Source organism: uncultured Desulfosarcina sp., from assembly GCF_963664155.2.
Classification (GTDB): Bacteria; Desulfobacterota; Desulfobacteria; order Desulfobacterales; family Desulfosarcinaceae; genus Desulfosarcina.
Genome location: NZ_CAXXXH010000002.1, coordinates 56571 through 171913 on the forward strand (window position 1 = coordinate 56571; position 115343 = coordinate 171913).

Below are 115343 nucleotides of genomic sequence, written 5' to 3' on the forward strand. Positions count from 1 at the left end.
TAAGGGAAAGGAAGACATGGGACTGGAAGCGAGCCTAAAGTTGCTGGACCTGCCGTCGGATGCCACCATTGATGACGCCAACCAGGCATATTCCTATCTTCACCAAATGATCGACCTGTTTCATCAGGACGCCGACGCCGGAGACCGGGGAGACCGGAACGAGGACATGGATCTGCTTAGCTGCGCCTATGAAAAAGCGGTGGCGTATCTGTCTGACCGGAATCCTCCACACGCACCATCCGTGCCGCCTCGATCTTCTTCTATTGATGGGCCCCGATCGACGGATCTTCACTTCACCATCAACGTGTCCGCCGACGCGGATCCGGATGAGTCCCTTGACGACATCGGAGCCTTGCCCGTGGCGAATGCCCGAACCGTCGAAGATGCCATTTCGATCACTTCCCGGCGAATGCAACAGGCGGAATCGGCGCTGCCGGCTGCCCGACAGGCGGTGGATTCTGCAATGGCGGCGGCAGAGGCCGCCAATCGACGGCATGAACGGGCAAGACAGGCAAGGCTGACTGCCGTCATTGCCGCCAAATCGGCAAAAAACCGGGCGCTGCTGCTGGAGATCGAAGCCAAGCGGGCCATTCAGGAGGCCATCGCTGTGGCGGAAAAGGCTCGGGACCGGGTTGTCGCGGCCAGACAGGCGGCCAGTGACGCCACCGCTGAAGGTGAAAATGCCCGGGAGCAGGCCAACCGTGTCAAAAAATCAGAGGAGACAGCCGCCGCCGAGGCGGTTTGTGCCGAAGACCGTCTGGAAAAGGAAAAGGCCCGGCTGAAAGCATTGACCCACACTCTGGTGGAGGCCCGCAGTCGGATGCGGATGTTCCAGGGCACAGCCGGAGAGATTGGAAAGCGCGATCCTCAAGCAAGTATCGATTCCCCGGTCGTGATGTCCCCTAAAGGGTTCTCAGCATCTCAGGCGGCCGGCGGGGATGCGACCTCCCGCCAGCAGATCATGTCCGATCTACTGGAAATCGAGGCAGCCCTTAATGCCAGAAAAGAGAATTCGATGCCGGCAGATGCCAACGGTGCCCCTGTTTCGGATGCTGCCGGGCGAACCGGGGAGCGGCGGCGGCATCATCGTGTCATCTACCCGCTTGGCCAGTGCCCGCTGCTTTCCATTGACGGTCGTGAAATACCCATCATTGACCTGAGTACCGCCGGAATGCGTCTGAAGCCGGATGCGGCCGTGGCCTGTTCGCGCCTTGTCCGGGGCGTTATCGCATTTTCCGGTCGTGCTCCGGTGCAGGTCACCGGCAAGGTGGTCCGGAAGGATGACGCCGGTCTTGGATTGAAGTTGGTGACCCGCATCGGCGACCACATCCTGAACCAGGAGCGTCTTCGCCTGAGCGCTTAACCGTTGACGTTGCTGCCTGGATCCATTGTCCCCCGTATTTTATGGCCGCATCTTGACACCGGTGACAGAAAGGTTTATTCCTTTTTTTTCCAAAAGCAACCACGACCATGATTTTGAAGGAACAGGACATGACGCAGATCCAGGCAGCAACGTCAGCTGAAACCAAAGCCATCGAAGATATGTTGACCGCATCCGGCTATTCGAAAACGGCCATCGACTACTACATTAACAAGCCTTACATGGGCCAGATTCCCGATGCGGATATCACCTCGGAGATGACCGGCACCTGCGGTGACACCATGGGCATTTACATCAAGATGGACAACGGGGTGGTGGGCGATGCAAAATACCAGGTCATGGGATGTGCGGGAGCCATATCCGCCGCCATGGCGGTAGTTGACCTGATCAAGGGCAAGGATCTGGATTATGCCCGAACCATCGATGACGGCACCGTGTTCAAGATCCTGCAGGAGATCCCCGTGAAAAAGCACCATTGCATCCAACTGGCCGTAAAAACGCTGCACAAGGCACTGGACGCGCACCGTCTTCAAAAATCGGCTTAGCGCTTCGTCCTTCCAACGCTTTTGAAAGGCCGCCGCCGGTATTGATCCGGTTGCGGCCTTTTTACGTTGGGGTGCAATCTGCGTTTCTGGTTTTACGCGATTCCTATTCAGTGGCTCGGGAGACATGATTGTGGAGTGATTGAAAAAATAAGGAAAAAAAAATATGATGGCACCAATGGCGCTAATCCGAATACCCTTATCTATCGTGGACGAGGAACCCAAATGACCTATACTGTCAAGGATATCTTAAAAATTCAGGTGGCACCGGCATTGGGCTGCACCGAGCCGGTGGCCATTGCCCTGGGTGCGGCTGCGGCCGTGTCGCTGCTGCCGGAAAAGCGGGTCGACGAAATCGAGATCTGGGTGGATCCGAATATCTATAAAAATGGCCTGGCCGTGTCCATTCCCGGTACCGGCGGGCTCAGCGGGCTGGATATGGCATCGGCGTTAGGGGCCCTTGGCGGCGATGCGGCCCTGAGACTGGAAGTGCTGGATTCGGTGGATGGTCCGTCCGTGTCGGCCGCCCAAAAGATCGTGAAAGCGGGGAAGGTGAGGGTGAACCTGCTCAGAGATCAGGTGGGCCTTCTCATCAAGACCGTCGTCAGGAGCAACGGGCACACGGCGGAATCCGTCATCACCGGTCTGCACGATAACATTGTTTCCCTGTCGTTGGACGGCAGGACCGTAAAAGACCATGTGCTGCTGCCCAAAGGCGCATCCGGTGATGGCAATCGCCGACTGGCCGACTTGGAAGCCTGGCTCAAGGATCTTTCCCTGGACCAGCTTCTTGAACTGCTGGACGATCTGGATGACGAGGATCTCCAGTTTTTGGAATCCGGTATCGACGTCAACATGCGCCTGGCGAACTACGGACTCAAGCATGGCTCCGGACTGGGGGTGGGACGCACCATGGAGCGTCTGGTTCGCCAGGGACTGATGAAGCGGGATATGATTACCGCGGCGCGGATTCTGGCCTCATCCGCTGCCGATGCGCGCATGTCCGGCGTCAAGCTGCCGGCCATGAGCAGCGCCGGATCGGGCAACCACGGCCTGACGGCCATTCTGCCTATTGTCGCCGTCGAAAAATTCATCACGGTGGACCATCGCAGCCTGCTGGAGGCCATCGGCCTGAGCCATATCATCACTGCCTATGTGAAAGCCTACACCGGCCGCCTGTCCGCCATCTGCGGCTGCTCGGTTGCCGCCGGCGCCGGTGCGACGGCCGGCGTCACCTACCTGATGGGCGGCACGAAGCTGCACATTGCCGGAGCCATCAAAAACCTTACCGAAGATCTTGCCGGGGTGATCTGCGACGGAGCCAAGGGAGGATGCGCCCTGAAACTGGCTACCGCGGCCGGAACGGCCGTTCAGGCCGCATTGTTCTCTCTTCAGGGGGTCAATGTCAGCTTCACCGACGGTATTATCGGTCGGTCGTCTGAAGACACAATGAAAAATATCGGCACGCTGACCACCCAGGGAATGATCGAGACCGATCGGACCATCCTCAACATAATGCTGGAGAAGCAGTTCTCCGATGTTTGATTCTCCGGACCATGCACTTCCCCTGAAAGGCGGTTTTTCCCGGGATGATGAATCCGACGGTTTTTCTGAACTGACACCTGGAACCCCAATCGGCGGTGTTTCCGGTTATCGGAAACTGCGACAGACAGCCACTGGGGAACCCGGTGACGGGATCTGGCCTTGGCCTGGCCGGATGAAACCCTTTCCCGGAAAACGATGAAGAAGATCCCTTGTTTAATATCGAACGTCCAATAAAAGGAGGATACCTATGGCAGATCAGACCTCGCAAGGGGCGGAACTGTTCAATATGGTAAAAAAGAAGAGGATTACCATCCCCACGCTCAAGATTCCCGGTGGTGGCAAATTCAAGGTTCTGTTGGTCGCCGCCGCCATCGTGGTGTTTGCCTATAACCTGCTGTTCGTCTATGTCGAGCCCAACGAGTTCGGCATCAAGGTGGTGCGTCTGGGGATGAACCGCGGGGTCCAGAAAGAGGTGCATACCGCCGGTCTCAACCTGGTGATTCCCGGCATGCAGCAGATGTACCGCCTGCCGCGGGATGTGCAGGTCCTGGAATTGACCGACTCTCCGCAGACGGCCGCCGACCTGGCCCGCAAGGACCGGGTGGCTCACATCCAGACCTCCGACGGGTTCTTCGTTGACGTGGATGTCTCCATCCTCTATCGCATCGAGGATCCTTACCTGGTTTTCACCAAGATCGGGCCCGGCAGTCTGTTCGAGGACAACGGAATCATCCCCAAAGCGGAGCCGGCCTTGAAAGAAACGCTGGGCAAACTGACCACTGAGGATTTCTACAACAGCTTCATGCGCGTGAAAAAGGCCCAGGAAGCCCGGGATCTGCTCAACGACGAACTAAATTCCAAAGGCATCCGGGTGGAGCACGTGCTGGTGCGCTATTTCCGCTACAGCCCGGAGATCCAGAAAAATATCGAGGAGAAGAAGCTTCAGGACCAGTTGGTCTTCACCAACCGGGCCGCGGCCCGGGCCGCCACCGAGGAGGCCCAGCTGAAGAAGATCGTTCAGGAGGGGCGCGTCGTCGTGGACGTCGAAATGGAGCAGGGGCGGGCCTACGTAACCCGCAAGATCGCCGAAAAGGATCTTTATGTGAGAACCAAAAATGCCGAGGCAGACCTGCTGGTCAAGCTGGCCGAGGCGGAAAAGGTTCGCCTGAAGAACGACGCCCTAAAGGGAATGGGTGCCGAGCGAATGGTGGGGCTGAAGATGGCCGATGTCTATAAGGGGCTGGACCTTATCGTGCTGCCCAGCGACGGGGTTGCCGGCGTCAACCCGCTGGACCTGGACAATGCGCTCAAGCTTTTCGACGTGCGTAAAGGAGGTGCCCAATGAAGCGGATCGTCTGGATTATGCTCGCTGTCTGTTGGATCTTCACCACCACCGGATGCGTTTTCTGCACCACCGGTGAGACCGAAGTGGGGGTGCGTACCCGCAAATTCTCCCTTACCGGCAAAGGCGTTGAAGACAAGGCTTACGCGCCGGGATCCACCTACATTTTCCTGCCTTTTATCAACGATTGGCACACCTTCGACACCAAGCTGCAGAACCTGGAGATGGTCTTCGAACAGGCCCGCGGGGACCGCCGCAGCCGCGACGATCTGCTTTTTAAGACCATCGACGGCAACGACATCAGCCTGGACGTGATCATCGCCTACCGCATCGATGCAGAAAAGGCCCCCTTTATCCTGCAGACCGTGGCCGACAACGACCGCACCCTGCGGGACAAGATCGTGCGCACCATTGCGCGCAGCAAGCCCCGGGACATTTTCGGGGAGCTGACCACCGAAGAGTTCTACGTGGCCGACAGCCGGGAAAAACAGGCCCAGCGCGCCAAGGAGGTGCTCCAGGATATGCTCGGCCCCATGGGTATCGTCGTGGAAAAAGTACTCACCAAGGACTACCGCTTCAACAAGGAGTACCAGAAGGCCATCGAAGACAAGAAGGTGGCCGACCAGCAGGTGCAGAAGAATAAATCCGCCCAGCACGCCGCTTTAGAGGAATACAAACGCAAGCTGGAGGAGGCCAAGGGGGAAGTGAACAAACTGATTGCCGATGCCGACGGCGTCTTCCGCAAGAACAAAATCGAAGCCGACGTTTATTTCGAGAAGCAGAAGCTGCTGGCCGAAGCCATCAAGGCCGAGGGGATTGCCGAGGCCAAGGGCATCCAGGAGATGAACAACGCCCTGGCCGGTTCCGGCGGCGAGGCGCTGGTGAAGCTGCGCATCGCCGAAGCCCTGCAGGATAAAAAGATCATGCTCCTGCCCGTCTCCGAAGGCGGGATGAATCTGAAGACCACCGACATCAACCAGCTGATCAATACCATGGGGGTCAAGTCGATAGCGGGCAAAAAATAGTAATGAACTCAAAGCTCAAAGCTTAACGTTCAAGGCTCAAAGGTGAAAAATAAGGAATAATGCAATTGGCGGAAAGCGGAAAAGCGAAACCGACCCGTTTTCAACCTTCACCTTTCAGCTTTGACCGTTGAGCTATTATTGGTTGCACCGGCCGATGGAGGCGGCCTCGCAGCGTTTTCCGTTGACCCAAACGGCGCCCGCCAGGTAGGCGTCGGTGAAGGTTGCCCCTTCGATGCTGGCGCCTACCAGGTTGGCACCATCCAGGTTGGCCCCGGTAAAGTCAGTCCTGGACAGATCCGCCATTTTGAGGCTGACTCCGGAAAGGTCCGCTCCCGTCAGGCGGGCTGCGGTCAGCACCGCTCCATGCAGGACGGCCTGCTGCAGATCCGCCTTTTCCAGAACTGCATCCGTCAAGGTGGCATTCACCAGGAGTGATCTTCTCAGGTATGCCTCGGAAAAATCGCAGCCGATGAGGTCCGCATCGGTGAAATCGGCTTCAAGCAGGAGGCTTTTCTGAAAGCCGGCATGCCGGGCCACGGCCCGGGTCAGGTTGGCCCGCGTCAGGTCCGAACCGGCGAGGCTCGCGTGGGATAGTGTCGCCTGCGACAGGTTCGCCCCTTTCAAAAATGCACCTCCCAGGTCCAGCGATGCCAGCGTGGCGGCTTTCAGATTGCAGTTGTGGCACTGACGGGAAGCTATCAGAGCGGCGGTTTCCGGCGTCAGACACCGTCCGGTCGAGCCCGGTCCGCAGGTTTGCCCGTTGACCCAGGTAGCTCCGTCGAGCACGGCATTCTGGAGGCGGGCATATCTGACGTCGGCATGGGTCAGATCGGCATGGCTCAGCAGCGCCCCGGTCAGGTCCGTTTCCTTTAAAATGGCGCCCATGAGATCGGCACCGGTCAGGTCGGCTCCTTTCAAATCCGTCCCCCTCAGGTCACAGAGCCGGCAGGTTCGGCTGGCTTCCAGCCGCTCGCGCATGGTTTTTGGGGCGAGTAGACGGCTAAACATGCCAAAGAGCACGATCATCGCCACCACTGCACCGATGGCCAACCTGGTTTTTATGAGCGTTAGGGGCACAGTCACTGCCTAATCCGGCTCGTCGTTTACACTGCCGGTCCGGCGCATGTTCCGGCTGCGCAAGAAGGCAACGAAAAATAGAATGGCGCGGTTCCCGGCGTGGGCGTTGTGAGCTCTTTTCTCCACCGGTTTTACGTTGATGGGGTCAAGGACCATTCCCGCCTCTGCGTTTCAATGGCAGTTTGACGGTGAACGTGGTTCCCTTTTCGGGTGTGGCGGCCACGGAGAGTATACCGCCGTGGTTTTCGGTCACGATGAAGTAGGCGATGGACAAGCCCAGCCCTGTGCCGGAACCGGTGGGCTTGGTGGTGTAAAAGGGTTCGAAGATGCGTTTTCGGGTTTCCTCGTTCATGCCGGGGCCATTGTCCGTAATGGAGATACATCCATATTTACGGTCTGTATATACATTGAGGATGAATTGTGGTGTCCGGTGACGATCCGCCGTTTCCCACATGGCTTGGGCCCCGTTTTTAAAAATATTGAGCAATACCTGCTGAATCTGGGTCGCGTCACAAGCAATCGGGGGGATATCAGGTGCATAGTCGCGCACAATGTCAATCTGACGGAAGTCGTGTCGTCTTTGGAAATGGAAATCATTGCCGGCCAGCACAACGGTCTGGTCCAGCAATTCCGTGAGATCCTGATTGGAGAAAACGGTGTCGCTTTTGCGTGAAAAAGCAAGCATGTTGCGGACAATGGTGGCCGCCCGCTGGCAGGATTGGTCAATGGCCTCGATCATTTCCAGGATGCCCCGTTTGCCCATATAGGCCCACATGCTTTTGAAGTCCAGTCCGCATTCTTTTGCCGTGCTGAGGTTGGCCGGCAAGTCGCTGAGCAGGCGCATGCGCATGACTTGGATGTTGGAGAGGATCCCGGCCAACGGATTGTTGATTTCGTGGGCCATCCCTGCTGCCAGTCCGCCCAGGGAAATCATTTTTTCGGTCTGGATCAGGTAATCCTGGGTTTTCTTGCGTTCAGTAATGTCGCGCACAATGCCCACCGCATGCCACTGACCGTTCAATTTCAGGGGAGAGAGAGACAGTTCCGCTGGAAAGATATCGCCGTCTTTTCGAAGACACTGGATTTCGATGGTTTTCCCCAGTACCTGACCGCTTCCGGTCTGCTGAAAGTCTGAAAAAGCGTTCCGGAATTGCGCTTGATATTCCTTGGGGGCCAGATGGCCGTGCAGATCCTTTCCCAAAATTTCATCTTGATGGTAGCCGAATATCTGTTTAGCCGCCTTATTCCAGAAGGAGACGCGCCCTGAGGGATCGATCATGACGATACCGTCCAGGGCATTGGCGCTGATGCTGCGGAATTTTTCTTCGCTTTCCCGAAGGGCGATTTCATTGCGTCGCCGTTCGGTGATGTCCTGAAGCGTGATCAGCCGGCCGCATGGCGTTTGACCGCTCCCTTGGAGCTCGGAAATTCTTATCCGCCACAAAACTTTAGTGCCACGGATGGTTACGGCCATCTCTGAGTCATCCGTCCCGGACATCAGGCTTTTATTCATCAGCTCATAAAGGTCAGGGAACCGGGTCGACAACGCTTTTCCCACGATTGCCGGCGGTTGTCCGGGAATCAGCTGTTTGGCGACCGTATTCAGGTCGATGACCCGGTTTTGGAGGTCCAGCACGAAAACGGCGTCTTTCATGCTTTCGATCACCGCATCGCGGGCAATGGGGATCAGTTCCAGAATTTGATGCCGGATGACACCCCAAAAAAAAGTGACTCCGCTGATCGCAAAGGCAAAGGGGGTGAGATCCAGATGACGGACAGGGGCGATCTCTATCAGGTAAAGGATATTGCTAACCCAAGGGGCCGCCAGGCCGACCATCAGCACCAAAAAATTTCTTCGCTCAAGTTTTCCGGATCCGAGAAAGGTGTGAAACAGAACGAAGGTGGCCGCCAGGAGAAGGCCGTAGGAGAATCCCACAAATATCCAGAATCCGATGCCGCGAATGTAGGCCATGGTCGGCACCGGGCCGCTGCCATCGATCCAGGCGGAGACCCAGATCAGATGGTGGCGGTCGTTGGTATAGACCCCGACAAGCGTCAGCAGGGGGACAATGAACATGCTCCAGCTTTTGGGGCCGGCCATCCAGGATTTCCTTCCGGAAATAGCCATGGAAAACCGGAAAAAAAACAATCCCGTCCAGGCCGCGCCCAGATATTCGGCGCGAACCCACTCGAGTTTGGCCGCCAACGAGGGGCTCTTGAATTCCATTCCGTAGCAAAAGGACCAGATTGCCACGGATCCCATCAGCAACATCAGCGATCGTGTGCTGGGAGTTTGCCACCGGGGTACCAGGTAGACGATCAGTGCCGCGGATATGGCTGAAGCGGCAAAGGCCTGAATGATATAAAAGAGTTGTAGATCGATTCCGAGCAATTCTGTTTTCCTGGTCTATTGGACATGGGCCGGCGGACAGGGTCCGGCAGCCGGTAATGATATCCTGTGGTTCATGGCCGTGTGTCCCGATTTCGTTGCGTTAGTCGTTTATCGGCCGTCGGAAGAAAAAAATTAGTGTTTTTGATCTCGTGTGTCCCATCCGACCATCAGCCAAATCGTTTTATTGAAAAGGGCAGGGGATCGAAGGGCGGCTGCCGACCGAGAATCATGTCCGTGATCAGCCGGCCGGTTCCTGTCGCGGTGGAGAGCCCCAGCATGCCGTGGCCGGTGGCGATATAGAGATTGTTAAAACGGGGTGCGCGGTCGATGATGGGCAGGTCGTCCACACTCATGGGGCGCAGGCCCGTCCATCGTTCGGTTACCCGCCGACCCACCGGTGTTTGCAGGTAAAGCGCTGCCGATGTTTCCAGGTTTTTCAGCCGCCGTTCGTTCAGTCGGTCATCGAAACCGGAAAACTCCATGGTGCCGCCGAGGCGGTAGCCGCTCTGCCATGGGGTCACGACGACGTTTCTTTCAACGAGATAGCAGGGGGTTTGGGGACAGACGGCCGGCCGGTCCATGGTGATGCTGTATCCTTTGCCCGGTTGGACGGGGATGCGGACTTCCAGCTGGCGACCGATGGCCGGGGTCCAGGCGCCGGTGGCCAGGATGAACTGGTCGGCCGTGAAACGGCCGGCGCTCGTTTGCGCGCCGGTTACCTTCCCCTTGCGGGTGTCGAAGCGTTCCAGCCGGCAGCCCTCATCGATGCGCACACCCTTTTCCCGGGCTGCCCGGGTCCAGGCGGCCATGAGCAATTCCGGTCGCAGGTGGCTGTCCGCCCGATGGTGCCATCCGCCGCAGACCCGTTGGTTCAGCGCCGGCTCGGTTTGCTGGATGGCCTTGCGATCGAGGAAGGTCGCGGCCAGCCCGAAGGGCTCCAGCAGGCGGTTGGTTTTTTCATAGCCCTGCATGGTCGCCGGGTCGGTAAAGGCCATAAGCACCCCGCGTTGTTCGAAATCACAGGCCAGTTCCTCCTCGGCAATCAGCTCGCTGAATAGTTCTCCTGAAACCCGCAGTATGCCGTCCCGCGCCTTGATGGCGTGATTCAGGTGGCGCGGGTTGCAGTTGGCGGCAAACCGGACCAGCCAGAAGGCCAGGGATAGATCCGGCCGCGGTTTGATATACAGGGGCGACGTCCCCTTCAGGGTGCGGATCAGTTCATGGCCGATGGCGCCGGGGACGCACAGGGGCGGCAGATCGCTGACGAAAATCAGACCGCAATTGCCGTGGGACGCGCCGGCGCCCATGCCTTCCTGTTCGATGATACGGACCGATTGTCCGGCCCGGGTCAGGTAATAGGCGCAGGCCAGACCGATGACGCCGCCGCCCGCTACCAGGATGTCACTGTGACTGGATGTGCTATGGTTCATGGTGAGCAACTCCTCTTACCATTATTAGGTTTCGCGACGCCCTTATAACCAAACCGGCGACGAAATGAAATATCGATTAGAATTTTATCAAATGGCCGCCACAATCCCTCGGCTGATGCTCTGCTGGGCCATGGCAGGTTTCACGACTTGCCTGCCGCTGTATTTTTGCAGCCGTTGCGATCGGATTCTACCTGCGAATCTTGGATAGGGCCAAGATTGGAAGGAATGGCGAGCTGTTGGCCGAGGAGGGGTGTGGATCCATCCGATTGGGTTTAAGCGGCTGGCCCTTGCCGTCCGGCAGGTTGATGATTTCTGCGACCCAGTCGATTGGCACCGCTGCCTCGGACAACCGGGTGATTTTGGCAAAAAGCGATGGTTGGGTGCTATGACATCCTTTTCCAATGTGTTGAGACCCGGCAATAGTCCAGCGGGTTCGGTTCACCCACAAGCTGGTGAATGAATTGGGTCTGGCCGCCGTGGTCCTGATGCTGCTGGACCAGGGATTGGATGGTGTCGCCATACCCTGCCGACTTCAGGAACGAGATATCGATGAGATCTGGCACATGACTTCCTATGATCGCTTCGGGAACGCTTTCCAGAGCAAACGTAAGGTAGCGGGTATTGTTGACGTGGCGGTTCAGATCGAGATCATCCCGGAGGACATGAATTCGGGTGGATCGGTCCGGGAAAGAGACTGCCGGCAGCACTTGGAAATCGTCCGCGAAGACCGTCTCGTCCGCCGTGGGATACCCGGGGAGGCTATCGGTTGGAGAGACCAGCCGGTTTGTGGAGCGATCCAGGAGGATGAAAATGCCCCGAGCCTGGGCAATAGTCCGGTGGTCGGCATCCAGGATCACGAACTCCCGGGGGGCGGTGTGGCCCTACGGCGGCGAGCGCCAGGTGGTCACCCGGATTCGTTCCTGCCAACGGGGATAGCGGCAGACCTTGACCCGATAGCGCGATACCACCCAGGTGAGGCCGCGTTCCATCAACTCGCGGATGGAAAATTCCAGGAGGGCGCTCTGTTCACTGGCCGCATCCTGGAAGCAATCGAAGAACAGGCTCGGCCGGGCCAAGCCGTTGGAGCCGATGTGGTGCAGGTGAACACTGAACGCGGTGGTGTGTCTGGGATTCATAGTGCGGATTCTCGATCGAATGAAAGCGATTTGGAATAATGTTGTCGAAATTCAAGCGGTGGACAAACCACTGGAAGCCAATCTGAATGGGCAGACGGCGATCGGTGGCCGCAAGGCGCTGGCCGGTATAGGCGTTTCTTTCCGCTGGACTGGATGTTTCACGCCGGTTGGATGCCGAAAAGGTGCTCCTGTCCGGTCCGGCCCCTAATTTCCTGGTCTCCCAGGTCCACAAGCGGCAGTTTCCGCATTACCCGGGATGCGGTTTCCCGGCACAGGACAATGGGCGCGGGCAGTGTTTTGTTGGCCATGGAAGAGAGGCGGAACGCCAGGTTGATGCAATCTCCCACCAAAGCCAAACCGGCGGATCGGGACCCGTAATGGGAAAGGGTAACCTGGCCGGTGGTCAGCCCCCAGCCCAGCACCGGCGGGGGAATTGGAAACCCCCGGTCCGTCAGTTGCCGGTGGATTTCCGGAACGCTGTGCAGCTGGCTGATGGCGGCCTGGCAGGCTGCCAGCGGTTGGTCGGCGGAAAAGCCGTCAGGGTGTTCCCAGAAGGCGAAGACAGCGTCACCGGCATAATCTTTGACCGTGCCCTGGTGCTCGTTCACAATGGTGCTGAATCGGGAGAAAATCTCCTTGATGAGGGTGTATACCAGCGCCGAATCGGTCTTCTGGGAAAATGCCGAGAATCCCCGAACATCGGCCACGAGGCTGGTGATGCAGACTGCAGACGGTCGGATGGCGGTCTGCTCCATCCAGTTTTCCTCTTCCCGCTGGGCCGCCAGATCCGGGCAGGAGATATGGATGGATGTGCCGCCCAGGGTGATGCGATCCCCATCCGCAAGCCGTCGGGAGGCGCCCGGTGCCATGCGGACGTCGTTGATCCAGGTTCCGTTTTTGCTCATGTCGGTGATTTCGACCCCCTGCCGGGTCAGCCGGACCACGGCATGATCCCGGGAAACCATTGGATTGCGAACGAGGATACATTTGTCCCTTTCGATACCGCGGCAAACCCGGCCGAGGAATATCTTGTCGGTCAGAGCGAGGTGGTGGGGCACACCGTTTTCGTCCTGCCATTGCAGGCTGGGTGCGGGGGTCAGAACGTCGGATGATGGCATCTTGGTCTTCTTCGCCTCATGACCGGTTTCCTGCATGACACCCCCGAATGGGCCATCGGTCCGGACCGGATCAGCGCCATTTTGTCAGGAGGCGGCAGCAGCGATAGCCCGGAAAACGCCGTTGGCTGAATTGAGGTGTCGGGGTCGAGATCGCCGCACTGGGAAAGTCCACTATTCTTAACACATGGAAAGGTTTGCAGCAACGGCAACATGATTTAAGAAAGTCTGGTTCCTATAAAGTAGCATTCTTCTATATAAGAAAAGTTCTATTTTACGAACCGTTTTTCCGGAAAGGAGCCCGAGGTGCGCGATGGGATGTGGCGGTTGACCGTGTCAGGGCAGCGTGGCCGCCATGGCAAAATTGGACAGTGCCTGCTCCATCTTCTGGACGCTTTCTCCCATTTCGGTGATTCCGTGGCGGTGGACCAGGTAGTCCGGGGCATTGTAGGTGAACCAAACCTGTCCCGCTCGGTCTTCCCAGATCAGGGCCTTTAAAGGGAGGTCGATGCCGATGGACCGGCTGCGCTGGATCAATGGCGTCCCCATGGCCGGGCTGCCGAAAATGATCAGCAGGGTGGGCATCAGTGTCTGGCCGATCTGCCGGGCATCGGCGGCGTGGTCGATCCGTGCAAATACGGTGACGCCTTTTTCTTTCAAGGCGCTCTCCAGCCGGTTGGCGGTGGTAACCACATCATGGCTGCTTTTTACACTGACCAGCCCACCCTGGGCGGCGGCCGGACCGGCCATGAAAACCGTCAATACAAGCATGAGAATGATCTTTTTCATGAGTATTTCTCCTTTTGTCCAAAAACGTTCAGCTTTCAGTCAAAGCAGCTAAACCACCCGGCACACCAGCCCCTTGAGATAGCTGCCTTCAGGAAAATTCAGCGCCGTGGGGTGATCCGGCGACTGGCTCAGCCACTGAAGAATCACCGCCCGGCGGCCGGCATCCAGGGCTGCGTCGGCTACGATCTTTTGAAACAGGTCGCGTCCCATCAGGCCGGAGCAGGAAAAGGTGAACAGTGTTCCGCCGGGACGCAGCAGCTCAAAGGCCAGCCGGTTGATGTCCTTATACCCTCGGCTGGCCTTCATCAGGTCGCCTTTGGCGTTAACGAATTTCGGCGGGTCGAGCACAACCCCGTCAAAGGTCCGCCCATCCTTGCGGTACCGACGGAGCAGGCTGAATACATCGCCGGTCACCTGATCCACCCGTGTGCCGTCCAGTTCATTCAGTTCCACATGGAGGCGGGCCAGTTCCAGGGCGGCTGCCGAGGAATCGATGTTGACCACGTGGGCGGCGCCGGCTTTGAGGGCGGCAACGGCAAACCCGCCGGTGTAGGCGAAGCAGTTGAGCATGTCGGCACCCCGCGCATAGGCGGCCACGCAGGTCCGGTTTTCCCGCTGATCGAGGTAGAAGCCGGTTTTATGTCCGCCCTTGAGGTCTACCCGGTAGCGGCAGCCATTTTCGTTGATGTCGACATGGTCGGGCGGTTCTTTTCCGGACAGGCTGCCGGTGGCTATGGGCAACCCCTCTTTTTTGCGAACATCCACGTCTGAGCGCTCGTAGATGCCTGACAGGCCGGGCATGAGATCGCCGAGGCAGCGGACGATGGTCGATTTCCAATACTCGCTCCCGGTGCTTAGAAACTGGCAGACCGCCCAACGGTCGTAGCGGTCGACAATCAGTCCGGGCAATCCGTCCGATTCCGCACATATGAGCCGGTAGGCATTGATAGCGGAGCCTGCCGTTATCTGCCGGCGAAGATCCAGCGCCTGCCGCAGGCGTGTTTCGAAAAACCCCGTGTCTATCTCTTCCGCCGGATCGAATGACCAGACGCGGACGCGGATCTGGGATCGGGGTGAATAGGCTCCCCGGGCCAGCCAGCGGCCGTCGCCGGCGAGAACATCAACCGTATCTCCCGGCCGAGGGTCCCCGTCAACCCGAACGATGGCGCCGGAGAACACCCAGGGATGGCGGTTGAGTAGCGATTTTTCCCGTTTGGGTTTCAAGATTACAGATGGCATCCGTTATTTTCCTCGGTCTTCCGTTTTCTGTTATCGGATATCGGTTGCTTGGGTGCACTGATCCACCAGGACCATGATGGATCGATAGGGGATGCCGCTGTAGTGGGACAGGCCGATTTCGCAGGTGCGGCTGTTGGCATAGCCGGCGATGCAGCCGGCGACGGCTTTTTTCAAGCCGGCCAGGGCCGATGCATTGAGCTCCGGCACGTTGAAACCCCGATCTCCGGCAAATCCGCAACATTCGATGCCATACGGAACCACCACGGTTTCGGCACAGGCGTTGGCTACGGTCATGAAGGCGTTGTCCAGACCCATTTTGCGCGCACTGCAAGTGATGTGCAGGGCCACCGGATCCTCGGTTTTGGTGATGGCCAGCCGATCCAGCAGATGGGCGGCGGTGAATTCCACCGGCTCAAAGAGGGTCAGCTGCGGCCCTAAGGTGCGTCGCATGCGCTCAAGGCAGGGACTGGTATCGCACAGCACGGGCAGCCGTCCGTTGCCGGAGGCGGCCAGCAGCGATTTTTCCAGGTCGTCGGATTTGCGGTTCGCCTGGTCGAAGAATCCCTTGCTCTCGAAGGGCAGCCCGCAGCACAGGCTGTCCATTTTCTCGGGATAGATCACCCGGTAGCCGGCCCGGCGCAAGACCCTTTCCGTAACCACATGCAGCGGGTCGGTCAGCGGGTCGCCCGCCGCGGGTCCCATGGTCCGGCTGACGCAGGCCGGAAAATAGACCACCGCCCTTTCTCCCTGAGCGGTGGATCGGGTCCGGGGAGGTGCAGCCGCCGTCGGCAGTGAGGGCAGCCAGGCCGGCAGACGGTCGCCGGACAGGCGCCTCAAGGATCCGGCCAGGTGCTTCATGGCTCCGGTACCGATGAGGCGGTGCAGTCCGTCGGCCACTCTGAGGCCGGCCTGGATGCCGGCGGTCAGGGGGCCGAAATGATCGGCTGCCTGATCGGCCAGCCACTGGTAGGGTTGGCCTTTGACCGCCCGCCCGCGGAAGGCCTTGGTGAACTTGCCCGTGTCCACATCCACCGGGCAGGCCACTCCGCACAGTCCGTCGGCGGCACAGGTGGCTTCGCCCTGCCAGTTGTACCCTTTTTTCAGTTCAGCCAACCGGGCCGCATTGTCTCCCGAGACGATGAGGCGGGCGATCTCCCGCTGGATCACGATGCGCTGGCGGGGGGTCAGGCTCAGGTTCCGTGATGGGCAGTGACATTCGCAGAAACCGCACTCCATGCATGCGTCGATCAGCGGATCGGCCGGCGGCAGGGGCTTGAGGTTCTCCAGGTGAACCGTCGGATTGGGATTGAGAATTACGCCAGGGTTGAGCAGACTCCCGGGATCGAAGATCTCCTTGATCTCCCGCATAAGGCCGTAGGCATTGCTGCCCCACTCTTTTTCAACAAACGGGGCCATATTGCGGCCGGTGCCGTGCTCGGCCTTGAGCGACCCGTCATAGACATTTACCACCATGTGGGCGATATCGTCCATGAAGCGGGCGTAGCGGTCCAGTTCGGCCGGATGCCCTAAATTGGGCGAAAAGACGAAATGCAGGTTGCCGGCCAGGGCATGACCGAAAATGATGGCCTCGCGGTAGCCGTGCTTTGAAAAAAGGCTCTGCAGGTCCAGGGTGGCCGGGGCCAGACTGTGGATGGGAAAAGCCACATCCTCGATGAGCACCGTGGTGCCCGGGTTCCGAACGGCACCCACGGAGGGCAGCAGTCCCTTGCGGACCTTCCACAGGCCGTCGCTCCGGCCGGCATCGTCCGTGAAGGTCGCTGAAAAGGCCTGGTTTGTTCCCGCCAAATGCCATTCGTGAGTTCTACCATCGTCGGTTGTGCGCAGGGTCACCCGCTTTTCCAATGCGTCGGCAATGGTCTGGATATTGGTCGACAGGGTGGCAAAATCAGCCGCCTGGGTTTCCACCAGCAAGGCGGTGGTGGTGGGGGAGACACCACGAATCATGGATGGCATGCCCGCCTTTTCCTCCACGCTGCTCAGGGAGGCCCGGTCCATCAATTCAGCCGCTGCCACGGGCAGGGCCTGCATCCGATGGGCCGTCTGGCAGGCACCCTCGATCTGCGGAAACATCATCAAGGCCGAAGCTTTGAAGGGCGGGGATGCCACCGTCCGGTAGACGATCTGAGAGATAAATGCCAGGGTCCCCTCGGAGCCGATCATCAGGTGGGTGATGATGTCGAAGGGGTCGCTGAAGTCCACCAGGGCGTTGAGGCTGTAGCCGGTGGTATTCTTGATCTTGAATTTGTTGCGAATGCGCTCGGCCAGGGGTGCATCCGCCTTGACCCGCCGGGCCAGTTCACCCAGTCTGTCCAGCATGGGGCCGTGCGTTGCCTTGAAGGCATCCCGGCTCCGGGCGTTGCCGGTATCCAGAATGGTGCCGTCGGCCAGTATGATGCGGATGCTGTCCACTGTCTGGTAGCTGTTCTGGGCGGTTCCGCAGCACATGCCCGAGGCATTGTTGGCGGCAATTCCACCGATCATGGCGGCGTTGATCGATGCCGGGTCCGGGCCGATCTTGCGTCCGTAAGGGGCCAGGATGCCATTGGCCCGGGCGCCGATGATGCCTGGCTGTAGCCGTATTTTCCGGCCGTTGTCTAAAACCTCCCACTGCTGCCACGATTCCCCGGCAACCAGCAATACCGAATCGCTGATGGCCTGTCCGGAGAGGCTGGTGCCGGCGGCCCGGAAGGTGACCGGAAGGTTCTCATCGGTGGTTTGTTTGAGAATTTTGGACACTTCGGCTTCGGTGTCCGCCCGGACCACAATTTTGGGAATCAGCCGGTAGAAGCTGGCATCCGTGCCGTAGGCCAGGGTTCGCAAGGGGTCCGTGGCCATGCGGGATTCAGGAATGAAGGACTTCAGATCGTTGTAAAACAGGCGGTAAGCGGCGTCGAGCATGCGAGTTCTCTCCTGGCGAGCAGCGCTAAACGGACCATGATAGGCATGGGGAACATAACCGGTGGCCGGACCATGCGTCAGTGAAGGTTACTACGAAAATTAATTCACGGGAAGTGGTTTGGCAATGATAGAATCCTGTCCGCCGCAAAGTAGATGGACGGGTGAAGGGGCTCATGACGTTTTTGAACACCCTTGTCGCTGCGCCAGCGATGCCTCCGGACGGAACGGGCGAATCGTTACCCCGTCAGCAACGAGGGTCAGGGCATTCCGAGCGCCCGATTGATGGCGGATTTATTGAAACCGGGGATGCGCTGATCACCGATGAGGATCAGGGGAACCCCCCTTCCGTTAAGCGCTTCGAAAGCCTTGCGGGCTTGTGTTGACGCGGTAACATCGTATTCCGTGAACCGGATGCCGTGCTGGTTAAAATAGGCTTTGGCTTGGTGGCAATAGCCGCAGGTCGGAGTCGTGTAGATGACCACCGCCGGATCGTCCTTTTTTTGTTCCCGATCGGTCCCATCCTGCACGGTGTCGGTTTGAAATACGTCTATTGTTCTTTTGCGTCGATCGACATCCTTATTGTCGCCACCGACATATTCTTCCATTTGCCGCATTGTTTCGGTATTGTTTTCCGGTGGGGTATTTGAAAAATGCTTCACGCCGTTTCCATCGGTCCACTGGTACAGATCGGCGGAGACAAAAGCAGGCCACAACAACAATATGATAACCACGAATCTGAACACGCGGGGCCCCCTATTTTTAGGATGTTTATACTTATTGTTCGGCCTGCATGTACAACACATTCGACGACTTTCCAAGTCAATCCGTTTTCTTTCCGAATCGTCGCCGTGGTTATCCCCGGTCCTGCGTTCGCAGTGCTGATAAACGACTTCGTTCTACGATCAGCGGATGAGCGGAGTTCCGTTGCGAATTTTTGTACTGACTGGTCAGTTTTACCTTGACATCGTCGGCTCACGCGACTAATTTTTGTACTGACCAGTCAGAATATCCCAGAACTCATACCGTCAACATACCAGGGAGCGAACCATGACCCAACCCATGTATGCCATTTCCCAATGGCCGGACACCCCCATGATCATGAAACGGCTCAAAGCGCTGGTTGGCCAACCCATGCGGCCGCTTCGCCGGGACCGGATGAAGGCGGTCCTCGACCATTTCGACACCCGCTGCGCCGGATCCAAAGCCATGACCGAGGCCGCGAAGGCATATATTCCTGGCGGCGTTCAGCATAACCTGGCCTTCAACTACCCGTTTCCCCTGGCCATGGCCAAAGCCGAGGGCCCCTTCCTCTGGGACGTGGACGGCAACCGATACATCGATTTTCTCCAGGCCGGCGGTCCCACCGTGCTGGGCAGCAACTACCGCCCCGTACAGGAGCGGGTGATCGACCTGATCCGGGAATGCGGCCCGGTGACCGGCCTGTTTCATGAATACGAAATGAAACTGGCCCGACTGATCAACCGGCATATGCCGTCGGTGGAGTTGTTCCGTATGCTGGGCAGCGGCACCGAAGGGGTGATGGCCGCCATCCGGGCCGCTCGCTGTTTTACCGGCAGGGAGAAGATCATCAAGGTAGGGGGCGCCTACCACGGCTGGAGCGATCAAATGGTCTACGGGCTGCACATTCCCGGTACCGGTTCCTTCGAGGCTCACGGTATTCCCAAGGGTTGCCTGGCAATGACCCGGGAGGTCTACCCCAACGATATCGAGGCGCTGGAGAAACTGCTGGCGGAAAACCATAAGGACGGAGGCACGGCGGCGGTGATCGTCGAGCCATTGGGACCGGAGAGCGCCACCCGTCCGGTGGCGGCCGATTTCAACCGTCAGGTGCGGGACCTGTGCGACCGCTTCGAAACCCTGTTGATATTCGATGAGGTGGTCACCGGGTTCCGTATAGGATTAGGAGGGGCTCAGGGCTATTTCAAGGTTGCTCCGGATCTGACCGTATTCGGTAAATGTGTGGCCGGCGGATACCCGGCGGCCGGCGGTCTGGGAGGGCGTCGGGAGGTGATGGCCACCCTGGCGGCAGGACTCGAATCGGGCAAACCCCGGGCCTACGTAGGAGGCACCCTGGCGGCCAATCCCCTGAGCTGCGCCGCGGGCTACCATGCCATCAAGGCCATCGAGGAGACCGGCGCCCACATCAGGGCCGGACAGGCCGGCGACCGGCTCTGCCGGGGCTTGGAGAACCTGATCGAAAAGTACAATCTGCCGTTTGTGGCCTTCAATTTCGGCTCCATCTGTCACCTGCAGACCTCCGGCGTCATGCTGCTGGAGGTAACCGATCCCGCAATTTTCACCGAAATCGGCCCGCGCAAGCACATGATGGAGGAGATGGGCGCCGCTTTTGCCGCCGAGGGCATTATCAGCCTGGCCGGCAGCCGGCTATATACCTCCATGGCCGATACCGATCAGGTGATCGATGATGCCCTGGCCGGCTTCGAGCGGGTGTTCCAAAATATCGAAGGCGTCGTTTCCGTTGGCTAACCGTGGAGCAAGCGCGATGAACACGTCCTTCTTCATACTGGCCCACGATGTGGGCACCACCGGCAGCAAAACCTGCCTCTACCGGATCAGCGACGCGATCGAGCAGGTGGCGTCCTGTCTGGCGGAATATCCGCTGACCATGACCGAGGGCGGCGGTGCCGAACAGATGGCGGACCACTGGTGGAATGCCGTGTGCCGGTCTACGCGCCGGATCATGAAAGAAAACCGCATTGCGCCGGAAGCAGTGGGGGGGATCGCCTTCTGCTGCCAGATGCAGGGATCGGTGCTGGTGAACCGGGAAGGAATGGCGCTGCGCAATCCCATGATCTATATGGACGGGCGGGCCGTGGCTCAGCACGCCAGGCACCTGTGCCACGGACTGTTTCGTATCAGCGGCTGGAATGGGATCAAGGTGCTGCGCTCCCTGATGGTAACCGGCGGTCTGGCCGCCACCCCCAAGGACCCGCTGTGGAAATACCACTGGGTCCGTGACAACGAGCCTGACATTTTCAGGCAGGTCTACAAGTGGCTGGACGTGAAGGACTACCTGATCCACCGCTGCACCGGGCGCTTCGCCATGACCGCGGACTCGGCCCATCTCACCTTTCTTTACGATACCCGCATGGGCCGGCTGGGGTGGCATAAGGGGCTGTGCCGCCTGTTTGAGGTCGACATGGACCATTTGCCTGTGGTGGTAAACGCAACTGAAGTGGTTGGCGGCCTTACCGATATGGCTGCCCGCCGGATGGGACTGGCTGCGGGCACACCGGTGGTTGGCGGGGGAGGTGATGTGACGCTGACCGCCATCGGTGCCGGCTGCACCGGCGTCAACGACACCCACATTTACGTGGGTACGTCGGGGTGGGTGGCTGCCAACGTGGAAAAGCGCATGGTGGACATCGGCAACTTCATCGCCGCTATCTGCGGGGCCATGCCCGGCCGGTACAACTACATTGCCGAACAGGAGACCTCCGGGGCCTGCCTGCAGTGGGTGCGCGACCACCTGGCCCTGGACGAAATAGGCGTTTACCTGAAGGACAAAACCGATGGACCGGACAGGGAAGAGGAGACCCGCCACCTCTATGACCTGCTCAATCAGGTGGTTGCCCGCACGCCGGCCGGGGCCGGTGGTGTCATCTTCACCCCGTGGCTCCACGGCAACCGGGCTCCGCGGGAAGATGCCCATGCCCGGGGCATGTTCTTCAACATCGGCCTGGCCACCGGTAAGCGCATGCTGGTGCGCGCCGTGCTGGAGGGTGTGGCCTTTCACAAACGCTGGATGCTGGAAGCCGTCGAAAAGCGGATTCCTTTCCGGGAATCCGTCCGATTCGTGGGCGGCGGGGCCAAATCGGATGTCTGGTGCCAGATCATGGCCGACGTTACCGGCAGACGCATCGAGACGATCGATAATCCCCAGGATGCCGGTGCCGCCGGGGCGGCACTGGTCTGCGCCGTTGGGTTGGGGCTTCTTCCGTCCTTCGCGCATGTGAAGCAGATGATTCCGGCCAGGCGGGTCTTCGCGCCGAGAGCGAAATACCGGGCGATGTTCGATCGGCAGTATGGCGTGTTCACCACCTTGTACAAAAACAACCGCAAGAGTTTTGCGGCCCTGAACCGGAATTGACCATCGGTTAGAAAACAAAGGAGGCTATATGGACCCGTACCTGCAACCCCGCAAGGACGTCATCGACTGCTGCCAGTGGCTCTGCCGGCACGGTTATTTCGGATCCCTGCTCAGCGCCGGCGGCAATGTGTCCGTGCGCATCCCCGACCAACCGGTGCTGGTGATCACCCCATCGGGCAAGCCATACATGGAACTGGTTCCGGAAGAGATCTGCGTGGTGGATTTCGACCTGAATCCCATCGCCGGCGATCTGGCGCCTTCCATCGAAACGGGCATGCACGTGGGCATCTATCAGAGCCGGGGGGACGTGGGGGCCGTGGTCCACACCCATCAGGCCTATGCCAGCATTTTCGCCCTGATCAACCAGGCCATTCCCGCCCTGTTCGACGAGGTTGCCCTGTCCATCGGCGAAACCGTGGACGTGGTGCCCTACGCTCTTTCCGGGACACCCGAGCTGGTGGAAAACGTCAAGCGGACCGTGGTTAACCGATGCAACTGCTTTATCATGCAGAACCACGGGGCGCTGAATCTCGGCAAGAATCTGGAGAAAGCCTGGAAGCACGCCGAACTGCTGGAAAAGACCGCCCAGGCATACTACCATGCCCTGACCACCGGGAAGCCGGTGACGACGCTGCCGGAAGATACCGTCCAACTGGTCCGTGAACTGCGCAAACAGTAGAGGCGGCCGACACCGGGAAAAGTGAGAAACGATGAACCTGAAAAAGAAGAAGATCCTTGCGGCCGCGATTGCGGTTTTTTCCAAAAAGGGATTTCACCAGGCCACCATGGAGGACATCGCCCGGGCGGCCGGTGTGGCCAAGGGGACCCTCTACTACAATTATACCTCCAAGTCGGCCCTGTTCCGTGCGGCGGTCACCGACGGCATCGAGGCGATCATCGAACAGATCCGGGAGGCGCTCTCTTCGGATCTTCCGTTCCACCAGCACCTGAGAAAACTGGTGGAACACAATATCGCCCTGTACCTCAAATACAGCGACCTGACCCGGATCGTTTTCAATGAACTCACCAGCGGCATGGACGAACAGGTTCTGAAAGAGATCGAACGGGTCCGGGAACGCTACGTGGATTTCATTTCCGACCAGCTCAGGGTGGGCCAGGAGCAGGGGTACCTGCGCCCGGTGGACCTGAAGCTGGCTGCGGTGGGCCTGGTGGGGCTGGTGGAAAACCTGTGTGCCTATCATCTGAAAAACCCCCGGCAGGCCACCAGGAAGAAGGTCGTGGAGCACCTGTATACGCTTCTGTCCCGTGGGCTATGCGAGGAAAAGGCATGACCGGCCGCGCGGGCAAGGCTTCCGGCTATCGCTGGGTGGTGCTTCTGGTGTACACCATCATCACCGCCGCCATCCAGATTCAGTGGCTCACCTTTGCCCCCATCGCCCGGGAGGCAAGGCTGTTTTTCGATGCCACGGCCCTTCAGATCGACCTGTTTGCCATGGTTTTCATGATCGTTTTCCTGGTGGTCTGCATACCGGCGTCCTATGTCATCGACACCTATGGCATCCGCATCGGTGTGGGGATCGGGGCGCTGCTTACCGGCGTCTTCGCCATGGCGAAAGGCATCTTTGCCAGGGATTATGCAGTGGTCCTGGCATGCCAAACGGGGTTGGCTATCGCCCAGCCGTTCATCATCAACGCCGCCACCAAGATCGCCATGCGGTGGTTTCCCGTCAACGAACGGGCCACCGCCGTGGGCATCGCCACCCTGTCTCAGTTTGTCGGCATCATCATCGTGATGACCGCCACGCCCTTTTTGATCGATCAGCCTGCCCAGGGAGCGGCGGATCTGACGGCCATGTTGAGGATTTATGGCTTTGCCGCTGCCGCGGCGGCGATGCTTCTGCTGGTTTTTTTGCGTGAGCAGCCCGACGGTGCCCAGCGCCAAACGCCTGCGGAGGTGCCTTGCCGATTCCTGGCAGGGCTAAAACACATCCTTTCCCGCAAGGAGATGCAGATCATTCTCGTTGTATTCTTTGCGGGACTCGGGGCTTTCAACGCGATCAGTACCTGCATCGATCAGATCTGCCAGATCAAAGGCTTTTCCATTGAGCAGACCAGCCTCGTCGGCGGCATCATGCTGGCGGCCGGTATTGTCGGCGGCTTGACCCTGCCGCCGCTTTCCGATCGGTTCAGGAGGCGGAAGGCCTTCCTCGTTCTGGCGATGGCGGGCGTAATCCCGGCCTTGATCGCTATGGCCGTATCCGCCAGTTACCCGGTCGTCCTGATTTCCGGCTTTGTCTTCGGTTTTTTCCTGCTGGGCGCCGGCGGGCCCATCGGTTTCCAATACAGTGCGGAAATCTGTGCCCCCGCCCCGGAATCCACTTCCCAGGGCCTGATCCTGCTGGTGGGGCAGGTCTCGGGAATCCTTTTCGTGGTGGGAATGAATACCATCGGCGTGGTCCCTTTTATGTGGCTTTTCGTTCTCCTGGCGGTGGCAAGCCTGGTGTTGTGTACGCGACTGACCGATCCGGAGATGCTGCAAATCCGGTGACCCGCCTGGGTGGATCGGCGGCACGCCGCTTCACACGGCCGTGTAGTAGACCGCTTGGTTTTTCCGGTCGGCGTGAATCTGCTTTTTCTCCAAAAGCACACCTAAATACTTGGACACTTCGTTGATGTGCATGCCAAATGCCGCTTCGATATGCTTGATCGTGCAGGGCCGGCGTTTGAGCATGGCGAGAATCGTTTCTTCATTGGCCTCGATCGTTTTCGAGCGCTGGCTGCTGAACCCGGCGGCGATCTGCGCCGGCGGATCGAACAGGCCGGCCAGTTCCTCCAGTCGTACCCTGGGCACGGCGGCGGCAAAGTCCTCGGCAGGCGGCCGGGCAATGGTGTTGAGATGAATGCGGTCGGGTTTGAGTTCCCGTGACAGGGCAGCGATTTTCTTGACATCCCCGGCCATGGCGTTGATGCCTGAAAGCAGGAACACCTCGAGCCACAACTGGCCGCCAAAAACGCTGCGGAACTGTTTCAATCCCTCAAAAAATGACCCGAAATCGAGTTGCGGGTGGGGTCGGTTGACCCATTCGAATGATTTCTGGTCCCAGGCGCTCAAGGATACTTTGACCACCTGGGCCAGGGCGGCGGCATCGCGCACTTCCGGCAGGCTCAGGAGGGTGCCGTTGGTCAACAGCACCGACGGAATGGGCTGACCGCGAAGATGCGCCAGTACCCGGCCGAACTCGGCATGCAGGCTGGGTTCGCCGGAACCGGAAAGGGTCAGGTAATCGGCATCGCCATCGGTTTGCAGCCAATCGTCGATTTCATCGATGACGGCGGCCGTGGGGACGTATGCCTTCCTTTCCAGCGTTTTCCGGGTGGTTCTGCCCAGCTGGCAGAAGACGCAGTCCAGGCTGCAGGTTTTGTGAGGTGTCAGGTCTATTCCCAATGAGCGTCCGAAACGCCGGGACGGCACCGGGCCAAAGAGATAACGGTATGGGTTCGGCTTCACTTCTTTTTTACCCGAGAAAGCATGTATTGATTCAGTGCCTCCTGAAGGGTGTCGGCTGCCAGAAACGCGCAGTGACGGTCTTCTTCCGGAAACCTGCCGAGTTTTTCAAGAATCGCCTCGCCGGTGATGGTTAACAGTTCATCGGGATCTTTGCCGATGGCCATTTCCGCGGCAAAGGAGCCGCATACCGTGCTCGATCCGCAACCATCGGTGCGATACGCGGCGTCAGACACCCGAAGATCGTCGAATTTCAGGAATATCTCCATGGTGTCGCCACAATTTCCCGTTACGCGTGCGTGGGCATCCGGCGCTTCCAGCGGCCCGCGATAAAGCGGATGGCGCCAGCGCTGGAAGCCGGCTTCCCCGAAGGCTTCACGGGTTTCATCAAATATGCGTTCCTGCAGGTTTTCTACAAACGCATCAAAGTTGTCAGCCATATACAATTGTCCCACTGTTCAGCATTTTGTTGTCAGAAACCTCAAACCCGTTCCATTCCCATTCAAGACAAGTTTTTCATTCGGGCGTGAATGGCGTCCATCTGTTTTTTCAATTCGTCGGCCTGTTGCTGCAATTGCGCCCGTTCCTGTTCTTTGGACACGCTCCCGGTCGTATTTTGAACGCCCGACGAGCCGGTGCCGTAAGCGCTCCGGCATCGGCCGCCCATGCCCCGACCGCCGCCGCCGCCCATGCCCCGACCGCCGCCACCGCCCATGCCCCGACCGCCGCCGCCCATGCCCGGCCGGGCAGAGCTCGGTGCCGATTCGGACTGCGCGACTCCTGATTTTCCGGGGACATTGCCGCGGGTCGATGGCTTGAGGTCGCCACTTTTAAACTTCTCGATAACGTCTTTGATCATCCCGTGTTGACCAATGATCACCCTGATCGTCGTCGCGGCGAAAACCTGCATGGCTTTGGGGCCGCAGTTGCCGGTGATGACTGCCTCCACGCCTTTGGATGCGACCAGACTGGCCGATTGAATGCCGGCACTGGTCGACAGGTCGGCATTGGTGTTTTCGATCACTTCGTAACTCATATCATCCGTTTCAACGATGATGAAATACCGGCATCGGCCGAAGCGTTCATCAATGGATGCTTCAAGATTCTGGCCGGCAGCACTGACTGCGACTTTCATGTTGTGACCTCCTTGTTTCTGATCCGGCGCCTTCATTGACGGAAGACGGCCATCACCTTTGGGCGGCAACGGATATCTGTGATGCGATTTCCCCAAATACCCGGGTCGCCGGGGCGTCGACATACTGTTGCTGGAAGGAGATGCCGGCATCTCCGCATTTGACGATATCGGGATCGAAAGGAATCCGGCCCAGCAGCTTCAGCCCGGAAAGGGATGCCGTCCGTTCACCTCCCCCTGAACCGAAAATGTCGACTGATTTTCCGCAATGGGGGCAGGTATAGCCGCTCATATTTTCCACCAGACCGAGGATTTCCAATTTGACGGTTTTGCAGAAATTGATCGATTTTCTCACATCCGCCAGGGCGATTTCCTGGGGCGTCGTGACAATTATCGCCCGGGCGTCCTTGATCAACTGGGCCACGGTCAGGGGTTCATCACCGGTTCCCGGGGGCGCGTCGATGATCAGGTAGTCCAGGTTTCCCCATTCCACCTCGCCGATGAACTGGCGGATGGCACCGTGTTTGACCGGACCTCGCCAGATGACGGCATCATCCTTGTTCGACATGAGCGATTCAATGGATACCGCCGTCAGATTGTCGGAATACCGCATGGGTTCCAGCCGCTTGTCTGCATTGGCAGCCAGCATTCCCTTAAGCCCCAGCATCCGGGGGATATCGGGACCATGAATATCCACGTCCATCAATCCGACCTTAAACCCTTTTTCCGCCAGGGCAATAGCCAGGTTGACCGAGACGCTGGACTTACCCACGCCGCCTTTTCCGCTCATGATCATTATTTTATTTCTGATTCGGGTCAGGGACTGTCTGGCCCGTTCGTCAGGGCTGGGTTCCGGCGGTTTGTCCATAATGCCGATGCCGTTGGGTGCGTTTTGCATGGATTCTCCTCGATGTTTATTTTTTTAGCTTTTTGGGGGACGATAGACCTATAATTTGATTCAGGTGGGCCATCATCCGTTCTCCATCGGCCCGGGCGGGCTGGGGGGGGAGCTGCATCAATATGCCCAGTCCTTCGCTGGCCTCATGGTAGGCTTCTTTGGAAAGTGAGCTGACTGCCGCACAATTGATCATGGGGTTGACCGTGACCAGTCGTTTAATCAATTCCAGCCCCGTCATGTCGGCAAGAATTTCGTCCGCCAATACCAGGTCAACGGCCGTTTTACCGATCCTTTCCAACGCCTCGCCGCCGGAGGTCGCCCAGATGATGGTGCCGCCCCGGGTTTCAATGACCGCCGATAAATCTGCCAAATTGGTTTTATCCGTTGTGACGAATAGTAGTTGGGTCAAGGGTTGCTCCTTATTTTTATAAATGGGTGGCGGTCAGCGCGTCGGTTTACCGGTCGTGGGGATACGGCCATGACATCCTGGCATAACGAACGTGGGCGCCAGCGAATTTCCCTTTGCGTAAGCTTCGAGTACACGATCCACTTCTCCGGCGATGAAGGGGATCAACGTGATGCCGCCGGCATTGATCCGATTGGCCGGATCCTGAGATACCGCACCGCAGATGAGCACCGGCACATCCAGCGCGCCCAAGGTTTTTGCCAGGTTGGACGGCAGTTCAGGATCGAAAATTACGTAGGACCGATTCTTGATTTGGGCATTTTCAATTTCCGCGATCAACAGTCGCCTTGACGCATCAAACACCGGTGAAATGCGATCTTCCCAGACCGTTACGGCAACTTTCATGGTGTCCCCCTGTTTTCTAATCATGCTTCCGCAAAGCGTATGCCAGGGTGGATGCTATATGTGAATTTAAAAAAAATAAAAAATTACAATAGGTTGGGGTCAGTCGGGAAAAAGGCGGTCGGATTTTTTCGGGGTAGCGTCGCAGAGGTGCATCTATATGCGGTCCTTTTCATGCAACCCTGCAATACTAATCCCGTTGCGGAGGTTTCGAGCGTCCGTCAATTTCGGGAAGAAATATTCCCAGCCGTTTGATTTTTCGGAAAAGGGTGCTTTTGTGCATACCCAGTGCCTTTGCAGCGGCCAGACGGTTGTAGCTGTTCTGTTTGAGTGCATTCATGATGGCCACCGCTTCGGTGGAGTTGAGCGTATTGGTCAATGAGGCCGGTTCACAGGACGGCAGGTGTTGCCTGGCAAAGCCGTCGGGCAGGTGGTGGGCCTGGATGGGGCCGGTATTGCAAAGGACGAAGGCATGTTCGATGATATTCTCCAGTTCACGAATATTGCCGGGGTAGTCATGGCACATGAGGATGTGAAGGGCTTCGGTATCCACCCCGGAGATCGCTTTTCCACGCACCATGTTCATCTTTTCAATAAAGTGCTCGATCAGCAGGGGAATGTCTTCCTTCCGTTCCCGGAGGGGGGGAAGGCACATTCGAACCACATTGATCCGATAGAAAAGATCCTGGCGGAATTTGCCGTCGGCGACCCGATCGATAAGATTTTTGTTGGTGGCGGCGATCACCCGCACATCAGATCGGACCTCCTTTACAGCGCCAAGGGGCACGAAGGCCTGGTCTTCCAGAACGCGCAGCAGCTTAGCCTGAAATGCGGCGCTGGTGTCCCCGATTTCATCCAACAGGATCGTGCCCCCTTCGGTGACGGAAAAGTAGCCGGGTTTGTCCTTCACGGCGTTGGTAAAGGCACCGGCCTTGTACCCGAACAGTTCCGATTCGAGCAGGGTGTCCGGAAGGGCGCTACAGTTAATGGCGACAAAAGGTTTGTTTTTTCGCGGGCTGGCGGTGTGAATGGCCCGGGCCAGCAGCTCCTTTCCCGTGCCGGTTTCCCCTTCCAGCAGCACGGAGCTGCCGCTTTCCGCCACCATGGGTAAAATGGCAAGCATTTCATGCATGGCATCGCTGCGGCTGACAATGTCGCCAATTTGAAAACGGCCGTCAAGTCGCTTGCGCAGGGCTTCCACCAGGCTGTGGTCCCGAAAGGTCTCCACACCGCCCAGTATTTCTCCGGACTTACTTTTCAGCGGTGCAGTGGAGACCGTGATGGGGATTCGCTTTTTATCACTGTTGATAATATAGGTAGAGGAATTGGTGAGTGAGGTGCCCTCTTTCATGGTCCGTTTCAAGGCACAATCGTCTTCACACATGTTGGAGCGGAAGACCTCCCAGCAGTGGCGGCCGATGGCTTCCGCGCGGGGAATCCCCGTGATCGCCTCAGCAGCGCGGTTGAAGGACATGATGCGCCATTCATGATCGACGGTGAACACCCCGTCGGAAATGCTTTCCAATATGATTTCGGTAACGTTGTCCGGTATCGGTGCGGATCTGGTTTTTTTCATGGTTCATACCACCGGGACGATCGATCATCGGGTTTTGCATGGCGGCCTTCAATGGCAGCGTACGTATGTACTTATACGCTAGTTGGCGGCCAAGTTCCATAGCGTACGCGAAGAATGCTGGTCTTTCGTTTTCGGCTTTCCAGGCCGCTGAAAAACTATTGCGCTGGACCATACGGCATTTACACTCGGTTCAAAAGGCTCATTTATTACATATAAACTGCACTTTTACGCCGAATTTTACCTTGTCTGGCCTGCGCTCATGACGTTTTTCAACACCCGATTAGGGGGAGGCGGGGCTTGCGTTCCGGCGGTGAGACGGTGGCCGAAATGGCGAGCGATGGACAGTCGACCACAGCCGATGACGGCGTGGACCGCCATTGGACGGTGCACCAATGAAAATAACCGAGGCCAGATGAAGTGTCCTGACCTGCCGGCAAATTAACAGAATCAACGGATACAAAAACCTGAAAGAGAGTCCAAACCCGTTTGTATTCAGGTTGCCGGAAAAGACGGTTGCTTCCTCCGCAGGAAAGTCCGGACCATTCAGCCGCCCCCTGCGAGCATATCAGCCTTCCCGATTTTCCGTTGGCACATGGCCGTTATTACCCTTTGACGCGCTTAACCGTGCCATTTGCCATCAGCGATTGCAACTGATTGAGAAGGTTTTGCTCCTGGCGATCAACGTGTTGATCTTCATTCGCAATCTTCATGATGGCATCATATTCAGTGCTGGTGATTTCGCAGTCAGAAATTGCTTTATGGATCATTTCCGCCAGCTTTTCAGATGATTTGCTTGGAGTTTCTCCTGGCCTCATGTTTTTCTCCTTTATACGACGGCAGTGGTCGGTTTATCAGGTTGCCAGCAAAAAGTGAAGGGACCGTGGCGTTGTTAGGTCGGAAATGAATTCACTTTGACGACGGCGTGAATATCGCAAATGGTTCCCTGTTTGTCAAGAACGATGGCAAACAACATATTTATATAATTCCGTTTAATTATCTTCTTTAAAAGCACGCCGTCGGAGGCCGATCTGAGTTTGTGTGCATCCTATCGGTTTGAACGGAAGCGGGCCGCGGCAGCTATTTCACCATCCGCAGGTGGTGTTTGGCACGGCGCCATTGATCGAAGGCGTTGAGGTGGGCCAGAAGATCCCGGCATTCCAGCCGGAGCATTTTTACATGCCAGATGCTCGACGGCGAGATGCGGGTCCTGAAGATCTGGAAGATGCTTCCCCGTCCGCAGGGGTCCAATATCTCCAGCAGCCGGATGATCGTTTCCACGGTGGGAAAATAGTCATTGATGTCGATGGGGGTTTCCAGAATGTCAGCGGCCAGAGCTCTTAGCTCCCGATAGGCGCCGGGATGGCCTGTCACGGCGGTCCGGGTAGCTATCAGCGCATTTTCCCAACGGGATTCCAGCTCTTCCACGGTCAATCGGTTGTTCATGATACCGTCCTTCGGGAGTGCAACGCCGCGATGGTCGCCTGCGATCCCCGGCTGGCCGGGAAGCACAGGCAATCGCATCGGTTTACCCTGGCCCCCGGCCCGTCGAGGGCCAGGGTAAACCGTTACATGGCCGTTTCCGGATGGAACACATTGATCTCTTTGAGGTCGTCTCGCAGGTACTCGCGTTCGTTGGGCCCGAGGACACCCAATGAGAGGCAGATGAGCGTCCACAGGTGAACCACGCCGTAACCGGCGCCGTAGTGCTCGCTCAATTCGTGGATCTGGGCATGGCAGTTGTGGCAGGCGGCGATGCAGTAGTCCGCTTTGGTTGCCTGGATCTGGCCATCCTTGATCGCCCCGTACTTGAGTCGCTCCTCCTTGAATCCGGACTGCAGGAAGCCGCCACCGCCGCCGCAACAGAAGTTGTTCGACCGGTTGGGTTGCATGTCGATAAAGTTTTCTTCACCCACCACGGATTTGACCACGAAACGAAGATCGTCGGCAACCGGGTCGCCGAAGCTTTTGCGCACGATCTGGCAGGGATCCTGGACGGTGAATTTGATCTTCAGGTCTTTGTTCCAATCTGAATTGACCTTCAGTTTGCCCTCGCGAATCCACTTGGCGTAATATTCATAGATGCTTTTGACTTCGAAATTGTGTTCGAGGTTGAATTTTTTCAGTCCGGCCCGGACTGAGTAGGTGACGTGCCCTCACTCCGTATTGAGAAACGTCTTCACTTTCAATTTGTTGGCCTGGTTGACGGTCGTTCGGGTGACCTGCTCCCAGGAGTCGTTGTCCGCCAGGAACATGCAGTAGTTTTCCCCCGCCCACCCATGGCTGCCGTAGGTCCAGTCCACCCCGGCAAGATGAAGGATCTTCCACAGCGGGACCAGTTCATCCGGCTCGGTGACCGGTTCTCGAGAATTCTGGTTGAGGAAGAATTCGGCACCTTCCTTGTCGATAGGCGCTTTCATGTCGGCAAATTCGGGCTGGGCTTCCTGATACTCTTCCAGCACATCCTCTACAACGAAGACGAAGTCGTCGGGAGCGGTGCCCATGGCGCTGGTGCTCTCATTCCGCAAGGCCATGTCGCAGGACCCCAGGATGCCCTTCGGGCGCTCTTGGCGTGGTCGCAGCCCCCGGGCGTTGTATACCAGCTGGGGGATATCGATCTGCATCGGGCACACATAGATGCACCGTTGGCACATGGTGCACATCCACGGCCAGTCCGACTTGGCGATTTCCTCGTCCAGGCCCAGTGCGGCCATTCGCAGAAATTTGCGCGGGTCCATGCCCGCGAGGCCTGTGGCCGGGCATCCGGAAGAACACGCCCCGCAGGTCAGGCAAAGGTTCAAGTTCCCGCCCTCCGGCAGGATCTCCCTGACCTTGTCCATAAAGGTGCTTTGTTTTTTGCCGCCCAACTGAATGACATCATCATTCATCGATTCCGCCTCCTGTTCTGAATTAGGGTTGTCATCTGCAATATAATTCAAGTTATAGAGTTCTCTATCCGATATAGGTGAAAACGGTCTGCTGAATCCGGCAAGGCATCGCGCCTTATGCGTTTTGCACCCAGTTAGAGCATGAAGTGTGCCCGATCCCTGAAAGCCGGATGGTTTAAAAAAATATTGTATTTTCAAGTTGATAAAGTCATTTTCCAAAGAAAACCGGATTTAAGGGTCGCAAAATTGCGTCTGTCTGTGTGGTGATTGGTTCTGATCCTGCGACACTGGTTGGTTGCCATGGGGATAAAAAAGCGGTTTGTATTGGCATTTCGTCATTTAGCGCTTGCCAAGTCCGTTCGTCTGTTATAAACACGGTTCGACGCAATGTTCCTGCTGCTGGCAGGTGATGCGTTTACCCCTACGTAAAGCGGTGTTTGCCTCCCTTTATAAAAAATATGCAGACGTAAATCCCTGAACGGCAGGCGGATGGCTGAAAATGGTGCATGTCGCCTACAGCTTCATGCAACTGTTACTGGATGGTCCGGCTGTGATTATTTGCAGCGGGATAAAATCATAACCGATCAATCACGAAGAAAGAATAAGAAGAAAATTGATGGACGAGAACAAACGAAAAAAAATTGAAGCCAAGCTTTTTCAGCTTTTTTCACAACCCGATCCCAACCCGAATTGCGGGTCCCACATGAAAACGACACCCACCGTAGTCAAGGTCATTCGTCGCCGAAAAGGCAAACCTGATTTCCAGGTTGCCTGAAAGATACCTATCCGGATGTTGAAATTCGGGGCCTCAGACCGTCATAGGCCTTTCTTTCAACGCTGCACCTAATTTTTTTGGGTGCCGTTTTTTCAGAAACGGTGCATTTTGTTTCCATGCCTGATGCCTGCTTTTCAACTCCCTGCCAAGCGCCATGGGTGTGCCGCAGAGGACCCCATGGCAGGCATGAAACCATTGCATGGTTTTGGAAATAGTGGTATTTAAACGATATTTGACTTTGTCCGCCTATTTTTTTGTCTTGCCGGCACAGGCAACGGTTTTCAACTTCCGGGAAATACGGTTGTGGAACCTGTTGCCGTGCATCGCGCTGAGGGTGTGCCTCTATGTGAGGCACGCCGGTTTTTCGGGAAAACGACGATGATGAGCTGAAGGTGCCTTGTAGCTATGGCGCAAACCTTGATCGCCTGCCACGAATGTGACCTGCTGCACCGTGTGCAACCGTTGCCGGTAAATAGCAAAGCCCGCTGCAGACGTTGCGGGTCGGTGCTGTACGCCCACTTTCCGAAAACCATCGACCGGTCGTTGGCGCTGGCCATCACCGGCCTGGTGTTGCTGGTCATCGCCAACATTTACCCGTTTTTATCCCTGGAATCCCAGGGCACCATTCTGGAAACCACCCTGATCACCGGTACGATTATCCTTTCCCAGCAGAGCATGGCGGGAGTCGCTATATTGGTTCTTCTCACCAGCATGCTCATTCCCTTTCTGCTGCTGGGCGCCCTCGTCTATGTGTTGTGGCCAATCAAAATAGGAGGTCGCCTGCCTGCCAACCGGCGGATTTTCAGGCTGGCCCTCACCCTCCGCCCCTGGAGCATGACCGAAGTGTTTTTGCTGGGCATTCTGGTATCCGTGGTCAAGCTGGCGAAAATGGCCACCATCATTCCCGGTACGGCGCTGTTCTCCTTTCTTGCGCTGGTGTTTGTGCTGGCGGCAGTCAACAGCTTTCTGGTTCCCCGCACCGTATGGGAGAAAATGGACGAATGGCGATGACCCCCGTGCATGCAGCCCCTACTGCCGCCCGATCCGGCCTGTTAAACTGCCATGGCTGCAGCCTGCTGGTTCGCTGGCCGTCAGTGGCCGGCAGCGTGCATGTCAGATGTCCCCGATGCGGTGCACGACTTCACCTCAGAAAGCCGAACAGCATTGCCCGCACCTGGGCCCTTTTGATTGCCGCCTTCATTTTTTATATTCCGGCGAACCTGTTGCCGGTGACCATCACCACTTATCTGGGCAGCACCCAGTCCGATACAATCATGAGCGGGGTCATCTTTTTCATGAAAACCGGCTCCTGGGGAATTGCGCTGATTATTTTTGTGGCCAGTATCGTGGTCCCCATTGCCAAGCTGATCGTCCTGAGCGGGCTCCTGCTTTCGGTTCAGCGGCGATCCCGCTGGCGGCCTGAAGAGCGGACCCGCCTCTATCGCATTACGGAACTGGTGGGGCGCTGGTCCATGCTGGATGTCTTCGTAGTGACCGTGCTGGTAGCCCTGGTTCGGCTCGGATATCTGACCACCGTCGAAGCGGGCTCCGGCGTCGTTTATTTTGCCGCAGTGGTGGTCATCACCATGATTGCCGCCATGGCTTTCGATCCGAGACTGATTTGGGACGCGCTGGAGAAAAATGATGAATCACCCGCCTATTGAACCCCCCGTTGACGAACCGATACCCGAGCCTGAGATTCAGCGCGGCAATCGCTTTTCCATTGTCTGGCTGATCCCCCTCCTCGCCGTGTTGATCGGCGGCTGGCTGGCCGTCAAGGCCATCCGGGAAACCGGGCCGACCATTACCATTGTGTTCAAATCGGCCGAAGGCCTGGTGCCCGGCAAAACGGAAATCAAATACAAAGATGTCACGGTCGGCAAGGTTCAGCGCATTCAACTCAGCGAGGACCTTTCTCAGGTGCTGGTCACTGCGGCCATGAGCCGTGAAGTGGCCGCTCATCTCACGCGGGATACGCTCTTCTGGATCGTCAGGGCACGGGTGGCTGTGGGTGAGGTGTCCGGTATCAGTACCCTGTTTTCCGGTGCCTATATCGGCATGATGCCCGGCCGCAACGGCAAGGTCGTGCACCGGTTCGAAGGGAACGAGAAGCCGCCAGCCATTTTCCGGGATACGCCGGGCCAGCAATTCAAACTGCGGGCCGAGCAGCTGGGCTCGCTGGATATCGGATCACCGGTGTACTACCGGCAGGTCAAGGTAGGGCGCGTCACCAATGCGGACATGGCCCAAGACGGCACCGGCGTACTCCTGGAAATATTCGTGGAAACGCCCTACCACCATCAGGTCAAACAGAATTCCCGGTTTTACAATGCCAGCGGCCTGGATATGAAAATCGGGACCGACGGTGTCCGCATCGATACGCCCTCTCTGGCCAGTCTGCTGGTGGGGGGGATTTCCTTCTACACGCCTGAGGACATTAAAACGGCATCCCTGCCTGCGGTGAACCAGATCTTCACCCTCTATGACAACCGTGACGCTGCCAATGCAGCTACTTTCAGCTATCGAGAGTATTACCTGCTCTACTTTGAAGAGACGGTACGGGGGCTCTCGGCAGGCGCCCCGGTGGACTTCTACGGCATAAAGATCGGAGAGGTGATCAGTATCCGGTTGCTGTTTGATCAGGATACGCTGACCTTCCGGATTCCGGTGCTCATTGCCATTGAGCCGGACCGGATCGAGCTTGCCGGTGAACTGGCCATACCCGAGTATCAGGTGATGGAAAAGCTGGTGGGAAAAGGGCTGCGTGCGCAACAACGGACGGGGAACCTGCTGACCGGACAAAGCTACGTGAGCCTGCGCATTCAACCGGAAGCCGAACCTCAGGTGATTCGTACGGATGACGCGTACCCGGTACTGCCCACCATGCCCAACACGGTGGAAGAAATCACGGCAACGGCCAAACGGCTGCTGGATCGCTTCAACAATCTTCCCATGGAAGAGACGCTGGCAGACATTCGGGAAGCCGCGCGGCAGGTCAAGGATATGACCGGATCCAAAACCCTGGAAAGCGCCATCGACAATATTGACAAGAGTTTTGCTGAATTCAGGAAGGTGACATCCGATCTTAACGACGGTACTCTGCCGAAAGTAAACGGCATGCTGGACCAGGCCAGAGAATCCCTGGCACGGAGCGAACAGGCCCTGGCCACGGCCAATACCGTGCTGGGCCAAGGCGTCCCCATCGCCAACAACCTGAACCGTTTGCTTCTGGAACTTCAGGACGCTGCCCGAGCCGTTGAAGCCCTTGCCGACTATTTGGAGCGCCATCCCGACGCTATCGTTTTTGGAAAAGGAAACCAGGAATGAACCGATTATCGCTGTGGACCGTCGCTTTCAGTTGTGCGCTGATCATTGGATTTTCCGGATGCCGGTCTTTTACGCCATCGGTGACCTATTATCTCCTGAACCCCATGACCGCCGGACAGGCCTCCCCGGCGGAGGCAGAGGGCGAACGGATCATGATCGTCGGCATCGGACAGATGGAACTGCCCGGGTATATCAATCGGGTACAAATGGTTCGACGTACCGGGCAGAACCAACTGGAGGTCTCTTCCTTCCATCGCTGGGCCGACTATCCGGACCGCATGATTCAGCGGGTGATCAGCGAAAACCTCCAACTTCTCATGGCCGACGCCCGGGTCACCAGCGCACCCTGGCCGGCCGGTTTTAAGCCGGATGTAACCGTTGATTTTTCCTTTCTCGAGTTGATCGGAACGACCGAAAAAACGATGCTGCTCAGCGTGCTGTGGACGATCACCGGCAAAGGAGATCCGTCGCCGTTTCACCGAACGACACTTTCAGAGGCGATGACCGGGACGGGTTACGAGGATCTTGCCGCGGCCCACAGCCGGGCGCTTGAGGCCCTTTGCCGAGAGGTTGCCGACACGCTGAACGGTTTTCCGGCCCAGTGATGCCTGCACACCCTGCGTTCCAGCCCTGAAAAAAGAATATTTCAACCGCAAATAATTTATTGCATTGATGCCTGTTTTATATTGCCGTGGCAGGTATTCCGGCCATCGCATCGGGTGCCGGTTCCAGGCCTTCAACGGTTGGCGATCCTGCAATTGGCGCCCTGCGCTTGCCATGATGGGTTGACGGTCTATCCAGGATGAAAGAGAACCTGAATAAAAAGCATTTTCCCGCCTGTCAATAATCTGTCAAGGTTTTGACGAAGAATATAAACATCCTGAGGAGCCAAAGGGAGGCCCCAACACGAGACGCCGTTTATCCTCGTGTTGGGGCGTAGGAGGAGAGAGTATGGCTGAATGAATGGAGGTATTAAAAACATACTCTGCCTCACATTTATACAAACATTGTGCCAAATTTAAAGCATGGGAAAATGAAGCACCCGTATCGGTCTCCCCCCATTCGATTTACCTTGAACCGCGTTCGCGAGCGAATTGGAAATCGATTTTCATCCTCACGGGGCATTCAGTCGCCGCTTACGGGTTTGGCTTTGATGAGAAGCGACAGCACCAGGCAGATCCCCGCGCCTGCCAGGCAGACGCTGAATGCGCCTTTAAATCCGGACAGCGAATACAGATCGCCGATGCGTCCGGCATGGTCGATGATTTTTCCGGTCAGCACCTGGAAGGCGGCGACACCCAGAAAGGGTGCCGGATTGAGAATGCCGGAGGTCAGTCCCAGGCGCTCGGCGGGTGTGGTCTCCCGGATGATTCCCCAGATGATGCTGATGAACCCGCCGACGACAACGCCCATTACGAAAAAGACCGCTGCGAACCCCGCGATACCCAACCGGTCGAAAACCAGGAGAATGACCAGCCAGCAAAGGGTGTAGACCGCTATGATGGCGGTCAGTGTTTTGCTTTTGTTCAGGGAAAAGCGATTTGGCAGCCAGCCGAAAAATGGCGCCCCGATGATTACGCCGATGGGGATCAGCATGTTCAGCTTGCTGGCCAGGATGCGTTCGACGTCCAGCACGGCCATTAAAAAGGGCGTTGCCCATAACCCCTGGAGGGTTACTGCCGTGCCGTAGAATCCGAAGAAGATCGTGGCCACGAGCCAGAACTGAAAGGAAGAAATGATCGTGACCGTGTTTTGTGCCAGTCCCGGCGATGGCGGGTCGGGCGCATCGGGACTACCTGCATCCGCTCTCTTCGATCCGGGAGAATCGCGGGTGACGGCCAGCATCAGGATGGCCATCCCCAAGGTGACGCCGCCGATGAGGAAAAAGGTGGGACGCCATCCCCAGGTGCCGGCCGCCCATGCCAGGGGCGTGGTGGCCACCACCGCACCGAAGTTGCCCACGGACATGAGCAGTCCCACCATGGTGGCGAACTCTTTTTCCCTGAACCATTGAGACAGGGCCTTAACCGTCGGCACGTAAACCCCGCCCACCCCGAAGCCGATCAGTGCGCGGCCCAGCGATGCCCACCCGATGGACGGTGCCATGCCGAAGATGAAACATCCGGCGGCGGCCGTCATACTCCAGTAGGCAATCACCCGCCGGGGGCCGATGCGGTCCGCCAGATATCCCACGATGGGCTGATTCAGGGCGTAGATGTAAAAATACATGGACGACATGAATCCCAGGGCCGTGGCATTGGTGTTGAACGCCGCCAGCAGGTCCGATACAATCACCGACGTGGAGACCCGGTGGAAATAGACGAAGAAATAGATCAGGCAGATGACGGAAAAGACCACCCAGCGGTGGGGGTCACGATCGGCAGCCGGTGAGGATGGGGGCATAAGGATCAACTCTCTCCAATGGGACGATTGACAGCCGTTGCGCTGCTTTTTTGTGGCAGCGATAGCCGATGACAGGCCGCCAGCAATAACACAGGCGTGTTTTGATGTACATTGTGAAAATGATCGGCGCGATGCTCTCACGGGTATTGACGAATATTTAAATATTATGATATTTTAATATTTCTTTTTCCAGATGCTTCCGCGTCTGGGGACGCATCGACCGGGTGGCGTGAAGGTCGTTCTTTACACCTAAAAGGCGTGTTCGCATGTTTGAAACCGCTCGTCGGAGCAAGACCACGGAAGTCATCATCGGCCAGATCCGCACCGCCATTCTCGAGGGGCGGTTGACGCCCGGCGACCGGCTGCCGTCTGAAAAACAGCTGGGCGAACAGTTTCAGGTGAGCAAGCAGACCCTGCGAGAGTCCATGCGCGCCCTGGAACACATGGGGCTCATCGACGTGCGCAAAGGCGTCGGCGGCGGGGCCTTCATCGTGGAAGTGGACGAACAGGTGGCGGCCCAGAACCTGGCCAACTATCTCTACTTCAAGAACTTGACGATTGAGAACCTTTCCGAGTTCCGTCGCATCATGGAGCCCTATGCCGCCGCACGGGCCGCCGAACGGATATCGCCATCGGACCTGGAAACACTGCAACAGGTGAACGACTCGACCCGGGAAAACCTCAAGAATAAAAAATGGGATCAGGTGAGCCGGGACGAGATCGCTTTTCACCGTCTTATCGCCAGGCAGACCGGCAACCCCATCCTGATCCTGATGCTGGACTTTGTCGAGACCCTGCTGGAGGATTTCAAAAAAATTCTCAAACCCGATGCGGCCTTTATGGAATCCGTTCTGCTGGCCCATGAGGCCATCCATGCGGCCGTTGCCAGTGGCAACGCGCAAATGGCATCCCAGCAGATGCTGGGCCACGTCATCGATGTGGAGGTCTATCTTTCCCGTTTGAAAAAGAGCGGGGCCGGCAGGAAGTTGTGGGAAAATTGCCTGCAGATGACAGAATGAAAACCCTTGATTCCTTGGAGCCTCGAATCCTTGGACCCTTACTCAAATTAAGGAGCTTGCAGCCATGTCTTTACCCTTGATGAAAAACTACATTGACGGAGAGTGGGTGGAATCCGATTCGACAACGATCGGGGATGTGTATAACCCGGCCAAAGGAGAGAAAATCGCCACCGTGGCCTACGGGACGGCGGCCGATGTGGATCGGGCCGTCAACGCCGCCCGGGAAGCCTTTCCCTCCTGGCGGGAAACACCGCCGTTGAGCCGCGCAAGGTATCTCTTCCGACTCAAAGACGCATTTGAGGAGAATTTCGAGGAGATCGCCGAAGTGCTCACCACCGAACACGGCAAGGCCATCGACGAAGCCCGGGGAGAAGTGCGTCGAATGATCGAAAACGTGGAACACGCCACCGGCGTGACCACGCTCATGAGCGGTTATACCCTGGAGGACATCGCCAAGAACATCGACTGCTACGGCCATCGGCAGCCCATGGGTGTCTTCGGCTGCATCGCCCCCTACAACTTCCCGGCCATGGTGCCGTGGTGGTTTCTGCCTTATGCCGTGGTCACCGGCAACACCTTTGTGTTCAAACCGTCGGAGCAGGTGCCCATGACCCAGACCAAGATCATGGAAATTGTCGACGACGTGGGCTTTCCCGAAGGCGTGATCAACATGGTCCACGGATCGCGGGACGTGGTCAACGCCATGCTGGAGCATCCGGATATCGAAGGCATCAGTTTCGTCGGCTCTACCCCCACGGCCCGGCACATCTATCGTAAATGCGGGGAGACGGGCAAGCGGGTCCAGTCCCTGGGCGGGGCCAAGAACATCGTCGCCGTCATGCCCGACGCGGACCTGGCCAAGGGGATGCCGTCGCTGCTCACCTCCTTTTTTGGCTGCACGGGCCAGCGCTGTCTTTCCGGTTCGGTGCTGGTGCCGGTGGGAGACATCGCCGACCGTCTGGTGGAGCAGTTCACCACCGCCGCCAAAACCGTCAGCGTGGGCGACGGCCTGGACGAGCAGACCTTCATGGGGCCGCTGATCAGCGCCGCTCACCGTGAGCGCGTGCTGGGGTACATCGAAAAGGGCGTTGCCGAAGGCGCCGACCTGGTGCTGGACGGTCGAGGAGTAACGGTAGACGGCTACCCCGATGGTTTTTTCGTGGGACCCACCGTCTTCGATAACGTCACCCCCGACATGACCATCGCCAGAGAGGAGATCTTCGGACCGGTGGTGAGCATCGTCCGTGCAGCAGATATGGATGCGGTGGTGAATCTGATCAACACCCGTGGTTTTGCTAACGCCGCCTGTATCTACACCGACAGCGGCGCGGCGGCCAGGGAATTCAAATACCGGGTCAAGCCGGCCATGATCGGCGTCAACATCGGGATTGCGGCGCCCATGAGCTTCTTTCCCTTCGGCGGTGCCGGCAACTCCATGTTCGGCGACATCAAGGGCCACGGCCAGGAGAGTTTTCTCTTCTATACGGATATGAAGGTTGTCATCGAGCGGTGGTATTAGGAGACAGGTGGATAGGCTGAAGGGGGTTAGACTGAAGGCAACCTTCGGCCTTCAATGTTCACAGACTAATTTTCGGAGAGAATTATGCCCTTGACCAATTTTGGCGCGATACTGAACTTCGCCGAAAAGGTGGAGCAGGATGATATGGACTTTTACCGCAAGGCGTCGTCCACCGCCGCGGCGGAGTCTCACCGGTTATTGTTCGAGATGTTTGCCAGGGAGGGTAAGAAAAATATCTCTCTGGTTCGGCGTACCCGGCGGGAGAATGTCACGGAGATGATCCTGGAGCCGATCCGGGGTTTCGTTCGGGACAGCTATCGGCAATCGGCGGCGGATGCGCAAGGTATGGACCTCGCAGCCATTCTCGCGGCAGCCGTTTCTTTGGAAAACCGGGCGATTCGCTATTACACCGACGCAGCAGAGAAGATCCGCGCATTGCCCGAGGTTTCACGGGCGTTGAAAACCCTGGCCAAAAAACGCACCCATCGACTCGGCCAGGTCGAGACTCTTTCCGATTGATCATTTGCCCTGACGCGGATGAAGTATCTGGCATTCGCATCAATTTTTGAAGGGTCGCTGTCAAATCTGGTGGCTTTTCTTGGCTGGAATTTTTTATCTTCAGATATTAATGGGGATGGACCGACACGTCCTCACATTCCGTGAGTGCGCGGATAAGCTGACGGCGCGGGGGGTACCCATCCTGCCAGCGCCTTTGGATCGGGTTTATAAACCTCGATCTTAAGCGGATAACAGGCCGCCGTATCGCTGGAATGCTCCGTGCCGCAATCGCCGCCGGGGCAGGCCGACAACGCGCCCAACAGGCTGATTTCGGAGAAAAATTCAATGTAATCGCCGGGACGCACAGGGCTGGCCTTCATAAAATACTGATGCGTGTCATGGGTGAACCCCGTGCACATGAAGACGTTGAGCACATCATGCACATATGCCTCGGCCTGATGCACCGGCAGCCCGGTCTCGGCGGCCAGGGCGCGGGTCAGGTTCGAATGGCAGCAATGGTGATAGTCCCGGCCGCTGAGCAGCCGGCTGGTATAGGGGTCGCAGCGGGTGCCGATCACGTCATGCACACTGCCGCCGTCCGCATCGAAGCCATACCAGTCGAGGGTGTCATGGGTGATCGTCGCCATCGGCCTCATATAGGGAAAACCGCTCCACATCCGGTCACCGGTACTCAGGTGGGTGCCATGCAGCGCGCGGGTCTTGCCGCTGTAAAACCGTTCCGACAGGTTATCCTCCGCCCAGAGATTCAGATCGCCTACCTGTGGGCCGTCCATGCTGATGATCCTGAAAAAATTCCCTGCAGGGACGCGAAAGGTTCTGGCATCGCGCGGCGGCACGATCACCTCCTCCGTCAATTTCATCTGTCGGCGTGCGGCGGCGAAGGCGGCCATATCCGGCAAAGGGAGGGTGTCGACCGGGTAGCAGATCACGGGTTGGATTGCCCGGCGGGTATCGGCATCAGCTGGAGCCTGGCTTTGGGGGGTGCGCTTCATCGTTGACCTTCCGGCAAGGGGCGTTGCCATTATGGGTGGTTAAGGCCGATAACGGGAAAACAGACACGATGCTCCTTTTTTAAGGGTACCCTACCAACCCCAAATGAATATCGGCCAGGTGTCATACGAACGGAGCCTCGAAGAGTTATCCCGGATTCTGTATCAGATAATGTTTTTTTGCACGAGCCATTTTTCAGATGGCTTATAGCTAGCGCCGTTCATTCTTTCCGTCCCTCGTCTCCTGTGGCTTCTGAGGCAGTCCGCTGACGTTCGGGAGGCAGAAGGAAAACTCGCTCTGGAACCCACACGTCCTGCACCGATAATTCACGACAACGGACCGGCACTTCAGTGAATCGCGGATATCGGACTCGCGGTCCAGCCGGCCGCCGCACGAACACGAACCGGGTACCACGAGGATGCAGACGATCCCGGCGATGTCCTCCTCGATGATGTTGAATTCGCCCAGTCCGAGTTCTTTCCATTCTTCCAGAAGTCCGGTGTAAAACGTACGCGTCCTGATCTTTCGCTTCCGGGCGAGGGACCGACCGGTCTCCGTCTTCAGGGTGTCCGGCGCGTGATGGGCATAGGTCAGCTCGATACTGGTCCGAATCATCACGTCATCATCCAGAAATTGCCGCCGAAGCGCTTTTTTGGCGAAAAACTGGACCACCCCGATGTTGCCCAGCTTGTCGAGACAATCCGCATCGTACACTGCCCGACCGATGTTACTGGTCGCCTTGCCTTCCAGGTAAGTGGAAAGGATGGCGTCGCCGATGATCGGGAGCCATTTTTCGTAGACGGTGCCGGAAAGGATCCGCTGCGCAAACCGAACTGCATTTTCCTCTTCCGGGGTGTCGTCTTCGTGATAGCTTCCGTGGGCGAACTTGCCGATGTCATGCAGCAGTCCCGCGAGCAGGGCCGGTTCTTCCTCCCAGCCCTCTGTTTTGGCGATGTGATGGGCGATGCGGGCGACCCTGGAACTGTGGGACCAGATGCTGGAAAACGTTTCCGGTGTGGATTTGTCCTGAAACGCGGTCTCCTGCTCGATCAATGTCCGACGAATCTCCTGCAGCACCCCGGGCACAATGGACGCGAGTATATTCGAGCCGGGCGTCTCATTTAGCGTCCTGCTTCCCTGTTCGAGCCAACGGCGATAGTCGCGCATCGTGTTGATGTTCGTGAAGGCGCGGTCAACCCGTTCCGCCAGGCCCTTTTTTGCGAACCACGCTTTGTCGAGGCGAAGGGTCGTGCAGCGCGGTACCAGCATTTCGATCTTGAAGATGGCGGCATCGAGGTTGTCCCGGATTGCCGGCAGGCACTGCCGGCGATAGAAGGCGTGCAGGAATTCCGGCCTTTCCCTCGGGCAGGGAAACACGATGTCGAATGCTCCGAGTTCGCGGAATTGGGAACGGATGATCTGCTCGTCCAGAAAGGGCATGTCCGCTGCGCACACAAAGGCGACCTCGTGTTTTATCCCGCGAAGCCCGCTGTAGATTCCCATCAGGGGGCCACAACCCTGACGTTCGTCCCGTACCACCGGCAGACGCAGGAATTCATACTTTGCCGGCGTATTGGTGACGAGAAGAACTTCTTCGAAAAGGGGACGGACCACCTGGACCGTCCGTTCGATGATCGCACGGTTATTGATTTCAAGCAGTGGCTTGTCCGGCGTCAGTCGTCTGCCTTTTCCCCCGGCCAGGATCAGGCAGGCGGCCGGGATCTTCTTCGAATTGGATCCCATCAACTCAATCCTCATGAAAGGGTGACGCAAAAATTGCAACTTTATACGAACCCGCCGACCTTCGGGTTACATCCAAAACGCTACCTTATAGGCACAAAGCTGATTTTCTGACAATTCATTCAACTTATGGCCCAAAAGCGGAGAGGCCTGCAGCTTGTTATTGGCAGGCGGTTGAACAACTATTGCGCTTGGCCAAATGCTGCCATCATGGTAAGCACGGTGAGGCGGTAGCACCGATTCGCCGTCGATCAAGGAGTCCGCATGCCGGTAAAAAGCCCCCGACCCTTCATCCTGATTGCCTGCGCCTGCGCCGTTTTCTGGCCGGGTGCCTATATTTTCGGCCTTCCCGGCGTTCTGCGTCAGCATTGGCAGAAGGTATTCGATGCCGACGGCGGGACGATAGGCGGGGCGGTCTTTTTCATTCTCACCGGTGCCACCTGCTTCATGTACCTGTGCGGGCGCTTGCAGGAGAAATACGGTCCGGGAAGATTGGCTGCTTTGGGGTCCGTGATGTGCGGCGGCAGCTCCATCTGGCTGAGTCAGGCCGACAAAATGACCGATACCTACATCTGGGCGTTTGCCGTCGGGGCCTCCTCGGCCTTCGTATACCTTCCCGGGCTGACGGTGGTCCAGCGCTGGTATCCAGAAAGACGCGGTCTGGTTGCGGGGTTTTTCAATATGGCCTTCGGCTTGTCGGCGGCGGTCATGTCCCCGGTTTTTTCGATCCTAATGTCGAAATGGGGTTACGAAGCGTTGACCCTGACCGCCGGCTGTGCAGCGCTGACCATCGGCCTGACCGCTTCGGCCCTGATCCGGTTTCCGGAGAACGATCGGTCGACGCCGGCATCTGCCGCGAGCTTTGTGCCCGATGGACGTTCGGTGAAGGAAGCCCTGAAAAGCAGGGAGTTCTGGTGCCTCTGGCTCACCTGGGTGTTTGCCGGCGCCGCCGGGGCCAGCATGCTTGTCCTGGCCACCGGCTTCGGGCTGGCCCGCGGCCTGAGTCTCGCGCATGCCGTCGTCCTGCTCACGGCGTTCAACCTGACCAATGGCTGCGGCCGGTTGATCAGCGGTTATTTCTCGGACAGGATCGGTCGATCCCGCATCATGGCCATGAGCTTTGCCGGCGCCGGTTTGGCCTATCTGATTATGCCCCATATGGTGGGCATGTGGCTGTGGGCCGCATTGGCGGCGGTCATCGGTTTTGCCTTCGGGACCCTGTTTGCGGTCTCCGGCCCGCTGGCCGGCGACTGTTTCGGCATGGCGCACTTCGGAGCCATCTTCGGCCTTGTTTTTACCGCCTACGGTTTTGTGTCCGGGCCGCTTGGCCCCTGGCTGAGCGGGCACATCCTGGATGTCACCCGGGGCAACTATACGTTGGTCTTTTCCTACCTGGGTCTGATGTATATAGCGGCGGCAGGGCTGATCCTGCTGGTTCAGCCGTGGCGGGAATGCCGCCTGTGACGCCCTTACCCCCGGACGAACGAAGGCGGCGTCACCGCGTCCCCGCCCCGGTGGGCAGAGGGACAAGGGGAGGGGATTCGTTATTTCGTTTTAGGGGATTTCCTGAGCATAACCGAAGACAGCCAGACCCTGGCCCGATCTGCAGGGCTCAAGCATAAATAGTCGACCCGTGAATCGCAGACCGGCGTGATCGACAAACTTATGAATCCCCGAGATAAGTGCGGCAGCCATGGAGGCTGGACAGCCTGGGATAGTCCAACTCCGAAATCCTGCCGCCCGTTTCCTTCTCCAGCTTGAGAATGAAATTCAAAAAATCGACGGAATCAAATTCGAATTGATCCCGGAATAACCGATGGGATTCAAGGCTATCCAAAGGGGCCTCGGGGGCAATCTGCCTGAGCAGATCCAGTACGATCCGGTCAATATCTTCATCTCGCATGGTCGTTCCTTTTTCTGACAGCTAATGAACCGTTGATTCATATCCCCAAAACACTACGGTGCAGGCATCAGAGCTGCAATGAGACGATAGCGCTCCCCGGATCGTCGGGATCGTTGCGGCGCTTGAAGCCCAGGGCCTTGCATAAGGCCAGCATGGATCGGTTTTCATTCAGCACCTCGCCAAAGAGCTGGCTGATGCCCAAGCCGCGCGCATAGTCGATAATGCGCCGCATCAGCATGGGCCCCAGGCCGAGGCCGGTTTTCCCGCTGCGTAGCATAATCGCGAACTCGGCTTTTTCGTTGTCCGGGTCGGCGCTGATACGGACGACGCCATGCAGATCGGGGCCCTGCCGGACGTCGCCGCTGGTCAATACCAGGGCCATTTCACGGTCGTAGTCAATCTGTGTCAGGCGGGCGGCCATGGCCTTGGGCAGCAGTTTCATGGGATGCAGGAACCGAAGGCGGATATCCTCGGGAGACAGACTGGTGAAAAAACGCTGAAAAGCCGGTTCATCTTCGGGACGGATGGGCCTGAGCAGCAGGGTCTGCCCGTCGGGCAGACTGATGTTCTGCTCCAGTTCCGTCGGGTAGGGGCAGATTGCCAGACGCCGGCCGGCCGGTCCGTCAGCCGGCTGAACCCGCAGCCGAGCGTCCAGGGCCAGTACGCCCTGCGGATCGCAGAGCAGCGGGTTGACGTCCAACTCCACGATTTCGGAAAAGTCGCAGATCAGTTGGGAAACCTTTACCAGGGTCGCGGCGATGTCCGTCTGGTCGGCACCCGGAACGCCCCGGTAGCCATCCAGCAGGCGACGAATTCGCGTTCCGGCGATCATCTCCCGTGCCAGATTCATGTTGAGCGGCGGAAGGGCCAGGGATCGGTCCATAATGACCTCGGTAGCCGTGCCGCCATGACCGAAGAGCAGCACCGGCCCAAACTGGGGATCGACACTCATGCCTACGATCAGTTCCTGAGCGTGGGGTCTCTGAATCATGGGTTGGACGCTGAATTTCAGCGAACCAGGCTCAACCGGCGCCTGTTGAAAATGTTCGCGCATCCAGGCTGCCCGCTCCCTTACGGCTCCGGCCGTTTCCAGGTTTAGGGCCACGCCGCCGGCATCTGATTTATGCAGGATGGCGGTGGAAAGAATCTTCAGCACCACCGGCCCGGCCATTTCCGATGCCAGCTGAGCGGCTGCTTCAGGGGTGTCGGCGGCAACCGTCGGTACCACCGGAATATGATAGGCAGCCAGAACCGCCTTGGCCTCGGTTTCCAGCAACCAATTGCGCTGCTGTGCCAGTACCGTTTCGATGATTTGTCGCACAGCCTGGCGGTCCGGCGAAAACGCTTCGGGAATGTTCGGAGGCACCTCCATGAGCATGGCCTGGCTGTGCCGGTAACGCACCATCTGCATAAAACCCCGAACGGCCTTGGTCGGGGTTTCATAGCTGGGAATTCCCCGCTCGCGAAACATCTGCCGGGCCGCCTCGGCCGGTCCATCGCCGATCCAGCCGCTCAGCAATCCACATTGTCGGGATTGCTGGGGCCGCTGTCTGATCGTTTCCAGAACCGCCTGGGCGGCCTCCGTGCCTGAAGCGATTGCAGTCGGGCAGTTCATCACCAGCACGGCGTCCACGCCCGGGTCGTCCATGATCGCATTCAGCGCGTCGGTATAGCGCTGCGGCGAGGCATCGCCGATGATATCCACCGGATTGCCGTGGGACCAGGTCGGCGGCAAAACCGCATTCAAACGATCCATGGTGGACTCCGAAAGCCTGGCTAGGTTTCCTTTCTTGTAGATCAATGTGTCGGTGGCCATGACGCCGATGCCGCCGCCGTTGGTCAAAATGGCCAACCGATCCCCGGTTACCGGCTGCAGCATTCCCAGGGTGGAGACCGCGTCGAAGAGGGCTTCCAGATCGTTGACGCGCAGAATACCCGCCCGGATGAAGGCTGCCTCGTAGACGGCGTCGCTGCCGGCCATGGCACCGGTATGGGAGGCCGCCGCCGCGGCACTTTCACCGTAGCGGCCGGCCTTGACCACGATGACCGGCTTGATGCGCGCCGCCGCGCGGGCTGCCGACATGAACTTGCGCGCATGGGTGATGGACTCGACATAGAGTAAAATGGCACGCGTGTTTCCATCGGCGGCGAGGTAGTCCAGCATGTCCCCGAAGTCAACGTCGGCCATGTCGCCCAGCGAGACCAGGTGCGAAAAGCCGATCCTCCGGTGGGTCGCCCAGTCCACCACGGTAGCCAGCAGGGCGCCGGATTGGGCCACGAAAGCCAGTCGGCCCGGCAGGGGTTGGATGTGGATGAAGCTGGCGTTGAGATCCACCCGCGGCAGCATCAGGCCGAAACAGTTCGGTCCGACGATCCGCAACAGGTGGGGGCGCGCCGCTTCCAGCATGGCATTGCACAATTCCTGGCCCCGGGTGCTGCCCTCCTCGCCGAAACCGGCGGTTATCACGACCGCCGCCCGCGTGCCGCGGGCACCCAACTGGGAGATCAATTCCGGAACCGACTCCGGCGCGGTGGCGATTACGGCCAGATCAGGCGCTTTGGGCAGGCTGGCGACGTCCGCAAAGCAGGGATGGCCGTCGATGGTGGTATGCCTGGGATTGACCAGGTAGACGTCACCCTGAAAACCGGCGGCGTAGATATTGCGCACGGCGACCGCGCCGACGGTAAACGGTTTGGTACTGGCGCCGATAAGGGCCACCGAGGAAGGATTGAAAAGCGGTTTAAGATTGCGCACGCTCATGGGGAATTCCTCATTTTTTACGGGTTCGTAAAGAAGCCGATATTTTCGTTACACTCGATCCTACGCTACCGCGAACTGCACCACGTATCTTGCCTACCTCATTTCCGGACGGACACACCCTGACTATTTGAGCCATAACCGCAATAGCCGTGCCATGCCTCAGGAATTAAAATATGTTGACAATTAAATAAGTTAAACCGGCTATCGGCCGGATCGATTTCAGCGGCGTGTAAAAATATCCGGCACATTGTAAAACAGATTGCGCCATACCATGACCATTGCGTTTAATGGTTGAGGTTGGGGCTCGAAGACTTGGCGATTGGTGACATTGAACCGTTGCAAGAATATTTGGATTTACTGGACGAAGATTATTGGGAAATGTCAGACCATCCACTTTTCAAACGGGCGGCATTCATTCTTGAAGAAATGCGCAGCAAGCTGTGGTGCCTACGCGCGTCGGTTTGCCGGATGATTGATGAAAACGGCGGGCCGAAGGGGTATAGCTCCCATGGGGTGATCTTGGCTGTCGATTACAGAATAGGTAGCCCAAGGGGGTACGGACCTTATCTGTGCAGTATTTGACAGCGTTATTCTACCGACTGGAGAGCCGTGTGCGGGAGAACCGCACGCACGGGTCGGAGGTCGGGGAGGGTGAGAACCCTTCCCGACCCCTATTGCAGCACTGTAAATCTGAGAGTAAAACGCACCTGTGAACATAAGGGCTAACGGGGGACAAAGCTTTATGAATCCCTCAATTTTTATTCACTTCGTCTTCCGACCTCCGTGATCAGCCCTCCAACCTACAGCATCTGCGACGCCTTAACCGGGTGGGCCTTCAAATACTCCAACCGGTTCAACCCGTTGATGTAGGCCTTGGCGCTGGCGGTGATGATGTCCGGATCGGAGCCGCGGCCCAGGGCCATCAAGCCGTTTTCGCGCAGACGTACGGTCACCTCGCCCTGGGCATCGGTGCCGCCGGTCAGGGCGCTGACGGTAAAGCGCAGCAGTTCGGCTTTGGCGTCGGTCAACTGGGCGATGGTGTTGTAGGCCGAATCGATGGGGCCGTTGCCGTAGTTGGCACCCTGAACGCTGCGGCCGTTGATGGAAAGCCTCACGCTGGCCATGGGCAGGACCGTGGTGCCGCAAGTGACATGCAGGTATTCCAGTGAGAAGACTTCGGCGGATCTGAGCACGCCTTCGGTGACCAGGGCTTCCAGGTCTTCGTCCATGACGTGTTTCTTCTTGTCGGCCAGGGTCTTGAACTGTTTGAAGACCGTTTTCAGCTCCTCTTCGGACAGGTCGTAACCCAGGTTCTTAAGATGGGTATACAGGGCATGGCGGCCCGAATGCTTGCCCAGGACCAGCTGGTTACGGCTCAGGCCTATGGTTTCCGGCTTCATGATCTCATAGGTCATGGGGTTTTTGAGCATGCCGTCCTGGTGAATGCCCGCTTCGTGGGCAAAGGCATTGGCGCCCACCACGGCCTTGTTGGGCTGGACCATGATGCCGGTGATCATGCTGGCCAGGCGGCTGGTGGAGTAGATGTGCTCGGTTTGTATGCCGGTGTCGAAGGGCATGAGGTTCCGGCGGGTGTGCAGGGCCATGACCACCTCTTCCAGCGAGGTGTTGCCCGCTCGCTCGCCGATGCCGTTGATGGTCACTTCGGCTTGACGCGCCCCGGCATTGATGGCGGCGATGGTGTTGGCCGTGGCCAGGCCCAGGTCGTTGTGGCAGTGGACGCTCAAGGTGGCCTTGTGCATGTTCGGGGTGTTGGTCATGACATACTTGACCATTTCTTCGAACTCTTGGGGGATGGCGTAGCCCACCGTGTCGGGAAGGTTGACTGTGGTAGCCCCGGCTTCGATGGCCGCCCCGAAAACCTTGCACAGGTAATCCCGGTCGCTGCGGGAGCCGTCTTCGGCGGAAAACTCCACGTTGTCGGTGAGACTCCTGGCATACTTGACCGCCTCTACCGCCGCGTTGAGCACTTCCTTCCGGGACATTTTCAACTTGTAGTCCAGATGAATGTCCGAAGTGGCGATGAAAGTGTGAATGCGGGGTGTTGCGGCATGTTGGATGGCACCCCAGGCCTGGTCGATGTCGCTCTTGTTGGCACGTGCCAGGCCGGCAACCTCGGTGCGCTTCAGGCGTTTGGCGATTTCCGAAACCGCTTGGAAATCTCCTTCGGAGGCGGCAGGAAAGCCCGCTTCGAGGATGTCCACCCCCAGTTTTTCGAATTGGACGGCCAGCCGCATTTTTTCATTGGTATTCATGCTGGCGCCTGGACTCTGTTCGCCGTCTCTCAGGGTAGTGTCGAATATTTTAACACGCTCGGTCATTGCTTTACTCCTTTGATTCGCATGTATTTTTTGGGAAAGAAACTGTCGGATCGGGGTAGGAGCGGCTTCCAGCCGCGATATGATGCGATGAACGAACTCATTATCGCGGCTGGAAGCCGCTCCTACGGTTCACAAGAAGCTGACGCTTGAACCTTCCAATACAGAGGCAAGTCCGAGCATGGGCCGCGGAATGGGCCGAATGGCCGTTCCCGCGGCGTTGATACCTTCCTTGGCAGGATTCATGGTACTTAGATTCCTATAACAATAGGGTTGATTTCTGTTTTCCGGTTCTCGGCATCACGCGCCGCATGACACGGAACATCCCAGTTTGAGATCTTCCGCATCTCCATTTTGGGATGGCTTGCAGCGTTGCTGGGCTTCCTTGGCCAGTTTGAACTGAAAGCTGTCCGCCAGGGCCTGCCAGCTGGCTTCGATGATGTCCTCGGAGACGCCGATGGTACTCCAGATCTGGTCCTGGTCCCTGGATTCGACCAGTACCCGGACTTTGGCTTCCGTGCCCTCGCTTCCGTCCACCACGCGCACCTTGAAATCCACCAGTTTCATGGTGTCCAGGTCCGGGTAGAAGTTGCCCAATGCCTTTCTCAGGGCATTGTCCAGCGCGCTCACCGGGCCCAGACCTTCGGCGGCGGTTATCTCGTGGCTGTCACCCACCGAAATTTTAATGGTCGCATGGGCCGAGCAGGGCAGATCCTTGTCCTTTTCGATGGTCACCCGGAACGATTCCAGATCGAACAAGGGTTTGAACTGCTCGGTAAACTTCTCCAGCATGATCTGAAAGGATCCGTCGGCCACGTCGAACTGGTAGCCTTCGTCTTCCATCTGCTTGATGGCGGCAACGATGGCCTTGCTGTCACTCCCGTTGGCGCCCAGGTCTACCCCCATCTCCCTGGCCTTATACTCCACGTTGCTCCTGCCGGCCAGGTCGGACATGAGCACCCGGCGCTGGTTGCCCACCAGTTCAGGGTTCATGTGCTCGTAGGCCCGGGACTCTTTCATGATGGCACTGACGTGAATGCCGCCCTTGTGGGCGAAGGCACTGCGTCCCACGAAGGGGCGGGAGTTCAGCGGAACAATGTTGGCCGTTTCGCTCACATACCTGGAGAGGCTTTTCAGGCCGGCCAGTTTTTCTTTGGGGATGCAGGGCCGGTTCATTTTGGCGCTGAGAATGGGGAGGATGGTGGTCAGGTCGGCATTGCCGCAGCGTTCTCCGTAACCGTTGATGGTGCCGTGAACCATGACTGCCCCGCAATTAACGGCGGCTATGGTGTTGGCCGCGGCCATGCCGCAATCGTTGTGGGTGTGGATGCCCAGTTTCAGCTTTCCCGAATCCCCGAATCGCCGATTCAGGTTGTCGTTGACCGAATGGACGATCGATTCAATTTCCCGGGGCAGGGTACCGCCGTTGGTGTCGCACAGGACCACAAAATCGGCATCGGCCCTAATGGCCGCGGCCAGGGTTTCCAATGCATAGTCCGGGGAATCCTTGAAACCATCGAAAAAATGCTCGGCGTCATAAATCACTTCCCGGCCATGGGATTTGAGAAATGCAACGCTGTCGGCGATCATGGCCAGGTTTTCCTCCAGAGTGTTGTCCATGATCGACTGCACATGCAGGGCCCAGCTTTTGCCGAATATGGCCGCCGCCGGCGTGTCGCTTTTCAGGATCGCTTTCAGGTTGGGATCGTCGGCGGCATCGATGGTGGGTTTACGGGTGGAACCGAAGGCCGTGATCCGGGCCGTCTTGAATCGTTCCCGTTTGGCCAGGTCAAAAAAGCGGATATCCCTGGGATTGGATCCGGGCCATCCGCCCTCGATGTAATGGATCCCCATTTCATCCAGCCGCATGGCGATCTTGAGCTTTTCATCCGCCGTAAAGGTGATGTTTTCTCCCTGGGTACCGTCTCTCAGGGTGGTGTCGTAGATTAGGATCGGTTGCATGGTATCTCTCCTGGCACAGCGTTGGCGTCGGGGTCTCGCTTAGGGTGCGGCCAGACCCCTGCGCCATTTATTTGCGCCGGTTTTCCGGTCGAAGGGCGCGTACCGCGGCACCGGCCCGCCACATTTCCGAATCGTGGATGACCTTGAGTTCCGCATCCAGGCGTTTCCGGTAATCCGGGGCGCTGTTGCATTCAAGGGTCCGACGGGTCTCTTCACCGGTGACAACGCTTGTGTAAAGCTTTTCGAAGACAGGCGCCACGGCATCCCGGAAGCGGGGCGCCCAGTCCAGGGCGCCGCGCTGGGCGGTGGTGCTGCAGTTGGCGTACATCCAGTCCATGCCGTTCTGGGCCACCAGGCGGATCAGGCTCTGGGTCAGCTCTTCCACCGTCTCGTTGAAGGCTTCGCTGGGGCTGTGGCCGTTCTTGCGAAGCACCTTGTACTGGGCTTCCATGACGCCGGCCAGACATCCCATGAGCACGCCGCGTTCGCCGGTGAGGTCGCTGTGGACCTCTTTCTCAAAAGTGGTGGGAAACAGGTAGCCGGAGCCGATGGCGATGCCCAGGGCGATGGTGCGTTCCTTTGCCTGTCCGGTATAGTCCTGGTGGACGGCAAAGCTGGAATTGATGCCGCTGCCGTCCAGAAAGTTGGTGCGCACCGTGGTGCCGGAACCTTTGGGGGCCGCCAGGATCACATCCACGTTCTCCGGGGGAACGATGCCGGTCTGATCCCGGTAAACGATGCCGAACCCGTGGGAAAAGTACAGGGCATCACCTTCGTTGAGGCAGGCTTTGATGGTGGGCCACATGGCCACCTGGCCGGCATCGGACAGCAGGTACTGGACCACGGTGGCCTTTTTGGCGGCTTCCGCGATGGGGAGCAGGGTTTTCCCGGGGACAAATCCATCGGCCACGGCCTTGTCCCAGGAGGCTGTCCCTTTCCGCTGGCCCACGATTACGGCGATGCCGTTGTCGCGCATGTTCAGCGCCTGGCCCGGTCCCTGGACCCCATAACCGAGCACGGCGACCGTTTCTTCTTGCAGCAGTTCACGCGCTTGTTGGAGGGTAAATTCCTCTGAGGTGATCACTTCTTCAATCGTTCCGCCAAAATCGATATGTGCCATCTGGTACTCCTTGATTGTAATTTTTATTCCAGCAGGTTGTCTTTCAAATTCTGCCAAAACGGTTTCATGAACCGACGCGACCTGCCCCGACGGCATGCCGCCGACGGTTCAGTGGGGCTCCCGGAACAGGGCGATGGTGCCTGTCCGGGCGATCTTCTTGATGCCCATGGGTTTGAGCAGGTTGACCAGGGCCTTCATCTTGTCTGCGGTCCCGGTGGCTTCGATAATGTAATACTCGGGGCCCACATCCACTACCTTGCACCTGAATATATCGACGATCCGCAGTATCTCGTCACGGCTTTCCGGTTTAGCCCGCACACAGACCAGCGCCATTTCCCGTTGAACCGATCCGGACCCGGTAAGGTCCCTGAGCTTGATCACATTGATGAGTTTTCTAAGCTGCTTTTCGATCTGTTCAACAAGCGGTTCATTGGCTTTGGTGACGATGGTGATCCGGGATACGTGTGGATCGATGGTTTCAGCCACGCAGAGGCTTTCGATGTTAAATCCACGGCCGCTGAACAATCCGACGATCCGGGAGAGCACCCCGGGTTCATTGTCCACCAGCATGGTCAATATGTGTTTTTCTTCGGTCATTGTATTTTTCCCTGATTCTAAACCAACAGCATTTCCGTAATGGGCGCCCCGGCCGGCACCATGGGATACACGCACTCTTCCCTGGCGACCCTGAAATCCATGATCACCGGTCCGGGCGTTTCAAGTCCCTGGCGCAGGACGACTTCCACCTCGTCCGGGCGCGTGGCCCGCAGTCCCACGGCACCAAAGGCCTCGGCCAGTTTTACGAAATCGGGTGCATGATCCATGCACGTACAGGCGTAGCGTTTTTCGTAGAACAACTCCTGCCACTGGCGGACCATGCCCAGATAGCAATTGTTCAGGATGACCACCTTGACCGGCAGTTTGTACTGCACGGCGGTCGCCATCTCCTGGATGTTCATCTGAATGCTGCCGTCTCCGGCCACATCCACCACCAGGGAATCGGGAAAGGCCACCTGGGCGCCGATGGCTGCCGGCAGCCCGAACCCCATGGTGCCCAGACCGCCGGAGGTGACGAAATGCCCCGGGCGGTCGAAATGATAAAACTGGGCCGCCCACATCTGGTTCTGGCCCACTTCCGTGGTGATGATGGCATCGCCCCGGGTCAGTTCGTAGAGTTTTTCCACCACGTACTGGGGTTTGATCTCCGCTTCCTGGACGTAAGCCAGCTTGTAGTTCTGCTTCCACTGCTCGATTTGGTCCAGCCAGGGGCCCCGACTGTCCGTCAGTTTGTCCAGATCCTCTTCCGCCAGGAAGCTGTTGATCACTTCCAGAGTGGTTTTGCAGTCTCCCACCACCGGGATACTCACCGGGACGTTTTTGCGGATCGAGGTCGGGTCGATGTCGATGTGAACGATCTCTGCCTGGGAGGCAAAGCAGTCGGTCTTGCCGGTCACCCGGTCGTCGAAGCGCACGCCGATGCCGATGAGCAGGTCGCATTCGCCGGTACTCATGTTGGCCCGGTAGGTGCCATGCATACCGATCATCCCCAGCGAGAGGGGGTCGGAGCCGGGAAAAGCCCCCAGTCCCATGAGTGACATGGTCACCGGGATCCGTGCACTGCGGGCCAGCCGGGTCAGTTCCTTTGCCCCTTTGGAGAGGATGACGCCGCCGCCGGCGAAAATCACGGGACGCTTGGCCGCCATGATTAGGTCCACCACTTTGCGCAGCTGTTTCGAATTGGGCTTGTAGGTGGGGTTGTAGGATTTGAGTTTGACTTTCTGTTTGGGTTTGAAATTGGTCGTTCCCTGCTGCACATTCTTGGGAATGTCCACCAGAACCGGGCCCGGGCGGCCGGAGCGGGCAATATGAAACGCTTCCTTGAGAATCCGGGGAAGCTCTTCCACCGAGGGAACCAGATAGTTGTGCTTGGTGCAGGGTCGGGTGATGCCGACAATGTCCACTTCCTGGAACGCATCGTTGCCGATGAGATGGGTGGGCACCTGGCCGCTGATGATCACCAGGGGGATGGAGTCCATATAGGCGGTGGCAATGCCGGTGACGGCGTTGGTGGCTCCCGGACCGGAGGTGACCAGCGCGACGCCGACCTTGCCGGTGACGCGGGCGTACCCGTCGGCCGCGTGCACCGCACCCTGCTCATGGCGTACCAGGTAGTGGCGGATGTCGGTCCTTTCCAGATGGTCATGAATATCAATGGTGGCGCCGCCGGGAAATCCGAAAATGGAATCGACCCCTTCCTCTTTGAGGACTTCCATTAAAATCTGTGCTCCGGTGAGTTTCATTTTTATCGAGCTCCTTTTCTCTGAAATCGGAGGTCCGAGGTTGCCGATCAGACGACCGACATCGGTCTTCCGGCTTCCTTTATCTGACAATCGCCCCCTGGCTGGCGGACGATACCTGCCGGGCGTAACGAGCCATGTATCCATGGCGGATTTTCGGTTCCGGTGCCTGCCAGCCGGCCAGACGCCGGTTGAACTCATCATCGGAAACCTTCAGGGAGACGGTTTTTGCGGGGATATCGATGGCGATGCCGTCGCAGACACCGATGGTACCGAACTCCACCGGTGTTCCGCCGGCAATATAGATCCCGGCCTTCACCGCCCGGGCGAGGGTATTCAGGTGAACATGACCGGGAATGGCGGTATTGACTGCATTGGCGATTCCGATAAGGGGGCGCTTAATTTCCTCATCCGTGTAACCGATGGCTTTGAAAAGGGCCCAGTGCGGTGCCCGTTCGATACCTTTTTTGGCGTCGTCGCTTTTCATCCCCTTGACACCCTTTCCGAATAAGTAAAAAAAAATCCGTTATCGCCTCTGGGGGTGATAACGGATTTTGTGGTTTCCGGTGTTGGCTGGTTTAGGCCATTATCGCCCCTGTTTCCTCGTTGTGGATGAGGACACCCACTACGAGGATAAGAATAAGACTAATAATGTTGATAAGGGCGAAACGGCTATTCATGTTTTTATAAGACCAATTTAATTGATAATCCTCCCCTAACAGCCCGTTTCAGGCAAGTCAAGCTTTTTCTTGCCTTTGGGTGAACACACCGTTAAGCTTAAAGAAGTAGACACACATCAGGGTCGATTCTAAGATGAACACGAGGGGAGTTTTACACCATGGACCATACATGGCAATCCTTGAAGGGGCAGTTTCTCATGGCCATGCCCGGGTTGGCAGACCCCAATTTCTACCAATCTGTCACCTGCCTGTCCGAGCATAATCAAAAAGGGGCCATGGGGATCGTGATTACCCGGGTTCACCCGGAGGTCACCGGCAAGATGATCTTCGACGAACTGCAGATTTCATCTGCTGCGGGGGCGGAGAAAATTCCCGTTCACATCGGCGGGCCGGTCCATATGAATGAAATATTTGTTCTTCACGGTGCTCCATTCACATGGAAGGGCAGCATGATGATAACCGGAGAACTGGCCTTGAGCAATTCGCGTGATATCCTTGAAGCCATCGCCATGGGAAGCGGTCCCAAGGCGTTTATCATTGCCTTGGGATGTGCCGGTTGGGGGCCCGGGCAACTGGAAAGTGAAATCCGCAGCAATGCCTGGATTAACGGCCCCTATTCCGAGGCGATCGCCTTTCAAATGGACGTGGAAAGACGCTGGGAAGCGGCCCTTCAAAGGATCGGAATCGACCCGGCGTTGCTGTCCGATACGGCGGGTCATGCCTGACGGAAAACAAAAGTGGATTTGAAATGATTGACGCGCTGGGATTTGGGAGTAATAGGATTTGCAGGAAAAGGCTTGATGAGGGGTGGGTAAGGGGCGCTGATCTGCCCCTCATTTTATTCGGTGTCGTCCTTTTTGGATTTTTGCTTGGGTTTTTTCTTTTTCAGACAGACCTTGTCTTTCCGGACGAACGCACAGAGCTTTGGATTGTAGTACTCCTTGCAGTTCAGCGGATTGTATAATGGGCATTCCGGATGTTTTTCTGACATGTTTGTGGTGTTCCTTATACTGGATTTAGCGCCTTTGAACCGCCCATCTCGTTTCTTTCCGGTCAGCTGTATATCATTAAATCATAAGATTTACAACCCATTGTGTTCATTAGGGGAATGCCTGTACCCCTTGGCCACCGGTTGGGAAAGCTTTGACAATCGATCCGTTTAAATGTAAAAATCGCCAACCGGCGCCCGGATGATTCCCCCGGCCTGATTCAGGCCTTTCAGCATCCGCATCCGTTGGTTTCGGTACCCTCACCAACACTGAGACCAGACCTGAGAAAAGATAGACATGCCCGCATACGAGACAATGAAGCTCCAGCTTTCACGGATCAGCGACGATACGGCGCACCTTATTGACGAAGCTGAGAAAATTCCCGAACTGATTGATGAGGGGTTTTCCCAGTGGAAGGCCACCTGCCAGATCATATCCGAACAGGTATCCGAAGAGATCATGCGTGTGGCCGTGGTGGGCGCCATCAAATCAGGGAAAAGTACCCTGGTGAATACCCTTTTTGGCGGCGATTACCTTAAACGCGGTGCCGGCGTGGTCACTTCCATCGTTACCCGGGTAAGAACCGGCACCCGTTTGCGGGCCATCCTTTATCTCAAGAACTGGGATGAGGTGAACGGGGATATCGATCAGGCATCGGTGCTGTTGCCCGCTCACAAGCGTTCCGGTGCGGAACATCCTTTTGATATTCGTCGTGAAAAGGATCGGCAGATTCTGGACCGGGCGCTGGCCGACCTGGCCGCCGATCAGTTGATCTCCAACGACACCCGCAGCGCAGGAAGCGTGCTGCTGGCGTCCTATCTCAACGGTTATGATCGTGTTCAGCCTTTTGTCCAGGCGGATCATGCCACTGTTGTGTTTGAGAACGACCGGTTTGCCTTGCACCGTGATTTTGTCGGCGACGATGCCATGGCCGTTTACCTGAAGGATGTGTTGCTGGAAATTGATGCTCCGGGTCTCGGTGATGGGGTCGAGATTGCCGACTGCCAGGGTAGCGACTCTCCCAACCCGCTCCATTTGGCCATGATCCAGGACTACCTGATGCTGGCCCATCTCACGGTTTATGTGGTCAGCAGCCGTACCGGACTCCGTCAGGCGGACATCCGCTTTTTATCCATGATCCGGAAAATGGGAATCCTGGAAACGGTTGTCTTTGTCGTGAACTGCGATCTCAGCGAGCACGAATCCCTTCAGGACCTTTCCGAGGGGATTCGAAAAATTGAAGCAGAACTGAGCCTGATCTGCCCCGAGCCCCAGATGTTTGCCTTCTCCGCCCTGTTCTTGCTCATGTCTCAGATGGAATCCAACCTGTCTCAAAGAGACCATGACCGGTTCGCCCATTGGTGCCGGGAGACGGCGCTGGTCGATTTCTCGACCGCAGAGCAAACCCGCTTTCAACAGTTTCTGGAACAGAAGATCCTTCGGGAACGAACCTCCCTGCTGCTGAAAAACCATCTGGAAAGGTTGGAAATAGTCGCCGGCGGTATTGGGAACTGGATTGCTTTCAACCGTGACCTGTTGGCCCGTGACGCCGGCGGCGCGCGGGAGCTGGCCGATCGCGTCCACCACCACCGGGGCCGACTGGAGCGCATGAAGCTGACGGTGAAAAATACTCTGGATGGGGCGGTCAACCAAGTCAAACGGGACTTGAAGACCGCCATTGACCGGTTTTTTGACGAGTATACGGACGGTGTCGTTTCGGGCGTTGTCCGTTTCGTTCGTGGCTATCAGGTGGAGATGCACAACTACGAGGAAAGCCTGATGAGTGCGGGGTTTGCAAAAACCCTGTACCTGGTGTTCCAGGAGTTTAAACAGGCGGTGGATGCATACATGGCTGAAACCGTGAACCCCCAGGTGATGCGGTTCGTCAAGACCCAGGAGAAACATCTCATTGGATATCTGGATGAAATTGCCGGGCCTTATGGAGCCATGATCGACGATGCTTTGGCGCAGTACACCAACGCCGTGGGGGAGGGGAAGGCGGCTCCGCAACGGGCTTCATCACCGATGAGTATCGGGCCGGACCTGGAGAAGATCCGCAAGATGGCCGGTTTGGCCCTGCCGCCGGCTGCAGCAACCATGCGTTATTCCGCCCAGATCAAAACCGAAGCGGTTATGCGCTTCGGTTTCTACAAAATCGTCAACCTGGTCAAGAGAGCCATGAAAAAATCGGCGGACAAGGTTCATCAGGAACAGTTCCTGGCGCTTGCCTCGGGGATCAAACGGATGAAACGCGAGACCGAGCGGTCCATCTTGTTTCTCCTGAAAGACTACAAGGAAAATATCAAGTTTCAGTATATGCTGAAACTGGCTGATGCTACCGCCACCGCCCTTTACCGCCAGATGCTGGAGCGGTTCCAACACCAGGGAGCCGATCTGTCCAGACTGGTGGAACTCATCAGTGAACAGCGGTTAAACAAGGAAGACGTCTCGGCCTCACTCGACCAGATAGGAGACTCCTCTATGTTGTTGCAGGAGAAGATCAACCATCTTAAGGCGGATCTTCAGCAATTGAACGGCTGACGTCAACTTTAACGGAAGGGAGACAAGATGGCCAAAAAGAAAACCAGAGCCATTGCAGTGGCAAACGAGAAGGGGGGCGTGGGCAAGACAGTTACGGTAATCAACCTGGCGGCGGCGTTGACGCTGGCCAACCAATCGGTGTTGGTGGTGGACATGGATCCACAAGCCAATGCCACCAAAGGGTTGGGCATTCTGCCCGATGACGAACGGCCGTCGGTCTATGACCTGATCATGAACAACGGCCGTAAAGCAGTGGAAGAGACGATTCTTACCACGAAGTGGGACGGACTTCAACTGATACCCTCCCATGTGGATCTCTCCGGCGCCGAAGTTGAACTGGTGGAGGCTGAAGGACGGGAGAACCGGCTCAAGGAGGCCCTGTCCCCGGTTGTCGGGAATTACGATTTCATTTTGATGGATACACCGCCCAGCCTTTCTCTGCTCACCGTCAATGTCTTCTCGTGTGCTTCGGAAGTGCTGGTACCCTGCCAGACCCATCCCTATGCCTTCGGTGCCCTCGCCGAACTGTTTGACACCATCGACGCGGTGCGGGAAGAGATTAATCCCGGGCTGTTCATTTCCGGCATCATTCCCACCCTGGTGGACCTGCGAACTCGGGTGGCCAACGTCGTCATGCAGCAACTCAAAACCGACGAACGCTATCGAAACCTGGTGTTCAATACTGCCATTCGCAGCAACACCACTATCGCTGAAAGCGCCGAAGTGGGAAAGCCGGTAGTGTTCTACCGCCGAAGCAGTTACGGTGCCATCGATTACAATGACCTGGCGGATGAGCTTCTGGCAAGGAGCGCCAAATAGCTCACCGGTAGGAGCTATCGGCTATCGGCAAGTTTCGTCCGATAGAGCCGCAGGCTGTTGGAAACCACCGTGATGCTGGAAAAGGCCATGGCCAGGGCGGCCAGGATGGGATGCAGTTGCCGCAGCATCATGGGCAGGCTTTCAAAGGGGAAAAGGGCGCCGGCGGCAACCGGGATCAGTACGGCATTGTAGAAAAAAGCCCAGAAGAGGTTCTGGCGGATGGTCATCATGGTGGCCCGGCTTAGTGCGATGGCTCTGGGGAGGCCGCTAAGCGATCCGGCTGCCAGAATAACATCGGCCGTTTCGATGGCCACGTCGGTGCCCGTGCCGATGGCGAAACCCACGTCGGCCTGGGCCAGGGCCGGTGCGTCGTTGATGCCGTCGCCCACCATGGCCACGGTTTTCCCCGCCGCCTGGAGCGCCTTGACCCGCAAGGCTTTGTCCTCCGGTCGGACTTCGGCCTCTACATGATCGACACCGGCCTGCCGGCCGATGGCGTCGGCGGCCTGGCGGTTGTCGCCGGTGAGCATCACCGTCTCAAGCCCCAGTTTTTTCAACCGGGCGATGGCCAACGGCGAGTCTCCCTTGATGCGGTCAGATACGCAGATCAGCCCCAACAGGCGGTTCGCCTCAACCGCCACCATGACCGTTTTCCCCTGGGCCTGAAAAACCGATATCCGTTCGGCCATCGCCGCGGAAATTAGGCCTGCGTTCCCGTCAAACCAGTGCGGCTTGCCCACCTTGACAAGGCGGCCGTTGATCTGGGCTTCCACCCCGTCGCCGCCGTAGGCCTTGAATGCCTCGGGTGATACCAGTGTCATCCCCGAGGCCTCCGCTTTTTTGACAACTGCCCGGCCCAAGGGGTGCTCGGACCCTTTTTCCACCGAAGCGGCCAGCATCATCAGTTCATTTTCCGTCACCTCGTTACCGGTATCGGGAACCCAATCGGTAACCACCGGTTTGCCTTCGGTAATGGTACCGGTTTTGTCCAGAACCACGGTGGACAAACGGGTGGCACCTTCCAGCGCCCGGCTGTTTTTAAAAAGCATGCCCCGTTCGGCACCCTTGCCGGTGCCGGCCATGATCGCGGTGGGGGTGGCCAGACCCAGGGCACAGGGACAGGCGATAACCAGTACGGCCACCATGCGGATCATGGCGGTTACGAACTCGCCGGCGACAATCCACCAGATGCTGAAGACCAGCACGGCAATGATGATGATCGCCGGCACGAACACCGCGGCGACGCGATCGGCCAGGGCCTGGATGGGCGCCTTGCTGCCCTGGGCCTCCTGAACCAGGCGGATGATCTGGGCCAGGGCGGTTTCCCGTCCCACCCGGGTGGCTGTGAAGACGATGATCCCCTGGCCGTTGATGGTGCCGGCGGCCACCGTGTCGCCTGATTTTTTATCCACCGGAATGGGTTCGCCGGTGAGCATGGATTCGTCAACGGCCGAGGCTCCATCAGTGACCTGGCCATCGACGGGGATGCGTTCGCCCGGTCGCACCAGAAGCAGCTCACCCACGCGCACCCGTTCGATGGGCGTCTCCTCTTCGGTGCCTTCGCGGAGCACCGTGGCGGTTCTGGGACGCAGTCCCATAAGTTTGCGGATGGCGCTGCCCGTTTTGCCCTTGGTTCGGGATTCGAGCAGTTTTCCCATCTTTATCAGGGTGATAATGACGGCCGAGGTCTCGAAATAGACATGCCCACCCAGTGCGGGAAGCAGCAACACGGCCAGGGAATAGCCGTAGGCAGTGGACGAACCCATGGCCACCAACACGTCCATGTTGGCGCTTTTGTTGTGCAGGCTTTTCAGGCCACTGACATAATAGTCCCAGCCGGTGTAAAACTGCACCGGCGTAGCCAAAAATAGAAACAGCCAGTTCATCCACGGCTGGTGGCTCCACGGTCCGGTGAAGCCAAAATCCCTGGCCATGCTGATCACAAAAAGGGGCAGGGCAAAGGCGACGCCGACCATAAACTTGCGGGTCTGGTCGGTGATTTCCCTTTGCCGGGCCGCGGCTTCCGCGTCTTCCGGTTCTCCTTCCTGCTGGATCAGGGCACCGAATCCGGCCTTTTCCACCGCTGACACCAGGCCATCCGGTGTGACCATGGACGGCAGATACTCAACCGTTGCCCGTTCGGCGGCAAAATTCACCGCTGCATCGATCACCCCCGGAACCTTTCTGCCAAGCGCCCGCTCCACGGTCATGGCGCAGTTGGCGCAGGTCATGCCCGTAACCGCAAAATCGATGCGGGCGGTGGTGACCCTAAATCCGAGTTTTTCAACCTGCCGAATCAGATCCGCCGGTGTCGCGGAATGGGGATCGAAGGTCACCGAGGCCTGCTCGGACGCAAAATTGACGTTGGCGTCGCTGACACCGGTCAGCTTTTTTAGCCCACGGGCGATGTTCATGGCGCAGTTGGCGCAGGTCATGCCCGTAATGGGCAGAATGAGGGTCTGGGAGGTCATCACTGGGCCGGATAGTTGATTTCCGTCAAGGTGGCCCGGATGCGGTCGATTGATGCCGGGGGATCCCATTGGACGGTAACGGTTTTGGTTCCGGCGTCGGCCTTCACCGAGGTGACCCCTTCCATCTCAGCCAATTCAGACTCGATGGCCGACACGCAGTGACCACAGGAAATGGTGGGAACGGTCAATGTCTCTTGGTTCATAAATGCCTCCTTTGCATTCAGTGCGGTTTTCAACGGGCATAAGGTAAGCGGCCTTAAGGAAGCTGGCAAGGCATGACTGAAAAAAGGCCGGTTCGGAATGGAATGGGGCCAATGACCACAACGAGGTAAATCACAATAGCCAAAATCAAAATTCCAAACCTGACGAGTTTGGAGATTGTCATTTGGAATCTATTTGGAATTTGGTGCTTGCGATTTGTTATTTCTGGTTTTTCCGGCGGAATCGTGTGGCGTTATCTCTTTTCCGGGTCTTTGCCGGTGAGGCGCTCCAGGTTGTCCCTCGCAAAATCGATGGACGGATCCAGTTCCAAGGCAAGCCGGTAGTATCGCACCGCCTTGGCCTTTTCACCCATGTCGCGGTAGTTGGATGCGATGTTGGCATAATCGATGGCCGAACTGGGATCCAGTTCGATAACCTTTTCAAAGCTTTCGATAGCTGCTTCGTGTTCTTTTTGCATGAAGTGGCAAAACCCCTTGAGGTTATGAATATCGGTGCGTTCCGGGTCCAAGGCTTCCCCTTTGACCAGCGCGGCGAGAGCCTTTTTATAATCGCCCAGGTCCTTGTGGCATACCCCCATATAGGAGTAGATGCTGGGGATGTCCTGCTCCGCCGGCGACAGATCAAGGGCCCGGGAAAGGTGGGACAGGGCCGTTTGCGGATCGTTTCGTTCCAGGTGGCAGTTGCCCAGGTAGAACTGGATGAAATACTTGCCCGGCAAGAGTCGATCCATGTCCATCAGGCGGTTGATGGCTTCGTCCACGCCGAAGCTTTCCATGGTGATTTTGGCGGCAAACATGGCTACGCTGGTGCCGCTTGCACGCTCTCTGAAATGGGCGCCGGGGACGATGGTGTAGAAGGCCGGCACAGCCAGTTGGGGGTGCATGGTGTCCACTGCCAGTACCTCGAAATCCCTTTGGGAGAGGGCTTGGATGCAGGCATCTACCTCGTTGCGGATATTCGGGTTGGAAATATCGGGCAGATTGGCCAGGGCGATGGGACCGGGGGCGTTGATGACATAGCCGGCATCTTCCAGCCGGGTGAATTTCGGCAGGCCCGAGGCCACATAATTGGACCCGGAGTTGAAGTCGCCGGCCAACTGGGCCACTTCGGTCAGGGCGCGGCTCAGGGCCTTTTCCGGACTGGGGGTGGTGCCGGCGGTCCAGACGATTTCGCTCTTGGCGGGAAATGTGGTCGGATCGTAGGCCAGGACGGCTACGGAAGGGATGCCCATGTCCTGGGAAAAGTCGGTGATGAACAGCTTGATACCCGCTTTGTCGTACTTGCCCAGCATTTCCCGGACCCGATGGTCGGTTGCCGAATTCGGATCGATCAACGGGGTGGAAATGTGCTGGCGACTGATCACCGACGACACGTGACGCTCGACGATTTCGCAAATGCCCTGGCACAGCGCCTCTTCCACGCAATTGCCGGCGGACGGGCCGTTGAAGGCATTGATCGCGTAAAACCAATTGAGCGGGACCAGCACCTCCTTTTCCCGGGTAAGGCTCCAGGCGCCGGTCCATCGGAGAGGCAGAGATTCAAAAATTTGTTTGGATACGGCAAGGTCTCCGGATTTGTCGTGCACCGACTTGGCGATTTGATCAAATGGAATGGCTTCGTCGGCAAACTGGTTGAAGGTGCCCAGTCGGGTGTGGTTCCGGTTGGTGTAGAAGCTGAAAAAACTGAAGCGCTCGGCCAGTTCCATCACCGCGCTGGCCTCGGCCTGGGCCGTCGTCGCGCCTTTGCCCATCTGTTTTTTGGTGCCGATAATGGCCTGGGCGTCATGGCCGCACGTGCTGAAAAATACGGGGATGTCCAGCCGGCCATTATCGATGCGCAGGGTCCGATCAAGAATTTTCAATTCCATGGCGTTCATCCGCTGCTTAACCATGGCCACAGTTTGTTCCGGCTGCAGGATTTTATCCTGATCGTCTGTCGCCCGCTTGATGGCATCTGTCATTTTAATGGGACCCGTGCGTTTCATTCACTCTCCTTGACTGGGTGACGATCCTTGTCACCTTTGTTTCTACCCGATTTCTTCTCCAGATCGATATGCCAACGACCGATGGCTTCTAATTCATTGATTTGCATCGGGCAACAACTATAAGCACGGCTGTTGCATTGTGTCCATCCAGAAATGACAGATGGCCGTTCAAATAAAGGCTGCCGTGTCCTGGTCGAAGCCCTTGCTTTCATTCAAATTTAAAGATAATAAGTGAATATGATCGGTTATGTCGATCCATTGCTGATAATATCAAAACGTGTTGGCAGCCATGTCCGAATTCCGGAAAATCCCTCAAATTATCGATTACGGCGGCCGTCGGCGTCAGTTTGACCGGAGGCTGAACTCCGAACGGGCAACGGTGCCGGAGTCCCGATCCGGGCAGCAGCGCAGGTGTGGCTATGATCGACGCAGCATTAAAAACAATGCCCGTTTCAAGGTGAAGACCGAGCGGCGAGTTGATTTTGAGCGATTTAGAAAAATGATTCCCGAGGAGGAAAAAGTCGCCGAAGAACAAATGATCCTCATTGACAACACTGCCGAAGTCGCCGAAGACTCCTGATCGATTGCAACGACGGTTTATGCGGTGGTCAAGACCGTTGCGGTCCCGCGAACCGTCAACTCTCAATGGTTCAGCATTATTGCGGCGGATGTGGATCGTTTCCAAACCCAACAGCGCGTTTTCTAAGGAGACCTGTCATGCCCCGGACGAGCCGGATCGAACGGAAAACAACGGAAACCCAAGTCAAGGTTGAACTGAACCTGGATGGACAGGGAAAGGCCGATATCAACACGGGTATTGCTTTTCTCGATCATATGCTGACCCTTTTCTGCGTTCACGGCCGATTTGATCTGGATGTCCAGGCCAAGGGCGACCTGGAGGTGGATTACCATCACACCGTGGAGGACGTTGCACTGGTTCTGGGCGAAGCCGTCTCCACTGCCCTGGACGATCGGTTCGGCATTCGGCGTTATGGTTTTGCCGTGACACCTATGGACGATGCGCTTGCCGAAGTCGCCATTGACCTGTCCAACCGCCCTTTTCTGGTTTATCACCTGCCATCGGTATTGGAATCCGTGGGCCGCTTTGACCGGGGATTGGCCAAAGAGTTTTTCAGGGCCTTTGCGGTTAAGGGGGGAATGAATCTGCATATTAACGTCAAATACGGGGAAAACGAGCACCATGTGCTGGAATCGGTCTACAAATCCGTAGGACGTGCACTCCGGCAGGCGGTATCGATCGACGCAAACCGCAGCAGTGTTCGTTCATCAAAGGGGGTCCTTTAATCCGTTCTCAATTCAGTTGGGAAATACACCGGGCCACATTCTGGAACTGCGGCATGGTATTGGATTCTGCAGGCAACGCCCAACCGTAGATGACCGTGCCGCCTCTTCAACCAACAGCCTGCCCTTTTTCTGAATATCCAGTGTTTTTTTGTAAAGCCGCTACTATATATTGACAAAATGCCTCTGGGGATTTAACTTGTAAAATTTAAAAAAGGGCGACCCTATGCACAAGGTAGCTAACGGCGCAGTCCAGGCGTTCAGGCGCTTTTTTCACCGCCAATCTGGCCCATGACCGTCTTTTCACTGAGACGGCCCAGGTCCTACCGGAGCACGATTGAACCCGAATCCATTTGAAATGGAGGCGGCTTTTCTTGGCGGCGTACATTCCTGACGATAAAATTACGGCAATTAAAAACGCTTCCGATATTGTTGACATCGTATCGGAAACCGTATCCCTGCGTCGAGCGGGGCGCAACCTATTGGGACTGTGCCCTTTTCACACCGAAAAGACCCCATCCTTTACCGTGAGTCCGGATAAACAGATCTTTTATTGTTTTGGTTGCGGTGCCGGCGGCAACGTATTCAGTTTTCTCATGAAACACGGCGGGCTCACCTTCCCTGAGGCAGTCAGTACGCTGGCCGCACGTTACGGCATAGACCTTCCCACCCGGAATCTATCCCTCCACGAGAAAAAAAAGTTGACGGAACGGGAAACGATACTAACGCTTAACAGCGAGGCCATGTCCTTTTACCGCGATTGCCTGCTTTCGAAGGAACCGGGCAAACAGGCCAAGGGGTACCTTTTAAAAAGGGGGATGACCCGAAAAACCATTGAGGAGTTCAAATTGGGATTTGCCCCGGATGGATGGGACCACCTGGTACGCCATTTCCGTTCAGGGAGAAGGTCGGTCGAGGTGGCCCTGCAGGCCGGTTTGATCGTCTCCCGCAAGAAAGGGGAGGGACACTACGACCGGTTTCGGAACCGGATCATTTTTCCCATTTTCAACGGGCAAAATCAGACGGTAGGCTTTGGCGGCCGCGTGATGGACGATGCGCTGCCCAAATACCTGAACAGCCCGGAAACGCCGGTATACAACAAGAGCCGGTCCTTGTACGGGTTGAACCGGGCTCGTCAAAAATGCCGGGAAACGCAAACGGTATATGTGGTTGAAGGGTATTTTGACCTGCTTTCCATGCACCAGTTCGGCATCGAGAACACCGTGGCCACTCTGGGAACCTCCCTGACGGCCGATCACGTTCAGATCCTGAAGGGATTCGTGGGAGAGGGGGGTAAGGCCACCCTGGTTTACGATTCGGATCAGGCGGGAATCAACGCGGCGCAACGCAGCGTGGCGGTTTTCCAAAAAGGAATGCTGGAGGCCCGGATCATGGTTTTACCCAAGGGCCATGATCCCGATTCATTTCTCATGGCGTTCGGTCCCGAAGATTTTTTAAAGGCGGCTGCACAGTCCATGGGGATGATTCCCTTCATGGTCGAATCGGCTGTCGAGAAACATGGATTGAGCATCGACGGCAAGGTCCGCATTGTCAACGATCTCAAAACGGCCATGCTGGCTATCGGCGATCCGGTTGCTCGATCGCTCCGGGTCAAGCATCTGGCAGAGCGCCTCGGCGTAGATGAGAAGGTCCTTTTGCAGAAGATCCAGAGAACCGCGCCATCTCCTGCCAAGTCGGCCTGGCTGCAAGGTCGACCGGGAGTGGTTAACGCACCGAAGCCGCCGCCGGTTCATGGAGAAACCTACCGCCTGGAAAGACAGCTGGTGGCGATGATGCTTCAGTTCCCGGAGATGGTCGCCGATATAAAGCGCCGACGACTCATGGACCATTTTACGGATCCCGTAATGGCAGAGATCGGGCGAGGCATTATTGACCACTTTGCGACTGTCGACAGCGATATTGCCGGCCTGGTATCCCGATGGGATGACCCGGAAAAAAAGGCCGTAGTGGCCCGTCTGTCATTGACCGATGAACACTGGGACCGAGACGGCTGCATGAATCTGATGGCCCAGTTTGAGCGCACCATACGCCGTAAGGACAAGGCGTTGCAAATGCGTATCGAGGCCGCCGAAAAAAGCGGAGATGTCAACCTTCTGGCCGTGCTTTTGCGGGAAAAGCAGCAGCAGGCTCGAAAGATAGTGGAAAAACAAAGCGGTGCGAGTTATTGACCGCTGACCATGGCATCTGACAGCAGGCGACAGCCGCTGACGGGCATGGGAATAAAAAACGAGTTTCAGAACACCGCGACCCATTTATGGACGGCAACATGTCCTATTTTGGTTCAGGAGGCAAACGGCATGACCAAAAAATCCGATAACAAGCGCAACAGGACATCCGTGCAGACCGAGAAAAAGCCGGCCAAAAAGAAAGCCGGGGCGGGTGGCAAGACGGCTGTTGGTTCTGCTGCACAGGACGGAAAATCGGAAAAGACCAAGGAAACGATCAAGAAGAACGAGCAGAAGCTGCTCAAGGCCTTGATTGAAAAAGGCAAGGAGCAGGGCTCGCTGACCTATGACGAGATCAACGAGGTTCTTCCCAACGAGATGATGTCGTCGGAAATGATCGACGATACCCTGATGATGTTCGACGATATGGATATCGAGATCATCGAAAACGAAAACGGGATTTCCGACAAAGAGAGTACCCTCGAAAAGAAAGGGGCGCTTAACAAGGCGGTGACGGTTTCGGATATCGGTTCCGTCACCGACCCGGTGAAGATGTACCTGCGCGAGATGGGCATGGTTACCCTCCTCAGCCGTGAAGGCGAGGTGGTCATCGCCAAGAAGATCGAAGAGGGGGAACAGGACGTTCTCAAGGCACTTCTGGAAACCTCTTTAGGCGTCAAATATATTCTTGAATTCGGTGACCTGATCGAAGTGGGCGCCCTGCGGCCGAAGCATGTATTGCGTGATGTGGATGAAGGGGATGCCTATGTGGACGAGATGGTTCAGATTGAAAACTTTCTGGAGACCATTTCCGGTATCCGCAAGGTGAATGATGAAATCCGGGAGTACCGTGAACGCATGTTTTCCGAGCAGATGGAGCCCGATGAAGCCCGTCGGGTCAGGCGCTGCATTATGCGGCGCAACAATAAGATTTTTGAACTGCTAAAGGGCTGGCGATTGGAAGGCGGTGTTATCGATCGCATCGAAGCGCATATTCGCCGGCTCATTGACTGGTTCGATGCACAGAACAAACTGGTGGCCATCACTGCCGAAGCCTTTGGCGGAACCATTCGGGAGCTTCGCGAACACCTGACCACCAAAGCCAAATTTATGAAATGGGCCAAAAAACAGTCCACCCTCGATGAAGACTCCCTGGGGCGGATCTATGTCCACCTGAAATCCGTGGCCGAGCAGCTGGTGGAAAAGGAAAATGACTTCAAGGCCAACAACCGGAACCTCAAACGGGTCATGGCCAGTGTGGACGAAGGGCGCATGCGGGCAAAATTTGCCAAGAGCGAGCTGATCCGGGCGAACCTGCGGCTGGTGGTCAGCATTGCCAAGAAGTACACCAACCGGGGACTTCAGTTTCTGGATCTTATTCAGGAGGGCAATATCGGGCTGATGAAGGCGGTAGACAAGTTCGAATACCGCCGGGGGTACAAGTTCAGTACCTACGCCACCTGGTGGATCCGGCAGGCCATCACCCGGGCCATTGCCGACCAGGCGCGGACGATCCGCATTCCGGTGCACATGATTGAAACCATCAACAAGCTGATCCGCACCTCACGCTACCTGGTCCAGGAGTTCGGCAGGGAGCCCCGTCCGGAAGAGATTGCCGAAAAGATGGAAATTCCCATCGATAAAGTTCGCAAGGTTCTTAAAATTGCCAGAGAGCCGATCTCTTTGGAAACCCCCATCGGGGAGGAGGAAGACAGCCATCTGGGTGATTTTATCGAAGACAAGAAATTCATGCTGCCATCCGAAGCGGCCGTAAGCATGAACTTGGCCGAACAGACCCGAAAAGTGCTGGCCACCCTGACCCCCCGTGAGGAAAAAGTCCTTCGTATGCGGTTCGGCATCGGCGAGAAGGCGGATCACACCCTGGAAGAGGTAGGGCAGGACTTTACCGTTACCCGTGAACGGATCCGGCAGATCGAGGCAAAAGCGCTCAGAAAACTGCGCCACCCCACCCGCAGCCGGAAGCTGAAGAGCTTCATCGACAATTGATGTGGGGCGGGACGGGCTTGCATTTGCTTGACAAAATGCCATGACGGGGGTAGACAAACAATCGCTTTTAACCTGATACGGGCCCATAGCTCAGCTGGCAGAGCCACCGGCTCATAACCGGTCGGTCCCTGGTTCGATCCCAGGTGGGCCCACTTAAAAAAACTCCGGCGCCGTTCGTCAACCCATAACGCCCGGAGGCCTCAACATCCGGTATCGTTGAGGAGAAAAGGCGATTCGGCGTGGTGAGACTCCGGCTACCGCGCCTTTTTTTATGGCCTTTGCCGGCACGTTGATCTTTTGAGGAAAACCGAATGACAGCCACCGTCGCTCAATTCGTCAGAATCCTCGACCACCTGGCGCCTCCCCGCCTGGCGGAATCGTGGGATAATGTCGGGCTTCAGATTGGAAACCGGAACTGGCCGGTAAGAAAAGTGTGGACGGCCCTGGATCCGCTGCCCGAGGTGGTGGCCAGGGCCTGTGAAAACGATGTGGATTTGTTGGTCACGCACCACCCTCTGTTTTTCAAGCCGATCAGGCAGATCGATTGCAATTCACCGCTGGGCCGGATTGCCGAAATGGCTTTGTCCCGGCGGTTGGCCATTTTCAGTGCCCACACCAACCTGGACAGTGTGCCGGGCGGCGTAAACGATGTCCTGGTTGGCCGGATGGGGTTGCGCACGGTTCGGGTGCTCGCCGGGCCTGCCGATGCAGACATGTGCAAACTGGCGGTGTTCGTTCCCTCAAATCGTGTGAAAGCCATCCTCGATACTCTTTTTGCGTTGGATGCCGGCCGGATGGGCAATTATTCATGCTGTACGTTCCGATGCGAGGGCGTTGGAACCTTTTTACCGGGTGCGGGTGCATCGCCGGCAATTGGCAAAACAGGGGTGCTCACGGAAGTCCAGGAAAGCCGTATCGAAATTCTCGTGGCCAACGGTGACTTGGATGCGGTGGTGGATGCGGTCAAAAAGGTGCACCCGTATGAATCCATGGCCTATGACGTTTATCCCCTAACGATTCGCGATCAACAGGCGGGTTTGGGGCGGGTGGGGAAGCTTGCATTCCCATTGGCGCTGGACGCCTTTGCCGCGAAGCTGAAAGCCGCGCTGAACCTTCCGAAGGTGAAGGTGGTCGGCAACGGGGACCTGATGGTGGAAACGGTGGCGGTGTGCTCGGGAAGCGGATCCAGCCTGCTGACCGCAGCGGTTGCGTCGGGTGCACAGGCTTACGTGAGCGGGGATCTGGGATATCACTCGGCCAGAGATGCTCAACAGGCAGGCATCGGGCTCATCGATGTCGGGCATTTCGGCTCGGAGCACCTGGTCGTCGACGTTCTGGCTGCATTCATCCGGGACGCCGTCAAGGCCTCAGGAATAACGGCCACCGTGGAAGCCGTCGATACGGAAACGGACCCATTTCATTACCTGTGAAAAGCGGGATACCAGAAAGGCAGGCATGAGCAATATTCAGGAACAGATTAACATCCTTGTTGAGGTGCAGGGCGTTGAGGTGGAGATCCTTCAAGCCGATCGACTGGTCAACGCGCTGAGCGACGAGGTTGCCGCGATGGATCAGGCCGCGGCCGAGCGGCAGGCCCTGGTGTCCGCCGAAAAAGAGACCCTTGACGTTCTGAAAAAATCCTACCGTGAGCTTGAATCCGAATCCAAGATCAACGCAGGCATGATCGTCAAAAGCAACGAAAAACTCCGCGGGGTAAAAACCAACAAAGAGTATCAGTCCATCCTGAAAGAAATAGATGAAATCCGCAAAAGAAATTCGGGCATGGAAGACCGAATGCTGGAACTTTTAGATGCCATTGAATCCGCGGAGGCAGCGGCGAAGGCAAAAGAGGCGGAGCTGGCGGGGTTCCTTCAATCCTGCCGGGAAAAAAAGGAATCGTTTGCTGCCAAGGCGCAGCGGGAACGACAGGCCGTGGAAGCGCTGAACGAAAAGAAGGCGCAGATCAGCGCCAAGGCCGATCCTGAAACAATTACCCTTCTGGACGATGTGAAAAAAAAGGTTCGTGGGCTGGCTGTGGTGCCTGTTCAGCAGGCCATCTGCATGGGGTGCCACATGAACATTCCGGCGCAGTTGTTTAACGAGCTGCAGCGGTTTGATGAACTCCGGTTTTGCCCCCACTGCCATCGGATTATCTATTGGAAGGAACAAGGATAGGAAATAGCGGTTGGAGTAGACCAGGCGATCGCTGGCTCCTTTTCCGGAGCTGGAGGAAAGTCCGAACACCACAGGGCAGGGTGCTCCATAACGTGGAGTCACGGTGACGTGAAGGCAAGTGCAACAGAGAGCAGACCGCCCTGCCGTTGTCGGCAGGGTAAGGGTGAAACGGTGCGGTAAGAGCGCACCAGTTCTTCGGGTGACCGGAGAAGCTAGGTAAACCCCACCCGGTGCAAGACCAAATAGGGGAGCGTCAGAGGGCGGCCCGTCCAAGCTCCCGGGTAGGTCGCACGAGGTGCCGGGCAATCGGCATCCCAGATGAATGATCGCTGCCTTCGGTTCGGGTGACCGACCGGGGGAACAGAATTCGGCTTACGGGCTGCTCCGACCGCTATTTCGTATCTGTCCATAACAGGCATCTTTGGGATCATCCTTTTCAGGTGCAGGGAAACCTAAATTGAGCCTATCATTTGGGGCTTGATGGACCTGATGCTGTTTCTTACTCAAATGACCAACGGAGTGCGCCGTGAACGATCCCTACTGTGAAATCTCTTTTTCCGAAAAGGTCAGAATCTTCTCATTCGATTATCTGAAATGCTGTGTCTACATCACCAACCGGCATACACCCAATCACGTATTTACCAAAAAACTCTACTCCAAGCTGATCAGTACCTCCCAGGTGCTTGAAGACTTCCTCGACTTCCACGGCGCCAAGAACAGCGAGGACTGGTATCTGTATCGGGAACTGTGCGCCACCGTCAGGCACCTGAGTCTGGGCGCCTACTGCCAGAAACATATCTTGAACCGATTGATATTCTACGATATCCCTGATACCGAGGTGTTCCGGGAGCAGGGGGAAAAAACGCTTACGTTCTTGAATGATGCTCTGCGGAAACTGGCTCCCGTGATTATTGACGAGGCCTCGCGGTTGAACATTGCCATGCCGGTGGATGCTTTCGGCTCAGAGGACTTCCCCGGCATCACCACCAGCGAGATGCTCAAATACGACATTGACGATGATGCCAAGGATGTTCAAAAGCGCAACATCGTGAAAATTGCCAGCGAGTTTCTTTCCATCGCCGCCAGCTTCGATCCGATGGGGTTTTATGAGCCATACGGCAATGACGAGATCGCCGCGCTGGTGCCCGAAACGGTGAACGAGGTGCAGGTCCGCCGTTTCGAGATGCTGGTGCATAACCTTCAGTCCTCCTTTGACACCTATGTAATCCACGGCGGTTTCCGGTTCGGTGACCGCAAGCTCAAGTCGCTGAGAAGTTATTTCTCTATTGTTTTTCATTTGCTGCAGATGATGGGGCGGCTGCTTCATTTTTACGAACGGCACCTTCACGAAGCCGGTTATAAGAACACCTACAAACGGGTCCAGGATAAACTGGCGTCCCTGGTGGACCCGGTGATCCTGCTGGACCGGACCGTCAACTACGGGTTGTTCTACGCCTGTCATTATCTCAACTCGGGTAAGAAACTGGCGCGCGAAATTCTCAATGAAAACATCGAGCGTTCCACCATTACCGTAGGAATTCCGGTCAAGCTGGGATTTCACAGCCGGCCCAGTCTCCTGGTGGCCAAGATCGTTCAGCATTTCGGTGGCCAGGTGGAACTGGTGGTGGGTCAAGACCGGTTTGACGCCAGCAGCGTTCTGGACATCCAGTGGGCCGGCGGCAAGATTCAAAAAGAGAAGATCACCGAGGTGACTTTCGAAGGGGACACCCGTGCGCTGGCCGCCATCCAAATCCTGGCCGGCGTCAATTACGGGGAAGACACCATGGGCAAGGGCGTACCGCTTCCCAGCGAGCTGAGCTACCTCAAATGATCTGCGCCGTCATTGTTGCCGGAGGAAGCGGCTCCCGTATGAAGGCGCCGATGAGAAAACAATACCTCAACCTGGACGGGGTGCCCATTGTCGCCCATACGCTGATGGCTTTCGACCGGCGTTCCGATGTGGACCGGATAATTCTCGTGGTGCCTGAAAATGACCTTCAATGGTGTCGGGACGACATTCTGGCGCCGCTTTGCCTCGATCATGATATCCAATTGGCGGCCGGCGGGCGTCGGCGGCAGGATTCGGTATTCAACGGGTTGACCGCCGTGGGCGCTTCCGGGGGCACCGTCATGATCCACGACGGGGTGCGTCCATTCGTGGGTTTGGCTCTCATGAATGCCTGCCTTGACGGCGTCAAGATTTCCGGCGGGTGCGTTCCGGCGATACCGGCCACCGATACCTTAAAGCAAGTGGATGCAAACGGGCGGATCATCAGAACGCTGGACCGGCAACAGATCCGTCTTGCCCAGACCCCCCAGACCTTTTCCCTCGACTTGATCAGGAACGCCCACCGGTTGGCCCGTCAACGCGGGTTCACCGGAACCGACGACGCTTCCATCGCCGAGTTTGCCGGAGAGACGGTAACCGTGGTGGACGGCGACCCGGACAACATCAAGATCACCACGCCGGAAGATTTATCGATCGCCACGGTTATTCTCGCCAGATGGCGCGCGCAAGCTTCCGGATAGCCATTGGAACAAGGGATCGGTTAAACCGTTCAGTCGTGGGATGGATCGCCGAAAATGATTCGGGAAATCAAGCCGGCGAGCTTTTCCGAATCGTGTCGGATGACATCTCCCGATGTTTCCAGGAGATCTTCTAAAATGACCTCACAGCCGGTGTCCGGGAAGCCGACGTCCACGAAGTCCGCTTTCTGTTTGCGATAGAGGTTCAGGAGACGGTCTTCGGGCCGTCGGGTGTTGACGATGGCGCCGCTGATTTTCCGACCGGTGAAGCCTTCTATCGTGGAAATGAAATCGCAAGCCTGAAAGTGGTTGGTTTCGCCGAATTTAGTCATGATGTTGACCACATGATAAATTGGCGCGGACACGGCGCCGAGCTTTTCCCGCAGGCCGGGAACGATGAGGTTGGGAATGATGCTGGTGAACAGGTCGCCCGGTCCCAGGATGATGAGGTCGGCATCGGCGATGGCTTTGAGCACCGGCGGATAAACGGTAATGGCGTCACTGTGGTGGGGAACCAGGAAGACATCCCGGATGGTTTCGCGCTGATGGCCCCGGGGGGTGTCGATGGCGCTTTCGCCGTAAATCCGGCTGCCGTCGGTCAGTTCCGCGACCAGGGTTGCCTGGTCGATGGTGACCGGCAGGATTTCACCCCTGACATCCAGAATCTCTGCCAGGGCTTGCACGCCGGCGGGAAAGCTGCCGGTGTAGCGGGAGAGCATGGTCAGGAGCATGTTGCCGGCATTATGCCCCTTGAGGCGCCGGTCCTTGGTAAACCGCTTTTGAAAGATGAACCGGGCGGTTTCCTGATGGGGAGACAGCGCCAGGACGCACTTGAGGATGTCACCGGGAGGCAGGGTGCCCAACTCATCGCGGAGCCGGCCGGTGCTGCCCCCGCTGTCCATCATGGAAACGATGGCACTGATGCGGATGCCTTTCAGATGTTTCAGGCCGGACAGCAGCGCGTACTGACCGCTGCCGCCGCCGATCGTGACCACATGAACCGGTTTCTTTTTTGCTTTAGCTATGTTGTCTTCCACGGATTTCCCCTGTGTCAACATCCTGGCCCCACAATGTCTCAAGTCCACGATCCCTTGATTCGGAATCCGCCTATTTCAGTTCTTGTTTGTATTCCAGCACCTGATTTCTGAACCCGTCGCTGCGGGTGATGCCCTTGGCGATGATCAGTTTCCGTCCCCTTTCCTTGCCGTCCGCCAACACCCGGGCGTCGTGTCCGGGGCCTTTTCTTGAAAATGAGCGGACATGGGGATAACGCCGGGACAGGTAACGGGTCAGGGCATGGTCCGCCACGCGAACGGGCAGACGGGTGTCAACGCCTCGGGATCCTGCTGTGCATGCCTGCTGCAAGGTGGCTTTGAATCCTTCGATGATGCCGACGGCAAAGTCGGTTCTGCGGAAATGGTTCAGACCGTTGTCCCGTCGATAGTCTGCCCAGGCCGTGTCTATATATCTTTCTATGGCCGCGTGGATATATTCGGCGATCCGGACGTTTTTTCGGGTGCCGCTGATCTCCAGCACGCGTCCCATCTTTCCTTTTTCCAGAACCCATGCCTGGATCCATACGCCCTGGACGAAGTAGAAATCCTGGAGCAGATGGGCCAGATAATAGGCCTCGCGAAAATGCCTGAGTCGGGGTGCCCCTAAAAAAATGCTGTGGTAATCCTGATCAACACCCTGAGCGATCAGATTCACGTTATGGCGGGAAATCAGCTCGTAGGCCTTGAGCATGGCAGCCTTGGCTTCGTTGGGGTTGCTGCTTTCGGCCAGGGCCATCAGCTTGTGAATCCTGACCACGATGCGGTCCCGGCCGCTGAGCACCTCTCCCTGGTGCAGGCGCGCGTGAAGGGGACGGTAGGTGCCGGAGGCCGCCGGGTTGGCCCGAAGCAGGCTGCAGGCCTTTCGGAAACTGTCGCCGTGGTCGGGTTCCGCGGTGGCCTGCAACCCCTCGTGGGCCACCTGATGGGCCATTTCGTGAAGCAGCACCTCTTTGATGTCATCCCACCGATGACCGCTGACGATTTCCCGGCTCAGGGTGATTTCCCGCTTGTTCCGGCTCCAGCAGCCCAGCCGGGTCGGCATGTCCCGAATGGCAAAAAGAGGCCGCTTGACGGATCGCCGAAGGGGTTTGGGCAGCGTCCATAAGGCGTTTTCCCATTCTGCCAGAAGACCGCGCAGGATCCGGCGGTCGAAGATTGACTGGAGGGAGGAAACCCGGTCGGCGGTTATCGATGGAGGTCTGACGTTGACGGCCATGGCAACGCGTCAGGTGATCAGCTGCGCCAGGGCCTCCAGGGCGAACAGATACCCCGAAGCCCCTAACCCGGAGATTTGCGCGGTGGCAATGTCGGCGATGAAAGACCGGTGCCGGAACGGTTCCCGTTTGTGGATGTTGGATAGGTGGACCTCGATCGTCGGTACATCCAGAAGCAGGACAGCGTCCCGGATGGCCACGCTGGTGTGGGTGTAAGCGGCCGGGTTGATGATCAGGCCCCGTATCCGTCCGACGGCATCCTGGATGGCCTCGACAATTTCCCCTTCGTGGTTGGATTGGAACGTGGACACCTGAAGGCCCAGTTCTACCGCTTTCGCACGTAGGGCGTCGTTGATGTCGTCCAAGGTCCGGCTGCCGTAATGCTCGGGTTCACGTTTTCCCAGCATGTTGAGGTTGGGGCCGTGGACCACGAGAATGGATGGGTTCTGCCGATTGTCAGCCATCGATATTCCCCTTTACCACTTTGCCTTGAGTTCGGAAATGGTCCGTTCATAGTCTTCGCTGCCGAAAATGGCACTGCCGGCCACGAACACATCCACGCCGGCTGCCGAGATGCGGCTGATGGTGCCGGCATTCACGCCGCCGTCGATCTGGATCAGGGTGGATAATTCCCGTTCGCGGATGATTGTCCTGAGTTGGGCTACCTTGTCCAGGGCCGACGGGATGAACTGCTGACCGCCGAAACCGGGGTTGACACTCATGATCAGGACGAAGTCCAGGTCTTCCATTATCCACTGGAGGGATTCGAGCGGTGTGGCGGGGTTCAGGGCCACCCCGGGTTTGGCCCCGTGTTCGCGGATGAGCTGGATGGTCCGATGCAGATGGGTGCAGGCCTCCTGGTGCACAGCGATATAGTCGGCGCCGGCGTCGGCAAAATCTTTTATATAGCGTTCCGGGGAGTCGATCATCAGGTGGACATCGATGGTCAGCGCAGTGGATCGGCGCACCGCTTCAACCACCAGCGGCCCCATGGTGATGTTCGGGACGAAACAACCGTCCATGACATCCACATGGATCCAGTCTGCGCCGGCCGTTTCCACAGCACGAACCTCCTCTCCCAGTCGAGAAAAATCAGCCGATAAAATCGACGGTGCGATACATTTCATCTTCACTTCTCCTCACAAATTCCACGACAGGCTCGTCGGCCGGCCCCCTTCACATAATCCGGGTCTCCACCAGCTGGCCATCCACATACACAAGTATCGTGGGGTTACCACTTTTTGGTACTAAAAGCCAGATTTCTTGGCCCGGCGCCAAAAAATCATCGAACAGGCTGAGCGAAAGCGGCGGCTGATTCATCTTCACCTGGACCCGTTTTTTTAAAAAACCGTTTTCCAGGAAAAACCTGAACAGTTCCACCTGATCCGCGTTTTCGGCATCGCCTGCAGACCGGCCGTCATTGGATCGGTTGACCGTGAGGTCCACCCGGTTTCCCGTTGCCACGCGGTACCCGGCCGGCGGCATTTGATCCACGATGGTTTCCAGCGGCGCGCCGGCTCGATGAACGGTCCGGATGTTTCCCACTGTCAACTGCATTTGTTCCAACCGGCGAATGGCCGTTTCCAGGACCAACCCGGACAGATCCACCATGGCAAACGCCGGGGTTGACGGCCCCCGGCTGATCAACAGATCGGCACAGGTGCTGCGGGAGACGATGGCGCCGGGGGGCGGATATTGTGCCATGACCTGCCCGGCGTCGAACCGGGGGCTGGTCATGCCGGACAACACCCCTTGGCACAAGCCGTTTTCGGTCAACAGGATCCGGCCTTGCTGGAGGGAAAAACCGACCAGATTGGGCATGAAAATGGTTTCCGTGCCCCGAGAGACGCGTATTTTTACGTCCCGGCCCCGCTTGATGGCAGCGCCGGCATCCGGATCCTGATCGATGATGTGGTTTTTGGGCACCCGGTCATGATATTCCGTTCCCTTGACGCGGGTATTGAGTCCTAAGTCCGACAGGATTTCGAGGCCATACAGGACGTCCTTGCCCACCAGATCGGGGACGATGACGGTATCCTCTCCCTTGATGATCAGGGTCAGGGCCAGGTAAGTTCCCATTCCGGCCATGGTCATGAAAAGGGCGACCAGCAGTGAGATGCGCAGTGCCTTTCTCGCCAGGTTCTTTACCGGGGAAGCGGGGGTGGATGGCATAAGACTAAAAGCTGAGGGTCAGGCACAGGGCGGCGCCCTCGGGTACCGGGGCCACAGATAAGGACATCTGCCTGCGCTGGTTAAGACGTTCACGGTACTCGGCGACCCGGTCGCGGTTGTACTTATGGGCATCGGAGACGGCACCGTAAATATTGCCGGCGTAAAAACCGAACTCCACGAAACCGATTACGCTGCCGAGGGCGACCTGCTCGTTGTCAAATGCCTCCCATGCCGCCCAGATCAGACCGGCGTTGATCAAAAAGGCGGTCAACGCATCCTGGTACCTGTTGCAATAAAGCTGGCCGCCGCCGGGCACGATGGAAAGCAGACCGGCGGTCATTGGACGCTTGGCCGGGATGGCCTCGCTGAGGGCCAGGGCCTGCTTCAGGTCAGCCACCTGGAAGCGATTCCGGTTGCCGGGGGAGATACGGCCAAAGGACTGGTCAGCGTCGTTCCAGCGGCCCTGATCCACATGGAGCCATCCCAGTTCGTAGCGGGCCTGATCGATCACATCCGTCTCTGAAGACAACGCCACGAGGTTATGCAGATCCAACATGGCCTGTTCGGTCATGCCCTGACGGGCATGGCTGCGGCTGAGCATGAAAAAGGCCTGATTGTCCAGCGGTGAACCGGTGAAAGCTTCGGTTTGCCGGTTGAAAATGTCCGCTGCCGCTTGATATCGGCCGGCATTGAAGTGGGCCATGCCCGTCTGAAACCGGGCACGGGGGATTCTGGAGTCTTCAGGAAAAAAATAAATAAAACGGTTGAATTCGACAATCGCTTCGTCGGCGGCGCCGGCATCGAGGCGCGATTGGGCGTAGCGGTATTGACTGTCCGCATCGATGGTCAGTTGGGCGAAGCCGCGGACGGTGGCCGCAACCAGCACCAGGGGGACGCCGATGGCGATGATCAGAAAACGGAGCACGGGTTGAATTGCCATAGGAGATGCCATCGGATATCAGTGCAGCCAGAAGTCGTTGTTTTGAACCGGATCCTGGCAGCGGATGCCGTTGCGGGTCATTACGGACGGGCTTCGCTTCAGTTCGTCACGGCCGCAACGCATCAGGCGGTCGCAGGCCATGATCCATCCCATGACGCTTCCATGGCGCTGCATGGCCTGAAGGGCATAGCTGGAACACGAGGGCGTCATGGGGCAGCGGTGGCCGTCCGCCCCGGACAGGTATTTCTGGAAAAAACGGATGGGCACTGCCGCTGCCGGCATGGATTTATCCGTCGTCGGAATCGATTCCGGCGGTCCGGCCAGAGCGGGTCCGGCAAGCAGAAAAAAAAGAATAGCCATGCAAAAAATTTTCATCCAACCTATCTACCTGTTGTCATTGCTGGGTCACCCGCAGGACCTCTTCAATGGTGGTCGTGCCGGCCAGCACCTTTTCAATGCCGCTCTGGCGCAGGGTTTTCATGTTGTACTGCAGGGCGAATTGCCTGATCTGGGTGGCGTCGAAGGTTTTCAGGATCAGATTCTTCAACCCCTCGCGCATGTGCATGATCTCGAATATGGCGATGCGGCCCCGGTATCCGGTGTTAAAACACTTCTCACAGCCCTTGGCCTGATAAAGGGTGTGGTTGCTCAATTGCTCCCGGGAAATGCCGATGCTTTCCAGGATCACCCCCGGGGTGTAGGCTTCCTTGCAGTGGTCACACAGCACCCGCACCAGCCGCTGGGCGATCACCGCCACGACGGAGGAGGAGATGAGGAACGGCTCGACACCGATGTCCACCAGCCGCGTAATCGCACCGGCCGAATCGTTGGTGTGCAGGGTGGAGAACACCAAGTGGCCGGTCAGGGCCGACTGGACGGCGATGGTGGCGGTTTCCTTGTCGCGGATCTCGCCGATGAGGATTACGTCCGGGTCCTGGCGGACGATGGCCCGCAAGCCGCGGGCAAAGGTGAGGTCGATTTTCGGGTTCACCTGGATCTGGCTGATGCCTTTGAGCTGGTATTCCACCGGGTCTTCGATGGTGATGATGTTGATGTCCGGTTTGATGATGGAGGCCAGCACGGAATAGAGGGTGGTGGTCTTGCCGCTTCCGGTGGGACCGGTCACCAGAATGATGCCGTTGGGCTGGGTCACCAGCTTGTTGAACAGCTCGTGATCCTCGGGCGACAGCCCCAGTTCCTTGAGGTTCAATACCTCTTCGGATTTGTTCAACAGCCGCATGACCACTCGTTCGCCGAAGGTGGTGGGCAGGGTGGAGACACGCACATCCACATTCTGGCTGCCGATTTTGACTTCCAGGCGGCCGTCCTGGGGCAGCCGCTTTTCAGCGATATTGAGTTTGGCCATGACTTTGATACGTGAGATCAGTGAGGCTTGAATCCATTTTGGCGGTGTGAGCAGGTCGTAGAGGATTCCGTCCACCCGATAGCGCACCTTGAAGCTGTCCTGATACGGCTCGATGTGAATGTCGCTGGCACGGGCCTTGATGGACTGGGAGATGATATGATTGACCAGTTTGATGATGGGGGCATCGCTGGTGTCTTCGAGCAGATCGGCCGTGTCCTCGATTTCGCTGATGATGGTACTGCCATCCTCTTCCATGTGCTGAACCAACTGCTCGGCGGTGCCCCGGCTCATGTCAAAGATCAGGTTGATGGCGGCAAAAATCGCGCTTTTGGTGGATAGCACCAGGTTGTAAGACGAAAAGCCGATCATTCGGGCCAGGTCGTCCAGGGGTTGAAAGGCCGCGGGATCGTTGACGGCGATGATGTTGACCATTTCCTCAGGCAGAACGGAAACCCCTGCGGCCGGGATGTTCTTCAGCACCAGCGGCACCATGACATGGCGCTTGAGAAAACCGATGGGTGCACTGCGGGTGCGATCCTCCCCGAAGCTTTCCAGAGGCAGTTCGGGCCAGAAGGGGAGATCATACTGGTCGCTCAAAGCATCCAGCAATTGGTTCTCGGTGATGACCTTGCGACGCAGCAGCACGTCCGGCAGGCGGTCCCCTTTTTCATCGTGGAGCCGGACGGCGTCTGCATAATCCTCATCGGAGAGGCCGTATTTGCTTTTTAAGATAGCTTCCAGGGATTTGTTCATTGGTCGTTTTTAATGATTAGCGTGTCTGCAATGCCCTGTTCAGAGAGGGCATCCCGGGCCGTCTGTACCGCAGCGCGGTCCGGGAAGCCGCCGATTTGTACCCGGTACCAGATCTTGCCGCCCACATCCGTTTCGGCGATATAGGCCGGATGGCCCATCTGTTTGAGACGTTCGACCGATTCCAGGGCCGACATTTCGTCGCTGAACGACTGCACCTGAAGAAGATAGCCGCCTGACGCACGATGGTTCGCTGATTCAGTCTGGGCCGGTGTGATCGGCATGACGGGGGCGCTGTCTCCGATACCGGTGCCGGCCTTGTCTTCCATCACGGCCCCGGGGGCGGTATTGTCTGGGGAACCCTTCTCAAGGGGTGGACTGTCCGGGGGGGCTTTACCGCCCTGATACAGCTTGATCTGCATCTCGCGCATTTCATCGATCTGGTTTTTTTTGGACTCGAATACGGCGGTTGCTTCCCCGGGGTTCTGGATCACCTTGGGGGTGATGAAGATGAACAGGTTGGTCTTGTCGCTGCCCTTGGACCGGGTTTTAAAGAGCCAGCCCAGTCCGGGAACGTCCCCCAGGCAGGGGACCTTGTATTCGGTCTGGGAAAAGGTGTCGTCGATGAGGCCGCCGATGACCACGGTGCCGCTGTCCCTGACCATCACCGTGGTCTCCACGGTGCGCTTTAGGGTTGTGGGCCTGTCGGTCGTATTGGCATCGGCCAGCGAGGAGACTTCCAGCGACAGGTTCAGCCGCACCATGCGGTCCTTGCTGATCTGAGGCGTGATCTTGAGGGTCTTGCCCACATCCCGGTATTCATAGGAGTTGTAGGTTTCGCTTGATGAGGATGTGGATGTCGTGGTCTGGTACGGGACGTTTTTGCCCACGGTAATGCTGGCTTCCTGGTTGTCGGTGGTCAGCAGCTGGGGCGTGGAGAGGATGTTGACATCCGTGTCTTTCTTGTAGGCCTGCACAATGGCGGCGATACTGGGAAAGGAGACGCCGCTTATGGTTATGGCCTCGCCGACCAGGCCCAGGGAAAAGCCGGAGGCGAGCGAGGGGGTCGTGCTGCGTAATAGCGACAGGTTCGATTCGTCGGTGGAGAAACCGCCGCCGACGACCCCTTGACGGCCTTCGTTCAGCGAGACATCGTCGCCCACGATCCATTCGGTGCCCAGATCGAAGCTTTTCGAGGCATTGACCTCCATGATCAGGGCTTCGATGTAGACCATGGACCGGGGAATGTCGATCTGGCGGATGATTTCCACCAGCGTGGCATAGTCGTCCCGGTCGGCGGTGATGATCAGGCTGTTGGTGGCCTTGTCGGCCGTAATCGTGACTTTGTCGGAAACCACCGGCGCTTCCTTGGCCCCCGTGGCTTTGGTCTTGTCCTCTTTGGGAAGATCCTTGAGCACGGCGACGATCTCTTCCGCTACCGCATATTCCAGGTAGTAGACATGGATCCGCTCCTTGCCTTTGGGGGTCTCCTGATCGAGGTTGTCGATCAGGCTGCGGATCCGGCTGGTGTCGACTTCGCTGGCCACCATAATGATGCTGTTGGTGCGTTCATCGGCCACGAAGGCTGCACCGCGGTCCGATGTGGCGGCTCCTTTCTTGGCCGGCGCCGATGAGGTCTTGAACACCGTTTCGAGCAGGGACACCAGCTTGGCCGCATCGGCGTTGTGGATCGGAAATATGGTGATCTCCCGTCCCACGCCGGGAATGTCGATGGTTTTCAATATCTTCATCAAGCGGGCGATATTGGAATAGTTGTCGGTGATGATCAATGTGTTGGTGGGCGCGTAGGAGAGGATGACGCTGCTTTTGGAAACCATGGGGGTGAACAGCCGTTTGACTTCGTCAGGGTCGGCAAAGCGAAGGGGCATCAGCTGGGTGACCATCTGGTCATTATCCGAATCGCCCCTGGCCTGGGTTCGGGTCTCGATGTTTTTGGTGCGGGCGTCCGGAGACGGAATGACCTTGATCAGCTTGCCGGTCTCAACGGTGGCGAAGCCGTGAACATCGAGGACCGATTCGAACACCTTGTAGGCTTCATCGACAGAGATTTTGGACGGCGAGATGATGGTCACCTTGCCCTTGACGCGCTGGTCGATGACGAAGTTTTTACCGGTGAGTTCACTGATGAACTTGATGAACACGCTGATATCCACGTTGTTGAAATCAATGGAGACAAATCGCTGCGACCCGTTTGCCGCCGTGCTGCCGCCGGCCGCCTCAGCCTGATTCTGATCCTGGGCGGGGGCGCCGGTGGCGAGGAGAAAGAACGTCAGCGCGGCGATAATCGCGCCGGCCATCCATTTTTTGGTAGCATCCATTGTGTTTTCAGTTGCCATATCTTCTTTTTCCTGTTTCCACCGGCTACGGGCCCGGGGGTGCCCGGCCGGCTATCTGATGCTATATTCGATGTTTTTTTCCTGTCCCCGGCGTTTTAGCTGCACGGAGAGACTGGATGAGGATTTAAGGCTTTCCACCAACTTCAACGCATCGTCTACCGATGAAATTACATTGCCGTCCACCCCGGAGATGATGTCTCCGTTTCTCAGTCCCATTCTCCGGAAAATGGAATTGGGTTTGATGCTGGAAAGGGCCAGGCCTGCCGGTACCCCGTTTTCCATGTGAGGCTGGATCTGCACCTGGGTCATCAGCGACGCCATGTCCGTCATGGACTGCTCGATGTATGACCGCCTCAGGGAGATCCGCTGGGCACGCACCGCGCCGGAGGAGGGTTCCGATGCACGAAGGGGCAGTCCGCCCGGTCGGGAGGCTCCCTTGCCCGATTCCAGTTCCTGCATCTGGAGCACTTCGTCCTTACCGTTTAGGGTGAGGACGACCTTCTCCCTGTATATTTCCTTGACCGTGGCCGTCTGGATGGCATCGCCGATGCGGTACAGGTTCTGTTCGCGAGCCTTGACATCTTCGATAACCGCGTAGTCGCCGTTGTCGGTGCCGGAAACCGTTCCCCACAGCTTCAGGTTCAGTTTCGTCTCTTCCAGGGATTCGACATCCACTTGTTGCGTCCGGGGTTGACTGTCTGAACGGGTATCGAACAGGTTCCGTTCCAGTACCGCCTTGTAGGCGGACAAGGGGAGGCTGTTCGTGCCGGTATCGCCGACCCGGTAGACATTTTGTTGCGTCGCCAGGGGGGGCTGGGTCAGCCGCGCCGAGATGGTGCCGTAAAAACCGTCCACGACAAAATAGGCGGAGACGGTGATGCAGAGCAGATTGACGAAGGTGAAAATGGCTTTTGGTATCATCGCCTATCTCATGGACAAATCGGGGTCGTCGATGGAACCGCGGACCCGGAAGGTCAGTCCCCGGGTTCCCAGGGTCCGTGTGTTGACGATCCCCTGGGGTAGGGTTTCCTGGAGCCGGGCAAGCAACTCCGGCCGGGGCTTGGCGTTTCCGGTGAGGTTCAGGCGGCTCTGCTCGACGGGCTGCCTCAGTTCGATGGTTCCGGTAATTTTACCCTCAACCATGGGGCCATCGAAAGTGAGGGATTTGAGCCGAAGATTCCCGCTGCTGACCGAAAAATCCGCATCCGTCTGATCCATCACCAGCTCGCTGATGCCGAAAAAGGGCTCTCTCAGGGTGATGTGCAGATCCGATACATTCAACAACCCGTTGGTCATTCCCGTCGGTGCACGCGTCCCATCGTGGGTCATCCGGCCATTGAGGGAACCGGAGAGGGCGAAGGGCACATGGGTCTTGATTGCATCGAGCTTGCCCAGACGAATATCCGACAGGACCGCTTCCACCCGCAAGGGGCCGGCTGGGCCGGTGTCTTCCAGCGTTGCCCGACCATTAACGGTCCCCCCGGCTATCCGTGCCTGGAACCGAACCTGTTTTTTGTCCTGCAGCACCGTCGCCAGATCGGGCGACATCCGGGCATCTTCGAAATGGGCCAGGCGAACGTTGTTGCGGTTCAGGTCTACGCCGGTCATTTTGAGTCCCGGCGGCATGGCCGGTCGGATCGTTTCCGCCTCCATGCTCAGCGACGGGTCGATGGCCGCCAGACGGCTGTCCACATAGGCCTTGACCGCCTGGTCGGGAAACAGCAGAACCAGAAAAAGGATTGCCGCCAGCAGAGCGTACAGCAAATAGGCAAGAATGGTTTTAGCGGAAACCATAAGAATCGCTACATCTCCACTGTTTCGACTTGAAAAACCGTATTGATCAGATCCGCCTTCTGCTCTCCCTTGGAGACGGAGAGCCGTTTGATGGAAATCATGTCCCGGGATGTTTCAATGCCATGCAGATACGTCAGAAGCTGGGCCATGGTAATCTCCTCCAGTTTCATCTCTACCATGGAGAGCCGGTACGGGCTGTCCTTCAGGGTCGTGGTGGTCGGCCTCATGTAGGCGATATGGCTTTTGACCCCCGTCTGTCCCGCCAGTGTTTCCAGAAACGAGAAAAGGGTGAAGCCCCGCTGGCGTGTTTTCAGATAACGCTGGGCCTGTTCAGCCTTTTCGGCCGTTTTGCGATAGTCGGCCTGCAGCTGCAGAATCTGTTCACGCTCCTGTTGGCGGGTGGCCAGCGTTCGCGACAACTGGGCGTTTTTCTCGAACAGGGGAAAAACCAGCACCTGCAATACCAGAAAGATGACGATAGCGGCCGCTGCCGCTGCCACGCCGATTTTTTCCCGTTTGTTGAGTTTGATGGCCATGGTGCGCTAAAAATCCAGCTTCAGTTTGAATCTCACCCGGTTTCCCGATTTCTCAAGGTCGGCCGAGCTGATGGTCACACTTTTGAACAGGTCCGCTTCTTCCAGCCGCCCCTTGATGTCGTCCACCGTGTTGAAGGTGTCCGTATCGCCGGAGAGCACGACGTTGTCGGCCCCGACAACCATGCGGTTGACCTTGACGTCTGCGGACGATGGGATCTGCTGGCTCAGGGCGTTGAGGATGTCGATGACCCGAACGCGGGCGCCCGTCAAATCGAAGCCGGTGCTGCCGTCTCCGGCTTCCTTGATCTTGATCTGCATTTGCTGCAGCGGGTTCACCACGCGGGTGACTTCGGGAAACGTGCTTTTGAAGACCATTTCGATCTGCCGGTCCAGTTCGGCCAGGCGCCGCTCTTTGGCATTCACCCCGAGGATCTTTACCCCCAGCGCGGTCGCCAGGGTAAGCCCGACCAGTATCGCCGTCAGGATGATATTTTTTCGATATTCGCTCCAGTAATGCTGGATCGTTGACCGCTCTGTGGAGAAGTTGACGCCGGTGACGGCCTCGGTTTCCATCAGGGCCAGGGCCAGGGCGATGTCCAGACGCCCGGATTGCCAGTCCTCGGCAGCCAGCGATCCTTTCAACCGGGGAAACGTCCGTATGCCGTCAATGGATTTAACCGGGACACCCAGCAAGGTGGACGACCCGTTCCCCGTGGTGATCAGCGGGGCTTGGGGACCCGCGCAAAAAACCGTCGACGGGTTGACGGCAATCCCCAGGCTTTCCTGAAGGGCGGTGAATGTCCGCTGCATGGTCGTTTCCAGGTTGCGGATGACCGGATTGCCGTCATGGGCCACCGGGAGGGTGCGGACCAGGCGAACGTGTCCGGAACAGACGGCGTAGATCGTGTGATGGTTTTCTCCGGTGTCGATGAAGAGAAAATCATCGCTGTCGTCGGTCATTGAGGAGATGAAACGGGCCGCCGCATATCCGCCGGGCATGATCACCGCCGGCCTTAAATTTACCGATCCGAGAATACCCAGATATCGTTGGATTTCCTGTTTTTTGACGGAGAACGTCAGCAGATCCTGCTGCTTATCCCGCTTCACGGCTTCGAAATCGAAGATCAGTTCCTCTACCGGAATCGGCAGGGCGGGCTCCAGCTCAAACGGAAGGATCTGCCGGATTTTCTTGATGTCATGAAAGGGCACGGAAAGATTTCTGAAGGAAACAACAGCCGCGGGAATGCCCAGCACACAGGTGGCGCCGGTGGGATTGAGCGTTTCAACCAGGGTTTCAAGGGCTTCTTTTATTCCTTCATTGCCCGCTTTGTCCGCCGGGATGGGAAAATAGCCCTGCGCTTCCAGCTGGCTGCCCTTGAAACCGCTGTCCAGCAGCACGGCTGCGATCGACCCCTCTCGAATTTCCAGGCTGAGGATTTTGCGGCTCATGGTTGTTCGCCTGCTTGGGGTTGCGTGGACATGATACAGAAAACCTCGATCCGTTTTTTTCTAACGGGCGCCATTCATTTCTCAATCTGTCCCATATATCTTATTCTGCCTGCCAAATCAAGGTTTTACAGATCCATCTGCCGGTGATCGGCTCTTTTTCCCGCTGGATCACCACAGTGACGGCAGCGGTCCTCTCATTGCGTTTGGCGGTCGAGACGATCCGGAACAGGTCGCTGGACACGGTGATCAGGTCGGGACTGATGGCGATGCCTCCGGCGCCCGGCACATTTTTGTACCACTGGGCATTGGTGACGGTGTGGGTAAAAGTCTCATCCGCTTTAGCCGCGCGGAAGTCGGCCAGGGCTTCCGCCAGGTCGGAATTTTCAGACGGAAGCAGGGCGGCGAGCACGGCAACGTCGGCCGTTGAAATGTTGATCTTGCCGTCAAAGGTGAAGCGGCCGTCACCGACCGCCGATACCCCCTGGACGGTCAACAGGGATGAGAGCCCGGCTGCACCCCCTGCGCCGGCAAACAGTTCCGGGGTAACCCCGTGGATCAGGGCGACTTCTCCCAGGTCATCGATCGGGCCGTTCTTGCAGCTGTAAGGCGGATCCAGATCTTCGTAGTAGTCGGACTCGGCACCGCTTAACCCGGTAATGGCATCGTCATCCCCGCTGTCCAGCCAGTCCTTGAGCGAATTGATGATCATATTGGGGTCGCTGTCCGGCACCGCTTCGAATGCCGAGAACAATTGATCGAGGAGCCGCTCCCACAGAAAACGCTGACTGGCGGAAAACTGCTGGCCTTCGGGAAACTTGACCAGGGCATTCACCTGGATTTTGCTCCGCTCATCGGTGATGCGGACATCGACGCTGCCTTCATCAAAGGGGATCAGCCCCACCATTTCGGCCACTTTTTCCGGGTTGGCCCAATCCTCCTGGAGCGTATCCGTGTCGTTTTCCCTGCGGTCATTGATCAGCATCACCATGGCGGCATGGATCCCGGAAACGGCCATTTCCGACAGCACCACCTGCTCCCGGGCAAGGAAGGCCTCGGTAACCGAACTGCGGATCCGGCGGTTCAGGGCCAATCCGGCGGTGAGCAGCACGGCCACCACCCCGATGGCGACCAGGATCGCCACTCCCCGGCGATTGCCCAGAACCGTGCCTTCAATGGGGCTATTCAACTGCTTTGCGGTATACATGCAAGGGTACTCGTGTCGTGAATGTCTTGGGCCGGGATGGCGTTCCTACCGTCAGCCGGATCTCCACCGACCGCGGCGTGGCATAATCGGTATCGGCCGATTCCGAGTCCCACCGGTCGCTCATTTCGTCCTCGTTGCCGATATACCCGAATTCGAGAGCCAGCAGGGTGTCGCATAAAATCGGATCGTCCGTGCTCTCCTCGAAATCGGGAAAGGGATAAAGGTCGTCGGCACGGCGCAGGACCAGCGACCCGTCGGATCGTTGATGCGCGTAGTAGACGATGCGGCACACTCCCTGTCGTGGATCACGGTTCAAGGAGAGGTGGGCCCGTGATGCGAACCGCAGGCGGCCGAAGCTGCTGCCGGCTACGTCGGTCGTATCTCCCACCAGACGATAAGGATCCTGCGGGTCATTGAATTCCGGTTTGACATATCGTGGATAGTCGGAGACGATCAGGGCTCCCAGATCCGTAGCCATGCGTCCCAGACAGGTCCGGGCCGTTTCGAAGATGGCCACGTCGCTGCCGACGGCATCGGCGCTGGAGAAAACGGCCCGGAACGAGCCGAATACCGTGGTGATCACCAGGGCGAAGATAAAGATCGCCACCAGGATCTCCAACAGGGTGAACCCGCCGCCTGAACCCGCGGCCGTCGATGACCATCGGCGTGCGCTATTCATACAGGTGCCTGTACGTGGTCAGGTTGAAAACGGATTCTTCACCGTTGAAGGTGATGGTGACGGTAATGCGCTTGAGCGTCGGCCCGTCTTTTTTGAGCAGGTCGGAAGAGACGTCCTCCGTCTGGATCCGCCACGCATAACCGGGGTGGGCGTTGCCGAAATCACCGTTGTCGCCGGAAAAATCCTCCAGTTTGATCGTCTCCAGATCGGCCAGCTTCTGACCCATCAGCAGGGTCGCCTCCGTGTCGAACCGACCCCTGGCATCCATGAAAAGGGTCTGGGTATGCATCCGATAGATGGCCATCAGGGCGATGGCCACCACGGACAGGGCCACCATCACTTCCATGAGGGTGAAGCCGTATTCCGGGCTGCCTTTTCGGATCGGTCCGGGTCGGTGGCGGCGATGGTTGCCGGATGTCATGGCTGCCATCCTTCAGGACCCCGGACCAGATTGACCCGGGCCAGAAACGGTTCGATGAAAAAGGATAGGCGGTCGCCGTCGCTGGTTCGCATGCGGATGACGGCTTTGTCCGAATAGCCCTTGGGATAAAAGGCGATGGGGATGGTTCCGCTGGAAAATCGCTGGGTCTGTGAAAAGGCCACATGGTCGATGGTCACTCCCCGCGGCAGGGCGTAGCCTGCCTCGCGGGCGGCGTCTGCGTCGGCATCCGCCATGCCGGTTTCGGTGATCCAGAGCCGCTGGATGTCGGGGGACACGTTGAGCAGATAGGTTTTTTCCTCGATGACCGCTTTTTCCTTGAGGTTGCGGACGTTGGCGATTATCCAGCGGGCGGTTTCGTCGGTGCCGTCGGAAAAGAGCCCGCCTTCCAAGCGTGGAATGGCCAGCATCAGCATGATGCTGATCAGCGCGGTCACGACGATCATTTCAATCAGTGTGAATCCCCGGTTGCCCACTAGGGTCATTCCTGTATTTTTTCCCGCGGATGCCTGCGTGCGCCGGGCGAACTCAAGGCCGGGCTGGCTTGATGTCAAGTCATGGGCGACGCGTGCGGGCACGTCGGGTGACCGCCGGCGCCGCGTTATTCGGACTCCCAGCTGTTGATATCAGCGTCTTTATCTTCACCGCCGGCCGCCCCGTCGGCGCCGTAGGCGATGATGTCAAATTCATCGTGGACACCCGGGCTCAGGTAGATGAATTCATTGCCCCAGGGGTCTTTGGGTACCTTGCCCTTTTCCAGATATCCGCCCTTGCGCCAGTTTTTGGGAATGTTGCCGGAGGCGGGCATCTCCACCAGGGCCTGGAGCCCCTGTTCGGTTGACGGGTACATGCCGTTGTCCAGTTTGTAGAGTTTGAGCGCCGTGGAGATGCTCTCGATCTGCATTCTGGCCTTGACCTGCTTGGCCTGCTCCGGACGGCCCATGATGCGGGGGACGATCAGGCCGGCCAGAATGCCGAGGATGACGATGACCACCATCAGTTCGATCAGGGTAAAGCCGCGGCGGTTGACCGTTTTCTGCGGTAAAGACAGCTTCATATTTCCTCCATGGTTCCATACCCGGCGATTAAAAAGTGGCCTGGTGGACCGGTTTTTGTCTGCAAACGGATTCTAACCCAATGGGTCCCAACAATCAATGACAGCGGGTAAAGGGGTTGTAAGCATAAACCCCGAAGCTCGAAGCTCAACGCAATAAACCCAACCAATCAAACCAACTCAACCAACAAACCGGCGTTCAACGTCCCGGTGAACGACTCTATCCCACCAGTTGGTTCATTTCGAAAATGGGCAGGCAGATGGAAAGAACGATAAACAGCACCACCGCGGCCATGACCAGGATCATCACCGGCTCCAGCATGGCCATCATGCTCATGATCGATGACTGGACTTCGTTTTCATATACTTCGGCGATTTTGTACAGCATGGATTCCAGTTCACCGCTTTGTTCGCCCACCTGAACCATCTGCACGGCAAGGTCCGGGAAGACGTCGTCGGCTGCCAGGGACAAACCCAGTCCCTGGCCCCGTTCGACTTCATTGGACGCGTTTTCGATCAGACCGGAGATGGCGACATTGCCGGTGACATTTCTGACGATCTCCAGGGCCGGCAGCATGGTCACGCCGTTTTCGAGCAGCGATGCGAGGGTCCGGGCAAACCGGGCTACCGCGATCTTTTTCAGCAGCGAGCCCATGATGGGCATGGAAAGCATCATCCGATCGGTGGTGGCAAGGCCGCGTTCCGTCTTTCGAAAGGCCTTCAACGCCACCAGGGCGGCTACGGCCACGACGACCAGCAGCCACCAGTAGCTTTTGAACAGTTCGCTGGCTGCGATGAGAAAGCGGGTCGGGGTGGGCAGCGCCTGGTTCATGTCCGTGAAGATGGTGGTGATGTTGGGGACCACGAAGGTCATCAGGAAGAAAAGCACCAGGGTGCCGATAATCGTCATGAGAATCGGATAGGCCATGGCCGTCTGGATCCGGGACTTGAGCTCCTGCTGCTTTTCCATGATGTCCGCCAGACGCTGGAGTACGATTTCCAGCGTTCCCGACGTCTCGCCGGCTCGCACCATGTTGATGTAAATCTGTGAGAATACGGACGGGTAGAGCGTCAGGGACGAGGCAAAGCTGTTGCCCTCGACGATGGAGTCCTTGATCCGGGCCACGATCTTGGTGAATCCGTGGGTTTTGGCCTGGGAAACCAGGGTGGTCAGGGCGGTCACCAGGGGGAATCCGGCACCGGTCAAGGTCGCCAGCTGGCGGGTCCACAGGCTTACGTGGGCCGGCGTGACACGGCTGAACAGGCCCTGGAAGCTGATGCCCCGGGTCTCTTTGCTGGCTTCGCCCTCCGTGACCTCTTTTACGGTGACGGGAAAACTGCCCATGGCACGGATTTTCTGCCGGGCCGCCTGGGCGCCGTCGGCATCGATGATCCCGGTGATGGTTTTCCCCTTGGCGTCAAGGGCTTCGTAATCGTAAACGGGCATGGCGTTTTATCCTGTCAGCGCGTGCGTTGAAGCCGCGCTGCGAAAAAGCCGTCCATGTGATGGATGTGGGGAGCGGTTCTGAGAAAGCCGTTTTCATCCATAAAAGTGAGCACGGTTTTCTCTTCTACCGATTGCGCATCGGTTATAGCAAAGTTTACATGGTTTTTCAAAAAAGTCTTGATCACTCCTTCATTTTCTTCCGGTTCCATGCTGCACACGGAAAAAACGAGCATCCCGTTCTTTTTGAGCAGCGGAGCGAGGTGGTCGAGGAAGCGTGCCTGCCGCCCGGCCGATCGGGCGATATCCGCTTTTTGGGAGGACCATTTGGCGTCGGGGTTGCGGCGCAGCACCCCTAGACCCGAGCAAGGCGCATCCAGAAGAATCCGGTCGAACCGGGGCAGGGCTTCGGATGGGAGCGGACGGTCCAGGTCCGCCCGTCGGGTGCGAATGATGGACACCCCCAGTCGGTGCGCCTCGTTTTCCAGACGGATCAGTTTGGCCGGCACGTTGTCCATGGCCACGATAATGCCCCGGTCGTTCATGAGCTGGGCCAGATGGGTCGTCTTCCCGCCCAGGCCGGCACAGGCGTCCAGCACGGTTTCTCCGGGCCGGGGTGCCAGCAGCAGGGAAACCAGCTGGGCGGCGCCGTCCTGGACGGAAAAGCGGCCGTCGACAAATGCCTTCATCTCCGGGATCGGCAACCGAGGGCGGATCAGGTTGACCCCGCCGGGGAGGTTGTCCAGGGTCTGGATCTCTTCCGCCTGGTCCGTCAATGCCTCCACCAGTTCCGCCAGGCTGTTTTTCAATCCATTGCAGCGCAGGGTGATGGGCGGGATGGTGTTCATGGCCGCACACAGCCGCTGGGTTTCGGCAACGCCCATCCGGTCGATCCAGCGCGAGGCCAGCCAATGGGGAAAGGCGTGGGAGACGGAAATGTGATCCACCGGCGAAGCCAGGGCGTCGGGAAGGCGGAACCGGTGGGGATCCCGCAGTGCGTTTCTCAGCAGGGCATTGACGAACCCGGCCGCTTTCGGCGCTTTTTGGGCTCTCACCAGATTGACCGCCGTGTTCACCGCCGCCGACGGCGGGATCCGGTCCATGAACAGAATCTGAAACAGGGCGATTCTCAGGATGTTCAGGATGGGCGGGGATATCTTTTTGAGGGGCCGGTCGGCGTAGGCCCCGACAACGGCATCCAACCGGAGCCGCCGGCGCAGCACGCCGTATACCAGTTGGTTGAACAGGGCCCGGTCCCGGCGGGAGAGCCCCATTATTATGGGCGCGGTGTCATCGAGAACGGCGTCCAGGGTCGCCTTGCCCCTGTCCAGGCGATCCAGCACGATCAGGGCAGCGGCTCGGGGGTCGGTGATGGGTCGGTTCTGTCCCGATCGGTCGCGGCTTGGGTTTCGAGCGGATGATGTGGCCACGGTCAATTATCCCAGACACGTGCCGTCCGGCAGGCGACAGCCGCACAGAAAGTCGTCGATGGCCAGGCGCCTGCCCGATTCCCCCTGGATCTCCTGGATGGCAATGGCCCATTTGCCGGTGGCCACGCGGAGCTCGCCGGGAATGCACTCGAGAATGGTACCCGGCGGGACGCTGATCTCCCGTTTCAGAACGCTGGCTTTGAAGATTTTCAGGCGCATGTCGTCGCTGAAGGTGTACGCCCCGGGCCACGGGGTTACTCCGCGGATCAGGCATTCGATCCGTTCGGCGGGCAGGGACCAGTCGATCTCCCCATCCGTCTTTTTCAGCATGGGCGCATAGGTCGCCTTGTCGGGGTCCTGGGGCACGCGCTCCAGACCGCCGTCCTGCAGCCTGTCCAAGGTCCGGATCAGCGTGCGGGCGCCCATGACACTGAGGCGGTCGTGAAGCTCGGCGGCGGTTTCGTCGGGCCCAATGGCCGTCTTTTCCACCAGCAGCAGATCGCCGGTATCCATGCCCTTGTCCATCATCATGGTGGTGACACCGGTTTCGCGGTCCCCGTTGATGATGGCCCACTGGATAGGTGCGGCACCACGGTGGCGGGGCAGCAGCGAGGCGTGGACGTTGATGGACCCGATGCCGGGAATGTCCAGCAAAGATTGGGGCAGAATCTGGCCGAAAGCCACCACGACATACAGGTCCGGTTCCAGTTCGGCCATATGCCGGTGAAAGGCATCGGTACTTACCGTTTCAGGCTGGAGAACCGGGTGCCCATATCGCATGGCAGTGCTTTTGACGGGGGGCGGGGTCAGCTTGCGGCCCCGGCCTTTGGGCCGGTCGGGCTGAGTGACCACCGCCAGCACCTCATGGCCGCTGTCATGCATGGCCTGAAGCGACGGCACGGCAAAATCCGGTGTGCCCATAAAGACTATTTTCAGCGGGCGATTCACTGCTGCTTCATCTCCTTTTTCACCCGGCGCTTGTACATCTGCCGTTTCAGCGCGCTGATGCGATCGATAAAAAGGGTGCCGTTGAGGTGATCCAGTTCGTGCTGGATGACGATGGCCAGAAGGCCTTCCGCCTCAAAGCGCAGGGGGTTGCCGTCCCGGTCGACCCCTTCCACGAGGACCCGCTCGGCCCGTTTGACGTCCGCCCGGAAGTCGGGCACGCTCAGGCATCCCTCGTTTTCGGAAATGATTTCACCTTCACTGGTGACGATCTTCGGGTTGACCAGCACATGCAGATCGTGCCCGTCTTCCTTCGGCGCGATGTCGTAAATGATAAAGCTCTGGCCGATGCCCACCTGAGGGGCGGCCAGGCCCAGGCCGGGGGCTGTGTACATGGTTGTGGCCATACTGTCGAAAACGGTCTGCAGGGCCCCGTCGATATTTTCGACCGGCTGGGTCTGTTTTTTCAGGAACTTGTCCGGATATGTGAGTATGTCTAACACCGTCACTGGGTTCAACCTCTTTTGATCATTGTTTTCGGCCAACTCAATAAATTAAGGCTAATTTATGTATTTTCAAACTATCGTGCCGGGTAAAAGGCAAAAAAGTGCTAATGAACGTCAACCATCCAGCGTTGATAACACCGTAAAAAGTTGAAATGCCCCATGTGTTGTCATCCCTGCAGCTGCGGGGATCCAGAGTTATCGTCTACTTTTCAAAATGGGGGGCCAGAATCCGCCGGGCGTCGGCGATATCCAGATCGATTTGTTCGATCAGTTCGGGGATGCCGGAAAACTTTTTTTCGTCCCTTAGCCGCTTAACGAAGTTGACCATGATCTTCTGGCCGTAAATATCCTTTTTAAAGTCGAGAATGTGGGCTTCCACGGTAAATACATGGTCGTCGAAGGTGGGACTGTAACCGATGTTGGCTACGCCCGGATAGCGCTGGCCGTCATAGTGGACGATCACGGCGTAGACGCCGACCTTGGGGCACAGTTCGTCCTGCAGGTTGATGTTGGCCGTCGGGATGCCCAGCAGTCTGCCGCCCCGGTCGCGGCCGTGGGCCACGGTGCCGCGGATCTGGTAGTCGCGGCCCAGCATCTTGCCGGCTTTTTCGATCTGGCCGTCCATGACCAGTTCGCGGATGGCCGTGCTGCTGATGCGGTCGTTGTCGACGGTGGACGACTGGATCCAGTCCGCCACAATTACCTTGAAGCCCAGTTCTTCGGCGTATTGCCTCAACAGGTCCACATTGCCTTCGCGATTGTTGCCGAAGGTATAATCCTGGCCGACGACGATGGCTTTCATGCCGATGCGCCTCACCAGGATGTCCTCGACAAAGGTTCGGGCCGACAAGGCGGCAAAGTCCATGGTGAAGGGGACGCAGATCAGCACGTCGATGCCGGCCTTTTCGATCAATTCCTGTTTCTGCTCGTACAGGGTGATCAGGGGCGGGTGCCCGTTGCGGGTGATCACCCGGATGGGATGAGGATCGAAGGTCATGGCGACGGCCGTGCCGTCCATGGCCTCGGCCAATTCGACCACCTCGTGAAAAAGGGCCTGGTGGCCGATGTGCACGCCGTCGAAATTACCGATGGTAATCACGGCGGATTTGAAGGGTTCTTTTATGGTTACGATGTCTTGTATAATCTTCATGATCTTCTAATTTACCGTAAAATGGGCTTGACACGAAAAACAAAAAAATATAGTTAGTGCATCTTCAGTTTGAAATCAACCTTTTTGAAATCAGGCTGAAACGTGCCGAAGTGGCGGAATTGGTAGACGCGCTAGGTTCAGGGTCTAGTTGGGGTTCCCCAGTGGGAGTTCGATTCTCCCCTTCGGCACCAAACAAGCATTAAAGGCTGCAATCTCAAAAGGTTGCGGCCTTTCTGTTTTGGCAGGTTGCGTATAGGTTGCGGATTGTTGCGGAGAATCGAGCTGATTTACGGCCCCTCGGTTGCTTCCGGGGATGAGGTGGCCATAGATGTCCACGGTAATTTTTATGCTGGAGTGCCCCAGCTGTTCCTTCACATAGACCGGGCTCGCTCCTTTGCTCAACAGAAGGCTGGCGTAGGTATCGTTACCCTCTAACCCAAGGAAGCCTCAGCCATGAAACTTTCCAAAGCAGCAATAATATGGATCGATTATCACAAGACCCATTCTAAAAAAAAATACGCTTAGATCCTATCAAGCCGTGATTGAACCCTTTTGCCAGGAATTCGGTGATAGGGAGATCGGTGATGTGACCCCGAATGAAATCCTGACGTTCTTGAACCGCCTTACCGATGGCAACAAACCCTATACCAAGCGGGTTCGCCTCTCCCAATTATCCTGTTTTTTCAACTTCGTACGGAACAACATCAATCTCGGATCAGTGAATCCATGCGATACGCCTATGATCCGGAAACTCTACCGCCAAAAAGTAACATCGCGGTGGGAGATCATCGAAAAAGGGACCATTGACGAAATCATATTCCGAACGACCAAGAATCGCAACCGATTATTGCTCGAACTGATGGCCCACGGTCGAATGCGTGTCGGAAAGGTGTTGAAACTTAAGCTGAAAGACCTTCAGGATCAGAAACTGATCCTTGAAGCGCTCAAAAGTGGCCAGGAGCAAGAAATCGTTTTCATCCCTCAGAAGGTGGCGGAAAGACTCCGTGATTATGCCCACCAAGTATGCAAAACACCCGACCGCATATTTCCCATTTCCTACGAGGCAGCCCGGATGATCGTACTAAAAGTGGGAAAGCTGGCAGGCATAGAACTTCGTCCACATGATTTGCGCCGGCATTCAACAACCTTTGCATCCCGATCCAATGTACCCATCGAAATTTTCAGTAAGATTATTCTCCGGCATGCGAACCTGTCAACGACGCAAAGATATCTTGGAACGCTCAGTGATCGTTGTCGCAAATCATCTGGTTGGCTGCAAACAGCAGCGTCTCAAAGCCTTCTCTTGAGTTTTCAAAGATCAGACGCCGGCGGATCGTTTTGCCATCCGGCGTGCCGAAAAACGCGTGGTGCTTGCTTTTGGCGATGTCGATGCCGACCACCAGGATCGGATCACCGGCCTTGACTTCTTGTTTGAATTGACGAAACCAACGCAGCCTGCTACCGTGATCGGTATCCATGACAAACTCCTTTGGTGTGAAGCGTTTCTGGGGAGAAACATCAGTCTTCATACTAACAGGAGGTTGTCTCTTTTCAAGGCGATAAAAAACTTTTTATATGTTAGCTGAGGGAATAGTTTCTTAAACTATTTCAACATATAACGCCCTTAAAATTTCAACTTTATGATGTGAATTTTATATTTTAAGGGCGTCCCCCAGAATTCTTTTTGATTAGATTTACGCTTCATGCCAACTCCATTAATTATGGATCTTTACGATCGATGTTATCATTTTGGAGGATCAACCATGATGTTGTGTTGGGCGTAACCGAAGTCTCGATGGGCCGGGTCTGCGGTTACACCCGTCGGGGGGAGGGCGTGATATGCGCCGGTTACTGATCTTTTTGAGGAAAGTAACCCGAAGCCACGATCACATCTGCGGTCGGTACTTTGAAGACATAGGTCTCCTTCATTTGTGGTTCCTGATAACCGCGCCGCCAGTTTAAATACTTGACCCAACCCTGTCCCTCCTTGTTCGCCAGATCCAGCATCTCTTTTACGTACTGCGTGCCGTTGTTGTCGGTAACATTTAACAGCGGCCGGCCCACCATCTGCGATGGCAGGAAGGGATGTGCCAGCATAATGCCTTCCTTGGTGTCCATGACGAATACATATCCGTCTTTCCATGTATAGGGGCCGCCGATTTTCTCGATAACGGGTTTTACTGCCTCGAAACCTTCGGCCTTGATTTGGTTCACCGCCTGGGTCACTTTGGCGATACATTCTTCCTTGGTGGCCGCCTCTTCTTGAGACCAGACCGCAGGGCACTGAATCATCGTACACAGCAATGCTATTCCAATCCAAATCCGCTTTTGTCTCATTTTCCATCTCCTTGTGGTGGGGTTGAAGAAGGGGTTTGGCCGGTTAGGGTATCGAGTATGTCGAGCCCCATGGCCTGTTTCAAGGTGGCGATAGCGATTTGATGATCGTAAAGAGCGTTTACATGACGACCGTGAGTGATGGTCAGCAGCGCCTGGGCATCCAGAACGTCTGTGGTGGTTGCCAAATCATGGTCGAAACGCCCTTGATTCAGACGCAAATTTTCCTCCGCCTGGCCTAAGGCTTCTGCCATGACAGCTAAATTACGGTTGGCTTCCATAAGATTCAGATATGATTGCCTAACTTCGTAGCTGATGGAATCCATCAGTGCATCGCGCTTGGTTCGGCTCTGAGAAACGCCCGCCTGACTAGCGGTAATGTGGTGAGAGCGACGGTTCCCGGACCAAATAGTCCATTCCAATGAGGCATTTATTTCCCATCCTTCGGGATAGGTTATCCCCTGCTTATCGAACAGATCTGCCTGAGTTCCTTTCTTGTAATAAAAACCATTGAGGCTAACGGTTGGGTGATAGGCATAACGGGCTAACCCTAAACGTGTTTCGGCCATGCCTAATTCAACCTCTGCCATTTTTAATTCGAGGCGCTGTGGAGCGGCAATGGATAAGCAGTCATTCAGACAAGACACCCACGGGGTTAGGGACATCTCCTCAATCACTTCAACATGCAATTCCAGGGGGCGTCGTAACAGTAAGTTGACGCTGACTTCGGCCAAAGCCATGTGATTCTCAGCAACGGTGGCTGTTTGGCGGGCATTGGCCAGGCGAACTCCAGCTTGAAGTAGTTCGTTTAGTGGAATCTTGCCTGCCGCGTAGAAGGCACGGGCCTTTTCCTCATGGGCGGTGATTTGATCCACCTGTTTTTGAGCGACCTCGAACTGTTTTCGGTTTTTAAGTAAATTGTAATAGGCTGTAAGCATGTTGAAGGTTACTGTGCGGGTTTGCAGGTCATACGCCAGTTTTGCCTGTTCGAGACTCAAGTCGGCAAGGGTCAAATTTTGCGTCAACTGGGGTCTGTATAAGGGCTGATTCAGAGTGATCGCCCATGTATAATCACGGTCTGGGTCAGTCAGTGTTTTCCCGATATAGGATGGATGGCTTTCCCGGTTGAAGGTGTACGAGGTTTCGAAAGTCGGCATAAATCGAGATCTCGCAGCGGCTTGTTCGGCATGACTCTGATTTGTCTGAGCCTGCTTAATTTTCAGATCTGGACTGACTTCGATCGCCATTTGAACTAGTTGCGCAAGCGTCAGAGGCGTGTCATTGTCCCCGAACGCTTGTTCCAAAAAGGTTAAAATGCATAGCATCGAGTAGATGAGGAAACCGAACCGCAAAGAGGTGATGTCGCTATTCATCTCGCAGGGCTTCCACCGGATCGACAGATGCCGCTCGGAAGGTTTGCAGACTGATTGTAAGAACAGTCAGAAGCAGCGTGACCATGCCGGTTCCAAAGAATATCCACACCCCCATTTGAAAGGGGTAAGGGTAATCGACGGCTCGCAGGATATAACGCACCGCAAGAAAAACTAGCGGCCAGGCCAGGATGTTGGCCACAATGGCCAGTTTCAAGAAGGATTTGATAACATGCCAGGCGATCTGGGAACGGGTGGCACCAACGGCCTTACGGATACCGATTTCCTTGGTGAGGCGAGCTGTTTCATATTCGGCGAACCCGAACAACCCCAGGCAGGCGATGAAAATCGAAAATCCGGTGAAAAACTTAAGAGAAATTTCCCAAGGATCATTTTTTTGGGCAAAGATCCGTTCGATATCGCGATTCAACCAGAAGTAGTCGAACACCATGTTTGGAAATACTTTTTTGACCTTTTTCTCAATGAGGGCGACCGTTCCGTCGATGTCCCCGGGTTTAAGCTTGATAGAAACGAAGCGGCGCCGAAAGCCCCAATATTCAGGCACCGGCACCATCACTAATGGGCGAATTTTTTCCGTTGGAAAGTTGAAGTGGAAATCTTCTGCGACGCCCACAACCTGGCGGGAATAAAATCCACCATGGTGAAGTTTTTTCCCCACGATCGTATCCAATCCCATTTCTTTTTTCGCCGTGCGATTAATGACGCACATGCTTTCAGCCTTGTCGGCATTGGCTGGGAAATCTTCGCCTTCGATAATGGGGATTTGGTGAACTCGCAGAAAGTCAGGGTCAACCAGCATCAGGCTCTGCTGCAGAGTGACATCCGTGCCAATGCAGGTGAAAGTCGACCAGCCGATGATGCCTCGCTCCCAACTGGCGTGGGCTGATGCGCTGACATAGGCAACCCCGGGCAGTTCCAGGAGTGATTCTTTTATTCCGGCGTACTTCTTTTCAAGCTCAACATCATTGATAACTGTCACCAGCACGTGCTCGCTTTGAAAACCCAAAGATTTGTCACGCAGGAAGCGAACCTCGCGGGTGACCAGGAAAGAGAAAATCAGTATCATGATGGCTACAACAAACTGCACCACCATTAGTCCCTTGCGCAGACCCACGGCCGAGGGCATGTTTTGGCCTTTCAGCGTGGTCGTGGGGCTAAAGGAAGATAAAAAGAAGGCTGGATAGATTCCTGATACGATTCCAACCAGGACCGCCAGCAGGACCATCGCCGACAGGTAGCCCCAATTCCTGGAATAGGCGATGGTCAGTTCGCGGTGCACGATTGTATTAAAATAGGGCAAAAAGACTTCGGTCAGGGCAACCGCCAGCAACAGTGCGATCAGGCTCAGAACCACTGCTTCAATCAAGAACTGAGTTACCATTTGTGTTCGCATGGCCCCGATCACCTTGCGAACACCGATCTCTTTGGCGCGGTTGGCTGAACGGGCAGTGGAGAGGTTCATGATATTGATGCAGCTGATTCCAACCATTAATAATCCGATGGTTGCCAATAGCCATATCAACATTCGATTGCCATTTCTGATGAGGGCCTCACCGCCGCCGCTACTGATATCGTAAAGGGCCTGACTGAAATAGACGTCCTTGAAGGCCTCCAGGGCAAAGTGCCACTTGGAGAAAATGGCGTCAGCATAAAAGTCGCGCACCTTAAGCAATTTAAGGTGCTCAGACACATCGGAAGCATCTGCGGTATTGTAGAGCGTGACGAAAGTGAACGCGTAGAGTGGCATGAAATTGGGCAGCAACGCCTTGATGCTCTCAAAGGGCTTATGTGCCAGACAGCCGATACGAATCGAGGAGTTGTCAGGAATTGGAGCTAAGACGCCTGTCACCGTGAGCGGCATCAAGTCTCCGAAAGGCAGTTTCAGTTGCACCACACGCCCCATGGGATCGGTTGCCCCGAACAGGGCTTCGGTCATTTCAGTGGTCAGCACCAGGGAATTGGGGTTCGTCAGAGCGGTAGAACTGTTCCCGCGGATCAACGCAAAATCGAACATGTCGAAAAACTCGGGATCGGAAAAATAGAAGCGATCGGTTTCGAGCAGGCGGCCTTCATATTTCAAAGTGGCGTGTTGAGGGGATAGCCGCACCACTTGCCGGATCTTGGAAAACTCACTTTTAAGCTTTGGCGCCAATTCGAAAACAGTTATGGCCCGGTCGACCTCTTCACCGTCATGGGTCAGGCGCGTGCCGTGTCCCAACACGCGGTATATTCGATCGTAGTTGCCGTGAAAGCGATCAATGGTGAGTTCGAACTGCACAAATAGAAAGATCAGCAGTGCGCAGGCCATTCCCAGTGCCAACCCAATAATGCTGATCAGCGATGCGATTTTCCAGCGCAGTAGAATGCGCAGGGCGATAACGATGTAGTTTTTAAACATGGCTTTCCTCGCGAGGCTGGTGGCCAACAATTTGTCCGTCCAGCAGATTCACGATGCGATCTGCAACCTCAGCGCAGGCAAGGGAATGGGTCACCATCACAATAGTGGTCCCTTCCCGGTGAAGCCCATCCAGTAGCCCCATCACCTCATCACCATTTGCGCTGTCCAGGTTGCCAGTGGGTTCGTCGGCCAGGATCAGCTTGGGTTCCGTTACCACGGCGCGCGCAATAGCCACACGCTGCTGCTGCCCTCCGGAAAGCTGCTGAGGGAAATGATTACGTCGATGGGCGATGTTCATCCTTTCCAGGATGGCCATCACTCGATCCTGGATCTCCTTGGCCGACACCCGCATGTAGAGCAAGGGCAGGGCAACGTTTTCGAAAACCTTGAGTTCATCGATCAGATTGAAGCTCTGAAACACAAAGCCAATGTTACCCTTGCGCATTCGGGCACGTTGGCTTTCGGAATACTTTGAGACATCCTGGTCCATGAAGCGGTAGGTGCCGGCGCTGGGTTTATCCAGAAGGCCCAGCACGTTTAGAAGAGTGGTCTTGCCGCAACCAGACGGCCCCATCAGGGCGACATATTCGCCCTTTTGGATTTCGAGAGAGATTTTGTTGATGGCGTGGGTTTCGACTTCCTCCGTGAAAAATACCTTTTCCAGATCCTCGGTTGTGATCATTGGTGGCTCCTCGATGGTTGATAACTTCCCGTACCTGACCTCAGTTGAGTTCAATTGCATTGACGCCTTCATAATGGTCATATGCCGAGACGATAACCTGCTCGCCAGCGGTCAGGCCGCCGAGCACTTCGAAATAGTCAGGATTGTGCTTGCCGATTTTTATAGATCGCCGGATGCCTTTTTTTGCATCGGCGTCGACCACGTAGACCCAGGAGCCGCCGGTCGTCTGAACGAACGGTCCCTTTCTGAGCACCAAGGCTTCGTACTCTCGTCCCAGGGCCAGGCGAACAGTGAAACTTTGGCCAAGGCGCACCATGGCGGGATGTTCCGCGACAAAAGAGAATTCCACTTCGAATTCATTGTTATGAACCTCTGGAGAAATAGTGGAAACTCTCAGTTCGTAAGCCGTTTCACGGTTCGATTCGGTATCGAACACCTCAAGAGTGCCGGTGTTGCCAATAAGCACGCGGCCAGAGTAGTACTCGTCCACTTGAGCAATAACTTTGATTTGGTCGGTAAGGTCGATCTGGCCGATGCGTGCGCCCTTGTTCTTGGTTTCGCCTACAGAGGCGTCCAGGGTCGTGAGCAGGCCCGTTACCGGGGCAATAAGCAAAAGGTCTTTTTGGCGTTTTAGAGTCTCCTGATGATCGGTCTTAAGCAGGTTAAGGCCGGCCTCAATTTGTTTGACGGTCTTATCGTTCAGACGGGCTTCGATGACCATGGCCTGAATCTGCATCTCTCGCTTTTGCTTCCAGTAGCGAAAGTTGTCCTCGATTTCCTCGAAAGCTTCGGTAGAAATGTATTTGGATTGGGCCAGATCGTGGTTGCGACGATGGTCCTTTTCGAGTCGGGATATGCGAAACTCCAGTTCAAGCAGATCCTCCTTGAGTCCGTGCTCCAGCTTGCTGCAATTGACATTCGCGCGTTGCAATTCGAACTCCTTTTCGATGATGCGCGCCTTCTTGAGCAACTCGTCCATCTCCAGATCGGTGTTTTCAAGGATGAGGATTGGATCTCCGATTTTCACATTATCGCCGGCCTCAACGTAGATCTTCTTCACCTGCCCACCTTCTTTGGTATCCAGATAGAGAGAGTCTGCCGGAGCCATAATGCCGGTCACATTGACGAATTCCTGGAACAGTTCCTGGCTTACTTTGGCCAGTTGCAGTTCGTCGCGTTTGGCATAGACGGTGGGTTTTTGATCCACGTAAACCATTTGGTAGATAAAAAAGACTCCGGAGGAGAGTAACACCAGCAGGCCCAATACCCATTTGAGATGAAAACGTCGTTTTTTGATCGCGCGATCCATGCCTGTCTGAAAAGCAAAAAAGGCGCCAATTTAAAGATCTGGTGGGCGTATGGGCTTTTTATGCATTTGGGATCTCATTTGATTGTAAAAATGTCCGAAACTGGACATTTTATTGTTCGTTTCCGGACGGTCGTGGCCGAATAACTTGTCTGCTATGCTTAGCATGACCGGGAGGGCAATTTTCGTAGCAGCAGAAGCCCTGGCAGTAAAAGAACGATTACCTGCAGCGAGGACCTGTGCAGAGAGATACTCAGGCGCCGTAAGCCAACTCGACAAAACCCTCCGCTACGCGGACATGAATTTCGATCAGCCCTTGGTGCAGCTGAAAAAAATGATCCCATTAATCGGGCATTTTTTTCTTTACTATTAGGTAAAATGGAGCGTCACGGTCGTGCCCTGACCTACTGAGGATATGATGCGCAAGGTGCCAGCATGCAGCCGCATGATTTGACGTGAAATACTCAGGCCCACACCGGAGCCGTGGGTTTTGGTAGTAAAAAACGGGATAAACACCTTGTCTATCATTGCTTCATCCATTCCCCTCCCATTGTCCGTGATCTGGATAGATACCTGCGCCTGGTGATCCATCGCTGCCGTGAGGCGAATTCGCGGAGTTGGAGAATCAGCTACCGCATCCATGGCATTGGTCAGAACATTGATCAGAACCTGTTCGATCAAGGCTGGGTCGATAACTACATGCAGATCAGTCGGAGTGACCTGGCTTTCAAAGGCAATGGATCGATCAATGAGATGGCTGTGCATCAAGGTGTGCAGGCGTCCGAAGAGGCATTCGACTGCAAACGGCTCTCGACTGGGATCAGGAATGCAGGCAAAGCGTCGATAGTTTTGCACGAATTGCATCAATCCTTGGCTGCGCCGGCTGATAGTACTTATAGCCTCATGCAAGTCCACGAATTTTTTTGAAAGCGCTTCGGTTTCTTTCGGTATCAACTGCAGGGCTGTGGTGGATAGAGAGGAGATAGGGGTCATGGAGTTCATGATTTCATGGCTGAGAACCCGGATCAGGTCTTTCCACGCCTCGCTTTCCTTTTCCTCAAGCTCGGGCTGCAGGTTCTGAAGCGTCAGGAGCTTGTATCCTTCCCGTTGGGGCAGTTGGATCTTCTGGGCAAAAAGGGCCAGTTGAACACGCTGCGGGCCTTTGTGCACCTGGATCCATCTCCGCTGTCCTGATTTGATAGCCATCAAAACGATGGACAAGCCTGGGTCTATTGAATGCAATTGTCGGACATGGGTAAGGTTGTGCAGCCTGAGCATTCGGCGGGCACTTCGATTGATAAACGCGACTGAGCCATCAGGCCTTAGGGAGACCAAACCGACACCCACTTGTTGGAGGACGCTTTGAAAAAAACGTCGTTTCTGCTCCGTTTCAGCACGCTTGTCCGATAGGGTCACGATGATGCGGTTCAAGGAGCGACTCAATTCACGAAAGCCACTATCGTGATGCAGTTCCGGTAAGCGTTCGGAAAAATCGCCGGCTATCAGGGTGTCGAAAAACCGATATAACTGTAGATTGGTGCGCTGAACATACCAAAAGAGAGCCCAGATTTGCCAGATAGGGCAAAGACCGATTAGCAGTGTGGTCACATAGAAACGCGATTGAAAGTAAAAATAAAAAAATGCGTAAATGTTAAAAGAGAGCAATAGCACACGGCAGATGACCTGGAGTCGAAAATTCCTATAAATCATGCCGTTGAAGCCTCCGATAGAGGGCCGCACGGGTCAGGCCCAACACTTTGGCTGCTTGTGAAATGTTACCATCAGATTGAGCCAACACACGCTTGATAGTCTGCTTTTCCGAATGGGCTAGATTGTCAGGGGCTAACGTGGGTTGGCAGTCGAACGTTTCGGGGAGCCTTAAATCGGCAACATCGATGACGTCGCCTTCGCTCAGGATCACCGCTCGTTCCATCGTGTGGCGTAACTCTCGAACATTTCCGGGCCAACGATATGACAGGAGCTCGGTCTGCGCAGCCTTGGTCAGGCTAAGTTCCGGCTTTTGATATCTGCGTGCATAATTGCGCATGAAAAAGTCAGCAAGCATGATGATGTCTTCACCCCTTTGGGTCAAGGGGGGCAGTTGGATCTCCACCGTATTGATGCGATAGAGAAAATCAGGACGAAACTTACCAGTTGCCACAAGGTCATGGGTGGCCGTGTTGGTGGCGCACAACAAACGGATGTCTATGGATCTCGGTTTGTTGTCCCCCAGGGGCGTTAGGTGTCGCTCTTCCAATACCCGCAAGAGTTTGCCTTGCAAGGGTAGTGGCAGGTTTCCGACCTCATCCATGAAAAGAGTTCCTCCCGAGGCCAGCTCCATTCGCCCTAATTTACGATCACCAGCTCCGGTGTAGGCGCCCTTGGCGTGACCGAACAGTTCGTTTTCGAAAAGGTTGTCGGGGATGGCGCCCATATCCACGCTGATAAATACATCTGCTGCGCGCAAAGATCCTCGATGCAAGGCTCTGGCCACTAATTCCTTTCCTGTTCCGTTCGCGCCTAAAATGAGTACGTTGGCGTCTGTAGCGGCAACCTTGGAGATGGTGTCAAAGACGCGTTGCATGGCCTTCGATCTGCCGATCATGTGGTGAAATCGCGAATCTATGTCACCACTCATCTGGCGCTGACGTTCTCGCAGTCTGGAAATTTCATCTTTCGACCGTCGCAGCTTTATGGCCGTGGTTACGGTGGTCACCAGTCGTTCGTTTTCCCATGGCTTTAGGATGAAATCGGTGGCGCCCTGCTTTATTGCGCGCACCGCCATTTCTACGTCCCCATAGGCGGTTATCAGGATTACGGCCATATCTGGATCAACATCCAAAATTTTGGTCAGCCAGTCGAAGCCCTCTTTGCCGCAAGTGGCATTCCGAGTGAAATTCATGTCGAGGAGCAACACGTCGAAGGTTTCCTGTTGTAGCATATCCAGCAGCTTGGCAGGATCTTCCAGGGTGTGAATGCGGTCGAAGTGACTTTTGAGAAGCAACCGGGCTGAAAGGAGTACATCGGGATCGTCATCGATCAACAATATGCTGCTGGCCGAGGTACTCATGGCGGTCGTCCTTCTACTAAAGTGGATTTAGCCATAAATAGTCCATCGGTTCTCAAACCACATCCTCCGAATGGGGGATAATTTGCATTCAATCCAGGCATACCGTTTATCGGATTGGACGGACGCCTGCGTCCTGATGAATTCTAAGTATTTCGAGGAGTTCGATTTCTTGGCCTTACGTTATAGACCTCAGATGTTTTCGGCAAGGGAGAAACGGGTGATTACCTTTCTGGTAGAAAGGAAAATCATCTGCCAAATAGCCAGGCTGCTCAATATCGGCTAAAATACAGTCAAAAACGGAGCGCGTCAAGGTAGTTGTCACCTGAGTCATAACTCAAGCGGCCTTTTCTAACAGTTGCACTTTTGCGGTTTCATCCCTTTTTTCGGGATTCAACCAAACCTCACACACGGGGTTCCAATTGCGTATTTCATTTGACCACCGCTCTGGATTTCGATCTCGGGCTTTATCATACACCTTTCGGCGATTAGATAGTGTCCATCCACGAAATCGCGACAATAGCAATTATCCTACAAAGTTTGAACTTTTGTTGAACTTGGCTTCTCGTTTGAGCAAGGCAGCCTTCCCCTATTTTCCGAACATTCTGTGATCCATAGTACAGCACAATCGCCAGTCTCTGCTTTTTTACTAACTCCATCCTTGTTGATAGCTGCAAGAGTTTTTTAACATCTTTTAAAATCTATTTCTATTCCTTCATGATCAGCATTATTAAGTTCATCCAAGAGCTTTTTCCAGCGTCTTCTATCATTCGCATATCTATCACAATGGTCTATGAAATCGATTATATCTTGAGAAATGTGGTTATCGTTTTTATTGTAATATAAAAGTGTTAATGAGTGGAAAATATTCAACGTATGACGCTTATAGAATAGAAAATTTCCACGTATTGGCGTATTAAGTGGAAAAAGTGGAAAATGAGCCGTAAAATTTTCCACTTTTGGTTTTTGGAATATACTCAATTAAGGATCCATTTGTTCAACCAACACATTTTTCGGCCAAAATCAAGCAAAATCAGGTTGGTTAAAGGGTGCTTAGCTGCAGGGACTGCGTTGATTTAAGAGTTTGGCCCGACCTGGTGATGTATTGAGTTATCGCCAGCCCCTTGTATGAAAAAACGCCGTTGCCATTCAGCGATCCACCCGATCCTTGAGTTCCTTGCCCGGCTTGAAGAACGGCAGTTTCTTCGGTTTGATTTTCACCTTCTCGCCGGTCTTGGGATTGCGCCCGGTGTATCCATCGTATTCCTTGACGAAAAAAGAGCATAACCCGCGGATTTCCACCCGATTACCTTCGGCCAGGGCATCGGCCATTCCATTGAAGAAAATGTCAACAACAGCGGCAGCTTCGGGTTTGGTGAGGTCTGCGGCGTCCTTCAATGCCTGGATCAGCTCAAGCTTGTTCATGGGTGCAACGCTCCTGGTATTTTTCCGTGGGATTGATAGGGTGGGACATTTCGAGTACGATAACCGTTAGCCAGCAAATCTGTCAATAATAAAAACAAGTTATCTGTGCTTTGTAGGAATCAAAGATTGTGACCGGGTCCTACGTCGGAACTGGTAATGAAGGTGTGATGCAAACCATCGTCCAACCGTCCAGACTCAATTATTGAATGAATTTCCAACAATTTGAGCCGGACGGTGATTGTGGACGGTAAAGCTTCCGTTGCATAAGCCTGCAGTGGGAGGCCCAAGCGGTTTTGCGGTAAGAGCAATCCGCATCATAGACGAAAAGCCGCCTGAGAAGCCCGTCCTCGATGCTTTGATTCCGGGCTAACCCCAGGCTTCAAATCCATATCCTGGATGCGGGCGGCGTTTTGAATGCCCTCTATCAAGGTTTTCAAAGGTTCGGTATGATCAGAACGCCTTTAGGCCTTCCCAGGCCTCGATGTTTTTCTTAACGTTTCCCGGGTCGATTCCCACGGCACTTAAACTGCCCAAAGTATCCTGGTCCAAGTGGTGATGGTCAAGCAGCCTGATGTGGCTGACCACAGGCGCATACAGCGATCTTTGGGCTTTCGACGGAGCCTTCTTGAACAAATGGTCTATCCGTGAATCGTTTTCCTTGACCCCACGCCGCTCTTCGATGTCGACGCCGGCAATCAATCTTCCGGAGGTTTTGAAGGGCATCGACAGCGGTGTTACATCTCCGCAGGTACCAGAAAACATCCGCTATCTAGCTCAGACCTATTCCCGTTTTTCGGCAATCCTTACAGGCTCTCGGCGGTTAAAGCGGCTACGGGAGGAATACTGGTCTGCGGTATATGGTATTGGAACACGATTTGGTGTTACATCGTTACCATAGCAGAAACTTGGAACTTCAATGAGAATATCAAAAATTTTGCTCCTGACCGTCATCGTTCTCTTTGTGACTCAATTCGCCGCTGCAACTGTTCAATACTGGGTTCGCTTGAACTGAAATTCAACGGATTGAACAAAAGGCAAGAAACCACAGAACACACTGAATACATAGAATATTTTTGATTCATTTCTTCAATGGTAGTTTTGACCTGCCATCAACCGCTCAACCCGCTCACATTGCAAAATTCCCTGGATGGCATATTTTATTCCCAGGCAAGACGGAACCAACCAACCAAACAAACAACCAACTTAAGAGGTGATATCATGGCCGAAAATAAAGTGCAGGACTACAGCGACGACAGAAACGAAGGACACGTTGATACCCGTGAAGCTAACTTCGAGTGCGAAAATAAAGACAAGAACCTGGGATGTGATCCGGGAATCGATGTTGCAGGCTAACTGAAAGGAAGGTGCCCCATGATAGGAATAATGTTGACGCTTTTCATTCTCGGCTACTTCATCAACAGATGTATAGCCGGATTGTCATCACAAGCTTCCTGTAAAATATAAGGGCATGATCGACGGCAGAGCTTCAAAATTAATGGCAACTTGATTTGAACGACTTGCAGGATAACAGGCAGAGCCTCTAACGGGGCTCTGCCTTTTTCGTTTAAGCAAGGAAACCACGGAACACACAGAATACACAGAATACACAGAACAAAAGCTATTCAACCCGCGGTAATGGTTTTCCCAAGTTTACCGTGAATTCAAAAAAGAATTTTCAACCACGGAATACACTGAATACACAGACAATTATTTTGATCTTTTCTTCCGTGTGCTCCGTGTATTCCGTGGTTAAAAAGGAAAAGATTAAGGGTCGGATTTAGATGGATTGACGTGGTTCGATCCGCTTTCCGCTGCTATCAGTTACCCCAAGTTGATCAGAAAAACGGCCACACCCGCCAAGACCAGAAACGTAAAATTCGCCGGGCGCAGTCTCTCGCGCCAGATCAGCAGGCTGGCCAACGTGGTAACCGCGATCACCCCCAGGCCCAGCGTCGGAAATGCCACGGCGCCCGGCATATGGGCCAGGGTTATGATCCAGAAATAGGTGGCCAGGACGTTTGCCAAGCCCAGAACCAGGCCCCAGAAAAGACAATCCCGGTTCGGTTTAACCCCCTTGAAGAGCTGGGGAAACGTGAACAGCAGGGCCGTGCCGAAAATGGTGGCCATGAAGGCGTTGGGATCCGCCGACGGTTCCAGTTCGGCCTGCACCTTGAACGCAAAATCGGTCATCCCGTAAGCTGCAAAAAGCAGCAGCCCCCAGGTCATCCCTTTCAAGGCTTCCCTGCCGGCCTGGTCGAAACGCAAGGGTTGTTTGCTCGCCAGTGGCAGACAAATGAAGGCAAGGACGATTCCGAGGACCTGGTAAGAATTGGTCTGTTCGGTAAACAGAATCAAGGATCCCAAGGTGGGGATTGCCGCGGACAGGCGCATCAGCGTGGTGGACAGTGCCAATCCCCCGGATGCGATGGCTCGATTGAACAACCAGAGGCAGAGCACATACATGATTCCAACGAAGATGCCCAGTGACCAGATAAAGGGCGAATTAAAGCCGAGGGTTCGCCAGGCGCCCCAGCCCAGAAGGCCCAGGCTGCATACCAGGTAGTTGACGGCAAGAAACTGCCCCAGCCTGAGGTTTTTTGCATTGGCGACCTTCATGGTAATCGCCACTCCGCTGGAAAAGGCTATGGCCAGAGCTATTGACGTGACTCCATTCAAGACGATCCCATCCATTCAATTTGAGTCCATGGATACATTCGCTGAAGAATATCCGATTCGCACCATCCGGTGTTTAATGCATCGACATTCGTATTGCAATCGATGATGAGTTCGTAAACGTCGAAATGTCCTTTTTTGCCGAACCATCAGGTTTTATGCGTTTTCTTTTTCCGTGTGC

General features: G+C 56.5%; 102 protein-coding genes, 2 tRNA genes, 1 other RNA gene and 1 pseudogene (1 of these 106 only partly in view). 36 read left to right on the forward strand and 70 right to left on the reverse strand.

Annotation, left to right across the window (positions count from 1 at the left end):
- From ACHZBS_RS24465 to ACHZBS_RS24485, 5 genes are all read left to right on the forward strand, one after another.
- Positions 1-1363: the 3' portion of a PilZ domain-containing protein gene (locus ACHZBS_RS24465; RefSeq protein ID WP_319409166.1), read on the forward strand. The gene continues 11 nt to the left of window position 1, outside the view; only the last 1363 of its 1374 coding nucleotides appear in the window; its start codon lies beyond the left edge, outside the window; it ends in the stop codon at positions 1361-1363.
- A 128-nt stretch (positions 1364-1491) separates the two neighbouring features.
- Positions 1492-1926, forward strand: a complete 435-nt coding sequence (locus ACHZBS_RS24470) for an iron-sulfur cluster assembly scaffold protein (RefSeq protein ID WP_319409167.1) — start codon at positions 1492-1494, stop codon at positions 1924-1926.
- Positions 1927-2148: 222 nt separating this feature from the next.
- Entirely contained in the window at positions 2149-3468 is a 1320-nt protein-coding gene (locus tag ACHZBS_RS24475; protein WP_319409168.1) for an L-serine ammonia-lyase, iron-sulfur-dependent, subunit alpha, read from the forward strand.
- A gap of 247 nt (positions 3469-3715) precedes the next feature.
- Positions 3716-4813 (forward strand): SPFH domain-containing protein, encoded by a 1098-nt coding sequence (locus tag ACHZBS_RS24480; protein WP_319409169.1) that lies wholly within the window; start codon positions 3716-3718, stop codon positions 4811-4813.
- The gene (locus tag ACHZBS_RS24485) at positions 4810-5835 is read left to right on the forward strand and encodes an SPFH domain-containing protein (protein ID WP_319409170.1); all 1026 of its coding nucleotides are present in this window, start codon (positions 4810-4812) and stop codon (positions 5833-5835) included. The genes ACHZBS_RS24480 and ACHZBS_RS24485 overlap by 4 nt, the downstream gene beginning before the upstream one ends.
- 135 nt (positions 5836-5970) lie before the next feature.
- Here ACHZBS_RS24485 and ACHZBS_RS24490 read toward each other — a convergent pair whose 3' ends face one another.
- From ACHZBS_RS24490 to ACHZBS_RS24540, 11 genes are all read right to left on the reverse strand, one after another.
- On the reverse strand, positions 5971-6912 hold the full coding sequence (locus ACHZBS_RS24490; protein ID WP_319409171.1) for a pentapeptide repeat-containing protein: 942 nt from the start codon (positions 6910-6912) through the stop codon (positions 5971-5973).
- Positions 6913-6921: 9 nt separating this feature from the next.
- A complete protein-coding gene (locus ACHZBS_RS24495; protein ID WP_319409172.1) occupies positions 6922-7068 on the reverse strand; it encodes a hypothetical protein in 147 nt (48 codons plus the stop codon).
- On the reverse strand, positions 7058-9304 hold the full coding sequence (locus ACHZBS_RS24500; RefSeq protein ID WP_319409173.1) for a histidine kinase N-terminal 7TM domain-containing protein: 2247 nt from the start codon (positions 9302-9304) through the stop codon (positions 7058-7060). Before ACHZBS_RS24500 ends, ACHZBS_RS24495 begins: the two co-directional genes overlap by 11 nt.
- Positions 9305-9471: 167 nt before the next feature.
- Entirely contained in the window at positions 9472-10734 is a 1263-nt protein-coding gene (locus ACHZBS_RS24505) for an FAD-dependent oxidoreductase (protein WP_319409174.1), read from the reverse strand.
- A 383-nt stretch (positions 10735-11117) separates the two neighbouring features.
- On the reverse strand, positions 11118-11591 hold the full coding sequence (locus ACHZBS_RS24510; RefSeq protein WP_324292419.1) for a hypothetical protein: 474 nt from the start codon (positions 11589-11591) through the stop codon (positions 11118-11120).
- Between the two features lie 24 nt (positions 11592-11615).
- Positions 11616-11870: an acyl-ACP thioesterase domain-containing protein gene (locus tag ACHZBS_RS24515; protein WP_324292420.1), complete on the reverse strand. Its 255-nt coding sequence runs from the start codon at positions 11868-11870 to the stop codon at positions 11616-11618.
- A 158-nt stretch (positions 11871-12028) separates the two neighbouring features.
- A complete protein-coding gene (locus tag ACHZBS_RS24520) occupies positions 12029-12988 on the reverse strand; it encodes an adenylate/guanylate cyclase domain-containing protein (RefSeq protein ID WP_319409175.1) in 960 nt (319 codons plus the stop codon).
- A gap of 333 nt (positions 12989-13321) precedes the next feature.
- Positions 13322-13774, reverse strand: a complete 453-nt coding sequence (locus ACHZBS_RS24525; RefSeq protein WP_319409176.1) for a DUF302 domain-containing protein — start codon at positions 13772-13774, stop codon at positions 13322-13324.
- A 48-nt stretch (positions 13775-13822) separates the two neighbouring features.
- The gene (locus ACHZBS_RS24530) at positions 13823-15013 is read right to left on the reverse strand and encodes a class I SAM-dependent methyltransferase (protein WP_319409177.1); all 1191 of its coding nucleotides are present in this window, start codon (positions 15011-15013) and stop codon (positions 13823-13825) included.
- A 30-nt stretch (positions 15014-15043) separates the two neighbouring features.
- On the reverse strand, positions 15044-17932 hold the full coding sequence (locus ACHZBS_RS24535) for an FAD-binding and (Fe-S)-binding domain-containing protein (protein WP_319409178.1): 2889 nt from the start codon (positions 17930-17932) through the stop codon (positions 15044-15046).
- A 257-nt stretch (positions 17933-18189) separates the two neighbouring features.
- Complete coding sequence (locus ACHZBS_RS24540) at positions 18190-18675, reverse strand: glutaredoxin family protein (protein ID WP_319409179.1); 486 nt, start codon at positions 18673-18675, stop codon at positions 18190-18192.
- A 304-nt stretch (positions 18676-18979) separates the two neighbouring features.
- On the opposite strand from ACHZBS_RS24540, the gene ACHZBS_RS24545 reads away from it, so the two are divergent.
- From ACHZBS_RS24545 to ACHZBS_RS24565, 5 genes are read left to right on the forward strand one after another with little or no spacing between them, the layout of a single operon-like run.
- Positions 18980-20440 carry an aminotransferase class III-fold pyridoxal phosphate-dependent enzyme gene (locus ACHZBS_RS24545; RefSeq protein ID WP_319409180.1) on the forward strand — a complete coding sequence of 487 codons (1461 nt, stop codon included), beginning with the start codon at positions 18980-18982 and terminating at the stop codon, positions 20438-20440.
- 16 nt (positions 20441-20456) lie between these two features.
- Entirely contained in the window at positions 20457-22064 is a 1608-nt protein-coding gene (locus ACHZBS_RS24550) for an FGGY-family carbohydrate kinase (RefSeq protein ID WP_319409181.1), read from the forward strand.
- Positions 22065-22092: 28 nt separating this feature from the next.
- Positions 22093-22743 carry a class II aldolase/adducin family protein gene (locus tag ACHZBS_RS24555; protein WP_319409182.1) on the forward strand — a complete coding sequence of 217 codons (651 nt, stop codon included), beginning with the start codon at positions 22093-22095 and terminating at the stop codon, positions 22741-22743.
- A gap of 31 nt (positions 22744-22774) precedes the next feature.
- Entirely contained in the window at positions 22775-23356 is a 582-nt protein-coding gene (locus tag ACHZBS_RS24560; protein WP_319409183.1) for a TetR/AcrR family transcriptional regulator, read from the forward strand.
- A complete protein-coding gene (locus ACHZBS_RS24565) occupies positions 23353-24573 on the forward strand; it encodes an MFS transporter (protein ID WP_319409184.1) in 1221 nt (406 codons plus the stop codon). The genes ACHZBS_RS24560 and ACHZBS_RS24565 overlap by 4 nt, the downstream gene beginning before the upstream one ends.
- Before the next feature lie 30 nt (positions 24574-24603).
- On the opposite strand, the gene ACHZBS_RS24570 is transcribed toward ACHZBS_RS24565, so the two are convergent.
- From ACHZBS_RS24570 to ACHZBS_RS24615, 10 genes are all read right to left on the reverse strand, one after another.
- The gene (locus ACHZBS_RS24570) at positions 24604-25533 is read right to left on the reverse strand and encodes a radical SAM protein (RefSeq protein ID WP_319409185.1); all 930 of its coding nucleotides are present in this window, start codon (positions 25531-25533) and stop codon (positions 24604-24606) included.
- Entirely contained in the window at positions 25530-25970 is a 441-nt protein-coding gene (locus tag ACHZBS_RS24575; protein ID WP_319409186.1) for an iron-sulfur cluster assembly scaffold protein, read from the reverse strand. The genes ACHZBS_RS24570 and ACHZBS_RS24575 overlap by 4 nt, the downstream gene beginning before the upstream one ends.
- A 62-nt stretch (positions 25971-26032) precedes the next feature.
- Positions 26033-26665, reverse strand: coding sequence for a NifB/NifX family molybdenum-iron cluster-binding protein (locus ACHZBS_RS24580; RefSeq protein WP_319409187.1), 633 nt, complete (start codon positions 26663-26665; stop codon positions 26033-26035).
- Between the two features lie 52 nt (positions 26666-26717).
- A complete protein-coding gene (locus ACHZBS_RS24585) occupies positions 26718-27560 on the reverse strand; it encodes a P-loop NTPase (RefSeq protein ID WP_394708056.1) in 843 nt (280 codons plus the stop codon).
- A 16-nt stretch (positions 27561-27576) separates the two neighbouring features.
- Positions 27577-27969, reverse strand: coding sequence for a response regulator (locus ACHZBS_RS24590; protein ID WP_319409188.1), 393 nt, complete (start codon positions 27967-27969; stop codon positions 27577-27579).
- Positions 27970-28002: 33 nt separating this feature from the next.
- Positions 28003-28371, reverse strand: a complete 369-nt coding sequence (locus tag ACHZBS_RS24595; protein WP_319409189.1) for a NifB/NifX family molybdenum-iron cluster-binding protein — start codon at positions 28369-28371, stop codon at positions 28003-28005.
- A gap of 187 nt (positions 28372-28558) precedes the next feature.
- Positions 28559-29944 carry a sigma 54-interacting transcriptional regulator gene (locus ACHZBS_RS24600; RefSeq protein WP_319409190.1) on the reverse strand — a complete coding sequence of 462 codons (1386 nt, stop codon included), beginning with the start codon at positions 29942-29944 and terminating at the stop codon, positions 28559-28561.
- A gap of 602 nt (positions 29945-30546) precedes the next feature.
- On the reverse strand, positions 30547-30759 hold the full coding sequence (locus ACHZBS_RS24605; protein ID WP_319409191.1) for a hypothetical protein: 213 nt from the start codon (positions 30757-30759) through the stop codon (positions 30547-30549).
- A 262-nt stretch (positions 30760-31021) separates the two neighbouring features.
- Complete coding sequence (locus ACHZBS_RS24610) at positions 31022-31387, reverse strand: hypothetical protein (RefSeq protein WP_319409192.1); 366 nt, start codon at positions 31385-31387, stop codon at positions 31022-31024.
- A gap of 122 nt (positions 31388-31509) precedes the next feature.
- Entirely contained in the window at positions 31510-32829 is a 1320-nt protein-coding gene (locus ACHZBS_RS24615) for a (Fe-S)-binding protein (RefSeq protein WP_319409193.1), read from the reverse strand.
- Positions 32830-33445: 616 nt separating this feature from the next.
- On the opposite strand from ACHZBS_RS24615, the gene ACHZBS_RS24620 reads away from it, so the two are divergent.
- The 5 genes from ACHZBS_RS24620 to ACHZBS_RS24640 all read left to right on the forward strand — a co-directional run bounded on the left by ACHZBS_RS24620 (position 33446) and on the right by ACHZBS_RS24640 (position 37536).
- Entirely contained in the window at positions 33446-33604 is a 159-nt protein-coding gene (locus ACHZBS_RS24620) for a hypothetical protein (RefSeq protein ID WP_394708057.1), read from the forward strand.
- 405 nt (positions 33605-34009) lie between these two features.
- A complete protein-coding gene (locus ACHZBS_RS24625; protein ID WP_319409194.1) occupies positions 34010-34615 on the forward strand; it encodes a paraquat-inducible protein A in 606 nt (201 codons plus the stop codon).
- Positions 34606-35268: a paraquat-inducible protein A gene (locus tag ACHZBS_RS24630; RefSeq protein ID WP_319409195.1), complete on the forward strand. Its 663-nt coding sequence runs from the start codon at positions 34606-34608 to the stop codon at positions 35266-35268. The genes ACHZBS_RS24625 and ACHZBS_RS24630 overlap by 10 nt, the downstream gene beginning before the upstream one ends.
- Positions 35246-36931 (forward strand): MlaD family protein, encoded by a 1686-nt coding sequence (locus tag ACHZBS_RS24635; protein ID WP_319409196.1) that lies wholly within the window; start codon positions 35246-35248, stop codon positions 36929-36931. The genes ACHZBS_RS24630 and ACHZBS_RS24635 overlap by 23 nt, the downstream gene beginning before the upstream one ends.
- Positions 36928-37536: a PqiC family protein gene (locus ACHZBS_RS24640; protein ID WP_319409197.1), complete on the forward strand. Its 609-nt coding sequence runs from the start codon at positions 36928-36930 to the stop codon at positions 37534-37536. The genes ACHZBS_RS24635 and ACHZBS_RS24640 overlap by 4 nt, the downstream gene beginning before the upstream one ends.
- Before the next feature lie 520 nt (positions 37537-38056).
- On the opposite strand, the gene ACHZBS_RS24645 is transcribed toward ACHZBS_RS24640, so the two are convergent.
- A complete protein-coding gene (locus ACHZBS_RS24645) occupies positions 38057-39334 on the reverse strand; it encodes an MFS transporter (protein WP_319409198.1) in 1278 nt (425 codons plus the stop codon).
- A 266-nt stretch (positions 39335-39600) separates the two neighbouring features.
- On the opposite strand from ACHZBS_RS24645, the gene ACHZBS_RS24650 reads away from it, so the two are divergent.
- The 3 genes from ACHZBS_RS24650 to ACHZBS_RS24660 all read left to right on the forward strand — a co-directional run bounded on the left by ACHZBS_RS24650 (position 39601) and on the right by ACHZBS_RS24660 (position 42391).
- Positions 39601-40353 (forward strand): FadR/GntR family transcriptional regulator, encoded by a 753-nt coding sequence (locus ACHZBS_RS24650; protein ID WP_319409199.1) that lies wholly within the window; start codon positions 39601-39603, stop codon positions 40351-40353.
- A 64-nt stretch (positions 40354-40417) separates the two neighbouring features.
- Positions 40418-41872 (forward strand): CoA-acylating methylmalonate-semialdehyde dehydrogenase, encoded by a 1455-nt coding sequence (locus tag ACHZBS_RS24655; RefSeq protein ID WP_319409200.1) that lies wholly within the window; start codon positions 40418-40420, stop codon positions 41870-41872.
- A gap of 84 nt (positions 41873-41956) precedes the next feature.
- Positions 41957-42391 (forward strand): hypothetical protein, encoded by a 435-nt coding sequence (locus ACHZBS_RS24660; RefSeq protein WP_319409201.1) that lies wholly within the window; start codon positions 41957-41959, stop codon positions 42389-42391.
- Between the two features lie 131 nt (positions 42392-42522).
- On the opposite strand, the gene ACHZBS_RS24665 is transcribed toward ACHZBS_RS24660, so the two are convergent.
- Both ACHZBS_RS24665 and ACHZBS_RS24670 read right to left on the reverse strand, forming a co-directional pair.
- Entirely contained in the window at positions 42523-43383 is an 861-nt protein-coding gene (locus ACHZBS_RS24665) for a DUF1989 domain-containing protein (RefSeq protein WP_319409202.1), read from the reverse strand.
- A 208-nt stretch (positions 43384-43591) separates the two neighbouring features.
- Positions 43592-45124 (reverse strand): NTP transferase domain-containing protein, encoded by a 1533-nt coding sequence (locus tag ACHZBS_RS24670; protein WP_319409203.1) that lies wholly within the window; start codon positions 45122-45124, stop codon positions 43592-43594.
- 261 nt (positions 45125-45385) lie between these two features.
- Between ACHZBS_RS24670 and ACHZBS_RS24675 the strand changes: the two genes are divergently transcribed.
- Positions 45386-46585: an MFS transporter gene (locus ACHZBS_RS24675; protein WP_319409204.1), complete on the forward strand. Its 1200-nt coding sequence runs from the start codon at positions 45386-45388 to the stop codon at positions 46583-46585.
- A 199-nt stretch (positions 46586-46784) separates the two neighbouring features.
- Here ACHZBS_RS24675 and ACHZBS_RS24680 read toward each other — a convergent pair whose 3' ends face one another.
- The gene (locus ACHZBS_RS24680; protein WP_319409205.1) at positions 46785-47024 is read right to left on the reverse strand and encodes an acyl carrier protein; all 240 of its coding nucleotides are present in this window, start codon (positions 47022-47024) and stop codon (positions 46785-46787) included.
- A 67-nt stretch (positions 47025-47091) separates the two neighbouring features.
- Positions 47092-49785, reverse strand: a complete 2694-nt coding sequence (locus ACHZBS_RS24685; RefSeq protein WP_319409206.1) for a bifunctional acetate--CoA ligase family protein/GNAT family N-acetyltransferase — start codon at positions 49783-49785, stop codon at positions 47092-47094.
- A gap of 312 nt (positions 49786-50097) precedes the next feature.
- Here ACHZBS_RS24685 and ACHZBS_RS24690 point away from each other — a divergent pair, with 312 nt between their 5' ends.
- Complete coding sequence (locus tag ACHZBS_RS24690; protein WP_319409207.1) at positions 50098-50367, forward strand: hypothetical protein; 270 nt, start codon at positions 50098-50100, stop codon at positions 50365-50367.
- 218 nt (positions 50368-50585) lie between these two features.
- Here the strand turns inward: ACHZBS_RS24690 and ACHZBS_RS24695 are convergent, their stop codons facing one another.
- From ACHZBS_RS24695 to ACHZBS_RS24720, 6 genes are all read right to left on the reverse strand, one after another.
- Positions 50586-52151: a 2-isopropylmalate synthase gene (locus tag ACHZBS_RS24695; RefSeq protein WP_319410196.1), complete on the reverse strand. Its 1566-nt coding sequence runs from the start codon at positions 52149-52151 to the stop codon at positions 50586-50588.
- Between the two features lie 270 nt (positions 52152-52421).
- Positions 52422-54083 (reverse strand): citramalate synthase, encoded by a 1662-nt coding sequence (gene cimA / locus ACHZBS_RS24700; protein WP_319409208.1) that lies wholly within the window; start codon positions 54081-54083, stop codon positions 52422-52424.
- A 67-nt stretch (positions 54084-54150) separates the two neighbouring features.
- Positions 54151-55203, reverse strand: a complete 1053-nt coding sequence (gene ilvC / locus ACHZBS_RS24705; RefSeq protein WP_319409209.1) for a ketol-acid reductoisomerase — start codon at positions 55201-55203, stop codon at positions 54151-54153.
- A 108-nt stretch (positions 55204-55311) separates the two neighbouring features.
- Complete coding sequence (gene ilvN / locus ACHZBS_RS24710; RefSeq protein WP_319409210.1) at positions 55312-55800, reverse strand: acetolactate synthase small subunit; 489 nt, start codon at positions 55798-55800, stop codon at positions 55312-55314.
- Positions 55801-55817: 17 nt separating this feature from the next.
- Positions 55818-57503, reverse strand: coding sequence for a biosynthetic-type acetolactate synthase large subunit (gene ilvB / locus ACHZBS_RS24715; RefSeq protein WP_319409211.1), 1686 nt, complete (start codon positions 57501-57503; stop codon positions 55818-55820).
- A 79-nt stretch (positions 57504-57582) separates the two neighbouring features.
- Positions 57583-57987, reverse strand: a complete 405-nt coding sequence (locus ACHZBS_RS24720; RefSeq protein ID WP_319409212.1) for a dihydroxy-acid dehydratase — start codon at positions 57985-57987, stop codon at positions 57583-57585.
- Between the two features lie 351 nt (positions 57988-58338).
- Between ACHZBS_RS24720 and ACHZBS_RS24725 the strand changes: the two genes are divergently transcribed.
- Positions 58339-58905 (forward strand): YqgE/AlgH family protein, encoded by a 567-nt coding sequence (locus tag ACHZBS_RS24725; RefSeq protein ID WP_319409213.1) that lies wholly within the window; start codon positions 58339-58341, stop codon positions 58903-58905.
- 113 nt (positions 58906-59018) lie between these two features.
- Here the strand turns inward: ACHZBS_RS24725 and ACHZBS_RS24730 are convergent, their stop codons facing one another.
- Positions 59019-59171, reverse strand: coding sequence for a hypothetical protein (locus tag ACHZBS_RS24730; RefSeq protein WP_319409214.1), 153 nt, complete (start codon positions 59169-59171; stop codon positions 59019-59021).
- A gap of 295 nt (positions 59172-59466) precedes the next feature.
- Between ACHZBS_RS24730 and ACHZBS_RS24735 the strand changes: the two genes are divergently transcribed.
- The gene (locus tag ACHZBS_RS24735; protein WP_319409215.1) at positions 59467-61710 is read left to right on the forward strand and encodes a dynamin family protein; all 2244 of its coding nucleotides are present in this window, start codon (positions 59467-59469) and stop codon (positions 61708-61710) included.
- A 27-nt stretch (positions 61711-61737) separates the two neighbouring features.
- Positions 61738-62529: an AAA family ATPase gene (locus ACHZBS_RS24740; RefSeq protein WP_319409216.1), complete on the forward strand. Its 792-nt coding sequence runs from the start codon at positions 61738-61740 to the stop codon at positions 62527-62529.
- Positions 62530-62543: 14 nt separating this feature from the next.
- On the opposite strand, the gene ACHZBS_RS24745 is transcribed toward ACHZBS_RS24740, so the two are convergent.
- The 3 genes from ACHZBS_RS24745 to ACHZBS_RS24755 form a co-directional block, all read right to left on the reverse strand.
- On the reverse strand, positions 62544-65000 hold the full coding sequence (locus ACHZBS_RS24745; protein WP_319409217.1) for a heavy metal translocating P-type ATPase: 2457 nt from the start codon (positions 64998-65000) through the stop codon (positions 62544-62546).
- On the reverse strand, positions 65000-65203 hold the full coding sequence (locus ACHZBS_RS24750; RefSeq protein WP_319409218.1) for a cation transporter: 204 nt from the start codon (positions 65201-65203) through the stop codon (positions 65000-65002). Before ACHZBS_RS24750 ends, ACHZBS_RS24745 begins: the two co-directional genes overlap by 1 nt.
- 251 nt (positions 65204-65454) lie before the next feature.
- The gene (locus ACHZBS_RS24755; protein ID WP_319409219.1) at positions 65455-67206 is read right to left on the reverse strand and encodes a YcaO-like family protein; all 1752 of its coding nucleotides are present in this window, start codon (positions 67204-67206) and stop codon (positions 65455-65457) included.
- A 289-nt stretch (positions 67207-67495) separates the two neighbouring features.
- Here ACHZBS_RS24755 and ACHZBS_RS24760 point away from each other — a divergent pair, with 289 nt between their 5' ends.
- The 10 genes from ACHZBS_RS24760 (at position 67496) to ispD (ending at position 77405) form a co-directional block, all read left to right on the forward strand.
- Complete coding sequence (locus ACHZBS_RS24760) at positions 67496-67786, forward strand: hypothetical protein (protein ID WP_319409220.1); 291 nt, start codon at positions 67496-67498, stop codon at positions 67784-67786.
- Between the two features lie 137 nt (positions 67787-67923).
- Positions 67924-68511, forward strand: a complete 588-nt coding sequence (gene hisB, locus ACHZBS_RS24765; RefSeq protein WP_319409221.1) for an imidazoleglycerol-phosphate dehydratase HisB — start codon at positions 67924-67926, stop codon at positions 68509-68511.
- A gap of 371 nt (positions 68512-68882) precedes the next feature.
- On the forward strand, positions 68883-70697 hold the full coding sequence (gene dnaG / locus ACHZBS_RS24770) for a DNA primase (protein ID WP_319409222.1): 1815 nt from the start codon (positions 68883-68885) through the stop codon (positions 70695-70697).
- A gap of 129 nt (positions 70698-70826) precedes the next feature.
- Positions 70827-72701 (forward strand): RNA polymerase sigma factor RpoD, encoded by a 1875-nt coding sequence (gene rpoD / locus ACHZBS_RS24775; RefSeq protein ID WP_319409223.1) that lies wholly within the window; start codon positions 70827-70829, stop codon positions 72699-72701.
- Positions 72702-72780: 79 nt separating this feature from the next.
- Positions 72781-72853 (forward strand) — tRNA-Ile (locus ACHZBS_RS24780).
- A 159-nt stretch (positions 72854-73012) separates the two neighbouring features.
- The gene (locus ACHZBS_RS24785; protein ID WP_319409224.1) at positions 73013-74131 is read left to right on the forward strand and encodes a Nif3-like dinuclear metal center hexameric protein; all 1119 of its coding nucleotides are present in this window, start codon (positions 73013-73015) and stop codon (positions 74129-74131) included.
- Positions 74132-74156: 25 nt separating this feature from the next.
- The gene (locus tag ACHZBS_RS24790; protein ID WP_319409225.1) at positions 74157-74876 is read left to right on the forward strand and encodes a C4-type zinc ribbon domain-containing protein; all 720 of its coding nucleotides are present in this window, start codon (positions 74157-74159) and stop codon (positions 74874-74876) included.
- Positions 74877-74888: 12 nt separating this feature from the next.
- Positions 74889-75266, forward strand: an RNA gene (gene rnpB, locus ACHZBS_RS24795) — RNase P RNA component class A.
- A 136-nt stretch (positions 75267-75402) separates the two neighbouring features.
- Complete coding sequence (locus tag ACHZBS_RS24800; protein WP_319409226.1) at positions 75403-76707, forward strand: HPr family phosphocarrier protein; 1305 nt, start codon at positions 75403-75405, stop codon at positions 76705-76707.
- Positions 76704-77405, forward strand: coding sequence for a 2-C-methyl-D-erythritol 4-phosphate cytidylyltransferase (ispD, locus tag ACHZBS_RS24805; RefSeq protein ID WP_319409227.1), 702 nt, complete (start codon positions 76704-76706; stop codon positions 77403-77405). Before ACHZBS_RS24800 ends, ispD begins: the two co-directional genes overlap by 4 nt.
- A gap of 29 nt (positions 77406-77434) precedes the next feature.
- On the opposite strand, the gene yvcK is transcribed toward ispD, so the two are convergent.
- From yvcK to ACHZBS_RS24920, 23 genes are all read right to left on the reverse strand, one after another.
- The gene (gene yvcK, locus ACHZBS_RS24810) at positions 77435-78439 is read right to left on the reverse strand and encodes a uridine diphosphate-N-acetylglucosamine-binding protein YvcK (protein WP_319409228.1); all 1005 of its coding nucleotides are present in this window, start codon (positions 78437-78439) and stop codon (positions 77435-77437) included.
- Positions 78440-78509: 70 nt separating this feature from the next.
- Positions 78510-79673, reverse strand: a complete 1164-nt coding sequence (locus ACHZBS_RS24815; RefSeq protein ID WP_319409229.1) for a DUF2786 domain-containing protein — start codon at positions 79671-79673, stop codon at positions 78510-78512.
- A gap of 9 nt (positions 79674-79682) precedes the next feature.
- Positions 79683-80135: a type II 3-dehydroquinate dehydratase gene (gene aroQ, locus ACHZBS_RS24820; RefSeq protein WP_319409230.1), complete on the reverse strand. Its 453-nt coding sequence runs from the start codon at positions 80133-80135 to the stop codon at positions 79683-79685.
- A gap of 12 nt (positions 80136-80147) precedes the next feature.
- On the reverse strand, positions 80148-80798 hold the full coding sequence (gene rpe / locus ACHZBS_RS24825; protein WP_319409231.1) for a ribulose-phosphate 3-epimerase: 651 nt from the start codon (positions 80796-80798) through the stop codon (positions 80148-80150).
- Between the two features lie 49 nt (positions 80799-80847).
- Positions 80848-81843 (reverse strand): PASTA domain-containing protein, encoded by a 996-nt coding sequence (locus tag ACHZBS_RS24830; RefSeq protein WP_319409232.1) that lies wholly within the window; start codon positions 81841-81843, stop codon positions 80848-80850.
- Positions 81844-81847: 4 nt separating this feature from the next.
- Positions 81848-82783, reverse strand: a complete 936-nt coding sequence (locus ACHZBS_RS24835) for a tetratricopeptide repeat protein (protein ID WP_319409233.1) — start codon at positions 82781-82783, stop codon at positions 81848-81850.
- An 18-nt stretch (positions 82784-82801) separates the two neighbouring features.
- A complete protein-coding gene (gene yidD, locus ACHZBS_RS24840; protein ID WP_319409234.1) occupies positions 82802-83143 on the reverse strand; it encodes a membrane protein insertion efficiency factor YidD in 342 nt (113 codons plus the stop codon).
- 34 nt (positions 83144-83177) lie between these two features.
- Positions 83178-84902: a type II secretion system ATPase GspE gene (gspE, locus tag ACHZBS_RS24845; protein ID WP_319409235.1), complete on the reverse strand. Its 1725-nt coding sequence runs from the start codon at positions 84900-84902 to the stop codon at positions 83178-83180.
- Positions 84899-87256, reverse strand: coding sequence for a type II secretion system secretin GspD (gene gspD / locus ACHZBS_RS24850; RefSeq protein ID WP_319409236.1), 2358 nt, complete (start codon positions 87254-87256; stop codon positions 84899-84901). The genes gspE and gspD overlap by 4 nt, the downstream gene beginning before the upstream one ends.
- Positions 87257-87307: 51 nt before the next feature.
- On the reverse strand, positions 87308-88177 hold the full coding sequence (gene gspC, locus ACHZBS_RS24855) for a type II secretion system protein GspC (protein WP_319409237.1): 870 nt from the start codon (positions 88175-88177) through the stop codon (positions 87308-87310).
- A 3-nt stretch (positions 88178-88180) separates the two neighbouring features.
- A complete protein-coding gene (gspN, locus tag ACHZBS_RS24860; protein ID WP_319409238.1) occupies positions 88181-89050 on the reverse strand; it encodes a type II secretion system protein GspN in 870 nt (289 codons plus the stop codon).
- An 8-nt stretch (positions 89051-89058) separates the two neighbouring features.
- The gene (locus tag ACHZBS_RS24865; protein WP_319409239.1) at positions 89059-89586 is read right to left on the reverse strand and encodes a hypothetical protein; all 528 of its coding nucleotides are present in this window, start codon (positions 89584-89586) and stop codon (positions 89059-89061) included.
- Between the two features lie 6 nt (positions 89587-89592).
- Positions 89593-91035, reverse strand: coding sequence for a type II secretion system protein GspL (gene gspL / locus ACHZBS_RS24870; RefSeq protein WP_319409240.1), 1443 nt, complete (start codon positions 91033-91035; stop codon positions 89593-89595).
- 100 nt (positions 91036-91135) lie between these two features.
- Positions 91136-92239 (reverse strand): general secretion pathway protein GspK, encoded by a 1104-nt coding sequence (locus tag ACHZBS_RS24875; RefSeq protein WP_319409241.1) that lies wholly within the window; start codon positions 92237-92239, stop codon positions 91136-91138.
- Positions 92214-92918 (reverse strand): prepilin-type N-terminal cleavage/methylation domain-containing protein, encoded by a 705-nt coding sequence (locus tag ACHZBS_RS24880; RefSeq protein WP_319409242.1) that lies wholly within the window; start codon positions 92916-92918, stop codon positions 92214-92216. Before ACHZBS_RS24880 ends, ACHZBS_RS24875 begins: the two co-directional genes overlap by 26 nt.
- Complete coding sequence (locus ACHZBS_RS24885) at positions 92911-93339, reverse strand: prepilin-type N-terminal cleavage/methylation domain-containing protein (RefSeq protein ID WP_319409243.1); 429 nt, start codon at positions 93337-93339, stop codon at positions 92911-92913. Before ACHZBS_RS24885 ends, ACHZBS_RS24880 begins: the two co-directional genes overlap by 8 nt.
- Positions 93336-93935, reverse strand: coding sequence for a type II secretion system protein (locus ACHZBS_RS24890; protein WP_319409244.1), 600 nt, complete (start codon positions 93933-93935; stop codon positions 93336-93338). Before ACHZBS_RS24890 ends, ACHZBS_RS24885 begins: the two co-directional genes overlap by 4 nt.
- A 23-nt stretch (positions 93936-93958) precedes the next feature.
- Positions 93959-94414, reverse strand: coding sequence for a type II secretion system major pseudopilin GspG (gspG, locus tag ACHZBS_RS24895; RefSeq protein WP_319409245.1), 456 nt, complete (start codon positions 94412-94414; stop codon positions 93959-93961).
- Between the two features lie 217 nt (positions 94415-94631).
- The gene (gspF, locus tag ACHZBS_RS24900) at positions 94632-95858 is read right to left on the reverse strand and encodes a type II secretion system inner membrane protein GspF (RefSeq protein ID WP_319409246.1); all 1227 of its coding nucleotides are present in this window, start codon (positions 95856-95858) and stop codon (positions 94632-94634) included.
- 14 nt (positions 95859-95872) lie between these two features.
- Positions 95873-97285 (reverse strand): 16S rRNA (cytosine(967)-C(5))-methyltransferase RsmB, encoded by a 1413-nt coding sequence (gene rsmB, locus ACHZBS_RS24905; protein WP_319409247.1) that lies wholly within the window; start codon positions 97283-97285, stop codon positions 95873-95875.
- Between the two features lie 6 nt (positions 97286-97291).
- Positions 97292-98233 carry a methionyl-tRNA formyltransferase gene (fmt, locus tag ACHZBS_RS24910; protein ID WP_319409248.1) on the reverse strand — a complete coding sequence of 314 codons (942 nt, stop codon included), beginning with the start codon at positions 98231-98233 and terminating at the stop codon, positions 97292-97294.
- Positions 98230-98739, reverse strand: coding sequence for a peptide deformylase (def, locus tag ACHZBS_RS24915; RefSeq protein WP_319409249.1), 510 nt, complete (start codon positions 98737-98739; stop codon positions 98230-98232). Before def ends, fmt begins: the two co-directional genes overlap by 4 nt.
- Positions 98740-98938: 199 nt before the next feature.
- On the reverse strand, positions 98939-99886 hold the full coding sequence (locus tag ACHZBS_RS24920) for a bifunctional riboflavin kinase/FAD synthetase (RefSeq protein ID WP_319409250.1): 948 nt from the start codon (positions 99884-99886) through the stop codon (positions 98939-98941).
- 104 nt (positions 99887-99990) lie between these two features.
- Between ACHZBS_RS24920 and ACHZBS_RS24925 the strand changes: the two genes are divergently transcribed.
- Positions 99991-100077 (forward strand) — tRNA-Leu (locus ACHZBS_RS24925).
- Between the two features lie 548 nt (positions 100078-100625).
- Positions 100626-101108: pseudogene (locus ACHZBS_RS24930) on the forward strand (tyrosine-type recombinase/integrase); the annotation flags it as partial.
- A gap of 19 nt (positions 101109-101127) precedes the next feature.
- Here the strand turns inward: ACHZBS_RS24930 and ACHZBS_RS24935 are convergent.
- The 10 genes from ACHZBS_RS24935 to ACHZBS_RS24980 all read right to left on the reverse strand — a co-directional run bounded on the left by ACHZBS_RS24935 (position 101128) and on the right by ACHZBS_RS24980 (position 113212).
- Positions 101128-101364: a transposase gene (locus tag ACHZBS_RS24935; RefSeq protein ID WP_319409251.1), complete on the reverse strand. Its 237-nt coding sequence runs from the start codon at positions 101362-101364 to the stop codon at positions 101128-101130.
- A 370-nt stretch (positions 101365-101734) separates the two neighbouring features.
- Complete coding sequence (locus ACHZBS_RS24940; protein WP_319409252.1) at positions 101735-102223, reverse strand: cache domain-containing protein; 489 nt, start codon at positions 102221-102223, stop codon at positions 101735-101737.
- On the reverse strand, positions 102220-103593 hold the full coding sequence (locus ACHZBS_RS24945) for a TolC family protein (RefSeq protein ID WP_319409253.1): 1374 nt from the start codon (positions 103591-103593) through the stop codon (positions 102220-102222). The genes ACHZBS_RS24940 and ACHZBS_RS24945 overlap by 4 nt, the downstream gene beginning before the upstream one ends.
- Entirely contained in the window at positions 103586-106009 is a 2424-nt protein-coding gene (locus ACHZBS_RS24950; RefSeq protein WP_319409254.1) for an ABC transporter permease, read from the reverse strand. The genes ACHZBS_RS24945 and ACHZBS_RS24950 overlap by 8 nt, the downstream gene beginning before the upstream one ends.
- Positions 106002-106691 (reverse strand): ABC transporter ATP-binding protein, encoded by a 690-nt coding sequence (locus ACHZBS_RS24955; RefSeq protein ID WP_319409255.1) that lies wholly within the window; start codon positions 106689-106691, stop codon positions 106002-106004. The genes ACHZBS_RS24950 and ACHZBS_RS24955 overlap by 8 nt, the downstream gene beginning before the upstream one ends.
- 40 nt (positions 106692-106731) lie before the next feature.
- Complete coding sequence (locus ACHZBS_RS24960; protein ID WP_319409256.1) at positions 106732-108000, reverse strand: HlyD family efflux transporter periplasmic adaptor subunit; 1269 nt, start codon at positions 107998-108000, stop codon at positions 106732-106734.
- A 366-nt stretch (positions 108001-108366) separates the two neighbouring features.
- A complete protein-coding gene (locus ACHZBS_RS24965; RefSeq protein WP_319409257.1) occupies positions 108367-109668 on the reverse strand; it encodes an ATP-binding protein in 1302 nt (433 codons plus the stop codon).
- Between the two features lie 28 nt (positions 109669-109696).
- Entirely contained in the window at positions 109697-111067 is a 1371-nt protein-coding gene (locus ACHZBS_RS24970) for a sigma-54 dependent transcriptional regulator (protein ID WP_319409258.1), read from the reverse strand.
- Positions 111068-112213: 1146 nt separating this feature from the next.
- Positions 112214-112489 (reverse strand): HU family DNA-binding protein, encoded by a 276-nt coding sequence (locus tag ACHZBS_RS24975; RefSeq protein WP_319409259.1) that lies wholly within the window; start codon positions 112487-112489, stop codon positions 112214-112216.
- Between the two features lie 450 nt (positions 112490-112939).
- A complete protein-coding gene (locus ACHZBS_RS24980) occupies positions 112940-113212 on the reverse strand; it encodes a hypothetical protein (RefSeq protein ID WP_319409260.1) in 273 nt (90 codons plus the stop codon).
- Positions 113213-113707: 495 nt separating this feature from the next.
- On the opposite strand from ACHZBS_RS24980, the gene ACHZBS_RS24985 reads away from it, so the two are divergent.
- Positions 113708-113842, forward strand: coding sequence for a hypothetical protein (locus ACHZBS_RS24985; RefSeq protein WP_319409261.1), 135 nt, complete (start codon positions 113708-113710; stop codon positions 113840-113842).
- Positions 113843-114310: 468 nt separating this feature from the next.
- On the opposite strand, the gene ACHZBS_RS24990 is transcribed toward ACHZBS_RS24985, so the two are convergent.
- On the reverse strand, positions 114311-115180 hold the full coding sequence (locus tag ACHZBS_RS24990; RefSeq protein ID WP_319409262.1) for an EamA family transporter: 870 nt from the start codon (positions 115178-115180) through the stop codon (positions 114311-114313).
- Positions 115181-115343: the final 163 nt, after the last annotated feature.

What these genes read in the sequence shown, in the direction of transcription:
- ACHZBS_RS24470 (WP_319409167.1), top strand. Translation starts at nt 1,492, where the DNA reads ATGACGCAGATCCAGGCAGCAACGTCAGCTGAAACCAAAGCCATCGAA.
- ACHZBS_RS24475 (WP_319409168.1), top strand. Translation starts at nt 2,149, where the DNA reads ATGACCTATACTGTCAAGGATATCTTAAAAATTCAGGTGGCACCGGCA.
- ACHZBS_RS24480 (WP_319409169.1), top strand. Translation starts at nt 3,716, where the DNA reads ATGGCAGATCAGACCTCGCAAGGGGCGGAACTGTTCAATATGGTAAAA.
- ACHZBS_RS24485 (WP_319409170.1), top strand. Translation starts at nt 4,810, where the DNA reads ATGAAGCGGATCGTCTGGATTATGCTCGCTGTCTGTTGGATCTTCACC.
- ACHZBS_RS24495 (WP_319409172.1), bottom strand. Translation starts at nt 7,068, where the DNA reads ATGGTCCTTGACCCCATCAACGTAAAACCGGTGGAGAAAAGAGCTCAC.
- ACHZBS_RS24505 (WP_319409174.1), bottom strand. Translation starts at nt 10,734, where the DNA reads ATGAACCATAGCACATCCAGTCACAGTGACATCCTGGTAGCGGGCGGC.
- ACHZBS_RS24515 (WP_324292420.1), bottom strand. Translation starts at nt 11,870, where the DNA reads ATGAATCCCAGACACACCACCGCGTTCAGTGTTCACCTGCACCACATC.
- ACHZBS_RS24520 (WP_319409175.1), bottom strand. Translation starts at nt 12,988, where the DNA reads ATGCCATCATCCGACGTTCTGACCCCCGCACCCAGCCTGCAATGGCAG.
- ACHZBS_RS24525 (WP_319409176.1), bottom strand. Translation starts at nt 13,774, where the DNA reads ATGAAAAAGATCATTCTCATGCTTGTATTGACGGTTTTCATGGCCGGT.
- ACHZBS_RS24530 (WP_319409177.1), bottom strand. Translation starts at nt 15,013, where the DNA reads ATGCCATCTGTAATCTTGAAACCCAAACGGGAAAAATCGCTACTCAAC.
- ACHZBS_RS24535 (WP_319409178.1), bottom strand. Translation starts at nt 17,932, where the DNA reads ATGCTCGACGCCGCTTACCGCCTGTTTTACAACGATCTGAAGTCCTTC.
- ACHZBS_RS24545 (WP_319409180.1), top strand. Translation starts at nt 18,980, where the DNA reads ATGACCCAACCCATGTATGCCATTTCCCAATGGCCGGACACCCCCATG.
- ACHZBS_RS24550 (WP_319409181.1), top strand. Translation starts at nt 20,457, where the DNA reads ATGAACACGTCCTTCTTCATACTGGCCCACGATGTGGGCACCACCGGC.
- ACHZBS_RS24555 (WP_319409182.1), top strand. Translation starts at nt 22,093, where the DNA reads ATGGACCCGTACCTGCAACCCCGCAAGGACGTCATCGACTGCTGCCAG.
- ACHZBS_RS24560 (WP_319409183.1), top strand. Translation starts at nt 22,775, where the DNA reads ATGAACCTGAAAAAGAAGAAGATCCTTGCGGCCGCGATTGCGGTTTTT.
- ACHZBS_RS24565 (WP_319409184.1), top strand. Translation starts at nt 23,353, where the DNA reads ATGACCGGCCGCGCGGGCAAGGCTTCCGGCTATCGCTGGGTGGTGCTT.
- ACHZBS_RS24575 (WP_319409186.1), bottom strand. Translation starts at nt 25,970, where the DNA reads ATGGCTGACAACTTTGATGCGTTTGTAGAAAACCTGCAGGAACGCATA.
- ACHZBS_RS24580 (WP_319409187.1), bottom strand. Translation starts at nt 26,665, where the DNA reads ATGAAAGTCGCAGTCAGTGCTGCCGGCCAGAATCTTGAAGCATCCATT.
- ACHZBS_RS24585 (WP_394708056.1), bottom strand. Translation starts at nt 27,560, where the DNA reads ATGCAAAACGCACCCAACGGCATCGGCATTATGGACAAACCGCCGGAA.
- ACHZBS_RS24595 (WP_319409189.1), bottom strand. Translation starts at nt 28,371, where the DNA reads ATGAAAGTTGCCGTAACGGTCTGGGAAGATCGCATTTCACCGGTGTTT.
- ACHZBS_RS24600 (WP_319409190.1), bottom strand. Translation starts at nt 29,944, where the DNA reads ATGAAAAAAACCAGATCCGCACCGATACCGGACAACGTTACCGAAATC.
- ACHZBS_RS24605 (WP_319409191.1), bottom strand. Translation starts at nt 30,759, where the DNA reads ATGAGGCCAGGAGAAACTCCAAGCAAATCATCTGAAAAGCTGGCGGAA.
- ACHZBS_RS24610 (WP_319409192.1), bottom strand. Translation starts at nt 31,387, where the DNA reads ATGAACAACCGATTGACCGTGGAAGAGCTGGAATCCCGTTGGGAAAAT.
- ACHZBS_RS24620 (WP_394708057.1), top strand. Translation starts at nt 33,446, where the DNA reads ATGGACGAGAACAAACGAAAAAAAATTGAAGCCAAGCTTTTTCAGCTT.
- ACHZBS_RS24625 (WP_319409194.1), top strand. Translation starts at nt 34,010, where the DNA reads ATGGCGCAAACCTTGATCGCCTGCCACGAATGTGACCTGCTGCACCGT.
- ACHZBS_RS24630 (WP_319409195.1), top strand. Translation starts at nt 34,606, where the DNA reads ATGGCGATGACCCCCGTGCATGCAGCCCCTACTGCCGCCCGATCCGGC.
- ACHZBS_RS24635 (WP_319409196.1), top strand. Translation starts at nt 35,246, where the DNA reads ATGATGAATCACCCGCCTATTGAACCCCCCGTTGACGAACCGATACCC.
- ACHZBS_RS24640 (WP_319409197.1), top strand. Translation starts at nt 36,928, where the DNA reads ATGAACCGATTATCGCTGTGGACCGTCGCTTTCAGTTGTGCGCTGATC.
- ACHZBS_RS24645 (WP_319409198.1), bottom strand. Translation starts at nt 39,334, where the DNA reads ATGCCCCCATCCTCACCGGCTGCCGATCGTGACCCCCACCGCTGGGTG.
- ACHZBS_RS24650 (WP_319409199.1), top strand. Translation starts at nt 39,601, where the DNA reads ATGTTTGAAACCGCTCGTCGGAGCAAGACCACGGAAGTCATCATCGGC.
- ACHZBS_RS24655 (WP_319409200.1), top strand. Translation starts at nt 40,418, where the DNA reads ATGTCTTTACCCTTGATGAAAAACTACATTGACGGAGAGTGGGTGGAA.
- ACHZBS_RS24660 (WP_319409201.1), top strand. Translation starts at nt 41,957, where the DNA reads ATGCCCTTGACCAATTTTGGCGCGATACTGAACTTCGCCGAAAAGGTG.
- ACHZBS_RS24665 (WP_319409202.1), bottom strand. Translation starts at nt 43,383, where the DNA reads ATGAAGCGCACCCCCCAAAGCCAGGCTCCAGCTGATGCCGATACCCGC.
- ACHZBS_RS24670 (WP_319409203.1), bottom strand. Translation starts at nt 45,124, where the DNA reads ATGGGATCCAATTCGAAGAAGATCCCGGCCGCCTGCCTGATCCTGGCC.
- ACHZBS_RS24675 (WP_319409204.1), top strand. Translation starts at nt 45,386, where the DNA reads ATGCCGGTAAAAAGCCCCCGACCCTTCATCCTGATTGCCTGCGCCTGC.
- ACHZBS_RS24680 (WP_319409205.1), bottom strand. Translation starts at nt 47,024, where the DNA reads ATGCGAGATGAAGATATTGACCGGATCGTACTGGATCTGCTCAGGCAG.
- ACHZBS_RS24685 (WP_319409206.1), bottom strand. Translation starts at nt 49,785, where the DNA reads ATGAGCGTGCGCAATCTTAAACCGCTTTTCAATCCTTCCTCGGTGGCC.
- cimA (WP_319409208.1), bottom strand. Translation starts at nt 54,083, where the DNA reads ATGCAACCGATCCTAATCTACGACACCACCCTGAGAGACGGTACCCAG.
- ilvC (WP_319409209.1), bottom strand. Translation starts at nt 55,203, where the DNA reads ATGGCACATATCGATTTTGGCGGAACGATTGAAGAAGTGATCACCTCA.
- ilvN (WP_319409210.1), bottom strand. Translation starts at nt 55,800, where the DNA reads ATGACCGAAGAAAAACACATATTGACCATGCTGGTGGACAATGAACCC.
- ilvB (WP_319409211.1), bottom strand. Translation starts at nt 57,503, where the DNA reads ATGAAACTCACCGGAGCACAGATTTTAATGGAAGTCCTCAAAGAGGAA.
- ACHZBS_RS24720 (WP_319409212.1), bottom strand. Translation starts at nt 57,987, where the DNA reads ATGAAAAGCGACGACGCCAAAAAAGGTATCGAACGGGCACCGCACTGG.
- ACHZBS_RS24725 (WP_319409213.1), top strand. Translation starts at nt 58,339, where the DNA reads ATGGACCATACATGGCAATCCTTGAAGGGGCAGTTTCTCATGGCCATG.
- ACHZBS_RS24730 (WP_319409214.1), bottom strand. Translation starts at nt 59,171, where the DNA reads ATGTCAGAAAAACATCCGGAATGCCCATTATACAATCCGCTGAACTGC.
- ACHZBS_RS24735 (WP_319409215.1), top strand. Translation starts at nt 59,467, where the DNA reads ATGCCCGCATACGAGACAATGAAGCTCCAGCTTTCACGGATCAGCGAC.
- ACHZBS_RS24740 (WP_319409216.1), top strand. Translation starts at nt 61,738, where the DNA reads ATGGCCAAAAAGAAAACCAGAGCCATTGCAGTGGCAAACGAGAAGGGG.
- ACHZBS_RS24745 (WP_319409217.1), bottom strand. Translation starts at nt 65,000, where the DNA reads ATGACCTCCCAGACCCTCATTCTGCCCATTACGGGCATGACCTGCGCC.
- ACHZBS_RS24750 (WP_319409218.1), bottom strand. Translation starts at nt 65,203, where the DNA reads ATGAACCAAGAGACATTGACCGTTCCCACCATTTCCTGTGGTCACTGC.
- ACHZBS_RS24755 (WP_319409219.1), bottom strand. Translation starts at nt 67,206, where the DNA reads ATGAAACGCACGGGTCCCATTAAAATGACAGATGCCATCAAGCGGGCG.
- ACHZBS_RS24760 (WP_319409220.1), top strand. Translation starts at nt 67,496, where the DNA reads ATGTCCGAATTCCGGAAAATCCCTCAAATTATCGATTACGGCGGCCGT.
- hisB (WP_319409221.1), top strand. Translation starts at nt 67,924, where the DNA reads ATGCCCCGGACGAGCCGGATCGAACGGAAAACAACGGAAACCCAAGTC.
- rpoD (WP_319409223.1), top strand. Translation starts at nt 70,827, where the DNA reads ATGACCAAAAAATCCGATAACAAGCGCAACAGGACATCCGTGCAGACC.
- ACHZBS_RS24785 (WP_319409224.1), top strand. Translation starts at nt 73,013, where the DNA reads ATGACAGCCACCGTCGCTCAATTCGTCAGAATCCTCGACCACCTGGCG.
- ACHZBS_RS24790 (WP_319409225.1), top strand. Translation starts at nt 74,157, where the DNA reads ATGAGCAATATTCAGGAACAGATTAACATCCTTGTTGAGGTGCAGGGC.
- ispD (WP_319409227.1), top strand. Translation starts at nt 76,704, where the DNA reads ATGATCTGCGCCGTCATTGTTGCCGGAGGAAGCGGCTCCCGTATGAAG.
- ACHZBS_RS24815 (WP_319409229.1), bottom strand. Translation starts at nt 79,673, where the DNA reads ATGGCCGTCAACGTCAGACCTCCATCGATAACCGCCGACCGGGTTTCC.
- aroQ (WP_319409230.1), bottom strand. Translation starts at nt 80,135, where the DNA reads ATGGCTGACAATCGGCAGAACCCATCCATTCTCGTGGTCCACGGCCCC.
- rpe (WP_319409231.1), bottom strand. Translation starts at nt 80,798, where the DNA reads ATGAAATGTATCGCACCGTCGATTTTATCGGCTGATTTTTCTCGACTG.
- ACHZBS_RS24830 (WP_319409232.1), bottom strand. Translation starts at nt 81,843, where the DNA reads ATGCCATCCACCCCCGCTTCCCCGGTAAAGAACCTGGCGAGAAAGGCA.
- ACHZBS_RS24835 (WP_319409233.1), bottom strand. Translation starts at nt 82,783, where the DNA reads ATGGCAATTCAACCCGTGCTCCGTTTTCTGATCATCGCCATCGGCGTC.
- yidD (WP_319409234.1), bottom strand. Translation starts at nt 83,143, where the DNA reads ATGGCTATTCTTTTTTTTCTGCTTGCCGGACCCGCTCTGGCCGGACCG.
- gspE (WP_319409235.1), bottom strand. Translation starts at nt 84,902, where the DNA reads ATGAACAAATCCCTGGAAGCTATCTTAAAAAGCAAATACGGCCTCTCC.
- gspD (WP_319409236.1), bottom strand. Translation starts at nt 87,256, where the DNA reads ATGGCAACTGAAAACACAATGGATGCTACCAAAAAATGGATGGCCGGC.
- gspC (WP_319409237.1), bottom strand. Translation starts at nt 88,177, where the DNA reads ATGATACCAAAAGCCATTTTCACCTTCGTCAATCTGCTCTGCATCACC.
- gspN (WP_319409238.1), bottom strand. Translation starts at nt 89,050, where the DNA reads ATGGTTTCCGCTAAAACCATTCTTGCCTATTTGCTGTACGCTCTGCTG.
- ACHZBS_RS24865 (WP_319409239.1), bottom strand. Translation starts at nt 89,586, where the DNA reads ATGGCCATCAAACTCAACAAACGGGAAAAAATCGGCGTGGCAGCGGCA.
- gspL (WP_319409240.1), bottom strand. Translation starts at nt 91,035, where the DNA reads ATGAGCCGCAAAATCCTCAGCCTGGAAATTCGAGAGGGGTCGATCGCA.
- ACHZBS_RS24875 (WP_319409241.1), bottom strand. Translation starts at nt 92,239, where the DNA reads ATGTATACCGCAAAGCAGTTGAATAGCCCCATTGAAGGCACGGTTCTG.
- ACHZBS_RS24880 (WP_319409242.1), bottom strand. Translation starts at nt 92,918, where the DNA reads ATGAATAGCGCACGCCGATGGTCATCGACGGCCGCGGGTTCAGGCGGC.
- ACHZBS_RS24885 (WP_319409243.1), bottom strand. Translation starts at nt 93,339, where the DNA reads ATGACATCCGGCAACCATCGCCGCCACCGACCCGGACCGATCCGAAAA.
- gspG (WP_319409245.1), bottom strand. Translation starts at nt 94,414, where the DNA reads ATGAAGCTGTCTTTACCGCAGAAAACGGTCAACCGCCGCGGCTTTACC.
- gspF (WP_319409246.1), bottom strand. Translation starts at nt 95,858, where the DNA reads ATGCCCGTTTACGATTACGAAGCCCTTGACGCCAAGGGGAAAACCATC.
- ACHZBS_RS24920 (WP_319409250.1), bottom strand. Translation starts at nt 99,886, where the DNA reads ATGAAGATTATACAAGACATCGTAACCATAAAAGAACCCTTCAAATCC.
- ACHZBS_RS24935 (WP_319409251.1), bottom strand. Translation starts at nt 101,364, where the DNA reads ATGGATACCGATCACGGTAGCAGGCTGCGTTGGTTTCGTCAATTCAAA.
- ACHZBS_RS24940 (WP_319409252.1), bottom strand. Translation starts at nt 102,223, where the DNA reads ATGAGACAAAAGCGGATTTGGATTGGAATAGCATTGCTGTGTACGATG.
- ACHZBS_RS24945 (WP_319409253.1), bottom strand. Translation starts at nt 103,593, where the DNA reads ATGAATAGCGACATCACCTCTTTGCGGTTCGGTTTCCTCATCTACTCG.
- ACHZBS_RS24950 (WP_319409254.1), bottom strand. Translation starts at nt 106,009, where the DNA reads ATGTTTAAAAACTACATCGTTATCGCCCTGCGCATTCTACTGCGCTGG.
- ACHZBS_RS24955 (WP_319409255.1), bottom strand. Translation starts at nt 106,691, where the DNA reads ATGATCACAACCGAGGATCTGGAAAAGGTATTTTTCACGGAGGAAGTC.
- ACHZBS_RS24960 (WP_319409256.1), bottom strand. Translation starts at nt 108,000, where the DNA reads ATGGATCGCGCGATCAAAAAACGACGTTTTCATCTCAAATGGGTATTG.
- ACHZBS_RS24970 (WP_319409258.1), bottom strand. Translation starts at nt 111,067, where the DNA reads ATGAGTACCTCGGCCAGCAGCATATTGTTGATCGATGACGATCCCGAT.
- ACHZBS_RS24975 (WP_319409259.1), bottom strand. Translation starts at nt 112,489, where the DNA reads ATGAACAAGCTTGAGCTGATCCAGGCATTGAAGGACGCCGCAGACCTC.
- ACHZBS_RS24980 (WP_319409260.1), bottom strand. Translation starts at nt 113,212, where the DNA reads ATGCCCTTCAAAACCTCCGGAAGATTGATTGCCGGCGTCGACATCGAA.
- ACHZBS_RS24985 (WP_319409261.1), top strand. Translation starts at nt 113,708, where the DNA reads ATGGCCGAAAATAAAGTGCAGGACTACAGCGACGACAGAAACGAAGGA.
- ACHZBS_RS24990 (WP_319409262.1), bottom strand. Translation starts at nt 115,180, where the DNA reads ATGGATGGGATCGTCTTGAATGGAGTCACGTCAATAGCTCTGGCCATA.